107 protein-coding genes, 1 tRNA gene and 1 pseudogene (2 of these 109 cut by a window edge) are annotated in these 113096 nt (G+C 66.1%); 49 read left to right on the top strand and 60 right to left on the bottom strand.

The annotated features are described in order from the left end of the window. The 3 genes from ASD65_RS19445 to ASD65_RS06310 form a co-directional block, all read right to left on the bottom strand. Positions 1 to 428, bottom strand: partial view of a DnaJ domain-containing protein gene (locus tag ASD65_RS19445; protein ID WP_082561599.1) — the 5' portion only. It extends 55 nt beyond the left edge of the window; only the first 428 of its 483 coding nucleotides appear in the window; the start codon lies at positions 426 to 428; the stop codon falls past the left edge of the window. Then, positions 425 to 889, bottom strand: coding sequence for a hypothetical protein (locus ASD65_RS18955; RefSeq protein WP_156378798.1), 465 nt, complete (start codon positions 887 to 889; stop codon positions 425 to 427). Before ASD65_RS18955 ends, ASD65_RS19445 begins: the two co-directional genes overlap by 4 nt. Before the next feature lie 341 nt (positions 890 to 1230). Further along, positions 1231 to 1878: an HIRAN domain-containing protein gene (locus tag ASD65_RS06310; RefSeq protein ID WP_056219988.1), complete on the bottom strand. Its 648-nt coding sequence runs from the start codon at positions 1876 to 1878 to the stop codon at positions 1231 to 1233. Positions 1879 to 2107: 229 nt separating this feature from the next. On the opposite strand from ASD65_RS06310, the gene ASD65_RS06305 reads away from it, so the two are divergent. From ASD65_RS06305 to ASD65_RS06290, 4 genes are all read left to right on the top strand, one after another. Then, the gene (locus ASD65_RS06305; RefSeq protein ID WP_235566617.1) at positions 2108 to 3259 is read left to right on the top strand and encodes a hypothetical protein; all 1152 of its coding nucleotides are present in this window, start codon (positions 2108 to 2110) and stop codon (positions 3257 to 3259) included. A 77-nt stretch (positions 3260 to 3336) separates the two neighbouring features. Further along, a complete protein-coding gene (locus tag ASD65_RS06300; RefSeq protein WP_235566616.1) occupies positions 3337 to 4602 on the top strand; it encodes a DUF4041 domain-containing protein in 1266 nt (421 codons plus the stop codon). Positions 4603 to 4789: 187 nt separating this feature from the next. Further along, positions 4790 to 5074 (top strand): nucleotide pyrophosphohydrolase, encoded by a 285-nt coding sequence (locus tag ASD65_RS06295; RefSeq protein ID WP_056219980.1) that lies wholly within the window; start codon positions 4790 to 4792, stop codon positions 5072 to 5074. Further along, positions 5061 to 6842, top strand: a complete 1782-nt coding sequence (locus ASD65_RS06290; protein WP_056219978.1) for a DUF2075 domain-containing protein — start codon at positions 5061 to 5063, stop codon at positions 6840 to 6842. Before ASD65_RS06295 ends, ASD65_RS06290 begins: the two co-directional genes overlap by 14 nt. Positions 6843 to 7076: 234 nt before the next feature. Here the strand turns inward: ASD65_RS06290 and ASD65_RS18950 are convergent, their stop codons facing one another. Then, positions 7077 to 8483, bottom strand: coding sequence for a hypothetical protein (locus ASD65_RS18950; RefSeq protein WP_156378796.1), 1407 nt, complete (start codon positions 8481 to 8483; stop codon positions 7077 to 7079). Between the two features lie 342 nt (positions 8484 to 8825). Between ASD65_RS18950 and ASD65_RS06280 the strand changes: the two genes are divergently transcribed. Beyond that, the gene (locus ASD65_RS06280; RefSeq protein ID WP_056219972.1) at positions 8826 to 9404 is read left to right on the top strand and encodes a hypothetical protein; all 579 of its coding nucleotides are present in this window, start codon (positions 8826 to 8828) and stop codon (positions 9402 to 9404) included. Positions 9405 to 10305: 901 nt separating this feature from the next. Further along, positions 10306 to 10524 (top strand): hypothetical protein, encoded by a 219-nt coding sequence (locus ASD65_RS06275; RefSeq protein WP_056219969.1) that lies wholly within the window; start codon positions 10306 to 10308, stop codon positions 10522 to 10524. A gap of 575 nt (positions 10525 to 11099) precedes the next feature. On the opposite strand, the gene ASD65_RS06265 is transcribed toward ASD65_RS06275, so the two are convergent. Together ASD65_RS06265 and ASD65_RS06260 are read right to left on the bottom strand one after the other, a co-directional pair. Next, positions 11100 to 11741, bottom strand: coding sequence for a hypothetical protein (locus ASD65_RS06265; RefSeq protein WP_056219962.1), 642 nt, complete (start codon positions 11739 to 11741; stop codon positions 11100 to 11102). A 75-nt stretch (positions 11742 to 11816) separates the two neighbouring features. Continuing rightward, a complete protein-coding gene (locus ASD65_RS06260; protein WP_162248468.1) occupies positions 11817 to 12701 on the bottom strand; it encodes an HNH endonuclease in 885 nt (294 codons plus the stop codon). A gap of 670 nt (positions 12702 to 13371) precedes the next feature. On the opposite strand from ASD65_RS06260, the gene ASD65_RS06255 reads away from it, so the two are divergent. Then, on the top strand, positions 13372 to 15546 hold the full coding sequence (locus tag ASD65_RS06255; protein WP_235566615.1) for a restriction endonuclease: 2175 nt from the start codon (positions 13372 to 13374) through the stop codon (positions 15544 to 15546). Positions 15547 to 15683: 137 nt separating this feature from the next. Here ASD65_RS06255 and ASD65_RS06250 read toward each other — a convergent pair whose 3' ends face one another. Further along, on the bottom strand, positions 15684 to 16253 hold the full coding sequence (locus ASD65_RS06250) for a hypothetical protein (RefSeq protein WP_056219953.1): 570 nt from the start codon (positions 16251 to 16253) through the stop codon (positions 15684 to 15686). Positions 16254 to 16709: 456 nt separating this feature from the next. Between ASD65_RS06250 and ASD65_RS06245 the strand changes: the two genes are divergently transcribed. Continuing rightward, positions 16710 to 19460 carry an AAA family ATPase gene (locus ASD65_RS06245; RefSeq protein WP_056219950.1) on the top strand — a complete coding sequence of 917 codons (2751 nt, stop codon included), beginning with the start codon at positions 16710 to 16712 and terminating at the stop codon, positions 19458 to 19460. Positions 19461 to 19784: 324 nt separating this feature from the next. On the opposite strand, the gene ASD65_RS18945 is transcribed toward ASD65_RS06245, so the two are convergent. Next, positions 19785 to 20708, bottom strand: coding sequence for a hypothetical protein (locus tag ASD65_RS18945; protein WP_156378795.1), 924 nt, complete (start codon positions 20706 to 20708; stop codon positions 19785 to 19787). Continuing rightward, complete coding sequence (locus ASD65_RS18715) at positions 20705 to 22462, bottom strand: AAA family ATPase (protein WP_082561596.1); 1758 nt, start codon at positions 22460 to 22462, stop codon at positions 20705 to 20707. The genes ASD65_RS18945 and ASD65_RS18715 overlap by 4 nt, the downstream gene beginning before the upstream one ends. A 969-nt stretch (positions 22463 to 23431) precedes the next feature. On the opposite strand from ASD65_RS18715, the gene ASD65_RS06235 reads away from it, so the two are divergent. Further along, positions 23432 to 24904 carry a hypothetical protein gene (locus ASD65_RS06235; RefSeq protein ID WP_056219946.1) on the top strand — a complete coding sequence of 491 codons (1473 nt, stop codon included), beginning with the start codon at positions 23432 to 23434 and terminating at the stop codon, positions 24902 to 24904. Here the strand turns inward: ASD65_RS06235 and ASD65_RS06230 are convergent. The 3 genes and pseudogenes from ASD65_RS06230 to ASD65_RS18710 all read right to left on the bottom strand — a co-directional run. Beyond that, positions 24901 to 26607: a hypothetical protein gene (locus tag ASD65_RS06230; protein WP_056219943.1), complete on the bottom strand. Its 1707-nt coding sequence runs from the start codon at positions 26605 to 26607 to the stop codon at positions 24901 to 24903. The two genes, ASD65_RS06235 and ASD65_RS06230, sit on opposite strands and share 4 nt — an antisense overlap. A 267-nt stretch (positions 26608 to 26874) precedes the next feature. Continuing rightward, entirely contained in the window at positions 26875 to 27609 is a 735-nt protein-coding gene (locus ASD65_RS06225; RefSeq protein ID WP_082561595.1) for a TIGR02391 family protein, read from the bottom strand. Positions 27610 to 27855: 246 nt separating this feature from the next. Beyond that, positions 27856 to 27993: pseudogene (locus tag ASD65_RS18710) on the bottom strand (ATPase, T2SS/T4P/T4SS family); the annotation flags it as partial. A gap of 684 nt (positions 27994 to 28677) precedes the next feature. Here ASD65_RS18710 and ASD65_RS06220 point away from each other — a divergent pair. Then, entirely contained in the window at positions 28678 to 30558 is a 1881-nt protein-coding gene (locus ASD65_RS06220) for a hypothetical protein (RefSeq protein WP_056219940.1), read from the top strand. Positions 30559 to 30657: 99 nt separating this feature from the next. After that, positions 30658 to 31461, top strand: coding sequence for a S1 family peptidase (locus ASD65_RS06215; RefSeq protein WP_056219937.1), 804 nt, complete (start codon positions 30658 to 30660; stop codon positions 31459 to 31461). A 262-nt stretch (positions 31462 to 31723) separates the two neighbouring features. Here ASD65_RS06215 and ASD65_RS06210 read toward each other — a convergent pair whose 3' ends face one another. Continuing rightward, positions 31724 to 31903, bottom strand: coding sequence for a helix-turn-helix domain-containing protein (locus tag ASD65_RS06210; RefSeq protein ID WP_056219934.1), 180 nt, complete (start codon positions 31901 to 31903; stop codon positions 31724 to 31726). Here ASD65_RS06210 and ASD65_RS06205 point away from each other — a divergent pair. After that, complete coding sequence (locus ASD65_RS06205) at positions 31887 to 32630, top strand: hypothetical protein (protein ID WP_156378794.1); 744 nt, start codon at positions 31887 to 31889, stop codon at positions 32628 to 32630. The two genes, ASD65_RS06210 and ASD65_RS06205, sit on opposite strands and share 17 nt — an antisense overlap. Before the next feature lie 93 nt (positions 32631 to 32723). Here the strand turns inward: ASD65_RS06205 and ASD65_RS18940 are convergent, their stop codons facing one another. The 7 genes from ASD65_RS18940 to ASD65_RS06175 form a co-directional block, all read right to left on the bottom strand. Continuing rightward, positions 32724 to 33059: a hypothetical protein gene (locus ASD65_RS18940; RefSeq protein WP_156378793.1), complete on the bottom strand. Its 336-nt coding sequence runs from the start codon at positions 33057 to 33059 to the stop codon at positions 32724 to 32726. Between the two features lie 82 nt (positions 33060 to 33141). Continuing rightward, positions 33142 to 34752 carry an exonuclease domain-containing protein gene (locus tag ASD65_RS06200; RefSeq protein WP_082561594.1) on the bottom strand — a complete coding sequence of 537 codons (1611 nt, stop codon included), beginning with the start codon at positions 34750 to 34752 and terminating at the stop codon, positions 33142 to 33144. Positions 34753 to 34899: 147 nt separating this feature from the next. After that, positions 34900 to 35550, bottom strand: a complete 651-nt coding sequence (locus ASD65_RS06195; RefSeq protein ID WP_056219926.1) for an HAD-IA family hydrolase — start codon at positions 35548 to 35550, stop codon at positions 34900 to 34902. 78 nt (positions 35551 to 35628) lie between these two features. After that, a complete protein-coding gene (locus ASD65_RS06190) occupies positions 35629 to 37092 on the bottom strand; it encodes a PTS ascorbate transporter subunit IIC (RefSeq protein ID WP_056219924.1) in 1464 nt (487 codons plus the stop codon). Between the two features lie 40 nt (positions 37093 to 37132). Continuing rightward, the gene (locus ASD65_RS06185) at positions 37133 to 37423 is read right to left on the bottom strand and encodes a PTS sugar transporter subunit IIB (RefSeq protein ID WP_056219921.1); all 291 of its coding nucleotides are present in this window, start codon (positions 37421 to 37423) and stop codon (positions 37133 to 37135) included. Beyond that, entirely contained in the window at positions 37420 to 37875 is a 456-nt protein-coding gene (locus tag ASD65_RS06180) for a PTS sugar transporter subunit IIA (RefSeq protein WP_056219918.1), read from the bottom strand. Before ASD65_RS06180 ends, ASD65_RS06185 begins: the two co-directional genes overlap by 4 nt. Position 37876: 1 nt before the next feature. Continuing rightward, a complete protein-coding gene (locus tag ASD65_RS06175; RefSeq protein WP_056219914.1) occupies positions 37877 to 38632 on the bottom strand; it encodes a GntR family transcriptional regulator in 756 nt (251 codons plus the stop codon). Positions 38633 to 38800: 168 nt separating this feature from the next. Between ASD65_RS06175 and tkt the strand changes: the two genes are divergently transcribed. Beyond that, positions 38801 to 40885, top strand: a complete 2085-nt coding sequence (tkt, locus tag ASD65_RS06170; RefSeq protein WP_056219911.1) for a transketolase — start codon at positions 38801 to 38803, stop codon at positions 40883 to 40885. Between the two features lie 61 nt (positions 40886 to 40946). Here the strand turns inward: tkt and ASD65_RS06165 are convergent, their stop codons facing one another. Continuing rightward, positions 40947 to 42158 (bottom strand): cytochrome P450, encoded by a 1212-nt coding sequence (locus tag ASD65_RS06165; RefSeq protein WP_056219908.1) that lies wholly within the window; start codon positions 42156 to 42158, stop codon positions 40947 to 40949. Positions 42159 to 42296: 138 nt separating this feature from the next. On the opposite strand from ASD65_RS06165, the gene ASD65_RS06160 reads away from it, so the two are divergent. Further along, positions 42297 to 42968: a VOC family protein gene (locus ASD65_RS06160; protein WP_056219907.1), complete on the top strand. Its 672-nt coding sequence runs from the start codon at positions 42297 to 42299 to the stop codon at positions 42966 to 42968. Between the two features lie 166 nt (positions 42969 to 43134). Here the strand turns inward: ASD65_RS06160 and ASD65_RS06155 are convergent, their stop codons facing one another. The 8 genes from ASD65_RS06155 to ASD65_RS06120 are packed head-to-tail and all read right to left on the bottom strand — an operon-like array spanning position 43135 to position 50535. Beyond that, positions 43135 to 43884 carry a sugar isomerase domain-containing protein gene (locus ASD65_RS06155; protein ID WP_056219904.1) on the bottom strand — a complete coding sequence of 250 codons (750 nt, stop codon included), beginning with the start codon at positions 43882 to 43884 and terminating at the stop codon, positions 43135 to 43137. Beyond that, complete coding sequence (locus tag ASD65_RS06150) at positions 43881 to 45146, bottom strand: hypothetical protein (RefSeq protein WP_056219899.1); 1266 nt, start codon at positions 45144 to 45146, stop codon at positions 43881 to 43883. The genes ASD65_RS06155 and ASD65_RS06150 overlap by 4 nt, the downstream gene beginning before the upstream one ends. After that, entirely contained in the window at positions 45143 to 45826 is a 684-nt protein-coding gene (locus tag ASD65_RS06145; protein WP_056219896.1) for a putative N-acetylmannosamine-6-phosphate 2-epimerase, read from the bottom strand. The genes ASD65_RS06150 and ASD65_RS06145 overlap by 4 nt, the downstream gene beginning before the upstream one ends. After that, on the bottom strand, positions 45823 to 46749 hold the full coding sequence (locus ASD65_RS06140; protein WP_056219893.1) for an N-acetylglucosamine kinase: 927 nt from the start codon (positions 46747 to 46749) through the stop codon (positions 45823 to 45825). Before ASD65_RS06140 ends, ASD65_RS06145 begins: the two co-directional genes overlap by 4 nt. Beyond that, on the bottom strand, positions 46746 to 47576 hold the full coding sequence (locus tag ASD65_RS06135; protein ID WP_056219891.1) for a carbohydrate ABC transporter permease: 831 nt from the start codon (positions 47574 to 47576) through the stop codon (positions 46746 to 46748). The genes ASD65_RS06140 and ASD65_RS06135 overlap by 4 nt, the downstream gene beginning before the upstream one ends. Position 47577: 1 nt before the next feature. Next, positions 47578 to 48483, bottom strand: a complete 906-nt coding sequence (locus ASD65_RS06130) for a carbohydrate ABC transporter permease (RefSeq protein ID WP_056219888.1) — start codon at positions 48481 to 48483, stop codon at positions 47578 to 47580. Position 48484: 1 nt separating this feature from the next. Then, positions 48485 to 49777 carry an ABC transporter substrate-binding protein gene (locus ASD65_RS06125; RefSeq protein WP_056219884.1) on the bottom strand — a complete coding sequence of 431 codons (1293 nt, stop codon included), beginning with the start codon at positions 49775 to 49777 and terminating at the stop codon, positions 48485 to 48487. Further along, positions 49774 to 50535, bottom strand: a complete 762-nt coding sequence (locus ASD65_RS06120; RefSeq protein WP_156378792.1) for a GntR family transcriptional regulator — start codon at positions 50533 to 50535, stop codon at positions 49774 to 49776. Before ASD65_RS06120 ends, ASD65_RS06125 begins: the two co-directional genes overlap by 4 nt. A 695-nt stretch (positions 50536 to 51230) precedes the next feature. Here ASD65_RS06120 and ASD65_RS06115 point away from each other — a divergent pair. From ASD65_RS06115 to ASD65_RS06060, 12 genes are all read left to right on the top strand, one after another. Further along, entirely contained in the window at positions 51231 to 52016 is a 786-nt protein-coding gene (locus tag ASD65_RS06115; RefSeq protein WP_235566614.1) for a GntR family transcriptional regulator, read from the top strand. Positions 52017 to 52063: 47 nt separating this feature from the next. Further along, positions 52064 to 53083: an NAD(P)-dependent oxidoreductase gene (locus ASD65_RS06110; RefSeq protein ID WP_156378791.1), complete on the top strand. Its 1020-nt coding sequence runs from the start codon at positions 52064 to 52066 to the stop codon at positions 53081 to 53083. Next, complete coding sequence (locus tag ASD65_RS06105) at positions 53080 to 54666, top strand: FGGY family carbohydrate kinase (RefSeq protein WP_156378790.1); 1587 nt, start codon at positions 53080 to 53082, stop codon at positions 54664 to 54666. The genes ASD65_RS06110 and ASD65_RS06105 overlap by 4 nt, the downstream gene beginning before the upstream one ends. A gap of 24 nt (positions 54667 to 54690) precedes the next feature. Continuing rightward, positions 54691 to 55581 carry a 3-hydroxy-5-phosphonooxypentane-2,4-dione thiolase gene (gene lsrF, locus ASD65_RS06100; RefSeq protein ID WP_056219868.1) on the top strand — a complete coding sequence of 297 codons (891 nt, stop codon included), beginning with the start codon at positions 54691 to 54693 and terminating at the stop codon, positions 55579 to 55581. Then, complete coding sequence (locus tag ASD65_RS06095; RefSeq protein ID WP_056219864.1) at positions 55578 to 55952, top strand: cupin domain-containing protein; 375 nt, start codon at positions 55578 to 55580, stop codon at positions 55950 to 55952. Before lsrF ends, ASD65_RS06095 begins: the two co-directional genes overlap by 4 nt. A gap of 22 nt (positions 55953 to 55974) precedes the next feature. Beyond that, positions 55975 to 57300, top strand: a complete 1326-nt coding sequence (locus ASD65_RS06090; protein WP_056219860.1) for an ABC transporter substrate-binding protein — start codon at positions 55975 to 55977, stop codon at positions 57298 to 57300. 34 nt (positions 57301 to 57334) lie between these two features. Beyond that, the gene (locus tag ASD65_RS06085; RefSeq protein WP_056219857.1) at positions 57335 to 58240 is read left to right on the top strand and encodes a carbohydrate ABC transporter permease; all 906 of its coding nucleotides are present in this window, start codon (positions 57335 to 57337) and stop codon (positions 58238 to 58240) included. A 5-nt stretch (positions 58241 to 58245) separates the two neighbouring features. Continuing rightward, the gene (locus ASD65_RS06080; protein ID WP_156378789.1) at positions 58246 to 59184 is read left to right on the top strand and encodes a carbohydrate ABC transporter permease; all 939 of its coding nucleotides are present in this window, start codon (positions 58246 to 58248) and stop codon (positions 59182 to 59184) included. A 217-nt stretch (positions 59185 to 59401) separates the two neighbouring features. Then, positions 59402 to 59983, top strand: a complete 582-nt coding sequence (locus tag ASD65_RS06075) for an RNA polymerase sigma factor (protein ID WP_056219854.1) — start codon at positions 59402 to 59404, stop codon at positions 59981 to 59983. Further along, positions 59973 to 60917 carry a hypothetical protein gene (locus ASD65_RS06070; protein ID WP_156378788.1) on the top strand — a complete coding sequence of 315 codons (945 nt, stop codon included), beginning with the start codon at positions 59973 to 59975 and terminating at the stop codon, positions 60915 to 60917. The genes ASD65_RS06075 and ASD65_RS06070 overlap by 11 nt, the downstream gene beginning before the upstream one ends. Before the next feature lie 66 nt (positions 60918 to 60983). Further along, positions 60984 to 61421: an alternative ribosome rescue aminoacyl-tRNA hydrolase ArfB gene (gene arfB, locus ASD65_RS06065; protein WP_056219848.1), complete on the top strand. Its 438-nt coding sequence runs from the start codon at positions 60984 to 60986 to the stop codon at positions 61419 to 61421. Between the two features lie 77 nt (positions 61422 to 61498). Beyond that, positions 61499 to 62491, top strand: coding sequence for a hypothetical protein (locus tag ASD65_RS06060; RefSeq protein WP_156378787.1), 993 nt, complete (start codon positions 61499 to 61501; stop codon positions 62489 to 62491). A gap of 131 nt (positions 62492 to 62622) precedes the next feature. Here ASD65_RS06060 and ASD65_RS06055 read toward each other — a convergent pair whose 3' ends face one another. Continuing rightward, a complete protein-coding gene (locus tag ASD65_RS06055) occupies positions 62623 to 64356 on the bottom strand; it encodes an FAD-binding protein (protein ID WP_056219842.1) in 1734 nt (577 codons plus the stop codon). A gap of 70 nt (positions 64357 to 64426) precedes the next feature. Between ASD65_RS06055 and ASD65_RS06050 the strand changes: the two genes are divergently transcribed. After that, the gene (locus tag ASD65_RS06050; protein WP_056219839.1) at positions 64427 to 65368 is read left to right on the top strand and encodes a LysR family transcriptional regulator; all 942 of its coding nucleotides are present in this window, start codon (positions 64427 to 64429) and stop codon (positions 65366 to 65368) included. A 38-nt stretch (positions 65369 to 65406) separates the two neighbouring features. Here ASD65_RS06050 and ASD65_RS06045 read toward each other — a convergent pair whose 3' ends face one another. After that, positions 65407 to 66591, bottom strand: a complete 1185-nt coding sequence (locus tag ASD65_RS06045) for a sensor histidine kinase (RefSeq protein WP_056219836.1) — start codon at positions 66589 to 66591, stop codon at positions 65407 to 65409. Beyond that, positions 66588 to 67262 (bottom strand): response regulator transcription factor, encoded by a 675-nt coding sequence (locus tag ASD65_RS06040; protein ID WP_056219832.1) that lies wholly within the window; start codon positions 67260 to 67262, stop codon positions 66588 to 66590. Before ASD65_RS06040 ends, ASD65_RS06045 begins: the two co-directional genes overlap by 4 nt. A 450-nt stretch (positions 67263 to 67712) precedes the next feature. On the opposite strand from ASD65_RS06040, the gene ASD65_RS06035 reads away from it, so the two are divergent. Next, positions 67713 to 68507: a patatin-like phospholipase family protein gene (locus ASD65_RS06035; RefSeq protein ID WP_056219830.1), complete on the top strand. Its 795-nt coding sequence runs from the start codon at positions 67713 to 67715 to the stop codon at positions 68505 to 68507. 68 nt (positions 68508 to 68575) lie between these two features. Here the strand turns inward: ASD65_RS06035 and ASD65_RS06030 are convergent, their stop codons facing one another. From ASD65_RS06030 to ASD65_RS06025, 3 genes are all read right to left on the bottom strand, one after another. Further along, positions 68576 to 69379, bottom strand: coding sequence for a DUF1206 domain-containing protein (locus ASD65_RS06030; protein ID WP_056219828.1), 804 nt, complete (start codon positions 69377 to 69379; stop codon positions 68576 to 68578). Positions 69380 to 69504: 125 nt separating this feature from the next. Then, positions 69505 to 69663, bottom strand: coding sequence for a hypothetical protein (locus ASD65_RS19180; protein ID WP_200948627.1), 159 nt, complete (start codon positions 69661 to 69663; stop codon positions 69505 to 69507). Positions 69664 to 69665: 2 nt separating this feature from the next. Then, on the bottom strand, positions 69666 to 69929 hold the full coding sequence (locus ASD65_RS06025; RefSeq protein WP_056219825.1) for a DUF6458 family protein: 264 nt from the start codon (positions 69927 to 69929) through the stop codon (positions 69666 to 69668). 166 nt (positions 69930 to 70095) lie between these two features. Here ASD65_RS06025 and ASD65_RS06020 point away from each other — a divergent pair, with 166 nt between their 5' ends. The 3 genes from ASD65_RS06020 to ASD65_RS06010 are packed head-to-tail and all read left to right on the top strand — an operon-like array spanning position 70096 to position 71041. Continuing rightward, positions 70096 to 70440, top strand: a complete 345-nt coding sequence (locus tag ASD65_RS06020; protein WP_056219822.1) for a hypothetical protein — start codon at positions 70096 to 70098, stop codon at positions 70438 to 70440. A gap of 17 nt (positions 70441 to 70457) precedes the next feature. After that, positions 70458 to 70667, top strand: a complete 210-nt coding sequence (locus ASD65_RS06015) for a hypothetical protein (RefSeq protein WP_056219819.1) — start codon at positions 70458 to 70460, stop codon at positions 70665 to 70667. 47 nt (positions 70668 to 70714) lie between these two features. Next, positions 70715 to 71041: a DUF7882 family protein gene (locus ASD65_RS06010; protein ID WP_056219817.1), complete on the top strand. Its 327-nt coding sequence runs from the start codon at positions 70715 to 70717 to the stop codon at positions 71039 to 71041. A 42-nt stretch (positions 71042 to 71083) separates the two neighbouring features. Here ASD65_RS06010 and ASD65_RS06005 read toward each other — a convergent pair whose 3' ends face one another. Next, a complete protein-coding gene (locus ASD65_RS06005) occupies positions 71084 to 71443 on the bottom strand; it encodes a DUF7882 family protein (RefSeq protein ID WP_056219814.1) in 360 nt (119 codons plus the stop codon). A gap of 61 nt (positions 71444 to 71504) precedes the next feature. Continuing rightward, entirely contained in the window at positions 71505 to 72002 is a 498-nt protein-coding gene (locus ASD65_RS06000) for a hypothetical protein (protein WP_056219812.1), read from the bottom strand. A gap of 276 nt (positions 72003 to 72278) precedes the next feature. Here ASD65_RS06000 and ASD65_RS05995 point away from each other — a divergent pair, with 276 nt between their 5' ends. Then, entirely contained in the window at positions 72279 to 72479 is a 201-nt protein-coding gene (locus tag ASD65_RS05995; RefSeq protein ID WP_056219809.1) for a hypothetical protein, read from the top strand. A 30-nt stretch (positions 72480 to 72509) separates the two neighbouring features. Here ASD65_RS05995 and ASD65_RS05990 read toward each other — a convergent pair whose 3' ends face one another. The 4 genes from ASD65_RS05990 to arr form a co-directional block, all read right to left on the bottom strand. Continuing rightward, positions 72510 to 72947, bottom strand: coding sequence for a VOC family protein (locus tag ASD65_RS05990; protein WP_056224540.1), 438 nt, complete (start codon positions 72945 to 72947; stop codon positions 72510 to 72512). A 148-nt stretch (positions 72948 to 73095) separates the two neighbouring features. Beyond that, on the bottom strand, positions 73096 to 73950 hold the full coding sequence (locus tag ASD65_RS05985; RefSeq protein WP_056219806.1) for a PHP domain-containing protein: 855 nt from the start codon (positions 73948 to 73950) through the stop codon (positions 73096 to 73098). A gap of 33 nt (positions 73951 to 73983) precedes the next feature. Next, complete coding sequence (locus tag ASD65_RS05980; RefSeq protein ID WP_082561588.1) at positions 73984 to 74499, bottom strand: DUF2087 domain-containing protein; 516 nt, start codon at positions 74497 to 74499, stop codon at positions 73984 to 73986. A 39-nt stretch (positions 74500 to 74538) separates the two neighbouring features. After that, positions 74539 to 74949: an NAD(+)--rifampin ADP-ribosyltransferase gene (arr, locus tag ASD65_RS05975; RefSeq protein WP_056219803.1), complete on the bottom strand. Its 411-nt coding sequence runs from the start codon at positions 74947 to 74949 to the stop codon at positions 74539 to 74541. Between the two features lie 71 nt (positions 74950 to 75020). On the opposite strand from arr, the gene ASD65_RS05970 reads away from it, so the two are divergent. After that, positions 75021 to 75401 (top strand): hypothetical protein, encoded by a 381-nt coding sequence (locus tag ASD65_RS05970; protein WP_056219800.1) that lies wholly within the window; start codon positions 75021 to 75023, stop codon positions 75399 to 75401. A 20-nt stretch (positions 75402 to 75421) separates the two neighbouring features. Here the strand turns inward: ASD65_RS05970 and ASD65_RS05965 are convergent, their stop codons facing one another. The 7 genes from ASD65_RS05965 to ASD65_RS05935 form a co-directional block, all read right to left on the bottom strand. After that, entirely contained in the window at positions 75422 to 76246 is an 825-nt protein-coding gene (locus ASD65_RS05965) for an MBL fold metallo-hydrolase (protein WP_056219796.1), read from the bottom strand. Between the two features lie 117 nt (positions 76247 to 76363). Then, positions 76364 to 76807, bottom strand: a complete 444-nt coding sequence (locus tag ASD65_RS18705) for a helix-turn-helix domain-containing protein (protein WP_082561587.1) — start codon at positions 76805 to 76807, stop codon at positions 76364 to 76366. A 103-nt stretch (positions 76808 to 76910) separates the two neighbouring features. Beyond that, the gene (locus tag ASD65_RS05955; RefSeq protein WP_056219790.1) at positions 76911 to 77900 is read right to left on the bottom strand and encodes a hypothetical protein; all 990 of its coding nucleotides are present in this window, start codon (positions 77898 to 77900) and stop codon (positions 76911 to 76913) included. 205 nt (positions 77901 to 78105) lie between these two features. Next, entirely contained in the window at positions 78106 to 78447 is a 342-nt protein-coding gene (locus tag ASD65_RS05950; protein ID WP_056224535.1) for a YciI family protein, read from the bottom strand. A 128-nt stretch (positions 78448 to 78575) separates the two neighbouring features. Next, positions 78576 to 80057, bottom strand: a complete 1482-nt coding sequence (gene cls, locus ASD65_RS05945; RefSeq protein WP_056219787.1) for a cardiolipin synthase — start codon at positions 80055 to 80057, stop codon at positions 78576 to 78578. 149 nt (positions 80058 to 80206) lie between these two features. Then, entirely contained in the window at positions 80207 to 81631 is a 1425-nt protein-coding gene (gene thrC, locus ASD65_RS05940) for a threonine synthase (RefSeq protein WP_056219784.1), read from the bottom strand. Positions 81632 to 81731: 100 nt separating this feature from the next. Beyond that, entirely contained in the window at positions 81732 to 82598 is an 867-nt protein-coding gene (locus ASD65_RS05935) for a helix-turn-helix domain-containing protein (RefSeq protein ID WP_056224532.1), read from the bottom strand. A 137-nt stretch (positions 82599 to 82735) separates the two neighbouring features. Between ASD65_RS05935 and ASD65_RS05930 the strand changes: the two genes are divergently transcribed. Together ASD65_RS05930 and ASD65_RS05925 are read left to right on the top strand one after the other, a co-directional pair. After that, positions 82736 to 85672 carry a DUF5107 domain-containing protein gene (locus ASD65_RS05930; RefSeq protein ID WP_056219781.1) on the top strand — a complete coding sequence of 979 codons (2937 nt, stop codon included), beginning with the start codon at positions 82736 to 82738 and terminating at the stop codon, positions 85670 to 85672. Between the two features lie 66 nt (positions 85673 to 85738). Next, positions 85739 to 86080, top strand: coding sequence for a hypothetical protein (locus ASD65_RS05925; protein WP_056219777.1), 342 nt, complete (start codon positions 85739 to 85741; stop codon positions 86078 to 86080). An 11-nt stretch (positions 86081 to 86091) separates the two neighbouring features. On the opposite strand, the gene ASD65_RS05920 is transcribed toward ASD65_RS05925, so the two are convergent. Next, positions 86092 to 86295, bottom strand: coding sequence for a three-helix bundle dimerization domain-containing protein (locus tag ASD65_RS05920; protein WP_056219774.1), 204 nt, complete (start codon positions 86293 to 86295; stop codon positions 86092 to 86094). Between the two features lie 206 nt (positions 86296 to 86501). Between ASD65_RS05920 and ASD65_RS05915 the strand changes: the two genes are divergently transcribed. Next, positions 86502 to 87587: a fatty acid desaturase family protein gene (locus tag ASD65_RS05915; protein ID WP_156378786.1), complete on the top strand. Its 1086-nt coding sequence runs from the start codon at positions 86502 to 86504 to the stop codon at positions 87585 to 87587. Between the two features lie 10 nt (positions 87588 to 87597). On the opposite strand, the gene ASD65_RS05910 is transcribed toward ASD65_RS05915, so the two are convergent. The 3 genes from ASD65_RS05910 to ASD65_RS05900 form a co-directional block, all read right to left on the bottom strand. Continuing rightward, positions 87598 to 87945: a histone-like nucleoid-structuring protein Lsr2 gene (locus tag ASD65_RS05910; protein WP_056219769.1), complete on the bottom strand. Its 348-nt coding sequence runs from the start codon at positions 87943 to 87945 to the stop codon at positions 87598 to 87600. Positions 87946 to 88055: 110 nt separating this feature from the next. Then, positions 88056 to 88913: a helix-turn-helix transcriptional regulator gene (locus ASD65_RS05905; protein ID WP_056219766.1), complete on the bottom strand. Its 858-nt coding sequence runs from the start codon at positions 88911 to 88913 to the stop codon at positions 88056 to 88058. A gap of 147 nt (positions 88914 to 89060) precedes the next feature. Continuing rightward, positions 89061 to 89570: a methylated-DNA--[protein]-cysteine S-methyltransferase gene (locus tag ASD65_RS05900; RefSeq protein WP_056219763.1), complete on the bottom strand. Its 510-nt coding sequence runs from the start codon at positions 89568 to 89570 to the stop codon at positions 89061 to 89063. Between the two features lie 202 nt (positions 89571 to 89772). Between ASD65_RS05900 and ASD65_RS05895 the strand changes: the two genes are divergently transcribed. Further along, entirely contained in the window at positions 89773 to 93468 is a 3696-nt protein-coding gene (locus ASD65_RS05895; protein WP_056219762.1) for an AAA family ATPase, read from the top strand. A 627-nt stretch (positions 93469 to 94095) separates the two neighbouring features. Here the strand turns inward: ASD65_RS05895 and mscL are convergent. From mscL to ASD65_RS05875, 3 genes are read right to left on the bottom strand one after another with little or no spacing between them, the layout of a single operon-like run. Continuing rightward, positions 94096 to 94506 (bottom strand): large conductance mechanosensitive channel protein MscL, encoded by a 411-nt coding sequence (gene mscL, locus ASD65_RS05885; protein ID WP_056219754.1) that lies wholly within the window; start codon positions 94504 to 94506, stop codon positions 94096 to 94098. Between the two features lie 34 nt (positions 94507 to 94540). Beyond that, positions 94541 to 94840, bottom strand: a complete 300-nt coding sequence (locus ASD65_RS05880; RefSeq protein WP_056219752.1) for an FmdB family zinc ribbon protein — start codon at positions 94838 to 94840, stop codon at positions 94541 to 94543. A gap of 17 nt (positions 94841 to 94857) precedes the next feature. Next, positions 94858 to 95454, bottom strand: a complete 597-nt coding sequence (locus ASD65_RS05875; protein ID WP_056219749.1) for a 5-formyltetrahydrofolate cyclo-ligase — start codon at positions 95452 to 95454, stop codon at positions 94858 to 94860. A 72-nt stretch (positions 95455 to 95526) separates the two neighbouring features. On the opposite strand from ASD65_RS05875, the gene galU reads away from it, so the two are divergent. The 3 genes from galU (at position 95527) to ASD65_RS05860 (ending at position 98041) form a co-directional block, all read left to right on the top strand. After that, entirely contained in the window at positions 95527 to 96414 is an 888-nt protein-coding gene (galU, locus tag ASD65_RS05870; protein WP_056219744.1) for a UTP--glucose-1-phosphate uridylyltransferase GalU, read from the top strand. Between the two features lie 39 nt (positions 96415 to 96453). Then, positions 96454 to 97083 carry a GNAT family N-acetyltransferase gene (locus ASD65_RS05865; RefSeq protein WP_056219742.1) on the top strand — a complete coding sequence of 210 codons (630 nt, stop codon included), beginning with the start codon at positions 96454 to 96456 and terminating at the stop codon, positions 97081 to 97083. A 97-nt stretch (positions 97084 to 97180) separates the two neighbouring features. Further along, positions 97181 to 98041 (top strand): hypothetical protein, encoded by an 861-nt coding sequence (locus ASD65_RS05860; protein ID WP_056219739.1) that lies wholly within the window; start codon positions 97181 to 97183, stop codon positions 98039 to 98041. 37 nt (positions 98042 to 98078) lie between these two features. Here the strand turns inward: ASD65_RS05860 and ASD65_RS05855 are convergent, their stop codons facing one another. Continuing rightward, positions 98079 to 99269, bottom strand: coding sequence for an amidohydrolase (locus ASD65_RS05855; protein WP_056219734.1), 1191 nt, complete (start codon positions 99267 to 99269; stop codon positions 98079 to 98081). A gap of 82 nt (positions 99270 to 99351) precedes the next feature. Here ASD65_RS05855 and ASD65_RS05850 point away from each other — a divergent pair. The 4 genes from ASD65_RS05850 (at position 99352) to ASD65_RS05835 (ending at position 103360) form a co-directional block, all read left to right on the top strand. Beyond that, a tRNA-Ala gene (locus tag ASD65_RS05850) sits at positions 99352 to 99427 on the top strand. Between the two features lie 503 nt (positions 99428 to 99930). Further along, on the top strand, positions 99931 to 101403 hold the full coding sequence (locus ASD65_RS05845) for a hypothetical protein (RefSeq protein WP_056219732.1): 1473 nt from the start codon (positions 99931 to 99933) through the stop codon (positions 101401 to 101403). Positions 101404 to 101510: 107 nt separating this feature from the next. Continuing rightward, complete coding sequence (locus ASD65_RS05840; protein WP_056219729.1) at positions 101511 to 102134, top strand: winged helix-turn-helix domain-containing protein; 624 nt, start codon at positions 101511 to 101513, stop codon at positions 102132 to 102134. Continuing rightward, positions 102131 to 103360, top strand: a complete 1230-nt coding sequence (locus ASD65_RS05835; RefSeq protein WP_056219726.1) for an MFS transporter — start codon at positions 102131 to 102133, stop codon at positions 103358 to 103360. The genes ASD65_RS05840 and ASD65_RS05835 overlap by 4 nt, the downstream gene beginning before the upstream one ends. A 6-nt stretch (positions 103361 to 103366) precedes the next feature. Here the strand turns inward: ASD65_RS05835 and ASD65_RS05830 are convergent, their stop codons facing one another. The 3 genes from ASD65_RS05830 to ASD65_RS05820 all read right to left on the bottom strand — a co-directional run bounded on the left by ASD65_RS05830 (position 103367) and on the right by ASD65_RS05820 (position 108114). Further along, positions 103367 to 104959: an AMP-binding protein gene (locus ASD65_RS05830; protein WP_056219724.1), complete on the bottom strand. Its 1593-nt coding sequence runs from the start codon at positions 104957 to 104959 to the stop codon at positions 103367 to 103369. Between the two features lie 104 nt (positions 104960 to 105063). Beyond that, a complete protein-coding gene (locus ASD65_RS05825; RefSeq protein ID WP_056219722.1) occupies positions 105064 to 106140 on the bottom strand; it encodes a Glu/Leu/Phe/Val dehydrogenase family protein in 1077 nt (358 codons plus the stop codon). A gap of 69 nt (positions 106141 to 106209) precedes the next feature. Then, complete coding sequence (locus tag ASD65_RS05820; RefSeq protein WP_056224529.1) at positions 106210 to 108114, bottom strand: heavy metal translocating P-type ATPase; 1905 nt, start codon at positions 108112 to 108114, stop codon at positions 106210 to 106212. A gap of 76 nt (positions 108115 to 108190) precedes the next feature. Between ASD65_RS05820 and ASD65_RS05815 the strand changes: the two genes are divergently transcribed. The 3 genes from ASD65_RS05815 (at position 108191) to ASD65_RS05805 (ending at position 110017) form a co-directional block, all read left to right on the top strand. After that, a complete protein-coding gene (locus ASD65_RS05815) occupies positions 108191 to 108994 on the top strand; it encodes a class I SAM-dependent methyltransferase (protein WP_056219719.1) in 804 nt (267 codons plus the stop codon). Between the two features lie 138 nt (positions 108995 to 109132). Beyond that, a complete protein-coding gene (locus ASD65_RS05810) occupies positions 109133 to 109513 on the top strand; it encodes a VOC family protein (protein ID WP_056219714.1) in 381 nt (126 codons plus the stop codon). Positions 109514 to 109540: 27 nt separating this feature from the next. Next, positions 109541 to 110017: a YbaK/EbsC family protein gene (locus ASD65_RS05805; protein ID WP_056219712.1), complete on the top strand. Its 477-nt coding sequence runs from the start codon at positions 109541 to 109543 to the stop codon at positions 110015 to 110017. 277 nt (positions 110018 to 110294) lie between these two features. Here ASD65_RS05805 and ASD65_RS05800 read toward each other — a convergent pair whose 3' ends face one another. Then, entirely contained in the window at positions 110295 to 111065 is a 771-nt protein-coding gene (locus tag ASD65_RS05800) for an IclR family transcriptional regulator (RefSeq protein WP_056224527.1), read from the bottom strand. Positions 111066 to 111126: 61 nt separating this feature from the next. Between ASD65_RS05800 and hutH the strand changes: the two genes are divergently transcribed. Further along, entirely contained in the window at positions 111127 to 112695 is a 1569-nt protein-coding gene (gene hutH, locus ASD65_RS05795; protein ID WP_056219709.1) for a histidine ammonia-lyase, read from the top strand. Then, on the top strand, positions 112692 to 113096 hold the 5' end (the start) of the coding sequence (hutU, locus tag ASD65_RS05790) for a urocanate hydratase (protein ID WP_056219707.1). The gene runs 1275 nt beyond the window's last position; the window shows 405 of its 1680 coding nt (coding positions 1-405); its start codon is at positions 112692 to 112694; the stop codon falls past the right edge of the window. The genes hutH and hutU overlap by 4 nt, the downstream gene beginning before the upstream one ends.

Below are 113096 nucleotides of genomic sequence, written 5' to 3'. Positions count from 1 at the left end.
CCGAGCGTCGACCACACGATGATGCGCGTCCAGTCGACATGGCGAGGTGAGCGAACGCCCGTGCCGAACCCGGCGGCGTCCGTCCACGCGACAAACTCGTCGAATCGCATTGTGACGCGGGGCGGGGGTGCCGCGCGATTGGCCCGCGTCGGCTCAGCCGGCGCCGGCCGACGCGGTGTTGATGGCTGTGGATGTGGGCGATCGGGCGCGGGGCGGCGGAGCGGATCGCCGGTGTAGCGAACGAGGATGTCGCGGGCTTCGCGCGCGTTGTGAAACTCGCGTCCGAGTCGTGCGCGATCCACGGGGTTGGCCTCGGGATGGAGATCGGGATGGAGCGCTCGTGCTTGTCGCCGGAATGCATCGCGAATCTCGTCGACGGTCGCAGCTGGGGTCACGCCGAGGTGAGCTCGCGCTTCGTCGAGAGTCATGCCATCGCCGTCAAGTAGCGCTGGTACTCGCGTGTGAGCTTTTCCAGTCGACCGTGCGCCGCCACAATCGCGAAGTGGGCGAGTAGCCGCCTCGACAGGCGGGCCCTGAGGGTCTCATGGACGATGAAGAAGATGATCGAGGCGGCTACGGCAGTGAGAGCAATGATCCGGAGGAGTGGCGGATAGCCGAGGAACGCGGCTGAGACGAGCGCAACGAGCCACACAAGCCCACTCCAGTTCGAGAGGCGAGCCCAGATCGCGATCGATCGGAAGTACGCGCCCGTCGTCTGTGACCAGAGCCGGTTTGGGACCCAGAACTGCCACTCCTCGGGCGCTCCAGCGGCGCCCGCGATCGGCGTCCAACTGGAAGGCGGCTGCCAGAACGCGTTGTCGCGTATCCACCTGTCGGTCGGGGTCGGCCAGCCAGGCGGTACGCGAAAGTCAGCTGGAACCCCAGGCACGCGAATCCGCTTCGTTCGTCCGATCAACGTCTTCGTCCTCCCCAGAAACGGGACATCATCGACGCCAGACTAGCTGCGTGCGTACCCTGTCTACGAGCCGCTCGCGCTATCCCCGTTTGCGAGGCAGCCGCAGATCGATCGTCGGGACAGTTCCCCCGTCGACTCCGCGCTTCGCCCAGCACGTCGATTATGTCCTCATGACGAGGCGGGCCGAACGTCAGCGCGCTACGCATCCGCCATTCTCCGATATCGCTGCTGAGTGGGCAGTGCGCGCCGCGCCCGATCGCTAGATGGCTTGGTGCCGGAGCACCGCTTGAAGTGACTCTTCCGAGCGCGAGTGCCTAGAAGCCGAACCGCTTCCAGAGTGACTTCTTTTTGGGCTCAACGTCGGCGACTTGCTCGACGGGATCCGCAGTCGCTGGCTTTCCCAACGAACGCCGGTACTCAGCTGTCAGAGCGTCTTCCTGCGCTCCGAGCATTGCGCGCTCCTCGCGCTCCGCCTCCCGTTCCTGGCGCACCTCAAAATAGTCGCGCGCGTTGGGGGTCGTTGTGACCGCGGAGAGCCATACCCCAATGTTTGGCTTTTCAACAGTGCCGCCGTACATGGTGGCATTCAAGAAGACCAGGAGTCCGTCTTCGTTAGCTTGACGCACTAGAGGCTGAATCCGATAGGCCTGTTCGCGGGGCAAATAGCCGCAGGTCTCGCGCTGGTACTCCCACACGAGGTCGACTCGCACAGCGTGACGATCGAAGGGATTGCCTGGTTCCGCGACAAGTAGCGCCATGAGTGTTCCCTCCTCGACGTCGGTGTCCATCAGATTCTTGATTCGCTTGATCTCGTCGAGATAGCGAGACTCGCCGACCACTTCCCATTCAGTGTCATCAGTGAACCCCATCGCCTGCGTAGGGACGACGGGCGCGTAGGCGTTCTCGCCGAGAGGCGCGAACATGCCGTCCTGGAATGGGAACGATTCGAGACGTGCATCCATGCGCTCAGTATTGCGTCAATAGTCCAATTCCCGACCAGGGCTGGACTTCCCGAGTACTCGTGGCGTCGACGGGCGCCGATGAACAGGTCGCTCCGCCTCCTAGACTGACCAAAAGTCGAGCGTTGGAGGACTAGTGGCACGTCGTCGTGGTTTTTTCGCTGAAATCCAGCATCAATCGAGGCTGGCAGACCAGCGCCAACAGGCTGCGCTGCGCCAGCAGGCGACCGGGGTGCGGCGTGCTGAACAGGCTCAGCGCACCGCGGAGCGAGCACAGCTCGCTGCCGAACGAGCTTCTGAGGCGGACCGCAAGCGGCTTGAGAAAGCCGCTGCGGACGCGCACGTCGCCGCCCAGCTAGCGGAGGTCGAAGACCTGAACGCGGATTTGCGCACCAAGTACGAAACGCTGGACTCTCTGCTTCAGGCGACCCTTGATGTGGACGATTTCGTCGACCTTGAGAGCCTGCGCGCTGTCGTCGTGCATCCCGCGTTCGCCAGGCCGGATCTCCGGCGGCCTTTCCCCAACCCAACGCCCATCGCTGACCCGCCGCTCCCAGTGAAGAGGGCTCCGGAGGAGGTAAAGAGCCTCTTCGGGAAGAAGAAGAAGGAAGCTGAAGCGCTAGCGGCGGTTGAGCAACAGTACGCAACGGACTACTACGAGTGGCAGGCAGCGGTGGAGGCTTTGCCCGCTCGAAGGGCAGAACAACTTCAAAAGCATGCCGAGGTGGAGCAACGTCGTCTGGAGCAGCTCGCGCTCGAGACTGAGAAGTATGAGGCCGAATGCGCGCTCCGGGAGAAAGAAGCAGCAGACCAGAATGAAGCGCTCGACCAGTTGATTGCTGGTTTGGGCTACGGCACGGTCGATGCCGTTCAGGAGTATGTGGGGATCGTTCTCGCCAACTCTGTATATCCCGAGTGGTTCCCGGTGTCACACACAGCGGTGTTCGACCCCACGACGGCTGAGCTCGCGATTCGGGTCCTCATCCCAGGACCCGAGTCTGTGCCGTCCATCAAGCACTACAAGTATGTGAAGGCGACTGACGAGATTGCCCCGGCCGCAGGGACGCAGAAGGACACGAAGGACCGCTATGCCGGAATCGTCCACAACGTCGCTCTCCGCACGCTGCACGAGGTGTTCGAAGCAGATCGGCGCGGCCTCTTCAAAGGAATATCGCTAGAACTCGGAACAGAGACCACGAACCCCGCCACTGGAAGGCCGACCTACGTTCCGTTCGTTGCAGTCGCGACTGCGCGCGAACGATTTGAGGAGATCGACCTCTCTGGCGTCGTTCCAGGTATGACACTGGAGCATCTCGGCGCGGCCGTGTCGAAGAACCCACAGGGACTTGTGCCGGCAGCTACAGGTGGAGTGAGGCGGGCATAGTGGCTGGGGGACCAAGCTTTAATCCGCCTCCAGGATGGCCGCAGCCGCCCACAGGCTGGGTTCCGCCGGCTGGATGGGTGCCCGATCCGGCGTGGCCTGAGCCGCCCATTGGCTGGGTATTGTGGCTCGCGCCCGACGGCGCCGCCGAGACGGCGTCTCCGGCGGAGGAAGTCCTGTCTGCGGTGCCGGTCCAACCCCCCGAGGTCGTTGAGCCGGCGATCGCTTCTTCCGCCGAGCTGGACTTCTTGAGGCGCGAGAACAGCGCCCTACGAGCGCAACTCGCTGAGGTGGCCTCGCCGGACTATGTCGAACTCAGCGATGCTCGCGTCCTCCAAGACGTAGGTATCTACCGATATCACCACCCGCTCGAGTCGGCGGCTGCCTATCAAGATCGTCTCGCCTCGATCGAGACTCGGATAGCCGAAGTAGTGAAGGCGGGGCGGGCAATCGTCAAGTCGGAGATGTTCACGTTCAACAACTCGCTCGCGCAGGGTCGGCGGATGACGGACGACCTCGCAAAGCTGATGCTCCGCGCTTACAACTCAGAAGCGGACAATGCACTTCGGTCGCTGCGCGCGGGCAACGTCGTTACGGCGAAGCGGCGACTCGATGCTTCGCGCAGCGCGATCGCGAAGCTTGGTTCGATGATGGAGATGCGAATCAGTGATGAGTTCCACGATCTTCGATTCGAGGAGCTTGAGCTCACAGCAGATTGGCTGATGAAGAAGCAAGAAGAGCGCGAAGTTGCCCGCGACGAGCGCGCGCGACTGCGTGAGGAGCAGCGCGTCGCCAAGGAGCTCGCGGACGAGCGAGCGCGTCTGGATAAGGAACGGGCCCACCTTGTCAATATGCTCGCCGCACTCGACGAGAGAGGTGAGCTGGACCCGGCACTCGCCGCCAGACTCGCCGAAGTCGACGACGCGATCGCGCAGAACGACTTCCGTGCCGCGAACATTCGAGCTGGGTACGTATATGTGATCTCAAACGAGGGCGCATTCGGGAGAGACGTTGTGAAGATCGGGCTTACGCGACGACTCGAACCTCGAGAGCGCATCTACGAGCTTGGCGGTGCCTCAGTGCCGTTCCGATTCGATACCCACACGTTGTACTTCTCGGAAGATGCGGTGACTTTGGAGGCCGAGCTGCACCGTCACTTCGCCTCGCGGGCGGTGAATCAGGCAAACTCGCGCAAGGAGTTCTTCTTCGCGACTCCTGCTCAGGTTCGTGAGGTGCTGGTCGAGAAAGTTGGCAGCATGCTGGAGTTCACCGAAAGTGCTGACGCCATTGAGTATCGCCAGTCCGTTGGTGCATGGCCAGTAAGGGACGTCGGGCTTAGAGGTTGATGCCGCCGTCTTGGTTCGAAAGACCCAATCGTTCGAAGGACACAGCCCTGTGGAATGGAAACCGGGCCGTGGTGCAGTGGATCATGGCAAGCGCCGACGTCGCACTTCGGTCGTTCGCTGAGTGCTACGCCCGAGCTGATAGCTTCGCAACGTGGTCAGTGATCAAACACGGAAAGCAGTCCTCTCGATGCGTGACGAGCGCGACTGGGGTCAGTTCCACACGGCTGAGAACCTTGCAAAGAGCATCGCTATCGAGGCAGGGGAGCTTCTCGAGTGCTTCCAGTGGGACCCCGATGCCGATGATGCTCGCGTCAAAGAAGAGCTGGCCGATGTGGTCACATACTGCATTCTGTTGGCAGACCGACTTGGTGTCGATCTCGATGCCATCGTGACAGCGAAGCTGGAGTCCACCCGAGCGAAGTACCCCGCCGAGAAAGCGAAAGGTCGGAGCACAAAGTATGACGCCCTTTGAGATCGAGCGACTGAACCTCACGTCGGGCGCGATCTCGGGTTGGGCTGCCGGCAACGAGCGCCTCAGGAACTGGCCGGTCGTCTATGTGCTCGATGGTGCCACCCCGTCTGGGGCTGGCTCCGTCTACGTCGGTGAGACGGTCAACGCCGCTGCGCGAATGCGCCAGCATCTCGCGAACCCCGCCAAGAGCGTTTTCCGGAGCGTGCGCGTTGTCATCGACGACACCTTCAACAAATCGGCGTGTCTCGATCTGGAATCTCATCTCATCCGCTGGCTCGCAGGCGACGGCCAGTTCACCGTGATGAACGGCAACGAGGGCATCATCGATGCTCGGTACTACGAGCGCGACCGATACAGGGAGAGTTTTCGCGACATCTTCGAGAAGCTGCGATCAGAGGGAGTGTTTCAACGCAGCATCCCTGAGATCGAGAACAGTGACCTCTTCAAACTGTCGCCATTCAAAGTGCTCACGCCGGAGCAAGCAATCGCCGTCGAGGACATTGTGGAAGGACTCCTCGCCGACCTCGAGACTGGAGCGTCGTCCGCAAGCGTCATCGAGGGGCAGCCTGGGACGGGCAAGACCATCATCGCGATCTTCCTGATGAAGCTACTCGCGGATATCCGCGACCATAGTGATGCAGATGAAGTCGAGCCAGACTCAATGTTCGCCGATTTCTTCGTCCCCGAGAATCGCGCGCTGCTTGCGGGCCTTCGGATCGGGTTCGTTGTACCTCAGCAGTCTCTCCGCGAGTCGATCAAGCGCGTGTTCAAGAAGACGCCCAAGGTCACGGAGCGGCAGATCCTGACGCCCTTCGACGTTGGGTCATCTGATCAGCCATGGGACCTCCTGATCGTGGACGAGACTCATCGCCTGAACCAGCGGGCGAACCAGTCTTCGGGTGTAAACAACAAGCGGTTCATCACCATCAACGAAAAGTTCTTCGGCGCCGACGACCCGTCGAAGACGCAGCTGGACTGGATCCGCGCCCAGAGTCGGCACCAAATCTATCTGCTCGACGCCGAACAGACCGTGCGCCCGGCTGACTTGCCCCAGAATGTCCTCCGATCGCTCGTTGAGGAGGCCAGATTGACGCATCGCCGGTATCCGCTGTCCACCCAGATGCGCGTGCGCGCGGGCGCCGACTACGTACAGTTCGTTCGAGACGTCCTACGGGGGGAGTCCGGCGCGACCGTGCGACCTGACTTCGGCGACTATGACCTGAGATTCTTCGACAACCTTGCTTCAATGCAGCGTGCGATTGTCGATCGCAACACCGAGCATGGCCTCGCGCGCCTCATCGCAGGCTATGCATGGGAGTGGAAAAGCAATCGCGACAAGGGAGCGTTTGATATCGAACTGGATGGCGTGAGCCTGCGCTGGAATAGCCAAGCGAAGGACTGGATCAATAGTCCGGGATCCATCCATGAGGTGGGCTCAATTCACACCGTCCAGGGTTACGACCTCAACTACGCCGGCGTCATCATCGGCAACGACCTCCGGTACGATCCGCACTCGCGACGGCTCTTCATCGACCGCGGCTCCTATCGCGATGCGAAGGGCAAAGAGAACAACAAGCAACGCGGCATCGCCTACTCCGACGACGACCTGCTCGAGTTCATCCGCAACATCTATGGGGTGCTACTGACCCGCGGGATGCGCGGGACTTACGTGTACGTGTGTGACCCTGCTCTTCGGGAGTACATCGCAGGTGTGATCGGTGGTGATGGCAATGACGGATCGGCGCGAGGCGACTTCCTACGCAAATAGACGGTCCCAGCGGCAGACCCAGCAAACGCCGCGCAATTTCCCCACCCCGACTGCGAAACCGTTGTTGCTCCGCGCGCCTAAGTCTTGATTGGCGCGGAGTCGTTGAGCTTGGGCACCGCCGCTTCACGTTGACTGACGCGAAGCACACGCGATAGCAAAACGGAGGGGGCGACTGGGGGTGGCGTTAGCCCGGTCTGTCATCCCGCTCGGAGGGGACCATAAGAGGCTGGCTGATCAGCTCTGCTGATGAGGAAGGTTTGCATACAGATCGAACCATCGCCGGACGCCCAAGGTGGATTCCCGACCTCCCCACACATCCGCCCGTCCCGTACGATCCTTGACCTCCACTTCGACACAACCGTCCATCGCGGCCGCCACCGCCGATGCACTCACGAAGTAGGACGGGCCTATGTTCTCGTCGGGGTTGAGATCCGAATCCTCGCGCCACATCGCGGTATGGAAGCTGTTCGAAGCATGCAGTATCAGCGAGTCGTTCGAGCGGGTGAAAGAACTCACTTGACGGACTTCCTGCCGGTCGCCGTTGACCGATACTGGCGTGTCACCTGCATCGAGGAGCCGCGAGCGGAGCCTTGTTACGACATCACTGCGGACGGTTCTCCATCTCTCTTCGACGAAGTTGCTCACTGCATCGGGACCGTCGAATGTGGTCACCTCGAGTTCAATATCGGGCGACAGTAGGCCTGTCAATCGCTCGACGACGGGACCTGGGTTCGGGTCGCACACCGTGACCTTGAGGGTCTGCTTGCTTCGAAGGGACTCTCGCAGCAACCCCAGCGTTGTCAGGTCGGTTACTGGCATGGAGTAGCCCATTATGACAAGTTCTTCACTGTCCGCTAGGGCGGTGCTAGCCAGTTGCCACAAGTGCGAAGTCAAAGGTCCACCGTAGAAGACGGACTTGGTCGCGACGGGAGGCACGATGTAGGGTTCTCGACCCGGTAGCCATCGTGACGTATCAAAGCTCCGCTCCTCCTCGACCGCCCCTTCAAAGAGAGGAGTCCTTTCGAGGGTCGCGCCGCTTGAGTCTTCCGGCACCCAGAACCAATTGACTGAACCGTGCAGCTTCAGCAACCTAAAGGATGACCAGGCAATGTTGCGACTGTCCTCTCCAATCGACTTGTCATTTCCGCCCGGCGCGAAGTTGATCACTGTGGGCCAGGGCAAGACCAGCCTCTCGCTGGGGTCGTACAGGGTCCCTCTTCTTGCGGCGATCTCGGTGAGAGTGTCGTAGTTGAAGGTTGCAACCGGCGCTTTGGTTGCGTGCCAGATCTGAACCAGACGCCGGAGCCAATTCGGTAGATCGCCCCTCGTAGCTATGCTGACCTCATCCTGAAGCACTCGTCCGACTTGCCGCACTGCCCGCGAGTAGAGGCCGAGTGACTCGTAGTTTTCGGCGCGGTTTCGATAGGGCTCCGCAGTTGCGACTAGCGACATCCAGGTTTCGAAATCCTCGATCTCGTGGCGCGCGACACGCTCTTTGAGGACGGGATCCGCCTCGTGCACCCGACGACCAAGTTCGTTGAGTAGTGGCATCGAGCCTGAGATCGCGCGGGAAAAGCCAGCACCCAGCAGGTAGGTCGTCGTGGGCCATCCGGAGGGCCAGGGGATGCCATCAGCGGTCATGCTCGCGCGAGTTTCCATGGGGCGAGACTACGGCTTCGTCGCCGCTCAACAGGGCGTCGTGTCGCTGGACCGCTTTTCATCCGTGCGGGAGTCACGACAGATTCCGCAAGCCAAGGACCAATCCTTAGGTCGCCTCACCCTCGCGAATGACGACGTCATGCAGGTCCGTCTATGGAGACACCTGTCGCCAATCCTGTGTCGAGTCCCCGCTGAGGTTGAGCAACGCATCGTGCCCGGTCCATCAGACAGCGGACGGGGCAAGTCGCAAGTGGCCTTGGAAGTCGGGCACCAAGGCTACGCTCGGCACACGAGACACATTCAACGAGTCGGGTCAAGAAGGCAATGGCAGATATCTTGCGTGAGAACGAGTACGCCGCTCTGGGTCGAGTCGCTGTAGCCGCCGCTCGACTAGACGCCGTGATCGAACTGTTTCTGTCGGACGCGATCACTCACGACAGCCAGGTTGGGATCACAGTGGCGAAGGGCCTTCCGTTTGAGCGGAAGACCAGGATGCTCACTGAAATCCTCGCGCTCCGCCTCCCAGAGAGCGAGGATCGGGCTGCTCTGAAGCCCCTCATAGAAGAGGCCGCGAATCTCATGCGTGAGCGAAACACCTACGTTCATGGGCTTTGGCAGTTCGACGCGGATTCAAACCTAGAGGTGAAGAACCGTTTGCGGAAGAACGGCGAGTTTCGAATTCGGTCCGTCAGCGTCGACGACCTCAATCGAACGGCGATCCGTCTCGACGAACTCTCAGCATTGATAGAGGATCTGTACCTCGAGATGCTGGTTGATCTGGGCGCTTTCACTGCCGTCACGGCTGGCGTGTGGCGACGAGTTGCGCCGCACCGCCCGCACGGCTTCGTCCTGGATGGCACAGGGTCAAGCGGCTTGGTAGTGGACTTCTCCAACGTTGAATGAGGATCCGCCTCCGAGCTGTTCGGGGGGACAAGTGCCGCGGTGAGGTGGCTGTTCACTTGCCAGGCAGGTCGCGACCAAACGAGCCAAGGATGCCCCACACTGCTCTTCCAACCCGGCGTGCGTGCGCTGCTTCGACATACGCGTGTCCGACCTCACGGAGCGCCTCGACGGCGCCCGGCACGGCGCCGACTACCGCTCCGGCGAGGAGACTCGGATCTTGAGGGTTTAGCGCGACAGCGACACTCGCTGAGGCGGCCGCTCCGATTGTTGTGATCCCGAATCCAATCCCTGCGCTCCGGACTGCTGTCAGTGCCGGCGACGTCTTGACGGCACGGGTGAGGGTCTGCGTGCTGTGGCTCAGTTCATCGAGGACGATCGAAGCAGCGTCACTGGCTGCCGACTCTGAGTCTGGGAGCTCGCTTACGGACGCGAGCGCTGCCCGAAGATGTGAGCGCCACTCTTGGAACTCGCTCGCGGATGCACGGAGCGCCACAAGAGATTGCAAGGTTGCGTGCGTGAAGCCCGGAAGGGGAATCCGCGCCAGCGTATTCAGTTCAGATACACGACCGTCCGCAGTTTGGTGCCCTGTGAGCAGTTCCCGGTATCCCTCCTCGTGCGCTCGGCTCTGCGCAATCGGGGTTGCTGTCCCTTCGAGAGCGGCAACAACGTTGCCGCTCATCTGCCACGCAGCGGAGGGCCGTTCTGGCCCTTTGCCAGCGATTTGGTCCCACACGCTAAATTCGGCCAACCCACGATATTTCGCCGTGAACAGAATGGAGCCGTCTTCGATTAGTGGGCGCGTCCCGACCAACCACTCGAGATCGCGCCGAATGCTACGTCGAACGAATTCCTCGCTCTCTCTCGCACCTTCCATGCCAATGACTTGGAAGGGTTCCAACCGATGAGAATCTTCAACGACCGTGTCGACGAAGAGGAGAAGCTTGGCGGCAGTCCGGTAGTTGGTCTCCGCTGGCTCGAGGGTCTCACCCCAGATGGGTCGAACGGCACCGGCAAGCAGTGGAGGGAGATTCCGAGGCTCGTACAGGCGCTGGAGGTCAGCTTCCTCGTAGTGAAAGCGCTCAAGATGTTCGAACGGCGCCGACGCTACTCGATCGACTAGCTCGGAACCCAGAGGCTCACCCCACCAGGACTCAATCGTTTCGATTAGGCCAAGAGCCTCCTGTTGCGCGCGCATGTGGCAAACGTACCAATCTGCTTGGTTCTGCTCACGAGATGCTGACTGCATGTGACCGCGGGCCAAATCGCGCGAGGCCTGGTTAGGGCTCCATCTCGAGCGCCCGCAAGAGAGCCACATCAGGGCAAGGCATGGAAGGGGCCGTAGGGAAGCGAGCCCCACGGCCCTTCGCTCCCCGAGTAGCTGAGGTCGTGTCGCAACCAGTCGTCCTTCTCGACACCAACGCATGGCATTTCATCGGCGACGGACGCGGACGCGGACGGCGGCGAGTCGATCAGGAAGGCAGCGAAGGAGTTGAACGCCGCCCTCGCAGCCTGTCCTGCGGTCGGGTACGAATTCTTGCGCGCCCAGAACACAGTGGCAAGGCGACGTCGAATTGACGCGTCGACACGGGGCCAGTGGACTCGGCTCATGCCCGAGGCATACTCTGAAGCACTCGAGGGGACCTCAAGCGCGCATCGGACAGATGTCCATCCTGGCCTACCGGGCGCGTCCACCCTCTACTTGCGGTTGCTGCTATCTGGGAACATCTCGCAGGCCACTCGCGTGAAATGCCCCCACTCCTCCCAGGTGTGCCACGTCCCTGGCTGCTGAACGATCAAGGACGATAGGGAGATCAGGTCCAGGTCGCCGGACGCCGAACGGATCTCGTCATGCATGAGGAGGCGAACTGCCTCCCGGAGAACGCTGACCCTGGCGAGGCGATCGTTGCGCTCTTCCTCGGGCAGGTCCAGTCTGATATCGCGCCCTCGCACGTTCCACAGATGCCATCCGCGCCGCCGCTCTCCGTCGAACCCGCCCATCGCCAGATTCGAGTGCGCCAGGGAGTTGCGGTACTGGTTACCGTCCTCGAGGTGCCGAATTAGCGCGGCGCCCGAAACCCAGGTTTCCGGTAGCAGCCCCCGGATAAAGTTGATCTTGCTGCTGGTGGGCTGCGTCAGCATCGCACGTTGGAGGTTGCCGATGCTTCTAGGGGTGACCCACGCGTCGATGCTAATGCTCATGAAGAACTCGACGTATCCCCAATCCACCATGTAACGACCGATGAAGCGCTCGATCTCGGCCCGTTGCCGCTCTGATTCGACGAGGTCCGTCCGTCGAGTCTCCGACAGGATGATCTGGAACCTGTTCGGCTCCTCCATCAGGGGCTTCCTCTCTACTGTGCTACTGGTCTACATAGGCGCTCGAACCAGCTGGCGGTGCGGCGTTGCCCCCCGCTAGGCGGGCCGTTCAAGAACGTGAAATCCCGTGATCGGCTCAAGCGGCCAGTCGACAGCGAAGACGCGGTTGAAGCTGAGAACAAATCGTGGACTGGTCTGATCGGTGCCCTGCTCGAACATCAGCACGATTTCGCTTGGAGCGGGCTCGGCCGCCGATCGAGCGACGCGGATCGACTTCATCAATGGGCTGAGGGTCAGCCGCTGCGATCGCGGCGCATCTCGTGCGGCCAGCAGTTCCGCCCTCAGCGCCTCTGCGCGTGGCGAGTTCGGCACGACCCGCATCGTGACACATGCAGCGAGGTACGCAGTCTTCACGGCTGCGATGTGGGTCCTCGTGGTATCTGCCTGAGGGTAGGTCATCTCAAACGATCCTCCATTCTGGAGGATCTGATCCACTGCCGCGTCTGCGCTTCCCTGCTGGAAGAGGATGAAGCCTCCCGCCGCGTTCTCACGAACCAGGTACTCGCCGGCGAAACGGCGTCCATGCACTTCGGCGCCTGACAGCTTCACCTTGCCGATGGAGTTCTCGTACCATCCCTGAAGATGTGGCTCGAACTTCGATCCGAACTCGTTGTTGCAGCGCTCACAGGTCAGTGTCAGAACGTTTCCGCCGATTGAGTGCGGCGGTACATGCTCGCGGCTCGACGGGCTCGCCGTGAGGCAGATCGGGCAGGTCCCGAGGTCCATGAACTCGAACGTGACAGGTGTGGCGCGGCAGGTGGTCTCATCACCGCCCGGGCGCGGCATCCGCGCTTCCATCACAGACCCGTCTTGCATTCGAAACGTGGCGCGGCTGAGCTCGGGGACGCCGCGGCCGTCCGCCTTCCCGAAAACACTCTCGATCACGCCACTTGCGTGATTCCCCGCCTGGTCGTCTTCCATCGAAGACGAGCGTATCGACGGCTGTCGACATTGCATTGCAGACGAGGGGTCAGAAGGGCTCGAACGTCCGGCAATCATCAACCCGGATCGCTTAATGAAAAACCGCCGGACAACGCGGGCCTCTTGGTCTGATGCCTTGGCAAGTATCCACTCATTCCCCGGCGATCTGGCGTTCGATCAACTTGAAGTCATGGCCCCCAACCCTCCCCGCGATTCCCAAGCACACCCTGAACGCCTGTCACCGCTGCCAGATCCCAGAACCGCTGCAAACTGTGGGCGATGCGTTCGTTGAGTCGTCGTTAGAACTCCTCTGAGAGTGAGTAGTCCCGGATCATGCGATTGAAGCGGGTCTAACGCACGTAGTCCGGACGCGTTGCGAGACCAATGTTCTGCTAGATCGCCTCACGCAACAGCCGGGCGGCGTGGGCATCGAAACGGCCTATGCGCGGTCGGTTCGTGACGCGGACTTGGCCGTTGAGCCGCGGACCCGGAGTGAGAGCGTATTCGCGGAAGCGGTTGAGCCGTAGCCGGGCTTGCGCGGGGCCTCTGCAATCGGGCAGTTCGTGGGGCGGGAACGGGGCGTGCAGGCCCGAAGCCGTGCGATTGGGTGTCTTTGCGTCGTCTGGCGCTAACATCGGTCGGCGATGGTGTCGCACACTCATGCTCAGTCGTGTCCGAGGTTATCAGTAGACTCTGGTATGAGGTGTGGGAGATGGGAATGATCGTCGTGAGCGAAGTGCCTGGGTCTGACTCGATTGGAGCAATGGCTCCCCAACTGACCCTGGGCCAGCAGCGGACCCTATGGCTCACGCAGGCGGCCTCGCCACCCAACCTGCAGTGTGGGAAGGATGAGATGTTCCCCCGCACGGTCGCCCTGCTTGAGGCGATGTCTTCTGATGGTGCGGTTGAACTGAGCGCTCAGCCAACCATTCAGGGCGCTGAGATGACGCTGACGTGGCGGCAGTACTCCTACGCGCTGCGGGGGATGGGTCTCGTTGAGAATCGGCGCGGAGTTCTCGCCCTCACAGCGGAAGGCGAGAAATTCCGCGCAGACAAGTCACCATCTCGCCTCGCGACTATGATGGCCGGTCGAGTTCGGCTGCTCGCGGAGGCACTCGCTCTGGTGGACGATCGACCACTCACTGTCGACGAGGTCAACGCTGAGCTCGTAGGTGAGTACAACCTCAGTTGGGCGACATCAAGCAACACCCGGCAGCGGCTGACCTGGCTCGAAGTTCTCGGGCTCATTGAGTGGCTTGGGGACAGGAAGCTGACCGCGACGCAGGCAGGACACGAGATCCTTCAGACGTGGGTCTTGGTCACGCCGGCAGCCGTCGTGCTGGAAGACGCAGGCGAAGAGGTGAATCTGCCCGACGCGCCCGCAGAGATCGCAGTGCTGCTTGAGGAATTAGCCGGGAGCGCCGCAGCCCAGGACTCCAGGAACACATACAACATCTGGGTCCCGAGTCCGGCTTCTGATCCAAACAAGATCGAGAACATGCGGATATCGATCTCGGCCGCAGCAGAGCCGATCGAGAAGGAAGAGCTCCTGACGTTCATCGCCGACAGATTCGGGTTGAAGCGGAGCAGCGTTGAGTCAATGATGCCCTTCATGCGAGCCGGAGGCTTCTTGCAGGAAGTACGCCGCGGCGTGTTCGTGGCGACACCTGCGGCGAAGGCGTGGCTGCGGTCAGGCGCTGACATTGACTTCATCCGAATTCTCCACGTCCACATGCGTTTCATCGGTGAGCTGATCCGCGCGGCTCGCGAGAATGTCGCACGAGGCGAGGTGTATCGGGAAGGCGCGCGATACGGCATGAACAAGGAGAAGATTCGGTGGCTGATCGCGTTCATGGTCGATGCTGGTCTGCTCATCGACACGTCCTGGTCGGCAGTGCAAGCTACCCCCGCCGGGCGACGACTTGTCGCACAGCTTCCGCTCGCGGACGTTCCCGACACCAGCGAGACGGAACCCGACCAGTCTTCAACCCCTGACGGACGCTTGCGACCATCGCCGTCTGGGGAAAGTGAACGTCGGTCAGGGCAAATCGCTGAGCAACTTGTACGGACGGCCAGCGATCCAGGCGCCGATGGCAAGGGCTCGGGCGTCGCGTTTGAAACGAGCATCGAAAGCGCGTTCAAACTCCTGGGGTTCAGAGCTCAGCGCATTAGCGGATCCGGCGACACTGACGTATTGGTTCAGTGGTATGACCACGACCGTCAGCTTCGAACGGCGATCGTGGACGCGAAGTCCACTTCATCGGGGCAAATCGCGCACACCAACGTCAGCGATGTCGCGATCACCGCTCACAAGGACAAACACGCGGCTGACTTCGTCGCCATCGTTGCGCCGTCGTTTTCGGGTGACACCATCAAGGAGATGGCTGCGAAGAAGAGCTGGGCACTTGTGACGGCAACCGAGTTGGGTGAGATCGTGACTGCGGCCGAATCTCTTGGGCTCCGCCCTGCAGACGTTGGCGCGCTCTTCGAAACTCCCGATGGGCTGTCACGAGTGGCACACTTGATCGACTCCCGCCAGCGGCAGATTGACATGGTGTCCCTGGTCGTGTCTCGGCTCAGAGATGAAGGGGAGAACGAGGAAGCCGTCTCGCCTCGAGACGTTTCACTCATTGAACGACGCTCTGAACTGGCTCCGAGCATCGAGGAGTTGATTTCAACGTTCGGGCTGCTAGTCACCCTGGACATGGACATAGTGAGGATCGTCGACGCGAATGAGGACTCGAAGCACGAGACCTATCAGATTGGTGACATCCGGCCAGCTGCGAATAGGCTCCGCGCGCTCGCGGTTGCCCTCGAGCGAGGAATGACGCCCAGCACAACCTAGCGGCGCGCGCTGCTTTGCTCGGCTTCGCGCGACAGAGGGGGATAATCCGGTAGCACGGGCGCGGCGACCGGATAGCGGTGGCTCAGCGGGCGCGGACGCGCTGTGTGACTGGATCTACAGTGAGCAGTTACCGTGCCTCATTCGTCCAGAATGTCAAGGAAGGGCTGCGTGACACCCGATGGCTCGGCTAGGTCGTTAGCCGACATGAAGGTTCGCCACGCTTCCCAAGCCGCCCGTGCCAATTTCAAGGCGTCGATTAGGATTTGCGCGGACTGCGGATCATCTCGGAGGCGGTAGCCAATAGTTACATAGCGGCCGCCGGTGGGTGAGTCGCCGTCCTCCCAGATGTACGCGATGCGAACATTCTTGTCTCGACGAAAGTGTTTCCACGTATTCGCGTAGTCGCGACACAACTGGAGGTCCCGGCTCCCGGCCATTGTGGCGTCTACGTTTGCGGCAAGACCAGGTTGATGCGAGAAGGCCTCCGCGAGATGGTATGCGTCGATCATGAAGCTGTTTACGATTGCCCATTGGTCCGTATTGGACTCGATCGTTGCGCCGCCGTAGATCTCGTGAAGACGGGCCAGATACTTAGTGAGCAGGAGCCAGTGGCTCTCCCATTGCCATCCGCCGGTATGGGTTACTGAGACGGTTGCGCTTAGTTCGCTGGTGATCTCGACCCTGCCAGAGACTGAGTGTTCCGTCATGGCACGAGTTTGACAGGGCGTCGATAGCAACACCAGGACTCAGGGGATTGTTGAGCCACAGCTTGCGTGGAGAGCGGGCGCGCTGCCGTCGCTCAACAGTCCACGTTGCCGCGACGACCGTGATCTCGAGCGCCCCGTTCACGCCGACGCCTCACCGCTTCCCTCCGACACGCATCGAGTTTCATGATGCTGTCTGCCGGTACCTCGCCGAAGCGCCCAAGCCTAGGCTCGAACAAGCGATGCGGCAGTCCGTCGAATGAGATCGCTACGGTCGACTTTCTGACATAGTCAACAACCCGAACGCAGACGATCAGCGAAACAAGAACAAGAGCAATGCACGCAGGCACCCGACCGGGCGGGTGTCTGATCGGCACCCTAAATATCCATCCTCCTACACGTGCCTGCATCCACTAAAAAGTCCTGGATAACTGGCAAAAACGGTCGTATCTTGGCGACATGAGAGGTGGCCTTGAACGGTGGAAGAGGGGCGTCGATTCCCGGGGAGTCGACAACGCAATCGACTACGCGCTCAAGGGAACGTGCGACGCCCACCTTCACCGGTCGACGGGCGCCGAGGCGCTCGAGACGTACAGCTCCATCGCTGATGCCGGGGTCTCGCGCTTCGTGGTGACGGACGGCACGATCACTGTCGATGAACTGTCCGCGGGTGCGGTTCGGGTATGGCTGACGGGGCATGACCCGGTGACGGGGGAGGAGCGCGGCCCGCAACGGCTGAGCCCCGACGCCGACCTCGTGCTCGACGGGACGATCAACCATCCGAAGTCGTACAGCATCGCGGCGCTCCTGCACCCCGAGCTCGCCGCCGAGTTCGAGGCGCTGCAGGACCGCCTGCGCGATCGAGTGCTGCTCACATGGCAGACCGAGCTCAACGCGCGTCGCGGGCATGGCGGCAGCATCCGCGAAGACATCACCCGCATCGAGGTCGTCGAGCTGCAGCATCGTCGCTCCCGGGCGCTCGACCCTCACGCCCACCGCCACCTATGGCTCAACGTCAAAGTGCTCGGCGCCGATGGCAAGTGGTCGAACCTCGACTCGCGGGTCGCAATGAAGCTGCACACGGTCATCAACGCCGAAGGCGAGCTCGCTGCCCGCACCGACCCACAGTGGATCACCGTCCTCGCGCGCCACGGATTCACGCTCGACGACGACGGGCAGGTGGCCCAGCTCGCGGGAGCGGTGCGGCCCTTCTCGCGTCGGTCGACGCAGATCGAGGAGAACCGAACGAAGCTGGTTGCGGAGTGGGCGGCGGAGCACCATGGTGCGAGCCCCAGCATCCGGGCCCTGACGCAGATCGACCGCCGAGCATGGGCGATGGCGCGCCCGAACAAGCCGGCCCACCTCGACGAGCAATCCTGGGAGGCGACTGTCCGCGAAGAGCTGGAAGGTATCGATCCGGCACTGATCCGCGAGCGGACTCCGGTCTCGCTCGTTGCGGCATCGACGGAGGCGCTCGACCTGGATCTGTTGTCGGATGCCGCGGTCGTCGATGCCGACGCGCGGTCCACCCGCTGCGGTGGCCGGTTCAGCTCGTTCGATCTCCGCGCCGGCGCCATCCGCGCCCTCTCGCGCAGCGGAGTGGTTGCGCCACGCGGCGCGCTGACCGTAACGATCGACGAGATCACCGACCGAGCGCATCGCAAGTGCATGCGCCTCGTGGGGGACGATGGCATCCCCGGCCACGTGAAGGCGTTCATGGCGACGGAGACGATGCGCCTGAAGATCCGCCTCGCCGCGCGCCTCGACGCTCTCGCCTCGCCTGGGCGCTCACTGCTGCCGGCCGAGTTGCGTCGTGCCGCAGCATTCGTGGAAAACATCGACATCTTGGACGCTTCGCAGCTCGCGGCAGCGGGTGCGATCGCCGGCACGGGTGGGCTCGTGGCCGTCACCGGGCCGGCCGGCGCGGGAAAGACCACGATGCTGCGCCTCGCGCACGCGGGACTGGCACGACAACGGCGGCGGATGCTGGTGGTCGCGCCGACCCGGAAGGCTGCATCGGTCGCCTCCCGTGAGGTCGGTGCAGCGGCGTCGAGCCTGCACGCTCTGCTCGCCGACCACGGCTATCGCTGGGACACGGACCCCGCCGGAGCCCAGATGCGGACGCGGCTGACCCGCGGCGATGCGGACCCGACGACCAGGATCGTCTACGACGGGCCTGTCAAGTTCGTGCTCCGGCGCGGCGATCGGATCGTCGTGGACGAGGCCGGCATGGTCGACCTCCAGACCGCGGCCGCTCTTGTGGATCTCGCCCTCGAGCACGGCGTCGGGGTGGCGATGGTGGGGGATCCGCATCAGGCTCTGCCGGTGGGGCACGCGGGAGCGATGGCAACCGCAGTCCGCTACGCGACAGCATCCGTTGAACTCGACACCGTGCACCGGTTCAGCGATCCCGAATACGCGGCGCTCACCCTGCGCCTGCGCGACCCCCGCGACCGTGACGATGCGCTGAGCGTCGCGGGGGAGTTGCTCGAACGTGGGCACGTCCACCGGGTGGCGAGCACGGAGGAAGCGCGCGACGCGATGGTTGCGGCCTACTTCGAGTGGCACGCGCGCGGGAAGCGAGTGGCGCTGGTCACCGGTGCCAATGAAGAGGCGGACGCGATCAACGATGCCATCCAGCAACGACGCGTGGATGACGGCGAGCTGGACCCCACGACGCTCGTGCTGGGGATGGGGGAGCAGCGCATCCTGGTCGGCGACAGCGTGCAGACGCGCCGCAACGATCCGCGCACCGGTGTCGAGAACCGCGCGCAATGGGTGGTGCACGACGTGTGGGATGACAGCATCGTCCTCACTTCGGTCAGCGACAGTGGTGAGCTCCGTCGCGTGAGTCGCGACTACGCGCTCGACCATCTGCAGCTTGCGTACGCGTCGACGGTGCACGGCATCCAAGGTGAGACGACGGATGCCGCTGTGGTCGGGCCTGATGTCGACGCGGCCGGTCTGTACGTCGGCCTGACCCGTGGGCGGCACCAGAACATCGCCGTGACGATCGCTCGGACCGACCCGGATGCGATCAGCAACATTGGCGCGACGATGATGCGCGGGACGACCGAGCTGACGATCCAGGACGCGATGCGCGCGGCGGAGGCAGAGTTGCGGCGGGCAGCGCGAGAGCGAGAGCTCCGGGCTTCCTCACCTTGGACCACACCGAGCTCGTCGCCTTCGCGCGGCGGACTCTCGCTCTAATCGCCCGCTCGGGGATGTCTGCTTGCTCGCTCGCCGGTATACGCCGGGTATGAAGCGGGAGCGGGCTCAACGACGTCGTTTTCATGTGCGACGTCGTCTATCGAGACGTCGAACCTCGCCCATGAGGCTGGGCGCGACGGGCGTCCGCCGGTCTTCGTGGGCCCCGTCTTTCACAACAACCTCGACGACCGTCGCAAGGGCCTCAGCCATAAACGAACAATTGCAGAACTGGCAAGGGTATTTGCGGGCAACCCGGTTCGGTCCGAAATCGAAGAATGGTTAGAAAGGAATCTATAGGGCCTGATGCCTTTAACGATTCTTGCGTTAAGTCATCAGATGATCGGTGATCGTTCCAACTAGGACTTGATCATTTTGAACAGTGAAGTGCACGCGGCCTTCGGTTGGCGTGATTTTCGTGTGCCACTCGCAGGTGACGGTCGTTCCGTCGACCACGAACTTGCGTTCATCCATAGCGGCCTTGTTCTTATGGGTCGAAGGGCTGTCTAGCGAAGCCGCTACTCCGAGTGATCCGAGTTGTTGTTCGCGCATCCGTGTGTCCACGTGATCTCTCCAGATTCGCGGAGCGTGGTCGTTTAGGACAGCGAGGTGATGGAGAAGAACCGCGGGACTCGTGGAATGAGGCAGGGCATCCTTAGCACGGGTCCATGCGCCTGCCGCAAAGCGGACACGGGGAAAGAGATCTTCTGCATGAACTTCCATCTCGGGCAAGCCCCAAGGCTGACGGCTCAGCCAGGCACGCCATGAGAGCGAAGGATCATCACCAGGCGTTCCAAGAAGTTGACTGGGCGCCGTCGCGCACGCGCTGCACGTCGGATCCGAGGACTCGCCCGGCCACGCACGCAAGTCGGTGGCGAGAGCCAGTTCTGCCTTGGCGTCGGTCGAACCAATATCCGTGGCCAGGCGCGCGACATTCCCCGGGTCACCCCAGAAGGGGCTGTACCCCGCCCCAAAGTGACGCTCGCAGATAGCCCGCGCAGGGTCGGAGGCCGGTGCCGGGCGCGAAACAATACGACCCGTGATTCGGTAAAGGTCGTATTTCGGCAGCCCGTTCACAGGCGGCATGCTTCCCAGAAGCTCCCCGAGCGCGACGAGGGTTTGCAATCCGATGTACTGGTCTCGACGAGCCGTCCAAGCATCGAGGCGTCTCCAGAACTCCAGACTTGAAATACTGTGTTCAGAGGGAATCACGAGTTCGGGGTCGAGAATTGACAGCACCTCATTCGTCATTGCGGCTTGCCGCTCAAGCGCTTGACGTTGGCCTCAAGAATCGCAGAGGTGTCATCGTCTGGCGAGGCTAAGAATCCTGTTGGCCACTCGGACAGATCACCAAACTCGTTGAAGGAGAGTTCCCGCGTTTCGGTGCCCCCCTCTGAGGGCTCAACAAAAACGACTTGTACTTGACCCTTGTCGATTGCCCCCTCGGCGACACGGCGCCTCACGCGCGTAATGAGCGCCTCGCTATGGGTCTCAACGACAACAGTAATGTCACGTCTGGCATTCGCGAGGAAGTCGGCGAGGCGAGCTTGAACGGCCGGATGCAGGTGAAGCTCAGGTTGTTCGACGATGAACAACGATGAGTGTGGTGCCGATAGCATTCCCACGACGAGCGGCAGGGCTTGACTCACACCGACACCGACAGCTGTGAGATCACGCTTTTGACCCGACAGGGTGACTTCCAACCCAACACCCAGCTTGCCATGGTTGCTCGTTGTGATGCTCTCCCCGATGTCCAGGAACCGGAGCCAGTCATCCACCGCTACATCAAGACGCGCTTGGCGTACTTCACCCGTCGGGTCGGTATAGCGCACGACGTTCTCGCGAGATCGAGCCAACACTGCGGCGCTATACTCGCCCCTGGTTCCGACCGGGAGACCACGTGTTAGCTCGTTCCACTGATTCCAAACCACTCGTGGCTCGTCTCTAAGAGGGCCGAGGTACTGCACTCGGTCCGCCAAATCGATGAACTCACGGGAGAGTCCTCGTAGTACAGACAAAGTGGGGCCGAGAGTGTCTTCAAGAAGGGCTTCGAGCAGTCCACGCGGACGTACCGAGGCGCGCCGTACTCGATCGACAAGAGGTACGACCACCTGTGGATTGGCTGCTCGCTGCTCGCTGGCGAAGGAGATCGCGAGCACGCGGGACTGCTCGTCGAGCGAAATCCAAGCGTCGCGAAATCTGTTGGGCGTCCACGACCGATCGAATTGAATTCCACGGAGGCGAGGGTCGATCATGTTCGCCGCCCTCATCGACTCTGTTAGGAGCCGCGAGAACTCACGAAACAGCGTGTAGAAATCGAGTTCGGTTACAGCATCGAGGAGTATACGACTCGGTGCAACTCCACGGACCATCTGGTCGAGTAGCGGCTGGATTGCGCGCCGATATGCCAGCGCAATCTCGTTTGGCCGACGAAGCTGGACGAGGTACTGGGGGAGGATGCCGCTGAACAGGACGTAGCTACGAAGGACTCTTGCGTCCGAGGCGAAGAGCGACTTTGCGTGAACTGCATCGGTGAGTCCCCCCGGTACAGAGTCGAGTGCATCCGAGCTGTCCTGTGATCGCGCCCATTCATGATCCAGCACGAGAGGCACAGTCACTCCCGCGCCTGCAAGATCTGAAGCGACGAGGCGTTGAACGACTAGCGATGCACCGTCCGCGCTAGGAACAAGATGGATCTCCGCTCGAAGCGATCGGCTTTCGTCGTCCGGGTGCTGGTAGTCGCTTAGGCGATAGTCAATTGACAACCCGATCGTCTCACTCGAGGAGTCCGTTCGAACCAGGTCTCCGGCCTCGCCCAGGCGGACCAAAGGCCCGTTTAGTACGACCGCGCCCTCGTGATACAAGCTTTGCGCGCTCATCAGGAGCGATTGGACAATCGAAGATTTGCCGCTGCTATTCACTCCCGCCAGGATCGTGAGCGTACCCGGCTCAAGATTCAGTTCGGCGCGTCGTAACCCCTTGAAGTCTCTGATACTCCAGCGCATCTTGCCCCATCCATCGCCAATGACCTAAGCAAACACTAGCGATTGGACGCTGCATGTCCGGAGACAGTCTGATAGCGCGCGCCGCCATTCGGCTGACCGGCGGCGTCGAGAATCGCGCGCAGTGGATCGTGCGCGGCGTCCGTGCGGAGTTCGTCGACCTTGTGTCGGTTGGCGACAGCGGCGAGTTTGCGGCGAGTGTCTGCCGAGTGCGCGCGGGAGCACTTGCAGCTCGCCTACACGTCGACGGTGCATGGCGTGCAAGGCGACACCGCCGATGCGCCGGTGGTTGGGCCGGATGTAGACGCCGCAGGACTCTACGTCGGCCTCACTCGCGGGCGGGCGCACAACGTCGCGATCGTGGTCGCACGGACGGATTCCGCCGCTCGCCGAGTCGATGCAGTGCGGTACGTCGGAGTTGACGACGCAGGATGCTGTGCGCGCGACTCAGGCAGAGGTGCGGCGCGCGGCGCGGGCGCGGGACCTGGCGGCAATGGCAACCGGGCCGGTAGTCGGGGCGCCGACTGCGGGGCGTGGGATGGGGATGTAGCGGCGTTCGATCGGCGGGCGATCAGCGGGCAGGTCCTCGGCCGGGCTATTCGGACGTAGCGGGAGACGACCTCAGGCTCCCTCGCGAAGTCCTTGCGTGATCTGATGAACGACCGGCTTCTGGGCGTTGACCAACCGCGATAGGCGGGCCACTGATTGCCCTCGCGCCTGCGACATAGGAGGTGTCGCTCAGCTCAATGGCGGGGCAGCTCCCGCAGTGGTGCCACCGGTCCGGCGACTCCGCTCGCATCTGTCGGACCGCCGGCGACTCCTTGGCTTCACGATTCGAGAGAAGATCACCCAGCCCGAACAGGTCGGCGCTTCCGAAGATCTTCTCCGTCCGAGGTGGCGACTGGCTGAACCGTCATTCCGGGCGCACGCGATGTGTGGCGATACGGTCGTCTCAAAGGCATGGAGGGCCACATGTACTTCAGCGAGCATTACGGAATAGCGGTTGACGACGAGACGGAATGGTTCGATCCATTGCTGGACATCGACACCCCGCTCTTTGTCGATCCGTTCCTCGTTTACGCGGAAGAGGAGGGGTTCTGGGAAGGGAGCGCCGACATCATCGCGGGGCATTTTGAGAGAGGGTTCACGATCCTTGCAGGGCACCACGAGTCGCCCGCATCGCTTCAGTACAAGAAGACGGTGGACCTCATGAAGTTTCCCGAGCCAGGAGAGTTCGGCCTCGGCGTGACTGCCAAATCTACTGACGGATCCGGCGGAGGCTCAGGTCTTGCCCGGCAGATAGTGCGGGCGATGAGCATCGCCATTGAACGAGGTTTACAAGATCTACGCCGTTTCGAGGAACTGGGGGTGCTCGTCGAGAGGATAGGGCGGGACCGAATATCCGACATCACGTGCAACATCCTGAAGTACCGCTTCATTGAGTACACCCAACAAGTAGCTCGGGATAACGCAATTCCGATGAGTGAGTTCCGGGTGAAGAATGCTGGATTCGATGAGCTCAGAAAACGGTGGGAGCCTAAGCGCGTACAACTCCCTGCGAACCCGCTCAACGGGAAGCCAGTCCTCCTCACTCCGAAACGGTTCCTGCGCGAACTTCCGACGCTCAACGCCGACGACTGGTGGGAGTATGTGGAGCCCGGGCTGCGCGATGATCTCAATCTAGATATCGGAGCGCGGCTTCGTAAGGCGGACATAGTAGCGCTCGCCCGTCAGCACACCGACCTTGTTCGCGCTTGGACAGAAGCCCGCGCAGAGCAAGCCCCGGAGCCATATGACGTGAATCGAGACCCAGAAGGGTTGCACGATGCTGAGCGCCGAGCGCGCGGGATCGTAGATCAGCTGGATATCCCGTCGGCGCCCGACGGCGCGGAGAGCCTGACAGTGTTCATAAAGAACGTCACGGCAGAGTTCAAGCACTACGTCGAAGAAGAGGGTGGCTGGCCCCTTCTCTACAACGAAAAGAGCCTGCGGCCGAAGCGCGAAGCGGCAGTTCAGCAGCTCTATAAAGCAGTCGTGAAGATCGCAGGAGTTGCGCGGGGAGTACACATTGATCGGGAGGTTGAATTCGGGCGTGGCCCCGTCGATTTCGTATTCACCGAAGGACCAACGCGCTTTCTCCTCGAGATCAAGAAGTTGCGAAACGGGAAGTTCTGGAATGGTTTGAGAGACCAACTGACCTCTTACATGGAGAGCGCCGAGTGCGACAACGGCTGGTTCTTAGCTGTGCGATACGCAGACACACCGACTGAGAGAGCTCGCACCCAGGCGCTACCGCAAGCGGTTCAAGACTTGCGCGCTGATACCGGTCTGAACGTTCACTTCACCCTCGTAGATGCTCGCCCCAAGCAGTCAGCCAGCAATCTGGATGGCGTCACGGACGGCACATACGTCGGTGCAGAAGACGATGAGGACGGCCTGGACTAGAGACCTTCCCGGGATGCGTACTCTTCAGCGCTCACAAAGTCGGGGTCGCCAAGACTAGTGTCGCGTGACTGTTGGGCCATGTTCAGGTATGCCTCGAGCCGGGCGACGTGCCCTGCCTCGTCAAGTAGAGTCACGGTTTCGGTGAACAGGTCGGCAACCGCCGGCTCGTGCGCGAGCCGCGCATGCAGCTCGAATGCGAACATGTAAGCCACGCTGATCAGCGCTGACCCGCGCCCCGTCTCCAACTGCTTGTCATCAAGCTGAAGGAGCCGAAGAATGTCTCTTGCACCTGAGCGCCGGGTTCTCAGGCCCAAGTGCGAGAACTCGTTCACGGCCCTCACCAGTACCGCCAGCCGACCCCATCCTGCGTAGGAGACCCAACGGGACGACGGGGTGCGAGCATTCTCCTCCAGTCGCAAGGCTCGCTCCTTCTTTAGACGATGAACGCGGAGCCTAGCCGTCTGCTCGAGAAGAACCCGAACACATCCCATCGAATAGTCAGAGTCCTCCAGCCACAAATGAGCCGCACCGTCGACCGCATGCGCAGCAGTCGAGAGGGCATCTCGCTCGGGGCCTTCGGCGTTGTCGGCGAGTATTCGGCCCGTCTCGGCAATCGCGATAAAGCGAAACATCTTGGACGCCAGCAGCCCAGGATCGAAGTCATCGCCAAGTTGGCGCTTCTCCTCCTCGAAAGCAAGCCGAGCGCGCTCCACCGCTCGTCCCCGACGTTCCAGCAGCGCCTCAAACGCCATGGCTGGGCTGAATCGAGTCAACAGATCGCCCGAGTCATCCGCGACCTTCTCACGGTAGATCGCGGCGACTTGCACCCATTGTTCCGACCTAACCCGGTTCGCCTCGTAGTACTCCAGCGGAAGGAAGGCGTCGGTGAGGCGAAAGGGTTCTGGGACAGACGAGATTCTCGGGGGACGACATTGAAATACCGCGATCGTCTCGTTCAACCCCTCGGATTCAGCCATGGTCGAGAGGGCACCCCTTACCTGACGGAGGCTGAGCTCGACTATCTGGCAGACAGCGGCATGCGGGTGGACGCTTCTGGCTAGGTCGGAGGTGATCGGCACTGCCGCCCGTTCACCAAAGGCCTCCGTGCCTGCTCGCCCATGGAGCAACTCAGAGAGGTAAGCCCACCAACGACCCGCGTCACGAGGAATCGACTCGTGTGGATACGAGGACCAAACACGCGAAATGAAGTCCTCGTCTTGCTCACCGTCGGTGCGCTCAAGGTCAAACTCGTTCGCGACGTTCAACGTCCAGCGCTCAAGAAGGGTTCGGGCGATCAGGGCCGCCGGAACCGTCATACCGGCACGTAGGTACCAGAGCGCCATCACCCCATCGTCGATGGCTTGGTAAATGGCTCGGGGCCACGTATCGCCCCCCGAAAGCGGATCCCAGTCGGCTCCAAAACGGATTCGCAGCCGGTCGGCCGCAGGTACCAGATGCGCAACACCCCACCCTTCAGAGGGAAGCAGTGCAGGAGTGTCCGCGACCTGGGACCTTCTGCGAAGGCCGAAGCTAAACAACGCAGGGGCGAATGCCTCAGGCCGCTTCAGCGCCAGCCACCGCAGGCTCACAAGTCGGGGCGAGATCACCGAAATGATCTCCTGCAACCCGTCGATCGCGGCGCTTTTGGGCGGCATCTCCACGCCGCCAATGGTTGCGTCGAGGTCGATGATCCTCATATCCATAGGCCGAGGGTGGCACACGTTCGATCATCGCTGGGCTCCACAGGACGACTGCCTACGATCAAACGGAGGGCTATTGTCGATTGAGTCGATACATGGCCTTCTCAGAACCGAATCCTAAACCGTGGGCACCTCCTGTACTCAGCGAAGAGGTGGGAACGTTGCACTCCCCAGATCGTGAGCCCACTGAATCAGGATTCCTTATCCGAGAAGACGTCACGTAGGAGTTTCCGTAAAAAGGTTACGGGCGGCACCCTGTGCGCGGCTCGACTAGATGGTCACCAAATCGCAGCGATCGATCCACCGGGCGAGGATGCTCAGCGTTGCGAGTTGTTCTAGGGCTTCCTGCCTTGGCAGGTCATCGGTTGAGTGGGAGGCAGGATTGCGCACCGCCGCGAATACCCCACGCGCCATGTAGAGGATGCCCTCACGCATCGACTTCACGGTGAGGTCGTCATCATTTCCCGGCCAACGCAGGCGCGGCCTGTCCTGCTGGGGAGGATCGAGCGAGAAGGCCTGCAGAATGAGCTGGCTGTCTCCGAGCTCATAGCGGCCAGTCTGATCCTTCACAAGCCCACTCAGCGCAGTAGCGGCCCTCTGAACAGCGTCGGAGTAGTGGCCCGACTCCCAACGCCCCGAGGCGGCTCCCCAGATCATTGGGTGCAGGGCATCGGCTTTCATCGAGGGAGCAGCAGAGCCGAGTTTCGCCTTGGTTTCCGCCTGCGTACGAATCCGACCTCTCGCACGGGCGGCCATATCAATGCCCTCCTGAACTTCCACCTCGTCATCATTCGCCACGATGAGGAGCGAAGGGAGTCGCGATAGACCCAAGGCCCGTTGGACTACATGCGCAGTCTGATCCTCACGCTCGCGCAGGGCGTCCACTGCTGGGGTGTAGCGGCCCGCCCACGGCGTCAGATCATTGCCATATGCGCCCCGTTCGCGGGTGAGCGAAGCGTCAGCGATCCAGCTATCCAGAACTCCAAGTGCCCATTCTTCGTCCACCCCCGAAGAATAGCGAAACTCCGCCTAGGGCAACCGAAGTCACCCGGAGTCCGTATCGACCCCGGGCACCATTCATGCTTGTGGTGCGCGTAGACGATATGCGATTGCCACTCCCACGGCGGCGAGGATAAAGCAGCCAACGGATACCGCGCAACAGCAGTCATGCCGCTTGGCACCGCAAACTGTCCGTCGATCGGATCGAGGCCTCCGCCGTTAATCACTTCCATGTACTCCAATTGCTTAATGGGGAGCGCCCGTTTTGAGCGCGAGCAGCAGATCGAGCGCTTCGGCGTCGCGCACCTCCCCGACGATCAGCCGGTCGGGCCGCATCCGAAGCGTCTCTTTGACGAGTCTTCGCCGCGGCGTCTCGCCCGTCTGGTGCAGCGCCAAATTGGAGGGCGCCGTGTTCATTTTGCGCAGTAGTATCAGCGGCGCCGTCGCTTCAGGAGCCTGGCCGCTGATTTCTCACCCGCCCGCAACACGGCCAACCAGGTCATCAGCGGAGCTCGAACTATGCGCTTCAATACGATGGTGGCTTCCGACGTCGGGTTTGTATCCGCAACACTCAGTCTTCGTCCCCCCCGCTTGGCGCTACTTATTCCAGACGATCTGCGGTGGCGTGATTGGGCCATGCGAGCGCTGGCAATCGCGGGGGAGTACTGGGGTGGGTCGGGCTGGATACTCGTCCCGTATGACCGCGATTCCGGTGCCCCATCGCACGCACTCGCTGAGTTGGTCCGCGCGTATGATCCCGACCACGTGGTCGCACTGCGACTGCCGTTGGCCGATTGGGAGGAGTTGTACCCCGGTCAGATCGAAATTCGCGGAGTTGCGGGGGAGGCCAACCGCCTCGAGATGATTCGCACCACGAATCTGTCGCATGTCGACCACGCTGCAAGCAGCGCGCGCACGGTAGTGGCTAGTTGGTGCTCGCCGCTCCGTATGGCTCGGATACGCGGTGAACTCGGACCGTCGGCGGAGGTAGTGCGATTCATAGAGCGCTTAGATCCAGCGCGTCCGGAAAGGGGCCCGATCGCACCCGCACCCGCTGGAAGGCCGAGCTCTACGATGGTCGCCTCTCAAGACTGGCGATCCGATGTGGGTCTTCTAGCTGCGCTCCGGCTCGGCGTGACGAACGACTTCGGACCGAGGCAAGAACCGTCAACGGAGGCGTTGGGATGGCTTATCGGCTTGAAAGACACCGATGCGCCGGCCGACCTCTCCGCAGGCGACGATGGAGACGCCAGCGTCTACTGGGCCGAGCAACGCCTTGCCCGAGTTAGCAGAGGGTTCGCAGATGACGGCGGCGTCATCGTGGTCGGTGACACAGTCGAGGACTTCGCGCTTGCGCTCGCTTACGATCGGTTGCTGGGTGGCGCGAGCTGGCTGACGACGGACCTCCTCGACGACCGGAGTACCTGGACAAAGCAGATTCACCCCGCAACCGAATTGTTGAGTTCGATGCTGGAGAATCAGGCGCGACGACTTGCCATCACCTCCGCTTCGAAGGACGAGGCCTACATCCGACAGCTCTGCGACCGACTGCGAACGCATGAATATGACCTCATCATCGACCCGTCCGGCCGTGAGCAGATGGAGACACTCGATCGAGAAACGGTGTGGCCGGGACGACCATCGCTGAGCAGTGGCCTGACGACGCTCTATGTTGACGAGCACGTCGGCCTAACGGTCTCGCTCCCGGTGTCTATCGAACCGGACGGTTCGCAGGTAGCTCTCCTCGGCATGGAGGGTCCTGTTCCTTCGAACCTGCTATTCCCAACCTCCAGCGGACAGGTGCCGTATTGGTATGTCGACGTCGCGATCAGGGGAAGCCTGACCCCCAAGGCACGGGATGCCCCGACCAGCGCGATCTCAGTACAGGACGGTCCGTTCCCCGAGGTGAACATCCGGGCAAGTGGGGACGGGCTGAGCTACAGCCCGAGGTCAATGGGATTCGTGGCTTCGGGCTCCTTGCTTACCTCACGCGTGGGCCGGCCACGAATCAAGTCGCCTTCTCTGTTGGCTTGGGTCCGCGCTATGGCGACACGCGAGGGAATGGACGTCAGGTTCTCGGACGCCGGTCGTCGGGCCGAGCTGGTTCGTTCGCGCTTGGGAACTAGGCAAGACCTTCTCGACTTCGCAACCCCGGCGCGCATGTCGATGCTTCGGGCTTTCGTGCCTCTCGAGCGACGCCCGAGACCGTCGGAACGAGATCCCGAAGTAGTCGTGCTCGGCGTAGATCCCTACCTGTCATTTCGCGCGATGGAAGACCGCCTGATCGACGCTTCAACCAGTCAAGTCCTCGATCTGGTCGATCGATTGACACAGGCTCGCCTGCTCCGGAGAGGACTGGTGCTGGGGTGCGAGGAGTGTGGACGACCCTCCTTTGTCTATGCCGAACGGCTGGGTCCAACCTACGAGTGCACGCAATGCGCGGCAGCTAATCCGCTTGTGTCTTCTAGCTGGAAGCGCTCGTCCGCGGAGCCAAAGTGGTTCTACGACCTTCACCCCAACTTTCGCGAGCTCTTGGAGACAAACGGCGACGTCGTACAGGCGGCATCGTCAAGGCTCCGTGGGGAAAGCCGAACATACGTGGATCTGTCCGAGGTTGAATTCATAGATGTTGAGACCCAGATGCCCGTCGCTGAAATCGATGTTCTAGCGTGCGCGGACGACCGGGTTCTGGTGGTCGAGGCGAAGATCAATGGGAAGTTCGGTCCAAAGCTCCGAGGTCCCCAGACCACAAAGCTGTTGCGAGTCGCGTCCATCCTGCGTGCTGACTCGATCGTGTTGGCAACTACCGCCCCGGCCTGGAGCCCGCAGGACGTGGCACACGTCAAGCGCGAGGCAACAAGGGCGATGCCCTTCCCTCTAGAAGTCCAGGTGATTGAGTCCCTTGGAACCCACGACAGTGCACCGGAAGCCCCCGAGAATGCCGCGGGCGGTTAGCTTAGACTCGGTCGTCGCTCGAACCTGCTATCGCTGAGACGGGAAGCAGACGGGCTGGCGTGATCGAGCCGGCGCGGGCGAGCATGTCATCCTGAGTAAATGAACGCCGATTCGCCGGAAGTGATGCCACAGTCACTGGGATCTCGATGGATTGAAACCTTCGACCCTGACGGCATTTCTATCCAGACTGCGAGCGGATTCGTCGTCTTTCAGGATGACCGGCACTACCTGGTGTCAAACAAGCACGTTCTCGGCGGTCTTACACATGACAACGCGTATACGCCCAAGTTCGGCCGCCGCCTTCCGGCCTCCGCGGCTGTCTGGTTTCCATCGGCGCAGGACCCGACGGTTGGTGTGCGCAAGCGGATCGAGTTGCTCCAACCTGGAGCGGCACGGTGGCTCAAGCACCCTTGGACGCCGTGCGACATCGCAGCAGTCGAGCTGCCTCAGTGGGACGACGTCGCGATGATCGACACACACATCGGCGAGACTTGGGTTTTCGGCAGTCGCCCTCGAGTGGAGCCCGGCCAAGACGTCTTTGTAATCGGGTTTCCGCTCAATCGGAATGGTGGTACCGAAACCCTGGGGATTTGGACCCGGGCTTCACTTGCTAACGAACCTGCGTTCAACATCGATGAATTGCCGCGCATCTTGATTGATAGCGCCACGATAGACGGACTCTCTGGTTCGCCGGTCTTCGCGCATTGGAAGCGCGGCGAGAACATACCGATCATTGGCGGCGGCGCCATCGGGGTCCTCGAGCACACTTCGGCGTTCCTTGGCATCTATTCGGGTCGCATCGATGAAAGGTCCAATCTTGGGTACGTGTGGCGACCGAACCTGATCTCCGAAATCTTGCAGCACCGGGCCGTCTTCGATCCAGTGGGCGACCTGCTCGGCTAGCTCGCCGCATAGCGGGTGTCTGAACAAAGGTTGGGGTTGTCGGCTGAGAGGTTTGGTTTCGGGGGAAGCTGTCGACCTGACGCACATGACCGGGCGATCACCCCCCCCTGACGATCATCGTCAGTAATTGCGAAGTAACCTGGTTGGGGACCGTCATTGGACGCTCGCTCATCGCTACGAGTGTTATCCATCTCGAGGCGAGTGCCCGTACAGGGATCCTGAGCGAACGGGCGGCTTCCGTTGCCCAAGACGAGCCGGTTGTTCAGACGTCGACGCCGAATGCGCGGAGCAACGGCACGCGGGGGATCATCCGGCGCGGGCCGAGTTGGACCGTGGGGATGGTCCCGCTCTCGATGCCGAGCTTGATCGTGCGGTAGTCGACGCCGACGAGTTTTGCGGCGTCCTTCATGGTCAGCGCGAGTGAGGTGGATGACGTGCTCATGACATTCTCCTTCGGTGGGCAACTAATGACATCACTTGCTCACGCACTGTACACCCGTGAATGCCCGATGTCATCGCTTGCTCAAATTCGGAGGAACTGGCACACTCGCAGCATGCCCGAACTCGCCATCGAACAGGTCGACGCGGAGATCATCGACGCGGGAGACGGCGTTCACATTCCACGCTCGTGGGGCGCGGTCGTGACGGGCCTTCCTGATATACCGGGCGCGATCCATGCGCGCATCGTGTACGACCCGACATTGCGTCGCGCGGTGGCTGAGTCTGTGCGGGTGGACCGTAGCGGGCTGGGGGATGAGGTGACGACGACGCTGCTGCGCGACGTTCGTGTGCAGGCGATCGTGCAATGGGCTGCGGCTCTCGTCGTCCGCATCGACCGTGATGGGGGAGATCCCGAGTCGTACGTCGAGTACATCACTCGCCTGCGCACGGAGGAAGGGCGCTCTGAGGAGCAGAACCTGCGTGAGGCGGTCAGGCTGTACCGACTCGGATCGGTGATCAACGACGGACCGCTCAAGCTCGTCTCAGAGGAACTCGGTGTCAGTATCAGCACCGCGACGCGAATGATGAATCGTGCCCGCGTCGCTGGTCTTGTCGACGAGGAGACCGGTCGCGAGGTCTACGTCCAGGCTCGCGAACAGCAGCTTCGCGAGCAGGTCACGGGCCCCGTCGTTGGCCCTGGGTCATCAGGTCCGTCGGTCGGTCGCTGATCCCCGAGTCTCGACAGTCCGTCCGCGCCTTATTGTCAGCGGAGTTGACTGACCGCGGTTTCTAGCATTTGTGCACTTCTGACGGTTTCAGCTTCATGTGTTGATCAATGTGCTCAGATATTGTGGCGTCCACGGATGCGGGCAAAAACGAGTCCCGCGAAAGCCCGATTTAGCCCCGGAATCCTGCGGGTTTTTTGCCCGCAATTTGCCCGCATCCTGTCTGCAGCTAAGTGTTTCTGCATGTTCGGCAATGCGGTCGAACTCTCGAAAATCCGCGTAATTCCGCGGAAGTTGCTGCTGGATGCAGCTAGGCGTAGCAAGCGAAAACGCGCATTTTCGGATTCGAGTCCCTCCAGGGGCATTGAACTGGTCGTCCAGCCTTCGGAACACTTCTTTGCGTAGCGCGAGTTCTTCGCTGCGGCTGAACATCATCAGCTCCGTGTGGCGGACGCGGCGCGCGTACGGTGTGATCCGATCTATGGGCGAGAGCTGATGAGGCTTCGCTCTAGGATCACGGCACTCGAATGGTACTCGTTTGGGCCGACTCGTAGGCTTCCAAGATGTCGGAGGAGATCCGGCCTCGAACGCCCACTGGATGACCGTTGACAATTGCCCAGGCGCGAATCTCGTTTGGCGGAGCGCTTGGGATCGCGCCGGTACGCGGTTCTGCCTTCGGAGAGGGTTTCGCGGGGCGTGCAATGGGCGGTGGCGTCGTGACAGGGCGCGCGGGCTGTAGGTGCTGGAGTAAGACCTCCAACGAGGCTGGATCGACCACGCGTGTGCCCACTTCGCGAGCACGCGCGAGCTTAGTGCCATCCATGCTGCCGTCAGTCACCAGGAGCGTCGTGAGCCGCGATACGTTTCCCATGACGCGCACCCCGAGGCTCTCCGCACGCCGCTCGATCGTCGACCGCCACGGCTCCTCGCATCCGGTGAATGCGATCTTGTCGCCGACGCGGAGGGGTTCGCCGAGGTGCCAGTCCTCGGGCAAGTCACGCAATCCTGCGCCCTTCCGCGCGAGACGCGCCGTATCCGCGTGGGCGATCAGCGTTTGAACGATTGCGTCGGGCACATCGAGCGCGGTGGCGAGCGCGATCAGTTCACGTCGCTCGTCGTGTGAGACGTGCCCGTCGTCGACCGCCTTGTGGGCTAACGCGAGAAGGAGAGCCTGGTGCGCCGCGCGAAGGTGCTCATTGGTCAGCTCGTATAGTGATGCGAGGTCCAGCAACGTGACGGCTTCATCGTCATTGATCTCGCCATCCTCGAGCGCTTCGAGGAGCGTCTCGAAGTAGGGCAGAGACCCTTCGGGGGCGCCCTCATCGAGGACTTCTGCAAGGCTCACGTCGGTGAGCTGACGCAGTAACGGCGGCTGAGCCGGGCGCGCCGGCGTGAACCGGCGTGAGTAGGTGGTCGTCGCTTTGCTCACGGTGATGGTGGAAGGCGACCGCGACGGGCCTGACGGCCACACGGTTGATCGCGCCCGGTCGGGGAGCAGAGTGAGGACATCCCGCGTCGAACTCTTCGCCGCTCCCGCGAGGTAGAAGCCGAGCAAGCCCGCAGTCGCTCTAGCATCGCCGAGCGCGGAATGCGCCGTAGTGAGCTGGACTCGCGCGGCCCAGCAGCAGTCGACAAGTCGTCGGCGATCCAGCAGAGGCAAGTGGTCGCGGCTGCCGTCCAGCGTGCAATAGATGGCCAGCGGCGGTACATCCCACCCTGCCCGCGTGAACTCGGCCTGCAGGAAGGCTACGTCGAAGCGCGCGTTGTGCGCGGCGATGGGGAAGCTGCCGATCCGTCGCGCGATCTCCGCGGCGACGTCTCGAAAGTACGGAGCATCGGCGATGTCGGCATCCGTTATCCCGTGAATGTGGGTTGCTCCGACCGGCCCTTCCGGATTGAAGCGCGTCACCCACTCGGCGACGAGACCTCCGCGATCATCCACGTGAACGACAGCGAGTTCGAGGATGCGGTCACCGTTCGGTGAAAGCCCAGTCGTCTCGACGTCGATCACAACGAAGCGTGCCGCGATTTCTGGAGGCACAACAGCAACGGTCGAACGAACCGGTGCCGATGCGGGAACCACGGACTTTTCCTTCTTACCGAGCAGCCAATCACGCAGTCCCATTGCTCTCCCCAGCTACTCGCCGACACCGTTTGAAGACGTTTGATCGGACGCGCGCCCCAGTGACGCGCTCATCATCATGTCCTATCAGCCTGGCATTGGAGACGCCGCGGTGCCGGAAGTTCTGCAGAGAACACTCGCCGTCGTCTCTCAGTCCTGGGCCGGCATCCCGATCACCAGCACGCCACCCTCGTACCGCACCCACGTGAGGTCCGGAACCACCGCATCCACCACGGCGCCCTCGAGATGGTCGCCGACGCCCACGACGAATCCGATACCCGCCGCGCGAGCCGCCCGCACTCCGGCGGAGGCGTCCTCGAACACCGCGCAGTGCGCGGGGGCGACTCCGAGCGCCACGGCGCCGCGGGCATAAGGCTCCGGGTCGGGCTTGCCGCGCGTGACGTCGTCGGCGGTCACGAGCACATCGGGAAGTGCATGACCGGCGGCGATCAGGCGTGCGATCGCGAGCGGGCGGACACCTGAGGTGACGACGCCCCAGCGGTCGCGGGGCAGGCTGCTCGTCAGGGGGAGTGCGCCGTCGATCGGGACTGTGCCGCCGGCACCGCGCACCTCCTCGGCCTCCAGCGCCGCGATCGCCTCCGCGAGGATCTCGGGGGCGACGAGACCGGCGACGGTGTCCGAGGCGCGGACGCCGTGCTCGATCTGGGTGCGGAAGTCGAAGCCGGGGGCGTAGGTCGCCGCCCAGGCGTCCCACGCGATCGCGGCCGACTCCAGAGAGTCGACCAGTACCCCGTCGCAGTCGAACAGGATTCCTTCTACGGGTACGCGGAGCTGGGTCATGTCATGCCTTTCTGGTCGAGGGAGACACGGAACGGGGGCAGGATGCCGTGGCATCCTGCCCCCGTTCTGGGCCGTGGATCAGTGCTTGCCGGTGTTGGGGGCGGCAGCAGGGTGTCCGGCTTCGACGATCTCGTCGGCCTTCTCCTCTGCGGCGAGCGCCTCGGGCGTGGACTCGGCCTTGGCCTTCGCCTTGTCCCGAGCACGCATCACGAAGGTGATCGTGTAGAGGACCGCGAGCGAGATCACGAGACCGGCCATGATCGCGATCTGGCCGCCGGCGACCGACAGGCCACCGAGGATCAGTCCGAACACTCCGTAGTCGGCATCGGAGAACGTGGCGTTCGAGAAGCCGACGTCTCCGAGGACGGGAAGCAGGAGCAGCGGCAGGAACGTGATCGCAATGCCGTTGGCGAAGGCCGCGAGGACCGCGCCGCGGCGTCCGCCGGTCGCGTTGCCGATGACTCCGGCCGCAGCGCCCGTCATGAAGTGCGCGATGACGCCGGGCACGATGACCGTCGTTCCCATGGCGACCATCGCGAGCATGCCGACGATGCCGCCGACGAAGCTGGAGAGGAAGCCGATGAGCACCGCGTTCGGCGCGAACGTGAACACGATCGGCACATCCAAAGCGGGCTTGGCATTCTTCACGAGCTTCTCGGAGACTCCCTTGAACGCCGGGACGATCTCGGCCAGGACGACGCGGACGCCGGCCAGGATGATGAAGACACCGGCGGAGAAGGTCGCCGCGAGCAGCAGGAGGTAGACGATGAAGTTCTCGCCGTTCGACAGCTCGGTCTCGATGTACGTCGCTCCGGCGAACAGGCCCACGATGATGTAGATCACGGCCATCGAGAGCGCGACGATCACAGTGGTGTCGCGGAGGAAGCCGAGCCCCTTGGGGAAGTTCATCTCCTCGGTCGACTTCGACGTGCCCTTGCCGCGTGTGAGCAGGGCGACCAGTCCGCCGAGGGCGATGCCCGTGCCGCCGGTGTGGCCGAGCGCCACGTCATCCGTTCCGGTGACCCGGCGCATGAAGGGCTGCACCAGCGCCGGCGAGACCACCATGTAGATGCCCTGCGCGATCGAGCCCCACAGCACCACGGCCCAGGGCTCGAAGCCCGCGACGGCCAGGATGACGGCGAACATCGCCGCGATGTAGAAGGCGACGTGTCCCGACAGGTAGATGTACTTGAAGCGGGTCGTCGCGGCCAGCACGATGTTGATGATCATGCCGAAGAAGAAGATCAGCGCGGCTGCGGAACCGTAGTCCAGGAGCACCTGAGCGACGATCGCCTCGTTGTTGGGGACGACGCCCTGCACGTTGAACGCGCTCTGGAACATCGCGCCGAACGGATCGAGGGAGCCGACCACGACACCGGCACCTGCGGCGAGCACGAGGAATCCGACGAGGGTGCGGACGGTGCCCTTGAGCACGTCGCTGAAACCCTTGCCCTGTACGGCGAGGCCGATGAGGGCGATGAGTGCGACGATGACCGCCGGCTTTGTGAAGATGTCCAAGAGGACATCGAGTACCGCATCCATGACTGGTGGGGGTCCTTTCGTCTGTAGGCTCGGGCCGGTGTCAACCGGCCGAGTGGCCGTATCGCTGTGCTGCGTCGCCGACCTTGGCGCGCAGTTCGTTCAGGTCGATGATGCTGTTGAGCACCACCACGTCTCCGAGGCCCTCGGCGGCCTCGGCGATGTCGCGGCCGACGAACACCGCATCGGCATCGCCGCGCGACACCGACCCGAGATCGGCGTGGTCCACGTCGATGCCGGTGATGCCCATCTCCTTGAGCACCTTGTCGATGTTCATGTGCACCATGAAGCTGCTGCCCAGACCGGTGCTGCATACCGCGAGGAACTTCGTCATTCGTCTTCTCCTGCCGTGAGGACCGCCAGTGCGTCGGCGGCGGTGTGGGCCGCGAGCAGGGAGTCCCGCGCGGCATCGTCTGAAAGAAGCTGTCCGAGCTGCGCCATGGTGGCGATGTGGCTGGAAGAGTCTGCTGCCGCAAGGCAGACGAAGAGGGCGATCGGATGCTCGGGCTCATCGTTGAGCAGAACGTCGGGGCGCACCCGCAGTGCCGAGACGCCGGTCTTGAGGACCCCCCGTTCCGGGCGGGCGTGCGCCAGGGCGATGCCGTAGCCGAGATCGATGTAGGTGCCGCCGGGAGCCGCGATCGCCTCGAGCATCGCATCGACGTAGCTGCGATTGATCGCGCCTGAGCGCAGGAGGGGTTCGCTGACGCGCTCGATCGCCTCGCGCCAGCCGATCGGCTCATCGGCGAAGAGGATGGTGTCCTCGGTCAGGTGGTCGGCCAGCATGTCATGCCCTCTCGTTCGTGGTGCTCGCGGTCTGCAGCGTCAGGGAGATCTCGCTGTTCTCGGGAGTGTGCCGGGCGATGCCGTAGGCGACGGGGGAGTCGGCACTGTCGTACACGGTCGAGGCCATGGTCAGCAGGCGAAGGCCGCTCGGCACGGCGAGGTTGAGCGCGATCTCCGGCGTGGCCTCATCGATGCGCACGACCAGGTCATTGCGAGTGAGCGTGACGTCATAGCGCTCGTGGAGGAAGTCGTAGAGCGACCCGTGCGCGAAGTCGGCCGTGAGTGTGTCGGGGAACCGTTCGTACGGCAGGTAGGTGACGACGTACTGGTGGAGTTGCCCGTTCACGTAGCGCAGACGGATCAGCTCGACGACGCCTTCCCCGACCGGTAGGTCGAGGAGCGTGGCGATCTCGCCGTCTGCGGGCACCAGCGCCTGGCGGAGCACGCGCGTCGTGACCGTGTGTCCGGCGGAGGTCTGCTGGCGGTGGAATCCGGTGACGACGTCGGCGAAGCGCTCGGGATAGCGCGCGCCGGCAGGGGGTTCGGTGACGAAGGTGCCTCGGCCGTGTTCGCGGGCGAGTAGGCCGTCCTGCACGAGGCCGTCGACGGCATGTCGCAGCGTGATCCGACTCACTCCGAACTCATCGCAGAGTACGGGCTCCGAGGGGAGCTGCTCGCCGATCTCCATCGCCGAGATGCGCTCGAGCAGACTGCTCCGCACCGCAACGTACTTGCTCGTGCCGGAGGTGATCTCCATTGCCGCTCCTTTGCCGCCCGCCGCTTCGACGCGGGTCATTCTGTCGTTATGTCGTCATGATGACATACCCTCTCAGCGTAATGCAAGCCGTGCTTCCGGGGCGCAAGTCGACTATTTGACCCTTCAGTCATCATGACGTCATAATGACTTGATCGAGAAAGGGACCCAATGAGCATTGGATCGACCGTCGAAGAATCCGTGAGTGCAGCAGAGGAGCAGCGGCGTTCCGTCGTGGACGCCGACGCGGTGATCGCGGCACGTCTGCTCGCGCTCGATGCTGTGGAACAGGCGAAGTCGGGGCATCCCGGAGCCGCGATCGCACTGGCCCCCGTGGCGACGTTGCTCTTCCAGAAGCACGTGCGGCACGACCCGCGCGATCCCTCGTGGGCAGGGCGCGACCGCTTCGTGCTGTCCTGCGGACACGCGAGCATCCTCCTGTACACCCAGTTGTTCCTGTCGGGGTACGACGTCTCGCTCGAGGACCTTCGCTCCTTCCGCACGCTGGACTCGATGACCCCCGGACATCCTGAGTTCGGTCACACGCCCGGCGTCGAAACCACGACCGGGCCGCTCGGGCAGGGGCTCGCGACGGCGGTCGGCATGGCGATGGGATTCGCGCACGAACGCGCCGCGTTCGATGCGGAAGCAGCGGCCGGCGCATCCGTGTTCGATCGTCGTGTGTGGGTGCTGGCCTCGGACGGCGACCTGCAGGAGGGCCTCTCCTACGAGGCGGGTGCGCTCGCGGGGCGACTCGGACTCGAGAACCTCACTGTCATCTACGACGACAACGACATTCAGATCGAAGGCGACACGCGTCTGACCAGCGCCGAGGATGCCGCAGCCCGATTCATCGCGCAAGGGTGGCATGTCGATCGGGTCGAGCTCGCGGCGGACGGTGACGTCGATGTCGAAGGGCTCGACCGTGCCCTGAGCGCCGATGCCCCCGCCGGCAAGCCCCGCCTGGTGATCATCAAGTCGCAGATCGCCTTCCCTTCTCCCACCGCGGTCGGCACCGCGGCCTCGCACGGTGCACCGCTGGGCGCCCCCGAAGCGGCAGCGCTGCGCACAGTTCTCGGCATCACGTCCGGCCCGTTCGAGATCGAGGACGGTGTTCTGGAGACGACCCGCTCGGCCGTGGACCGCGGACGCGACGCGCACGCGGCCTGGGACGACCGGTTCGCTGCCTGGACCCAGGTCGATCCCGAACGCGCCGCCGCACATGCGGCGTTCATCGCCCGCGATCTGCCGGTCGGGCTCGCCGATGCCCTGCCGCGGTACGAAGCCGGCCAGTCCGTGTCGACACGGGACGCCTCGGGTGCGGCGATCCAGGAACTGGCGGCAGCGATACCCGGCCTGTGGGGCGGCTCCGCCGACCTCGCCGAGCCCAACCGCACCGCGATCCACGGTGGTGGATCCTTCCTCCCCGAGTCGAGCGGATTCGGAACGCCCGCGGGACGCAACATCCACTGGGGTGTGCGCGAGCACGCGATGGCCTCGGCGATGAACGGCATCGCCCTCGCCGGCGGGTGGCGGATCTTCGGCGGCACGTTCCTGGTGTTCAGCGACTACCAGCGCCCCTCCATCCGCTTGGCTTCCTTGATGAACCTGCCCGTCACGTACGTGTGGTCGCACGATTCGGTCGCGCTCGGCCAGGACGGACCGACACACCAGCCCATCGAGCACCTCGCAAGCCTCCGGGCGATCCCCGGATTCACCGTCATCCGTCCCGCGGACGCGAACGAGACCGTCGCCGCATGGTTGACGGCGCTCGAGCGTCAGGAGCCGGCCGGCCTCGTGCTCGGTCGCCAGGGGGTACCGGTGCTGGATGTGCCGCTCGAGACCGTGCGTGCGGGAGTCCGTCGTGGCGCCTACGTCGTCAGCGGCGAGGCGGACTCCGACGTCACCATCATCGCAACGGGCAGCGAAGTCGCTCTCGCATTCGACGCCGCCGCGCTCGCCCGTGCGGAGGGCATCTCGGTGCGCATCGTGTCGATGCCCAGCCGTGAGTGGTTCGCGGCGCAGGATGCCGAATACCAGGCGTCGATCCTTCCCGCCGCGCCGACCGCCCGGGTCATCGTCGAGGCGGCATCCTCGTTCGGCTGGCATGACATCGCCGGCCCCGCCGGTGTGATCGTCGGCATCGACGAGTTCGGACTGTCGGCCCCGGCCGATCAGGCGATGGCCGCGCGCGGCATGACCCGCGAGCGGGTACTGGCTGCCGTGAAGACCGCCATCGCGAAGGCGCGCGGATAGCAACGCCGACGGCGTCCCGCAGGCCCCGGAGAGATCGATCTCCGGGGCCTGCGGCTTCTGCCTACGCGCTCGGCCTGAACCTGATCGGGAAGCGCACCGGCCCGGTGTTGCCCGAGACGGGGAGCCACTCACCCGGACCATCGGCTTCGGCATGCCGCATCCGTCGTGCCAGCAGGGGGAGGGCGACCGACATGTCGGTGCGCGCGACGAAGTGGCCGAGGCAGTGATGGATGCCCCCGCCGAAGCCGCTGTGGAGTGGTCGATCGTCGATCGTGATGTCGAACGGCACCGCATCGCCCATGGCGCGCGGGTCGGTGCCGATCGCGTGTGAGAGCACTTGGACGATGCCGCCCTGCGGGATGTGGAGACCGTTCAGATCGGCGTCCTCGATCGCCTCGCGGGTGACCCACGTGACCGTCGGGTTGACGCGCATGACCTCCTCGACGGCGCGCGCACCGAGGTCGGGCCGTTCGCCGAGGATCGCCCACTGGTCGGGCCGCGCGAGCAGCGTCTGCAGCGCGAGGCCGAGTTGATTGCGGGTCGTCTCCATGCCGGCGAAGGCGAGGAAGACGAGGGCATTGCTGAGCTCGCGGCGGCTGAGCGCATCACCGTCCTCGTGAGCCTGGATGAGGGTCGTGACGAGATCGTCGCGGGGGTTGACCTGGCGGTCGGCGATGACGTCCTCGATGTATCCGGAGAGGCCTTCGAGCGCCGCCTCGATGCGCGGCAGGTCGTGACGGACGTTGATCCCGAAGGACTTGCCGAGGTCATCGGCCCAGTGCGCGACCTGCGGCCACTCCTCATCGGGCAGGCCCAGTAGGAGGCACAGGATGCGGGAGGCGTAGGGCTCCGCGAACTGCGAGACGAACTCGACGCGCCCCCACCCGTCGGTCTGCGGATCGGCGAACTGGTCGATGAGATCGTTCGCGAGTTCCTGGAACCGCGGACGCATGGCCTCGATCGTCTTGTTGCGGAACGCGGGCCCGAGAAGCCGCCGCAACCGCATGTGGTCGTCGCCTTCGATGCTGAGGAGTGTCTTCTGCCACCAGTCCCGCCAGGGTCCGTCATGGACGCCGTTCTGGTCCGGCCAGCGCGCGTTGCCCTGGCGGAAGCGACGATCCTTGAGCAGGGCCGTCCCCTCCTCGTACCGAAGGATCGCCCAGCCGTACGGCGTCTCGGCGAACCAACCGTCGTCTTGAGCCTGGTGCACCTCGTCAGACGTCACGTCGAACGCGGGGTCGTCAAGGTTGAGGTAAGCGGCGCTGCTTATCATTGCCGGAGTCTATCTGTGGGTGCCACGGAAGCCGGATGGTCGCCGGCATTCCGCGCGCGGAGACCTCGGAGTACCGTGGGCTCCGCGCGGGTCTCGCCTATCCGGGGCGTGGAACTCCGACAGGTCGGAAGGGGCCTCATGGGCGAGTCAACGAGCGGATCGGAGTGGATCTCCGCGGCTGAGTTCCACCGTGCAGGGGGCGTCTCCGACTGGCGTGTCGCGGGAACCGGCCCGCAGGCCGTCTTCACCGCGACGTCCCTCTCGCACGCGGCGAACCTCGTCGCCCCGATCGTCGCCGCCGCCGAGCGGTTCGGCGTCGTGCCCGATATCGACGTACGTCCCGAGGCTGTCGTCGTCCGCATCCCCGACCGCACCTTCGAAGGGATCCCCGCGGCTGCTGTGGAGTTCGCAGCCGCCGTATCCGCGGCAGCGGCCGACCTCGCGTTGATCGCCGATCCGTCACGTGCGCAGTCGATCGGGGTCTACGTCGCCCAGCACTCCGAAGCCGACGTGCGGCCGTTCTTCATGGCCGCACTGGGCTACGACGCCCTCGGCGACACGGATGCGGTCGATCCGCTGCGCTGCGGGCCGCAGCTCGCGTTCAATCCGATCACCGGAGACGCTGCCGCGCGAGGCCGGACGCACTTCGACGTGTTCGTGCCGGCCGATCAGGCCCAGGCGCGCGTGGATGCCGCGCTCGCCGCCGGAGGGCGACTCGCCGACGACAAGTACGCGCCGGCATGGTGGTCGCTCGCCTCGCCCGAGAACCACGGCGTCGACATCGCGTCCTGGACCGATACCTCCGACTGACACTTGCTCGTCGCACGTCAGCGGCTTGGAGCCGTTGACGTGGTGTCCGGTCGGCCGCGACGACTACACAATGCGATCTGTAGCCTCCGCGCATGCCGCGAGAAGCTCTGATGCGGAGATCGACTTTGTCGATGCCCGTCAAAAGGCGTGTGGCACGGATCGGCGATCATGGCTCGATCGGTCGGATGCGTCCCGCGTGCATGGCCTCGATGTTCGCGTTCACGGCATCGCCATCAGGAAGGTTCATCGAGCGATAGATCGGGGGATGGATGCCGGCCTCGAGGTAGCGGCGTGCGATGCCCTCGGTGAGCATCTGCACGATCACCACTCCGAGCAGGTTCGATACGGCACCCACCGACACGTTGTCGCTGAGAGCAAGAGCGGCGTCGCCGGCAGGTCCGAGATTGTCGATCACGATGTCGGCGATTTCGAATAGTCGTTCACCGGAGGGATGACGGGACACGACGCTGGTCGTGTGAGTGAGGGAGGTCAACGCGATCACCGGGACGTCCAGGCTCCGCGCGATGCGGGCGAACTCCACGGTGATGCCGTTTATGCCCGAGTTCGAAGCGACGAGCACCACATCCTTCTCCGCTTCGATCTGTGAGATGTCCCACAGCTGTTGAGCGAACGACGCGTCGCGCTCGAGCAGCGGATCGCTGATCGCGGAGAACGGCAGGCCGCCATGGACGGCCAGATCCTGCATCCGAAGCAGGTTCACGGGTCGCAAGCCGCCGGCGCGCCCGGCCATCTCGTGGATCGGAAGGCGGGCGTGACCCGTGGCGAACAGCTGCAGGACGCCGCCGTGGATCATGCGCGGCGCGATCACATCGACGGCGCGCTCGATTGCCGCGGTTTGGGTGTCGACGAGCTCGCCGATCTTGCGGATGGCGAGGGCCGGGTAGTCGTAGGTCATGGTGTCTCCAATGTGAGCGACGGATGGATGAGGGTGAGGAGGCGCTCGAGCGCAATACGGAATGCAGGCTCGGCCTCCGGTGCGAAGAGCGCGGTGCGCGCCTCGTAGGTGTCGGCCTTGACGGCCGCGGCGTCCGGAAGATAGCCGAGATAGCCGTCGACGCAGCCGAGTAGGCGCACGGTGCGCCCGGCTCCGAGCGATGCTGCCGTGCTGGAGAACACCTCGAGGGGTGTCGCGACCCAGCAGATGCCGTCGATGTGGGCGATCGAGACAGGCACCTCGATGGTTTCGTCGACCACCGAGCGAGCGACGGCGAGTTCGATCAGGGCGCCGTCCACGAGCGAGCGATCGATCGGATCGGTGCCGGCACCGAGGGCCTTCCGAGCGGCATTGAGCCGAGCTGAGGCCTCCTCGGCATCCACTCGACGGGTGGCGAGAGGCACGCGCCCGTCGTGCAACGTCAGCGCGCCTACCAGGGGCCGTGCGTTCGGGACGGACTCGATGATCGCCTCGGCGACGAGGCCGCCGAGGCGATCCGCTTCGGCAGCGCTCGAATCCCTCCGCGTGAACCGGGTGGACAGATCGCCGCACGCACCGTTGAGGAAGGCGACTTCCACCCCGGGATGAGCCGCACGCAAAGCGCGCCGAAGGCCGCCGGGCCAATCGGCCGACCACCCGGTCGACTCTGCTCCAAGGACCGTAGGGTGGCAGGGAGCGTCCACGAGGACCGCTCGCAGAACGCCTCCCGCGTGGATGGCGAGCACCCCCACCCGGATGGGGATGGCCTCCGACGCCACGGCGCGGGGGGCGGCGAGACCCCGCACGATCGGTTCCGCCCAGCTCAGGTCGGACGGCTGCCTCCGATGGAACGCCTCCGCCGCGATGACGCGGACGTGTTCGAGGAGTTCATCGACCGCCAGTCGATCGAGCGGAGCCTCGTGGCCGGGGGCGAACCTGCCCAGCCAGTGCGCGGGACCGCTGTGCGTGTGCGACGCCGCCACGAGTACGCGGGTGCCGGCCCCGAGCTCGTCCCGAACGACGGAGGCGAGCCGTTTCGCCAATGCGGTCGGCACGGCGACGCAATCGATCGTCACCCAGGCTAGGCGCAGGCCCACGCGATCCAAGACGAGGACGGTCGCTTCAAGGTCGTCGATCGTGCTCGTGGCCAGGACTGGGCCACGCGCCGCGTAGCCCGCCAGCGGACCCGGGCGACTCGGAGTGATGACCCCGTGCGCCGCGCCGACCAGGGGACCGGGCGTCACGTCCGCACCGTTTCGAGGGTCGACCGCAAGTAGGCGACGTGTTCGAAGGGATTAGTCACTGCAGTGCCCATGACGACCGTCCACGCGCCGGCCTGCCGAGCCGCGATCAGGTCGGCGGCCGTCCGGATGCGGCCTTCCGCGACGATCGGGCAGTCGACTTCGGCGACGAGCGCGGCGATGAGATCGAGATCGGGCTCCATCGGATGCGCGTCGCCCGTATAGCCGGACAGCGTCGTTGCCACGGCGTCGGCTCCTGCCTCTGCGGCGGCGGCTCCGGCACGGACGTCATCGACATCCGCCATGATTGCGCCGCCACCGGCATCCCTGATCCGCGCGATCTCCTCGGCGAACGAGCGGCCGTTGCGTCGCTCGCGCTGCGTTCCATCCATGGCCACGACCGTCGCCCCCGCGCGGAAGAGGGCCATCGCGGTCTCGGCGTCGGGAGTGATGAACACCCCTTCCGATCCGATCTTGTCGATGCCGATGACGGGGATGGCCACCGTCGCGGCGATCGCCGCGATGTCGGCGAGGCCGTTGGCGCGGATGCCCTCGGCGCCGCCGAGCTCGGCCGCTGCTGCCATCAGCGCCATCGTCGCGCTGCCGCTGAGCGGGTTCGGGGGGTACGCCTGGCACGAGACCACGAGGGAGCCTGCGCGGAAGATTTCGGTGAAGCGGTTCATTCGGAGCTTTCTCTTCGATGCACGAGCTGTCTGTAGAGCGAAGGGCCGGAGTGTGCGATCCACGCTGCACCGTCCAGGGGGCCGCCGAGGGGTGCGACCAGCCGTGCTTCCGGGGCACGCTCGGCGAGTTCACGGCGGATAGCGACATCGAGCGCCGACCCGGGCGTCACGAGCCGTCCGACGATGGCGACCTCGTCCACACCGTCGAGATCGTGGAGCGCGGCCGCGCACGAGCGGGCGATCTCGCGCCCGGCATCTTCGACGATTCGCGCCGCGACAGCGTCGCGCCCTGCCGTGGCGATGACGGTGGGCGCGAATCGCGCGACGCGATCGACGCGTCGATCGTCGGCATACAGATCCCAGGTCGCATCGCGCAGGTGGGCGCCGAACTCGACTGCGGCCAGCTCCTCGAGCTCCGACGCTGGACCGCGTCCGTCGGCGCTGCGTAGACCTGCGTCCAGGGCTGCGCGGCCGATCGAGAATGCGCTGCCCGCGTCGCCGAACAGGTAACCCCAGCCGTCGACCCTGCGTCCGTTGCCCGCGCCGTCGACTCCGAGCGTGACCGTGCCCGTGCCGACAGCGTTGACCACACCCGGCCGGCCGGCGAACGCGCCTGCGTGCGCCACGACCTCGTCAGGCGCGACGAGGACCTCGCGGGCCAGATCGGCAGCCACCAGGTCTGCCGCAAGCGAATCCCGCGCACGGCCATCGACGGGAAGACCGGTGTGGCCGACGACGAGGCGCTGGACCGGAGCCGGAGCGGGTGGCAGCGCGGCGAGTAGCGCCGCCACCTGTTGCGTGATGATGCGTGCCCCGTCGCTAGTGTGCACGAACCCGACGGTCTCGATGTCGGCATCCGTCCACGATGCTCTGGCTCGAGTGGTGGACTGGCCGCCGTCGACAGCCATCCACACGGCCGTCATTTAATGCCTGCGTTCATCGAGATGCCCTCCACGAACTTCTTCTGCAGGATGAGGAACAGCACGATCGTCGGCAGCACGGCTATGAGCGCCGCCATGAGGATGATCGGGATACCCGCGTCGCCGAGCTGATTGCTCTGCATCGCCGCTAAGCCGACGGGAAGCGTGCGATACGTGTCATCGGATGCCACGAGGAGAGGCCAGAGGTGGCTGTCCCAATTCGTCATGAAGATGAACAGCGCCAGTGCGCTCATCGTGCCGATCACACTCGGCACGATCACCGAGACGAGGGTGCGCATCGGTCCTGCGCCGTCCAGATGCGCGGCTTCGAGGAGCTCGTCGGGCACGGAATCGATCGCCTGCTTCATCAGGAAGATGCCGAACGCGCTGGTGGCGGCCGGGACGATGAGCCCCGCGAAACTATCGGTCCAGCCGAGATCGAACACGATCTTGTAGAGGGGGACGTAGAGCACTTCGAGCGGGATCATCAGCGTCGCGATGACGAGGATGAACGCCGCGTGGCGACCCGGATAGCTGAACTTGCTGAAGCTGTAGCCCGCGGCGGTGCAGGTCAGCACGTTGAGGACTGTGACGGATACGCCGACGATCGTGCTGTTGGCGAAATAGGTCGCGAACGGCGCCGATTCGAAGACCGCGGGGATGTTTCCCCAGCTGAATTCCTCGGGCCACCAGCTGGCTCCGGCGCCGATGGGTTCTCCCGGGGCCTTGAACGCCGTGAGGACGGCGTAGACGAGCACGCTCACGATGATCAGGGCGCCGATCGCTGCGACCCCGAGCCAGAGACGTTTCCAGATGCGCTCGATGCGCATGTCAGTCCTTCCTCCGCAGAGCGCGCATCTGAATGAGGGCGAACGCGATCAGGACGAGGAACATCAGCACAGCGACAGCGGACGCGCGTCCCATCCGTGCGCTTTCGAATGCTGTCTTGTAGACGAAGAGGTTAATCACCTCGGTGCCGAACGCGCCGTTGGTAAGCACCTTCTGCGCGCTGAAGGCCTGAACACCTCTCAGCACCGCCATGATGAGGCAGACGAGCGTGATCGGACGAAGGAGCGGCAGAGTAATGCTCCAGAACCGGCGCACCGCGCCCGCGCCGTCGATGCGTGCCGCTTCGAAGACGTCGCCGGGCAGCGAGGACATGCCAGCGAGGAAGAGGATCAGGAAGAAGCCGGTCTCCTTCCAGATGCTCATCAGCACGAGAGCCCAGCGAGCGAACGCCGAACTGGTGAGCCAGGCCACATCGATCCCGAGAGCCTCGTTGAGCATCCCGTGGGGGTGGAGGACGACCCGCCAGATGATCGCCGCGGCGACCCAGCTCGTGGCGAGCGGCAAGAACCACATCAGACGGATGACGCCGCCGCCGCGTGCTTTCTCCGATAGCACCTGCGCGAGCAGGAGCGCCAGCACGAGGGCGACACCATAGGTGCCGACCGCGTAGAACACTGTCTGCCCCACAGCCTCGACAAAACGCGGATCCTGCGACAGATACGCGAAGTTCTTCAACCCGACGAATTCCGGCGGCGAGGTAAGGCTGTAGTCGAACAGCGACAGGCCGAACACTTGGAGCGACGGATAAACCGAGAACACCAGGAACAGGGCAAGCGCCGGCACGGCGAACAGGAATCCGGCCCACTGCATGTGGCGGATGTGAGACCGCCGGGTCCCCTTGGTGCGACGCTCGGGGGACCCGACGGCGGTGGTGAGAACAGACGTCACGTCAGCCCTGCAGGATCCGGGTGACGGCGTCGGAGGCATCCTTTGCGGAATCGCCCACCGACACGCCATCGAAGACGACGTCGTTCACCATCTTCTGAATCGCGTCCTGCACCTCGGCGTAGTACGGCGTGACCTGATCGAAACGCCCGATCGAGTACGCATCGGCCCACACATCGATGAAGGGGATCTCCTGTGCGGCCGCGGACGACTCCCATCCGACGACCGGCTGAACGAAGTCGGTGCCCTCGAGGAACTCGGCTGGGTGCTCGGAGAGGAACTGGATGAAGCGCCAGGCCTCCGCCTTCTGCTTGCTCGCTTCATTCACCGCGTAGTAGTACGCGTAAACACGGGATGTCGGCTCGTCCGGGTCGGCCTGCGGGAGCGGGACGACCTGGAGCTGCTCGTAGACATCGGGATTGGTCTCGGAGATCTGCTGCATCGCCCAGGGGTAGACGATCGCCATCGACTGGGTTCCGGTGGCGAGATCTTGGAACGGCGTTGTCGCCTCGCGGCTGGACACGTTCGGGTCGCTCACCGCGTTCGGTCCGACCGACAGATCGGCCCAGATCTGCAGCGCTTCGATCGCCTCGTCGGAATCGAGCCGGCCCTCGTCTCCTTCGGCGATCTCGCCGCCCACCTGGTGGAGCAGGGTCTGGTACTGCTGGGCGTACCAGAGGGCGTGCAGGTACAGGAAGCCGAAGGCTTGGGTGTGCCCCGCGGCTGCCAGCTTCTTGCCAACTTCGGAAACGTCTTCCCACGTCGCGAGCGAGGTCGTGGCCGGATCGAGTCCGGCGTCGGCGAAGTGCTGTTTGTTGATGGCGAACGCCGAGCCGTTGTACTCGCTGGGAAGGCCGTACAGCTCGCCGTCCTCGCCGGTGGCCCCCGCCAGCGTGCCATCGACGTAGCGTGCCATGACTTCGTCCGCATCGGCGGCGCCCAGTGCCTCCGCATCGATCGGCGCGAGCAACCCCTTCGGGATGTAGTCGCCGCGGAGAGCGGCGTCGTCCATGTTGATGATGTCGGGACCGGATCCGTTGCTCAACGACGTCAGCATCTTCGTATTGAAGTCAGCGTTCGGAATCGTCTGGTAGTCGATCGTGACGTTCGGGTGTTCATCCTCGTACTCGGCGATGAGCTCTTCGAACACCTCGATCATGGGCGGATGCGTGTGCGTCCAGAAAGTGAGCGTGACGGCCTCTCCTTCGCCGGGTTCCTGGGACGCCGTGCACGAGGCCAGCGTCGTTGCGACTAGTGCCGCCCCGACTGCTCCAACGATGATGCGTTGCAGTTTCATCTCTCTCCTTTTGATGTGCGTGGTGCGTTGGTTTGTTGGACGCTGTGGTCCGGGGGGCCGATGAGCTCGGCGCCGAGGCTGTAGCGATCGCCGCGATACACCGAGCGACCCACCTCGACAACACGACCGTTCCGATCGAGACTTGTGACCTTCAACTGGATGCAGGGCTGCGCCGCGTCGATGCCGAGCTGGGACAGGATCTCCGGCCGCGGAAGCACAGCCTCCATCTCGAGTCCGGCGCGATCGATGATGATGCCCCATCGATCGGCGAGCAGTTCGTACCAGCTCGTAGACAGGTCGTCTTCACGCAGCCCGGGCACGAGTGCGGCCGCGATCATGGTCGTCTCGACCGCGAGCGGTTCGCCGCTGGCGGAGCGCAGCCGATCGAAGGCGACAATCGAATCGCCGACCGGAATGCGCAAGCGGTGCGCCGAGACCCGGTTCGCCCGACGCGTGGCGAAGGAGAGGACGCGAGTCTCGGGCTGGAGGCCGCGGCGGCGCATGTCGTCGCTGAACGAGGTCATCGCGATGCGTCGGGTCATCCGGCTACGGCTCACGAACGTACCCGCGCCCGGTCGACGCTCGAGCGTTCCGTCCAGTGCGAGCTCGTCCACCGCCCGACGTAGCGTCATGCGCGAGACGCCGAACTGCTCTGCAAGTTCGCGCTCGCCGGGGAGCGCATCGCCCTCGCTGAGCTGGCCGAGCAACGCGACAAGCTGGCTGCGGGCCAAGTCTGCCCGAGGGGGGAGTGAAGCCACGGTGCCTCCGTCGTGTGAGTGGCTCCACACAACACGCGCTGAACGCTTCTGCCAAGCCAAGTTCACCGATCGGTCTAGACCGGTCGCGCGGTCAAGAATCCTAAAAGTAACTTTGATCAGCGGTTTTCAAGTGTGAAATTCTCGGAAGCGGTCCGGTGCTAGACCTCTCTAAAGGACCACACGATCGAACGTCCTCGCCAATCGGGTCACCGGACCCAGCGCGACCGTTGCCACGATCGTGACCCGAAGATGTGCTTGACGCACGATCTGCCGGCCCGAGCCTGCATCCCAATCGGCGTATCGCTGTCGTCCGTCGGTAGGTCGTACGTGATGCTGGTTGGCCTCCAGGAACCTATAGACGCCGCGTGCGAACTCCGGACGGCGCGTACTTGTATCGGTTGTCCCTATCTAGTGCCTCGGCCGGACAGCTAGTCGCAGCAGTCGCACGTTACCGGATTCAATAAAGACCAGGTCAAACATAAAAACAAGCTCAGAAGACTTGATCAACAGGAATTGTTCACTTGTCTCTATATGAGATACATGTTGGCCACTCAAGATAGATACATGCCGAGCGAAGCCGCTTCGGTGAACACGACCCACAAGGTCTCTGCACCCGCTCATCGAAGAGGTGGATGTCCATGCTTTTGCTCCCTCAACTCGACCGCGAGTCGACTGCGCCGATTTGGTTCCAGATCATGCGAGCCGTCGAATCGCGGATCGCAGACGGCACCTGGTCGCCCGGAGACCGCCTGCCGAGCGAGAGCGAGCTGTGCGCGCACTTCTCGGCTTCCCGCACGTCGGTGCGGGATGCCCTCTCGCGACTCGAGAGCGCCGGCATCATCTCGCGGCAGCAGGGCAAGGGCGCCTTCGTCGAGCGGGCCCAGGGCCCGTCGGCGTGGACGCTCCCCTCCGCACCGAGCCTCCTGGGCGAGTACAGCGAGGACGGCCGCAGCGCGTTGAGCTCGGTGATCCTCCGTGCCGGTATCGAGCCACTGCCCTCATGGGCCGCCGCGGTCGTCGGTCGTGACTCGCCCGACGGACAGGGATTCGTCATCGAGCGGGTTCGCGCGGTCGGCTCCCGCACCGCGGTCCACGTCATCAACTATCTGCCGACGCGGTTCGCCGGCGTCCTTCCCGATCTGCGCGACCCACGGGCGAGTCTCTATGCGGCCATCACGAAGGTCGCCGGAGTCCGCATCGCGCGCATGCATCGCACGATCGAGGCGGCCGCCGCCGACCGGGCTCTGGCCGGACTGCTTGAGGTCGAGCCCGGGCATCCGATCGTCGTCGTCGAGGCCGTCGCCTACGACCAGGTGGGTGACCCCATCGACTTCTCCCGTGCCTCCGTGCGCACCGATCGTCTCCGGGTGAGCGTCGACACGGGATTCGACGCGGCCGGCATGACGAGTGAGACCGCCTCGGGACGATACCCGGCCACGCTCCGCCCGTCCCGCGGTGTTGATGCCCGCCCGCCCCGTTGACCCGACCGACCGATCCGACCCCCGTCGACTTCCTGGAGACCACACACATGACCGAGCCCCGCATCCTCGTCATCGGCGACAGCTACATGAGCGCAGAGGTTTTCCAGCGCGCCTTCCAGCAGCGCGGACTGGCGGTAGACGCGATCACCATGACGATCGCCGACCCGACCTGGGACACGGCATCGATCCACGAGTTCGAGGGCGATCCCGCCGAGGTCGTGCGGCTCGCTCAGGGCTACGAGATCGTCGCGTTCCACGCCGCGCCGTTCACCGCAGCGGTGATCGAAGGACTGCCCGAACTGCGCCTGGCCGGCTGTGCGCGTGGCGGCCCCGTCAATGTCGACCTCGCCGCGGCCCGTGAGCACGGAGTGCGCGTGACGACGACACCGGGCAAGAACGCCGAAGCGGTCGCCGACCTGACGATCGGCTTCTTGATCTCGCTCGTGCGAAACGTGCCGGCCTCGCTCCGCGACGTGGACGATCGCGTGTCCGACGGCCGACCGTTGGCCGAATCGACGTTCGAGGGTGCGCGCTGGTTCGGTCGCGAGATCAGCGGCCTGCGCCTCGGTCTCGTCGGCTACGGCAATGTGGCACGGCTCGTCGCGGCGCGAGCGCGGGCCCTCGGCGCCACGATCCTCGCGTACGACCCGTACGTGGATGCATCCGTCGTCACCGACGCGACCATCGTCGCCGGCCTCGACGAGCTCGTCTCGCAGAGCGACGTGCTCAGCATCCACGCCCGAGCGACCGCCGATAACCGTCACATGATCGGAGCCGAGCAGATCGCTCGCCTGCCCCGCGGATCGTTCCTGATCAACACGGCGCGTGAGTCGCTGGTCGACGAGCGGGCGATGCTCGAGGCACTCGACAGCGGACAGCTGGCGGGCGTCGCTCTGGACGTGAACGAGCCCGATGGGCCGTGGCGCGAGCTCGTCGCGCAGCCGAATCTGATCCTCACCCCGCATCTCGCCGGCGCGACGTTCGAGACGCTCGCGCGGGGTGCCGACATGCTGGCATCCGAGATCCAGGCGTTCCTCGCCGACGAGCCCCTGCGGTGGGAGCGATGAGCGACGTCTTCCTCGCCATCGACGCCGGCACCGGCTCGGCTCGCGCGCTCGCCTTCGACATCGAGGGCCGCCTCGTCACGCAAGCGGGTCGGGAATGGTCGCATCCGGCTGTCCCCGGTCATCCCGGTGGCACGACGTTCGACACCGAATCGGGGTGGGTGGCGATCGCCTCGGCCGTCTCGGAAGTGGTCGAGCGGCTCGCCGGTCGACGTGTCGCGGCGGTCGCGGCATCCAGCATGCGCGAAGGCTTCGTGCTCTACGACGAGAGCGGCGCCGAGATCTGGGCCTGCCCGAACACCGATGGTCGTGCGCGGGCGGAGGCGGACGAACTCGTCGCCGAGGGTGCGGCTGATGAGATCTACCGCACAGCGGGCGACTGGGTCTCGATCACAGCCCCCGCACGGCTGCGCTGGATCGCGCGCCACGAGCCGGGGATCCTGTCCCGTGCCCGCCATCTCGGCATGCTCAGCGACTGGGTCACCACTCGCCTCACCGGTCGGTTCTTCACGGAGCCGACCTGCGGCTCGAGCTCAGCGCTGTTCGACATCCGAGCGCGGAACTGGTCGCCGGAGCTCGCCGCGATCGTCGGAGTCGACCCCGGCATCCTGCCCCCCGTCGTAGAGTCGGGCCAGCAGATCGGCACGGTGACGCGCGCGGCTGCGGCGGCGACGGGTCTCCCTGTCGGAACCCCTGTGATCTCTGGCGGTGCCGACACTCAACTGGCTCTGCACGGCATTGCGGCGCGCGAAGGCGTACCGACGATCGTCGCCGGAACGTTCTGGCAGACCACGGCTGTCGTCGCCGAGCCAATCATCGATCCGGAGCGTCGGCTCCGCACCCTCTGCCACGTCGAGCGGGATGCCTGGATGGTGGAGGGGATCGGCTTCCTCTCCGGCCTCGCAATGCGCTGGTTCCGTGACGCGATGTGCCCGGATGCGGCCTCCACCGCTCAGCTCACCGGATCGTCGGCCTTCTCCGTTATGGAGGAATGGGCCGCCGAGGTGCCTCCGGGGTCGAACGGGATCGTCGCGACCATGGCGAGTGTGATGCAGGCGGATGCCTGGCACCAGGCCGCGCCCTCATTCATCGGCTTCGACATCAACGATGCCAAGGGATCATCCCGAGGCGCCTTCATCCGGGCGATCGAGGAGTCGGCCGCCATCGTCGCTGCCGGGCACCTCGACATCCTCGGAGCGCTCACGGGCGGACGTGCTGCGGCGGAAGGCGCGGTGACCTTCACCGGCGGATCGAGCGCGGGAGCCCTGTGGCCTCGCGTCATCGCCGGAGTGACCGGCCTCGACACGCGGGTGACCCCCGCTCCCGAGGCCACGTCGTACGGTGCCGCCCGCCTGGCGGCACAGGGCATCGGAGCCTCGTTGCCGCCGATGGGTGAGCCCGACCGGGTTGTGCGGGCCGACACCGCAGAGCACGAGGCGTACCGGTCCATCACCGCGAGGTGGCACCGGGTGTATCGCGACGTGGTCTCGATCTCGGGGCCCGATCTCCCTCCGCTTTTCACTCCACCCGGGGCCGCTCGACGGCCCCTCGCACCCCGACCCACGACCGCCGATCACCTCGGCTGAAGAACCCGACGAAGGAGACATCCCATGGCAGACCTCGAAGGCAACTCCGCAGCGAAGAACTTCCACCCCGACGTGCCTGCGGCGCAGTTCACGCAGAGCATCCGCGGTGCGGCGAACCTCGATTGGGGCATGCAGAATCGCCTCTCCCGCATCCTCGACCCGCGCACGGGACGCACCGTGATGCTCGCGTTCGACCACGGCTACTTCCAGGGGCCGACATCGGGTCTCGAGCGCATCGATCTCAACATCGCGCCCCTCGGCGACTACGCCGACGCCCTGATGTGCACCCGCGGCTCGCTGCGCACCTCCATCCCGCCGGCCACCCGCGCGGGGCTTGTCGTGCGGGCGTCTGGCGGACCGTCGGTGCTGAAGGAGCTCTCCGACGAGTACACCGCGATGGCGATCGAGGACGCCGTGAGGATCAACGCCGACGCGGTCGCCGTGCAGGTCTTCGTCGGCGGCGAGCACGAGAGTCGCAGCATCCGCAATCTGACCACGCTCGTGGATGCCGGATATGGCGTCGGTATCCCGGTTCTCGGAGTGACGGCTGTCGGCAAGGAACTGACTCGCGATTCGCGCTACCTCGGGCTCGCGACGCGGATCATCGCCGAACTCGGCGCACAGCTGGTGAAGACCTACTACTGCGACGAAGGATTCGAGGACGTGGTGGCAGGATGCCCCGTCCCGGTCATCATGGCGGGCGGAAAGAAGCTCCCCGAACTCGAAGCCCTGACGATGGCGAGCAACGCTGTCCGGGCCGGTGCCGCCGGCGTCGACATGGGCCGCAACATCTTCCAGAGCGCGAACCCCACCGCCATGATGCATGCCGTGCGGGCCGTCGTCCACGACGATCTCGATCCGGCCGATGCGCACGAGCTCTACCGCGAGGCGGCCGAGGCGAAGGTGCCCGCGTGAGCGCCGAGGTGCTGCGCACCGCAGACGCGGCACTCCGGTTCGGCGACTGGGGCCCGGCGTATCTGTCACAGGGGGACGGCGCGGCATTCGGCGTCGTCGTCCTGCGGCCGGGCGACGAGTTCGGCAACCACCTGCACGAGCATCACACCGAGTCTTTCGTCGTCATCGAAGGCAGTGCCGAGATCTGGATCGATCGCGAGAAGCGCGCGGTCGTCACGGTCGGCGAGGTGCTGCACGCGGACCCGCACGAAGAGCACTACGTCCGCAACCCGTTCGACCGCACGTTCCGGGCCGTCTTCGTCAAGACCCCTTGGGTCGACGGCGACAAAGTCGACATGCCCTGGACTCCAGACGCAACACCCCATTCCTGACCCGAATCGAAAGGACACTCCCATGAGTGTGCAACGTCGCTCCTCATTCCCTGCCCGACTCACCCGTCGCGTCACCACTACTGTTGCGATCGCCTCGGCGCTCGGTCTCGTCCTCGCCGGCTGCGCCGGCGGATCGGGCGAGGCAGACGGCGGCGATGGCGCCAAGACCCTCAAGGTGCTCATCGCGGCGCCGCAGGAAGGCGCCGGCAAGATCCTCGAAGCCGATTTCGAAGCCGAGACCGGCGTCGAGGTCGAGGTCGAGGTCGTGCCCTACGACCAGATCCAGACGAAGGCGATCCTCGACGCGCAGTCGGGTACGAACAACTACGACGTGATCCAGTACTGGTACACCTCTGTCGGCGCACTCGCCGAGTCCGGTGCGCTCGCCGACATCTCCGAGTGGGTCGACGGCGACAAGGACATCGATTCCGCCGACTTCATCGAGGCGGTTTACGGGCCATACACCCAGTACGAGGGCGCCACGTACGGTCTGCCGATCGACGGCGACACCCACGTGCTGTTCTACAACAAGGCGATCTTCGAGCGGAACGGCGTCGAGGTGCCCACGACATGGGACGAGTACGTCGCGGTCTCCCAGAAGATCACCGAGGCCGAGAAGTCCGACGGTGTATACGGCAACGCGCTGCTCGGGTCCAAGAGCGCGTTCAACATCGGTTCGACGTTCTTCAACCGTCTCGCGACGATGTCGCCCGATCCGATCGATCCGCGGATGCCGCAGCTGAACACCGACGCGGCTGTCGCGGCGGCTCAGTCGATGCTCGACGCAGCCCCGTACGCCCTGCCCAGCCCCCTCGAGATCGGCTTCGAGCAGGCGCTGCCGCAGTTCCTCGCGGGAAAGGTGGGGATGATCGAGTTCTGGACCGACCTCGGCGTCTTTGCACAGGACCCGGCGCAGTCGAAGATCGTCGACGGGTGGGGAGTCGCTCCGCTTCCGATCGGGCCCGAGGGTTCGGTGTCGGGCGCGTTGAACGCCGGATGGGCGATGGGCATCAGCCCGAACGCGAGTGACGAAGATCTCGCGAAGCAGTTCGTCGCCTTCGCATCGTCGAAGGAGATGAACGAGAAGCTCATCACGACGACGGGATCGGGTGTCGACCCGATCCGTACGTCCACCCTCGAAAGCCCTGCGTACATCGAGTTCGCGCCCGAGGTGTCGGCGGTCGCTGCGCAGGTTCTGCCGAACGCTCAGTCGTGGCCGACCTCGCCGCAGGCGCCGGAGATGATCCAGTCCCTGAGCGACAACCTGGCGCTCATGCTGCAGGGCAGCCTCACGGCCGAAGAAGCAATGCAGCAGACGTGGGATGCCTGGCAGTCGATGGTCGACTGACCGCTCTCGCCCCGCCCATTCGGAAAGGAACCCCATGTCGCAGATCGCAGCCAGGAACCGCGTCGAACGTCGCGCACCCTGGACAGGTCGTCTGTTGCTCGCACCGGCTGTCATCGCCATCGCGGTCATTGCGATCTACCCGCTCGCGTACATCATCGCCGCCTCCTTCTCGGAGTCGTCGCTCGGGCGTCCCTTCTCCGAATGGGTGGGATTCGACAACTTCGTCGCACTGCTGGGGGACGGGGTCACCATCCCGTCCCTCGGCAGGTCGCTGATCTTCGCCATTCCGTCCGCGCTCATCGCGCTGGTGGCAGGGCTTGTCATCGCTCTCTCCATGGACGCGGCCGTCAAAGGAGGACGCGTCATCCGGGTGCTGCTCCTTCTGCCTCTCATGACGCCGCCGGTCATGGCAGGAGTCATCTGGAAGCTCATGCTCGCGCCATCCGGAGGTCTGCTCAACAACATCGGGCAGGCGGTCTCACCCGGTTCGGAGCCGTTCCTCTTCCTCGGCTCCAGCCCCGCGGCGATGATCTCACTCATCGTCGTCGACGCCTGGCAGTGGACGCCGTTCTGCGTGCTGCTCGTGTTCGCCGCGCTTCAGACGCTGCCGACCGAGGTGTACGAGGCCTCGCAGGTCGATGGGGCGGGGGTGTGGCAGACGTTCTGGCGCATAACGTTCCCCCTCGTGCTGCCGAGCCTGCTGACGGTGCTGCTGCTCAAGCTCGTGGTGTCGTTCAAGGTCTTCGACCTCGTGTTCATCATGACCAGCGGTGGCCCCGGGTTCGACACCACGGTGAGCAGCTATCAGATCTACCGCACAGGACTGCAGACGTTCGATGTCGGCGCCGCGGCAGCACAGACGATCGCGTTCCTCGTCCTGGTCACCATCGTCATCCTGCCGCTCAACGCCGTCAGGCAGCGCCTGCACAAGGAAGGTTGAGACCCATGTCGCTCACCGTTCGCGGATCGGGTCCGGTCGAAGAGGTCGGCACGCGCACCCTCGTGGTTCCCAGCGCTCGCCGTCGTCGCGCCGTCCAGGTCCGCACATCTCACCTCTCCCGGCCGGGGCGCCCATCCCCACTCGTCACGACCGTCAAGTGGATCGTGATCATCGTCGCGATCCTGCTCTCGCTGCTGCCGATTCTGTACATGGTCGGAATGTCATTCAAGAGCCCTGACGACATCCTTTCCACCCGGATCCTGCCTTCCAGACTCGCCTTCGAGAACTGGACCGCGGCATTTCAGAATTGGCCGATCCTCACCTACCTTCGCAATTCTTTCGGCGCCGCCCTCGTCGCCGTGGCGGTCGCACTCCTGATCGCGATCCCCGCGAACTATGCGATGGCGCGCCTGCGTGCGGGCGGAAAACAGACGCTCGGCCTCATCGTGTCGGCGTACGTCGCGCCGCCTATCGTGGCGATCATTCCGCTGTTCGTGCTGGTGCGCACCGCAGGGCTCATGGACTCCGTCGTCGGGCTCGGCATCGTCGAGGGGCTGCTGCTCACACCGGTCGCGGTCTGGCTGCTCGACGGGTTCTTCCGGGCGATCCCGTTCGAAGTCGACGAGGCCGCTCAGATCGACGGCTGCGGTCCGCTCCGCACGCTGTGGTCCGTCATCCTGCCGCTCACCGCGCCGGGCATCGTCGCCGTGTCGATCATCGTCTTCATCCTTGTCTACAACGACTTCCTCATTCCACTGCTGCTGACCCAGAGCGTGAACTCGCAGACGCTTCCGGTCGGGATCGCTCTCATGCAGGGCGGACGCGAGGTGATGTTCGGACAGATGGCCGCCGCAAGCCTGTCGGGGCTCATCCCGATCTATCTCCTTGCGCTCTTCCTCCAGAAGTGGCTCGTCGGCGGCCTCACTCAGGGCAGCGTGAAGTAGGGAGGGGATTAGCCCCGGGCAATTCCGGCGCCACTGACGCCGGGAGCTGTCAGGGAAGTCCGAGCAACCCGCTCAAATGGTCGCCGCGCCACCGAACCTGATCGGGAAGCGTACCGGTCCGGTGTTGCCCGAGACGGGGAGCCACTGCCCCTTCGCAATCCGCTCAGGTTCCACGTTCGAGTTGGAACCGATTGCGCTCGAGCGGACACTAATGGTTATGAACGCTCCGACCGCGCCCGTTGACGAGGTTGAGTGGGAGAAGGCGATCGCGGGCGACGGTGACGCGTTCGGTCGTCTCTTCGATCGTCACCGACGCCGTGTACAGCTGCACAGTCTGCGGCTCGCGCCGACATTCGCAGATGCGGAGGACGTCGTCGCGATCACTTTTCTCGAAGCGTGGCGCCATCGGGACCGCGTTCGCTTCGTGGATGGCTCGATGCTGCCGTGGCTCCTGCTGACGGCGACCAACACCAGCCGCAACCTCACCCGTGGGGTGCGTCGATACCGAGAGGCGCTCGCCCGCCTGCCTCCGCCCGAACCCGTGCCCGATCACGCCACTGACCAGGGATACACCGACGTGGAGCGCGCGCTGTCGCAGCTCTCCGCCAACGACCAACGCATCGTCACGCTCTGCGTGATCGAAGGGTACTCCGAGCGCGAGGCCGCTCAAGCTCTCGGAGTGCCCTCTGGGACCGTGAAGTCCCGCCTCTCACGCGCGAAAGCCCGCCTGCGCACTCTGCTTTCCATCAGCCTTGCTGGCCCGGAAACTCGCACGAAAGAAGTCAGCTATGAATCCTGATCCCACGCCGGGCGTTCGTGATGAAGCTCTCCGCGCAATGCTGGTCAGTACGTCCGATGCCGCAACAGCTCGCCATCCCCGCACCCGGATGACCCGACGCGCGGTCATCGCCACTGTCGCCGCATTCACCCTGGCGGGTGCGCTGACGGGGGGCGCGGTATCGGCTGTTGCACTGGCCAACGACCAATCGGGGACCACCGTGGTCGCCGTGGACACGTCTGCCCGGCAAGCCGCCATGGGCGATGCGAAGCCTCTCGGAACGCCGTTCACCTACGCCGGATCTGGCCGCACCGTGTTGGAACTCGGCACTCCACCCCAGGGGGCGACGGACTTCATCTACCGGCTCCGCTGCCTCGATGCCGGAACCATCGTGACGACGCTCGATGGAGACGAACGCACGCGTGGGACGACGACCTGCGACTCGGACGCAGCATCGAGTGCATTCGGCGGTGGCGGCGGTCAATTCCGCGTTTCCGGCGATGAAGCCCACTCATTGACCATCGAGAGCTCCGCGCAGTACTCGATCTGGGGCACGTGGGCGGCCGAGCCGGCGCCTCCTATCCCGTCAGCGGCACAGACCGCAGCGCTGGCGGACGGAGTCGTGACCCGCGAGGAGTACGTCACTGCCTACCAACGGTTCTCCGCCTGCATGTCCGAAGCTGGATTTCCCCTCGCCTTCGTTGACCTCGACCAGACGGTGATCGAGTACTCAACGACGCAGGAATCGGAAACGGATGGGGCGTCGCCGCGCTGCTACGGCCGCGAGTTCGAACAGGTCGACGGGGCATGGCAGGTCGCCAACGAGGACACGTCGTATACGGCCCACGTCATGGGGGAGTGTCTTCTCGCGCGGGGGATTGCTCCTGCCAGCACGCTGGCCGAAAAGCTCGCCCAACTCGAAGCCGCTGGGGTGAGCCCAATGGACTGCCAATAGGCCCAGCTGTCTCGGACCGACCCGCATCCGTTACCACCGCACGTGCCCGCGGAGGATGATGGACCCATGCCTGCCGTCCACAATCCCGGACTTCGGGTCTCGGCCGGCGTCACGATCCCCGAGTCCGAGCTGTCGTGGCGGTTCTCGCGGTCATCGGGCCCGGGTGGGCAGGGCGTGAACACCACCGATTCACGAGTGGAACTCGTCTGGGATGCTGCGAGCTCGGCCGCGCTCTCCACAACGCAGCGGGAGCGGCTTCTCGAGCGGTTGAGCGGCCGCCTGGTGGACGGCGTGCTGACGATCGCAGCATCCGAGCATCGCGCCCAGCTGCGCAACCGCGAGGCCGCACGTGCCCGGCTCGCGGCCCTCGTGGGCGAGGCGCTGCAGCCGCCCCCACCGACACGGCGACCGACCAAGCAGAGTCGGGGCGGCAAGGAACGGCGGCTGAAGGCGAAGAAGCAGCGCACCGACATCAAGCAGCTGCGTCGGCCACCCCGGGACTGATGGGGGAGCAGCTGGGTCGCCTGGTCAGCCCAGCGCCGTGACGTCGCGCGCGCTGTCATGCGCGCTAATGTGCATGCGTGGCATCACCCAGTTCCTTTCGTTTCCCCATTGAGCAGACCTTCATCGTCGGCATGACGGATGCCGTCTGCCTGGCACCCAGTGAACTCGCGAGCGCGCTGACCGAATCGCCGGAACTCGAGGACTTTCCGCTCTACCTCGTTGCCCGCAGGCCGCGTCTGTCCATCGTCGAGGTCGCGGATGACGCCGGTGACCTGCAGGTCGTCATCGAGAACCCGGACGGGGATGCCGTCACCCTCATATATGAGGGCTTCCAGGGTCAGTTCCTTCTCGAAGATGGCGGGCTCTTCTTCGAGATTCACGACACGAACGATGAGCGACTGGCCGAGGGTCGTGCGGGCCAACTGCTCACGCTCGATGGCTCACTCGTCCAGCTTCAACGGCCTCAAGCACGGGCGGAGGCACCGATCGTCGATGAGACGCTGCTCGACCTCGAAGTGCTCTACGTGGGCAAGAGCAACGACGACAAAGGTGTCACCGAGCGCCGCCTGCTGTCGCACAGCAAGCTCCAGCAGATACTGGCCGACCACGTCGACCACGCTCCCGGCTACGAGCTGTGGGTCATTCCGATGCAGTTCGGTGCGACCAACACCGTGTCGGTGATCCATGGTCAGGACAGCGAGCGAGAACTCGATGCAGAGGCTGTGTGGGCGGGAGCGAATCCTCGCTTCGATCGCGAAACGTTGATCGCACTGGCCGAGGCCGCCACCATCCGGATGTTCGATCCGATCTACAACAAGCACTATCGGGCGTCGTTCCCCAGCCTCCACCACAAGACCTACAGCGCCGTCTTCCCGTCCGAGTACAACGGATTGGGGGTCACGATGAACACCTTCGACACGATCCGATGCCGGCTGTGGAGCGAGGCTCGCCCGGCCGACTTCCTTCACGAAACCGCGTGGGTGATCGACCCGGCCAAACGGAAGCCCCTCGCGACCGTCGATGACATCCTGGGGCTCTTCAGCGCCCGGGATCCGTCCGACGTCGGATAGGTCTTCGCAATCTCACCCAGGGATGACGACTGGTTCGCCGACCGCACCGGCAATCGGGATCGCTCGCCGTCATCGACCGAAGCGAGTGGCGGCGTCTGCACGCTGGCGGGGGATCCTCTGAGGGGGCAGTTCTATTCGACGAGTTTGCCGACCACGGAGACCTCCCGCATGAGATCGGCGATCTCGGCCGGGATGGGCGGAATCTGTTCGCGTACGATGCCGGTCGAGGGCGACCAGACGAGGTTCACCTGCAGCTCCGGATCGATCTCGGGGTAGTCGCTGCGGTTGTGGCAGCCGCGGGTCTCCCGCCGCTCCAGCGCGGCTTCGAGGGTGGCCCGCGCCGCCAGGACGGCTGACTTCAGGTCGAAGGCGTGTGCGAGGTCCTGATAGCCGGCGATGTCGGGGTGCACGCCGATGTCGGCGATGCGAGCCTCGATCGCGTCCAGTTCGGCGAGGCCGGTGAGCAATCCGATTTCGTCGCGCACGACTCCGGCGTGCTCGGTCATCGTGTTGCGGACGGCACGCTGCAGCGCGCGCACGTTTTCGGTGCCGGATGCCGCAAGCAGGTCGGAGATCTCCGCCCGGGCGACTTCGACCGCTGCCGCCGAGCGGGTCTGCGCCGACAATGCGGCCGAGTAGTCGGCTGCAGCCTGGCCGACGATGCGACCGAACACCAGCAGCTCGATGAGAGAGTTGCCGCCCAGCCGATTCGCCCCGTGCAGGCCCGAGGATGCCTCGCCGATGGCGTAGAGCCCGGGCACGTCCGTGGAGTGGTCGGAGGGACGCACCCACACTCCGCCCATCGAGTAGTGCGCGGTGGGTGCGATCTCGATCGGATCGGTCGTGATGTCGAGCATCTGGAGTTCGAGCATCGTCTGGTAGACGCGGGGTAGCCGCGTCATGATCGTCTCTCGCGGGAGATGCGAGACATCCAGCCAGACACCTCCGTTCGGGGTTCCGCGTCCTTCCTTGATCTCGGTGTAGCAGGCGAGCGCCACGCGATCACGAGTGGAGAGCTCGAGCCGTTCAGGGTCGTACTTGTGCATGAAGCGCTCGCCGAGGCCGTTGCGCAGGATGCCGCCTTCGCCGCGGGCGGCCTCGGATACGAGGGTGCCCGCCGCGTTCTCGGGCTCGATGATGCCACTCGGATGGAACTGCACGAGCTCGGGGTCGCGCAAACGACCGCCCGCCTCGACGGCCAGGCGGAACGAGTCGCCGGTGTTCTCGTCGCGTCGAGAGGATGTGCGCCGCCAGATGCGGTTGTGGCCGCCGGCAGCGAGGATGACGGCGTCGGCATGGATCAGGTAGCGCGTTCCATCCTCGAGGTCGAAGCCGTACGCCCCGAAGACCGCACCCTCCTCATTCACGAGGATGCGTGTGACGTAGACGGTGTCGAGGATCGGCACCTGCAGCTGCGCCGCACGGTTGATCAGCGTCCGCTGGATCTCCAGCCCGGTGTAGTCGCCTGCGAACGCGGTCCGGCGGTAGGTGTGGGCGCCGAAGAACCGCTGCGAGATCCGGCCGTCCTCCTCGCGCGCGAACGGCATGCCGTAGCGCTCCAGGTCGTCGATGCCGCGCGCGGCTCCTGAGGTGACGATCTCGACGGTGCGCGGATTGGCGAGCAGGTAGCTCTCCTTGAGCGTGTCGGCGGCGTGCTGCTGCCAGCTGTCCTCGGCATCCATCGTCGCGAGCGCGGCGTTGATGCCGCCGGCCGCGAGGGAGGTGTGGGCGTCGGACTTGGGGCGCTTCCCGAGCGCGAGTACGTCCACCCCGGCTTCGTCGAGCTCGATCGCCGCGCGGAGGCCGGAACCGCCGGTGCCGATGACCAGGACTGTGGTCGAGATCTGTCGTTCTGAGGTGTGCATCCCTCCACGGTAGGCAGGCTTGTGCGATTACTCCAATGCATATATCTGGTCGTTTCGATAGCGATAACGTATAGGTGTGAACCTGGAACAGCTACGCAGTTTCGTCGAAGTCGCCGAGTTTGGGAACTTCACCCGCGCGGCCGAGCGGCTGCATCTCGCCCAACCTTCCCTGAGCCGTCAGATCGCTGCGCTCGAGCAGGACCTCGGCGCGGAGCTTTTCCGCCGTTCCCGCGGAGGCAGCACGCTCACGATCGCCGGTGAATCGCTCCTGCCTCTGGCCCGGCGGATGCTGTCCGACGCGCAGTCGATTCGGCGCGAGCTGGCCGAGCTCTCGGGGTTGCAGCGGGGGAGAGTGCGACTCGGGGCCACACCCACCCTGTCGATCAGCCTCGTCGCCGAAGCGCTCAACACCTTCCACACGTCCTATCCCGCGATCGATCTGCATCTCTCCGAGCACGGATCACGACGCCTGCTCGATGAACTGGCGAGCGGTGAGCTGGATCTGGCACTGATCACGACGTCGACGGCGACGTCGTCGGAGCGGTTCACCGTGACGCCCTTGCTGGTCGAAGAACTCGTGGTGATCTCATCCAGCAACGCGCCGCCGGTCACCACCCGCGACGCGGTGGGCCTGGCGGAAGTCGCGAATCTGCCGCAGATCGTCTTCAGCTCGACGTACGACCTGCGCAGCGCAACGGATGCCGCGTTTCTCGCGGCCGGTCTCACCCCTGACGTGGTCGTCGAGGGCGCGGAGATGGACGCCGTGCTTCGGTTCGTTGAGCGCGGGCTCGGAGTGGCGATCGTCCCGGCGATGGTGCTCATCGATAGGCCGGGGTTGCGGTCGGTGCGGCTCGCGGAGCCGAGACTCACTCGCACGATCAGCATCGCCCACCCGGCGGACTTCACGCCTACGATCGCCGTGGAGGTCATGCGGCGGACCATCGCCGCCACCGCAACGGGGCTGGCCGCCAGATCGGGAGCAACCATGCGCAACGTGGGTGCCGGCGCGTGATGTCGTGATGTCGCGCGCTTGTCGACCGCCGTCCGCGTCTACGTTTCGCCCGCGACCGCGCCACGTCCTCCATCCAGCTCCACCTCGAGCCTCGCCCCGCCGAGCGGCGAGGCGGTGAGCTCCACCCGCCCGCCGTGGACCTCAAGGCGTTCTGCGATGCGTTTCAGACCGTTCCACCGCGGCGACTCGGGGATTCCGACACCATCGTCATCCACTCTCACCCGGGTACGTGCCATCTCCGGCCCGTGCACCAGGCGGACGTCGATGCGGATCTCCGTCGCGGCGCCGTGGCGCAGCGCGTTCGTCGTGCCTTCTTCGACCGCGCGCACGATGGCGATGCGCTCGCTGACCACGTCGGGTGCCGCACCACCCAACGCACGATCGACCTCCGGCGAGATCGTGGCCACGACGGCGATGTCGGCCGGGATCCGGCGTACGAGCGTGTGGACGGAGTGGGCGACGCTGACGTCCACTCCGACCGGGTAGATGAGCTGACTCAGTTCGCGGATGTCTCGTTCGCGGATGTCTTCCAGCTCCTGCTGCAGTTCCTCGAGTTCGCCCAGCGCGTCGCGAGACCAGCCGCCCGAGCGTCCTCGTCGAAGCATGCCGGCCACCCGCGCCTGACTCATGACCAGGCGCCCCTGCAGCGTTCCGTGCAGTCCTTCCGCCACTTCCCGCCGGACGCGGACCTCTTCGGTCGTCAGCTCCGCGAGTGCGGCCGATGCCCGTTGCCTTTGCGCCGCCGCTGTGCGCTCCTGCACACGCAACCGTCCCCGCGCCTGAACCTGGACGACGGCGATCGCCAGCGAGAGGAACACGATCACGGCGACCGATGCGATCTCGACCGTGCTGATCTCGACCGGTGGATCGGAGTAGATGCCCAATGCCAGTTGCAGCATGTGCCGCAGCACCGCGACCGACACGGCGAGAACCACCATCGATACGATGCGGGCGGTCGTGCGGAGCTCATTGAGCCGTACCGCCGCGGATACCCCGAGTACGACGGCGACGGCGAGCAGATTCGCGAAGAACCGGTGGGGGAGAAGTGGCGCATCGGCGGCGAGGTCGAGCAGCGACAGCCGCTCCGGCCGGAAGACGAAGACCGCCTGCAACGTCGCCCCGAGGCTGAACGTGACCAGTAGCGCCCCGGCGGTCAGAAGGAAGACGCGCCTGTCGTCCCGACGATCAGCCGCCGGTTGCGGCATCCACTCGGTCTTCTTCACCGCGGCGGGCCCGCCTGCGCGCCGTCGCGCACGAGGTGCAGAGCTGCCGCGACCCGGCTGTTGAGGCGGCCGTCGTCTCGAACGCCGAGGGCTGCGTACACCGCGTTGAGGAGGTTGTCGACAGAGTGCGCCGAGATGGACATCTCGTGCGCGATGGCCGCGTTCGAGAGGCCTTCGGCGAGCAGCCGGAGTGCATGCAGCTGTCGCGGTGTGAGGTCCGCGAGGGCGGTTCCCCTCCGCGGCACGCGTCGGGAGAGAAGCTCGGGGTCGAGCATGCTGTTGCCGCGCGCGCTCGCGCGCAGCGCTCGGAGCAGCGTCGCGCGGGAGGTCGACGACACCTTCGACAGGTAGCTCCAGCCGACTCGTTCGTCGTCGGGAAGGCCGAGGAGGAGCTCCATCACGTCGTGGCCCGACAGCAGGACGATGCCCAAGTCAGGCTGCCGCACGCGCAGAGACCGAGCCAGCGCGAATCCGTTGCCATCGGGCAGGTCGACATCGAGCAGCATCACGTCGACGGCCGTCGCGTGAGCGAGAGCACGTGCGTCGGCGACGGTTTCAGCCGAACCCCTCAGCTCGAATCCGTCCTCGTGGCGGACGAGGTCGCACAGCAGCGAACGAAAGAGCGACTGATCCTCGACGACGAGGACTCGAATGGCGCGCTCATCGGTCATAGCGATCCGCAGTCTATCGACCACGACTGACGGTCGGCGCGAAGCACTCGCCTCGTCGCCGACCGTCAGGAAGAAGGTCAGGCACCCCCAATGCCCGACTCAGGGACGCGAACGAGAACGCACGCGCATCCAGCCCCCAGAGCCAGAAGTCAGCTTCGTCGCCGATACAGCCTTCCTGAAAAGGAAGACACCCCTTCACCGCCGGAGCAGACACGGGTCGTCCGGTCGGGTGACATCACTCTAGAAAACACGGCACGGGCACGAAAGGGAGAAAACTCCTCAGACGGAGAGCGCCCCTCGCACCAGCGCCCGACGATCGGTGACGGCAGCGGCGTGACCAGATCGAACTCTCGCTCTCGACCCGCATTCAGCCTCCGCATGGCTTTCGGTCAGTTACTGCGGGGTCGGCTTTGGTACTTTCCCTGTGGCCGCAACACCTGGGGGAGTGACGTGACGAACGTGAACAACGACATCGACGTACGCGGCGACGACGCCGCTCTGGGTCTCGTGCTCGGCGGTGGAGGCGCGTTCGGCGCGGCCCACGTAGGCGTGCTGCAGGTCCTGGCCGAACGAGGCATCCGTCCGGGCATCGCCACCGGCACGAGCTCGGGCGCCCTGGTCGCGGCCGCGTACGCGGCGGGATCCGACCTCACTGCGATCGAACGCGCCGTCGCCACGTTCCGGTGGAGCCACATCGCCCGGTGGTCGTTCAGCCCGCGCTGGGGACTGCTCGATACGCGAGTGGTGACCGACGCCGTCATCGATGCGCTGGGCTCGGACCCGCTCATCGAAGACCTACCCCGTCGGTTCGGCGCGTACGCCACCGACCTGCGCACACGCCGAGGCATCACGATCGATCATGGGCCGCTGAGCGTCGCCCTCCGATCGTCGATCGCCGTTCCGGGCCTGCTCCCGCCGGTGCGTCGCGGCCGTCAGTTGCTGGCGGACGGGGGCATGGTCGACAACGTGCCCGTCGCGGCGGCGCGTGAGCTCGGCGCCGAACGCGTGATCGTGGTGCGTCTGCACGCGAAATGGGAGAACGTGCGGATGATGCGCACCGTCACCCGCACGGCGGATCTGGTGAACGATCCGTCGGTGGTGCTGATCCAGCCCGAGATGGAGGGGATGGCGCAGTGGATGATGTCCGACGTGCCGCGCCTCATCGCGGAGGGACGGCGGGCCGCCGAGGTCGCGCTGTCGGTGTCCGGCGTCGCTGATCGGATCGCACCCGCCCTCGCGCAGTAGCGGGCAGTACTGGCTGACCGGTGCCGTGGCGGGCAAGCCAGAGTCGGCCGGGCCTCACGACGGCGACGTCATAACCGGGCGAAACGCGCGCGGATGACGCAGAACAGGCCGTAGACGCAGAGTCCTGCGCCGACCAGACCCGCCAGCCAGGGCCCAGAGGGCAGGCCCATGAGCGCCGAGATCGCGGCATCCAGTCCGCCTGCTGCGTTCGGATCGACCTGCACCGCGGCCACGAGGAGGAGGACCCCGACGATCAGCAGCGCGATACCCTTCGCGATGAATCCGACGACGCCGACCACGACGACGGTTCGGCCGACCGGCCCCGACGGGATCGTCACGCGCTTCTCGAAGCTGCGACGTGCACCCATCACGATGAAGACCACCCCCGCGATGGCGGTGCCGAGTCCGACCGCTGCCAGCACGAAGACGCCGCCGGGGATCACGAGCACGCCGCGACTGGCGTTCTGCGCCGCTTCGTCTGGGTCCGGACGCGCGCCGAGCGCGACCGACACTGCGAGTGCACCGAGCGCCAGGAACACGGCGGCCTGCCCCCACTCGGACAGCCGAGCGCCCCACTTCGCCGCGGTGCTGTCCCTTCGTGCGAGCACCCCTTCAAGGATGTGCCACACCGCCAGCGCGCAGAGCGCGATCGCGAGGATCCACAGCACGGCGAAACCGAACGGTGCATCGGCGATCGTCTTGAAGGCACCCGCCTGATCGGACTCGCCTGCGCCGCCGAACGCCACGACGAGAACGATCACGCCGATGAGGATGTGCACCACGCCGTTCGCCACGTAGCCGGCTCTGGCGAACAGCTGCAGCGTCCGCGAGGACTCCGCCTTGCGGGCGGCGTGGCGGACGTCCTCCTTCATGCGTCCACCGGGAGACGCGGCATCCGCTCTCATTCGCCGTCTACCGCGACCTCGTTGCCGTTCGTCTTTGCTGATCCTTCATTCTCTTCGTCATCGGAGCCTCCATCGTGTCCGGCCCGCGCTCCTCATGCGGGCGGGGCATCGGGATCCAGCGTCTTCAGGGTCTGTTCTTCGACCTCGTTGTCGGCCCGCAACTGCTCCTCGGTGGTCTGATCGCCACCGGTGGGCGCTTCGTCGTCGGGCTCGACGGGGGCGGCGCCCGAGCGCTCTCGATCTGAAGCCATCGCTAGAGCTCCGTCTGGTCCGGAGTCGTGCGCGTGGACTGCTGAGTCACGCGTTCGCCTGCCACCGGGTCGACGGCGGTACGCGTCACGGTATCTGACCGGCGCCGGCGCATGACGAAGATGATGCCCAGGAGGAAGACGACGACCCCCGCTCCCATCAGGATGTAGCCGATCAGATCGAGGTCCGCCCACTCGACCTGCACGTTGACGGCGAAGGTGAGGATCGCTCCGATGACGAAGAGCGCAATGCCTGCTCCGATACTCATGACTCGTCCTTTCAGAAGGGTGGATTTTGCCCCGAAACACCATCGTGGCGACCGACACGCAGGGGCGATAGGGGGTTGACAACAGTCGCATCCGACCCGCAGGTGCAGCAGATCGCGTTGTGTCAAGGCCCTACCCGGATCGGCGGGCGGCGCGTAGTTTCGCCGCATGAAGCACGTCACCTTCGCCGAGAGGTCCCTCTTCATGGACGACGAGGCAGCCGATTGCCTGCTCGAGTACGCGTGTCTGCTGGCGGACAGTTCTGCGGCCGATGCCGTCACGGTGCGCGCTATCAGCCCTGACGGAAACACCATCGATGCGGCATTCCTTCTGAACGCTTCCAGCGTGCTGATGGTCGAATCGACGAACTCGTCCGTGCCGGTTCCGGAGAGCCGAGAAGCCGTCGCGTACATGCGCCGAAGAATCCGCCAGTTCTTGCATCCGACGCCACTGCGGGTGAGATCCGCGGTCGCGGATGTTGAGATGGATTTCGACGTGATGGATGCCGGCTAGCGAAAGGGCGGCCCGACATGACGAGTGATACCAGCGATGCCCACGAGTGGTGGCCGTACCTCTCGATCGGCGCCAAACACGCGGTTCTCGTGGCGATCACGGACCCGTTGCCTGAGCATGTACGGGACGAGATCCATATGGTGACCGGACGCCGTCTCCTCGACGGGGCTCAGCTCAGCGAACAAGATCGACTGTTCATCCAAACGCAGATCGAGCCCGTCGACTGAGCGCATGCGGCGGCGTGATCGCTCACCGCCGCGCGATACCATCGCCCATGGGCAGATTCATCTACGACACCATGGGCAACGCGGTCGACATCGATGACCGAACGCTTGCGCACCTCCGGGTCGTGGTCATGAACAAGCTGCGCCGTTCGGAATCGTTCATGTTCGACGTGGAGATCGGCGATGGAAGCGGACGCCGGAGCTTCTGGATGCATCCATCCGTCCCGCTCCAATTCCACTTCTTCGGGAGCCGGGCTCCCGCGCTCAATCGCGAATGGATCGAGGAACTGATGATCTCCGCGAGCAGCCCGAGCGGGTTGGTCATCACCCCGGAGCCCGCCGAGGGCGTCACGACGAGGGAGAACCCGACGGCCTGACTCCTCCCGGTTCGCGGGCGCAGCCGACGAAGGCTGCCGCGGCTATTCGGTCGGCTGAGCGTCGTCCGCAGCGGGCTCGAGGCCGAGGGACAAAGGGCCGGTCTGCGATTGCTCTGCGACGAGGAGGATCCCGCCAGAAGAGTTCGCCGACACCGCCAGCGCTTCGATCCACTCGCGGCTGAGTTCGGCCGGCTCGGGGTCGTCGAAGACGAACCGCAGGGGGATGGATGGATGCAGCCACACCGTGCTGCGCCCGCGCGGCTCATCGTCCGGGTGCCGCCACGAGAGCGTGAAGCTCTCACCGCGCCGGAGCTTCGTCGCGATCACCACTTTGAGATGAGCCAGGGCCCGATCCTCGATATGGATGGCCGTCTCCGAGCCGCCGTAGTAGATCGTGCCCATGCCTCAACCGTACTGCTTCGATCCGTCGAGTGGCGGGATCGGAGGCGGTCCGGCTGAGGCTCTAATCGACCGGCTTCTCGAAGCGCCTGGGCCAATCGACGTGATCCGGATGGAGGTAGTCGGGGCGTGCGGGCTGCGACGGCTGATCGGAGAACTCCCCGCCCTGGCGGCCACCGTACGGCCTGCCATGGTCGGCGAACTCATCGCGGACGAACACGAGCGCCCACGGCCCAGCCGTGAACCGCGCTCCCGTCCGGAGGATCTCCGAGTGATCGTCCGTCGTCTCGGTCATGTTCGGGTTTGCGTTCATCTCTCCTGGGCCGAGCATGGTCAGCACGTAGTCGTCGCGAGCGTCGTGCGTGATCCTCGCGTGGTGCGGGTCGATCTCGGTCAGCTGGAGCTCGTTTTCAGCAGACGACCCGATACGGACCAGCTCGTCGGTGATTTCGTACCGGAACCAGCCTTCCTCCCGCGAGACGAGTAGATGCGGCCGGCCTGCTCCCCACTCCGCGTGCGTCGTCGTCGGCACATAGCGTCCATGTGGTCTGGAGTCCGTCATTTCCTCCTCCTCACGGTGCGAGGGGCGCGTATGACGTACGCGTCTTCTTGGTTCAGCAAACAGGGAGTCATGCGTCGTAGCAGAGGGGGTTGACAGCGGAAGGGGCCGTGGCTACATCTGCGAAAGGGCGACGTGAGAGCGCGTCAGTCGTGTTGCCGGAGGACTATGCGTTGCGCGGGTGCGGACGGAGGGGCTTGACAGGCTTGAACTTGCACCGCCCCAGTCGGGTCGCGCGTGGGGATCCGTTACGGCCGCCACGGGACTACAGTGACGCCCATGAAACGAATCTGGCCGTTCGTGGTTCCCGGCGTGCTCCTGATCGCCGTCGGGTTGGTGTGGACCCTGCAGGGTCTCAACGTGCTGGGTGGGTCGGCGATGAGCGGGTCCACCATGTGGGCCGTCATCGGTCCGATCGTTCTCCTGGCCGGAGTGGCGCTGATCTGGATCGGGATCGCCCGCCGACGCCGGTCGGAGTAAGTTGCGCGCAATCGGGCATCGCAGTCAAGGTCAGCTCTTCTGCAGTGCTTGCGCGAGCATCACGAGGATGCCACTGGGACCGCGGAGGTATGTGAGCTTGTAGACGTCCTGGTAGTTGGCGACGCCCCGGAGCGGGTAGCAGCCGTGCTTCGCGGCGATCTCCAGCGCGGCGTCGATGTCGTCGACGGAGAAGGCAACACGGTGCATGCCGATCTCGTTCGGAAGTGTGGGGTGCGTCTCGATCGCATCGGGGTGGATGTACTCGAACAGCTCCAGCTGCCCGTGCCCGTCGGGCGTTTGGAGCATCGCGATGTTGGCATGGTTGCCGTCCAGCCCGACCGCGGTGTCGGTCCACTCGCCACTGACCGTGTCGCGGCCGACGACGGTGAGACCGAGGTCGGTGAAGAAGGCGATGGTTGCTTCGAGGTCGCGTACGGCGATGCCGACGTTCTCCAGTTTGATGGCCATGCCGTGCACGCTACCGAGAAGTGCCGACGTCCTCCAGCAAAGCGCCGGTGTGCTCACGTCGTCTGTCGAGAGCAGCATCGCGGGCGAACACCACGGTGTACACAGCGCCAATCGTCGCGAATGAGGCGAACGCGAGCATGAAGCCGGTTCAGCGGGTCCAGAAGTCCTCGGGGCGTGCGCCCGGACGAAAGCCGAAAGACTCGACCATCGCCATCGCCTCCGGAAAGTTCGCGGCGAGCGACTCGGATCCGTGCGCGTCGCTCCCGAACGTCACCGCGCGTCCACCCTCTTGGGCCCACCACTGCGGCATCCACGGCCAGAGGCGCCGGGTATTCATCTCCAACGCACGCCCCGAGCCCGCGATCGAGCGCATCGCCGCCCGGAACCCCCCTTCGAACCGTCGCGGATCGAACGGTCCGGCGGCGTCGACCGGCCATGAACGCACCGCGTAGTCGATGTGCGTGAACACTTCGAATGAATCCGATCCGTCGACCATCCGGGGGATCTCCTCCAGATACGCCCACATGACGTCATCCGCCGGCCGATGGCGGTACAGCGTCTTCGGCTCGGTCCGGTCGCCGTCCTCGAAGGGAAGCATGTGCAGCGACCCGTTGACGCGGTCGATCACGCCGCTGGACAGCAGCGCGGCCGCGTCACGGTCCCACAGGTGCGGCTGCCCGAACTCGACACCGGTGAGAATTCGGAGCTGCGGATGCTCGTGACGACAGCGGTCGATTGCCTCCAGATACCCGGCCACATCGAAGGGCGGGAGCCGCACGTATCCGGCGTCGTCGACGTACTTCTGGCCGTGGTCACCGATGTCGCCGTCATCGACGCGCCAGGAGTCCTCGAGGTCGAGATGCTCTGTGAAGACGACGGCCGACAGCCCGATCCGCACCGCCCGGGCGCAGATGCGGCTCATCGACCCCGCGGATGCGGGATCCGATCCGCTGTCCCACGACCACTCGCTGTGGACATGGGAATCGGCGGGCAAGGTCGTCATCTCGCCGAGACTAGTCCTCAGGCACGCCCGGGCTCAGCCTCGGGCGTTGTCGGGCCACGCGTATTCGGAACCGGATGCGGTGCGTTCGAGGATGCCGAAATCGACGAGGTATCGACGCAACCGGGCCGTGTCCGGATCGAACGGCGCGAGCCGTTCGTTCAGCTCACCCTCGGCCAGTCGTTCCGCGGGAGCCACGGCTCGGCCCGCGATGAAGCGAAGGAGCGCCACCCGTTCGCCATGGTTGGTCGGATACCGGTCGATCGTGCCGTCGCGCCGCAAGAACTTCTCCGGCCCGGTGCGCGGTCGGTGTCCAGCATCCTGCTTCAGCAATGCGAGCAGGCGCTCATCGACGGCGACGACGTCGTCGCCGTCACGGCGGACCAGACCCGCGCTTTCGAGTTGACCGAGGATCCGCACCCGCTTGGACGGGCTGACGGCGCCGGCATCCGGAACAACGCCGAGCACGATCTGCGCGTACACAGTCCGGGCATCGGCGCTCGCGAGGAGCGCGACGATCGGACGCCAGGCGTTGGAGTCGGGGTTCGTCATGGTGCCAGCGTATGGCGAGGGTCGACAGCGGTCGCGTTGTCAGTTGATGATCTCGCCGCGCTCGTCGGCGCGGAGCAGGGCCAGTCGTTCGCGCCACGTCTGGAGAGCCTCGGGCGTCAACCGGGTCCAGTCGGTGACTTCACCGACGACCTTGATCGGCGCAGTGCTTCGGTAGGAGCGCGTCGGATTGCCGGGGAACTTCTTGTCGGTCACGTTCGGGTCATTCTCGAACGGCCCGGTGGGCTCGACGATGTAGACACGGGGAGCAGCGTCACCCGGCGCAAGCTCGGCCGCGAGGCCGGCGCCGTCGGGAAGAGCCGTGAAGTAGATGTGGTTCATCACGACTTCAGGGCGGTAGTTCGACCGGAAGCCCGCGGTCAGGAGGTCTCCGTCGTGCAGGTCCGCCTTCGTGCCGTGAAAGAACGGCCCCTCATCCAGTGCGTGAGTCACTGCGACAGCCTAAGCGGATCTCCCACCTCGCGACGCTGGCGCACCCGCAGCGGCCTCGTTATGGTCGAGACATGACCGCACCCGTTGTGACGGAGCAACCCGCGCAGGTGAAGGCCCGCTACCGCATCAGTCGCCTGGGCGTCTTCATCGCCGGGGTCATCGTCATCCCGATCGTGCTGAGTGTCGCGACGAACAGTTGGGGTCCACTCACCGTCGACAGCGCGATGCGGATGGCTTTCGGCGCCGTAGCCGGTCAGACGATCGTCATTTTGAGTGCGATCACCATCGTCGTCCTGACCGTGACACGGCGCTACGCGATCGCGACCATCGTGGTCGTGAGCATCATCGCGATCGTGATCATTTTGAACGCGACATCGGCGATGGCCAGCACCGGCGACATGCTGCTCTCACGGCTCGACAGAATCGCCGAGGTCGACCTGCTCAACCGATAGGTCGGCCCCGCTGCACGGCCTTACTCGGGCGTCCCGCCTTCCGCTCGCATCTCGGCGATCCGTTGCGCCTGCCACTCGTGGATATCGCCCAGCCACTCCAGCGGCGCCGAGGGGCCGACGCGCGGGTCTTCGGGATCGCGCCCGTCTCGCAGCGCCTGCACGTAGGCGCGATCCAGGTCGATGCGTGCTCTCAACTGCCCGTCGCCACCGACGGATCCGTGCCCGGGGATGATGGCATCCGCTTCGTTGACCACGCTGTCGAACAGGTCGAGCGCGGCCAAGTAGTCCTCGAGCGGATGCTCCGCCTGCAGGTCGAGGAACGGCATCAGGATGTCGGACAGCATGTCGCCGGCGACGAGGACCCGACTGTCTTCGATCAGCAGCGCGGCGTGCCCGGGCGCGTGGGCCCGGTGCTCGAGGATCCGGACGGTCGGGCCGTCCCACGGAACCTCCGTGGCGCCGTCGGGCAGACCGGTGATGAGGCCGAGCTGTTCCATCGGAATGTCGTCCGCGTATTCCGGCGGCAGCCCCTCGGCGACCTGGTCCTTCCAGTCCGCGTGCGTCAGCACTTCCCGGATGGATGCCGCGCAGCGGGCGGTGCCGTAGCGTGGGGCGTCGCCGAAGTAGCTGTGCCAGAGCAGATGGTCCCAATCGGGATGCGTCGAGAATCCGGCGACGACCGGCTCACCCAGCTCGCGAAGGTCGTGCGCCAGGTCGGCCATCTCGTCCACCGTGATGCCCGGATCAATCAGCAGAACTCCGGCCCAGCCCCGCACGACGACGGCATTGCTCTGGATGAATTCGCTCTCGTGGACGAGCACGCCCTCGGCGACCTGATTCAGCACTGTGATGCCTCCCAACGGCGATGCTCCCGCGTGTCGAGACGGTAGTGCGTGGCGGTTGGCACGTCAACGGGTCGAGGCAACGCGGGGATCAATGACCCTGCGTTTCCCGACTCTCGACTACGCGGCGGAGGACGCAGGCGCCGAGCCCGCGTCGCGGCCGGTCGCGGTCAGCGCCTGACGCAACTCGCGCGGGGTGTTCCCGGTGTGGCGCTGAAGGTGTGCCCGCATCGTTGCAGGGCTTGAGAAGCCGGCGCGCAACGCGATCTCCCCGTTGGATGCAGCCGGATCATGAATGAGGAGCATCTCCGCCGCAAGAGCACGGCTGCGTGCGATGAGACGCCCCACGGACTCATGACCGGCGAAGCATCGATGCAGGTGGCGGACCGATACATGCAGCTCGTGCGCGAGTACCTCCACCGAGAACGACGGGTCGCGGTGTCTGGTACGAATCACGGCGATCGCCATCGCCCGAACAAGTGCGTCCGGCGGCTGGATCGACGCTTCCGCGTGCGACGCCGCTGAGCGTCCATCCGACATAGAAACGGATGCTGTCGCTTCCATCGTGCGCGTCTCCTTTGACCGTCCGAGAAAAATGATCCTCAACTGGTCAGTGGCCGCAGGAAGCGGATCCTTACAGAACGGCTCGAAGAATTTCTCGGGAAAGTCAGACCGCGTCGCGGAGCCGCGTGGTCTCGGTGAGTCGTTCCTCGAGCGTGGGCGCGTATCCGGGACGCAGCTCGCGCAGTGCGGAGTCGTAGACCGCTTGCGCCGACGCCTCGTCGCAGTCGAGCAGCGTCGCGAGGCTGATGACGGCTTCGGCGTCGGACTCCGCGGCGGCGACCATCTCGGCCACCGCGACCAATGAAGCACCCGCGGCGATCTGTGCGCGAAGCCGCTGCACCTGGAGGTCGAGCATGCGCCGCCGATCGTCCGGGCTGGACGACCGGCCCCGCCAACGCTCTCGATACCGGGCGATCTGCGCGCTCGATAGGTCGACGGCCAGGGGGTGCTCGGGGCGCAGATTCAGCCCGACCATGATGGCGTGAAGATCATGCCGCCCAGGCACGAGGTCAGCCCGCGTTCCCTGATTGAGCGCGACGGACACACGGGCATACTCGCCGGGGTCGAGGGGAACGGCAGGACCGTGGCCCATACTGGCCCAGCTGAAACCGAAGTCAGTCGTGCCGGGCTCGGTGAACACGCCCACGACGTGGAACCCATCGCCATCCGGAATCCAGCGAGTATCGCCCGTGTTCACGATGTCGATGACGTATTCGTCGGCGGCCGCATCCGTCGTCGTCATCATGGGCGGCCAGCGCAATTCCAGACTGCTACGTCGCTCCGCGCGACTCTTGCGGAGCGACACTGTGCCGGGAATGACCTGCGCGATGGCGTCGGCTGCCCCGGTGTTCACCTGCGCCAGTCGCCACGTCTGAAGCGCGGCATCAGTGGGGGAGCCGAGCAGGAGGAATCCTCCTGCAGACGGGCGCTTCAGCACCCGCCAGCCCTCAGAAGGCGCGTCGACCGCTGACTGCTCGTCTACCAGGAACCCGAGTTCGCTCGCCAGCGCCGCCAGCGGGAATCCGTCCTGGGTGAGAGCCGAACGATCAATGTCGATGTCACCGAGCTGGGGCGATTCATCCGCTGACTCCATCGCCCCATACTTGCATCTCGTGGAAATCGCCCGGGCCGGTTGAGTTCGAATCAGCGTGTAACGCTCGATCGTCTGTCGGACAATTCAGAGTATGAGCGCAGCCGACGAGTCAGAGGACGCCGGCGTGGTGCATCTCATCCCGGTCTATCAAGCGGATGGCCTGACCGAGATCGGAGAGTTCCAGGTCGGCGGCGGAACCTCGCTGTCAGCTCTCCGGGTCGTACTGGAACGCCCGCACTTCCTGGGCGCACCGGCACGCGACGGCGATCTTCGCGGCCCATTCCAGGGCGGCTTCGCGGGACGGCAGTTCGAGCACCGTGTACCCGCCCTCGAGCTGCCTCGTCTGAGGGTAGGTGCCTTCGGTGACGGTGCCGTCGCCGTCGACCATGACCGGTGGGATGCTCTCATCGATGCCGCCGCCGAACACCCAGACTCCGGCATCCTTCGCTTCCTGCACGACCGCGTGCGAGGCATCCGAGACGGCCTGGAATTCTCCGTCGGGGATGACCATCGCGGCACTTGGGAACGAGATCAGGTACTTCGTCATCATCCACTCCTCTTCGCGCTTCTAGACCGGACCATCCTCGCCCATGCGTTCGTCCTTCCGCCAGATCGACCGGGGTGGGCGCCCGATGACGCACCGCCAATGCCCCAGCTACGGTGACCGGCTGAGCGTCAGTTGACGGCGGACGTCAGGCGCGCGATCCCGTCGAGGAACGTGGCCTTGGCCGGCTCCTTCCGCCATTCCTCCAGGGTGAGCTGGCGTCCGGCATCCCGGTATCCCTGCTCGACCTGTCGCATGCCGGCGACGAACGATTCGCCGAGCACCATCAGCGAGACCTCCATGTTGAGGCTGAACGAGCGGATGTCCATGTTGCTCGACCCGATCACGGCGATGTTGTCGTCGATCGAGAAGTGCTTGGAGTGCAGGATGTACGGCGCCGGGTAGAGGAAGATCTTCACGCCCGCCTCGAGCAGCACGTCGTAATAGGAGCGCTGCGCGTGGTAGACCAGGCCCTGGTCGCCGATCTCCGACACGAACAGCTGCACCTCGAGTCCGCGTTGGCAGGCGGTCGTGATCGCGTAGACCATGGCTTCGTCGGGGACGAAGTACGGACTGGTCAGGATGACCTTCTCGGTCGCGCCGTAGATGAGCGACAGGAACAGCCGCAGGTTGTTCTCGGTCTGATAGCCCGGCCCGGACGGCACGACCTGGCAGACGACGGCGTCGGATGCGGTCTCGACGGGGATCTCCGACACGCGGACGTGCTCGGTGTCCATGAGGTTCTCGTCGGTCTCGATGAGCCAGTCGGAAAGGAACACGGCATTGACGGATGCCACGACGGGGCCGGTCAGCCGGGTCACCAGCTCCTGCCACTTCAGTCCGCGCTTGATGTTCTTCTCGGAGTTGTAGGTGCGATCGATGAGGTTCTGTGACCCCATGAAAGCCACCGTTCCGTCGACGACCACGATCTTGCGGTGGTTGCGGAGATCGGGGCGCTGGTACTTGCCCTTGAACGGCATCACCGGCAGCATCCATGCCCACTTCACGCCGATCCGGTCCAGCTCCGCGAACGTCTCCTTCGAGCGCGGCATCTTGGCCGAGGAGATGTGATCGGCGAGCAGCCGCACGGTCACTCCGCGCGCGACGGCGCTCTCCATCGCGGAGAAGAACCCCCGCGTGGTGTCGTCCCACGACACGATGAAGAACTCCACGTGCACGAAGTTCTTCGCGGAATCGATGGCTGTCGCCATCGCATCGATCGACGCCTGGTAGTCGCCGTACAGGGTGGCGCGATTGCCCGACACCGCCGGGAGTGCGGTGAGGTCTTCGTTCTGCTGGGCGACGCGCTGGAACCAGCGCGGCCAGGTCGACTCATCCGCCATCACGCCGCCCGGCGCCTTCGCGGCCCGGTCCCGGATGAGTGCGTCGATACGCGCCTGCTCGTCGCGGCGCTTCTTCGGCAGAGTGAAGTTGCCGATCACGAGGAACAGCAGAATCCCGATGAAGGGGATCAGGAAGATCGCGAGCAGCCATGCCATGGCGGCGGTCGGCTTGCGGTTTCGCGGAATGAAGATCAGCGCGAGGATCTTGATCGCCAGGTCCGCCAGGACGGCGGCGGCCCAGATCACGTTGGCGAGGACTACGCCGTCCATCGTGCTCCTATCGGGTGTGAGGGCAGGGGGTACGTGCACGGTGTTGAGGATGACGCTATCGATGCGCGTGACGTATCGGCGTCATCCGCGGGGGGTGACGTCGAAGAGTGGGCCACGCGATCGTGCGTCGGGTACCCAGATCTCCCGGTTCAGTGCAGTGCGCGCTCCGAGATGTAGGCGCGGAGGACCTGCTCGTCATCGGGCAGGTCGGTCACGCGCTGCGGAGCGTCCAGGAGCGCGCGGGTGGCGGCATCCATCTCCTCCGGCGTGCCCAGCGCTTCGGCGATCAGGTCCGCGAACTTCTGCGGCTTCGCCGTCTCGAGCACGAGCATCGGCACTCCGGGCTCGACGTGGTCGCGTGCGACCTTCGCGCCGTCCGCGGTGTGCGGATCCAGCGTCACGCCACTGTTCTCGAAGAACGTGCGGATCGTGGCGAGGCGGTCCTCGTGCGTGCTCGTGCCGCTCACGAAACCGAACTCGGGCAGCAGCCGGTGCTGCTCGGACGAGAGGTCGATCTCACCCCGAGTGTCGAGCTCCTGCCAGGCCGCTGCCGTGCGCTGCGGGTCGCGTCCGAGCAGGTCGAAGACGAAGCGCTCCAGGTTGGACGCCCGGGACACATCCATCGACGGGCTCGAGGTGGCGAGCGTCCGCTCGGCCGAGCGCGGGCGGTAGTGGCCGGTGCGGAAGAACTCGTCCAGCACGTTGTTCTCGTTCGAGGCGAGCACGAGCTTGCGGACGGGAAGCCCCATGCGCTTCGCGTAGTACCCCGACAGGATGTTGCCGAAGTTGCCCGAGGGGACGGCGAACGACACCTCGAAACCGGTGCGGTCCTGCGCGGGGAGCGCATCGGTGGCCCGCAGCCACGCCCAGAAGTAATACGCGATCTGGGCCGAGATGCGACCGAAGTTGATCGAGTTGACCGCGCCGATGCTGTGATCCCGCTTGAAATCGAGATCGGAGGCGAGCTGCTTGACGAGGTTCTGGCAATCGTCGAACACGCCGTCGATGGCGATGTTGTGCACGTTGTCGTCGTGCAGCGAGTACATCTGCGCGCGCTGGAAGGCGCTCATCCGCCCCTGCGGCGACAGCATGAAGATCGAGATCCGGTCGCGGCCGTGCAGGGCATGCTCTGCGGCGGAACCGGTGTCGCCCGAGGTCGCACCGAGCACATTCAGGACGCGGTCGGACTTCGCCAGCACGTACTCGAGCGCCTCGCCGAGGAATTGCATCGCCATGTCCTTGAACGCGAGAGTCGGCCCCTCGGACAGACCCACGAGCGTCATGCCCTCTCCGATGTCGCGGAGCGGCACGACCTCGTCGGCCGCGAACGTGCCGCCGCCGTACGCGGCCGCGCACAGCCGGGCGAGATCCTCGCGCGGGATGTCGGTTGCGAAGAGCCCGATCACTTCGGTGGCCAGCTCGGCGTAGCTCAGGGAGCGCCAACGCTCGAGTGTGGCGGCGTCGATGTGGGGGAGCTGCTCCGGAACGGCGAGGCCGCCGTTGGGCGCGAGCCCCTCCAGCAGGACGTCACAGTACTGCCCGAGCGAATCGCCTCGTGTGGAGATGTACTGCAAGATCCCGAGCCTCGGTTTTCTCTGGGGTGCCGGTTCGTTGCTCTCCATCGTATGGGCGCGAGGGACGAACGGCGATTGAACGCCGGAGACAGCGGGTGCCTCATCCCTTGGGCTGCGCCCGGTACGTCGATGGGCTCACCCCGTGGAGCCGGCGGAAGTGTCGCGAGAAGTACAGCGGGTCGGCGTACCCGACGGCGGAGGCGACCTCGCCGACGGGCAGCGCGCTGGTATCCAGGAGTTCCCGCGCGCGCGCCATCTTCAGCGACGTGTGGAATGCACCCGGTCCGCCTCCGGTCGCCTGGCGGAACAGCGCGCTCAGGTGCGAGGGCGACACCTCCACGATGCCCGCTAGTTCCGCAACGGGGATCTCGCCGTCGATCCGGGTCTCGAGGTACCGCATGGCCCGCTCCACAGCGGAACCCTCCGCCGGCAGCACGACGTCGGCCGCTATGCGCGCGAGCAGGTTCCAGGCGACTCCCGAGGCGGCCAGCAGCTGCGCGGGAGAGAGTCGACGCTCCATCAGACTCACCAGCTCATCGAAGAGGGCGACCACCCGATCGAGTGTGCGCAGCCGGGCCGGCGCCGTGGCGTGTGCGGTGAGCTCGGCGACGTCGGAGCCGCGGGCGTGCAGCCACCAGATCGTCCATGGATCCTCCGGATCGGCGAGGTACTCGTGCGGCGTCGCAGCGGGGATCGCGATGCAGACGCCCGTGGTCAACAGGAACCCCTCTCCGCCGAACGCGACCGTGCCCCGACCGCCCACGCAGACGATCACGATCGTCTCGGCCGAACCCAGGGCCCGCAACCGCCGGTGGCCACGCGCGACCGGGAAGAACCCGGCATCCGTCACCAGCAGCCGCCGGGTTCCGGGTCGGACCAGTGCCGCGTCGGCCTGGGGCCGCGGCAGCACGCCCAGGCGCTGATCCGCGAAGCCCTCGGTGCGATACTCCGGCAGTGGTGGTGTCATCGTTTCGTCCATATCATTCGTCGATCTGACCATACCCAACCGGCCGACGACCTCCTAGCGTCGACAGTGGCTCGCTCGGCGGGTCCTTCCTCTGTTCCGGCCGACCACGTCGGCCGGACGTACCCAAGGAGTCGGCGATGACCGCTGAGCTGAACGACCCGCGCGATGCCGCGTACGACGAACTGACGCTCCCCGATCCGCCCGCTGAGCTGCGGACAGTGCTCGAGAACGGCGCCGCCGTGGCGTGGAGCGAGGCCCTCACCATCCGCACGTACGAGGCGGGTACGCCGAGTGCGTATCCGATGTTCTTCGATCATCGCGTCTACCAGGGCTCCAGCGGCAAGGTCTACCCGATTCCGTTCACGGAGAGCGTCGCCGACGAGCCCGTGCTCCGCGACTGGCAGGCGGTGCACCTGGAGAACGCCTACGTGCGACTCGTCGTGCTGCCCGAACTGGGCGGCCGCATCCACATCGGGTACGACAAGATCACCGGGCACGACTTCTTCTATCGGAACAACGTCATCAAGCCTGCGCTCGTAGGGCTCGCCGGTCCGTGGATCAGCGGCGGCGTCGAGTTCAACTGGCCGCAGCACCATCGGCCGGCGACGTACCTGCCCGTCCAGACGACGATCGAGAACGGCGCGGACGGCTCCGTGACCGTGTGGTGCCACGATCACGATCCGTTCGCCCGCATGTCGGGGCAGCACGGGGTGCGGCTGCGCCCCGACAGCTCCGTCGTGGAGGTGGTGGTGCGACTGCACAACCGCACCGATGAGCGCCAGACGTTCCTGTGGTGGGCAAACGCGGCTGCCCGGGTGCACGACGACTACCAGTCGTTCTTTCCGGAGGACGTCCGCTACGTCGCCGATCACGCGCGCCGCGCCCTCACCGCGTTCCCGGGTGCGGATCGGTCGTACTACGGCGTGGACTACCCGGCGCGCGCCGAGGACGAGCCGGACGCACACCGCATCGACTGGTATCGCAACATCCCGGTGCCGACCTCGTACATGATCGTCGACTCGCAGCAGGACTTCTTCGGCGGCTACGACCATGCCGCCGGTGCCGGGTTCGTGCACTGGGCGGAACGCCGGGTGTCGCCGGGCAAGAAGCTGTGGACGTGGGGCGACGCTCCGTTCGGCCACGCCTGGGACGATCAGCTCACCGACGGCGACGGCCCGTACATCGAGCTCATGGCGGGCGTCTACACCGACAACCAGCCCGACTTCACGTGGATCCTCCCGGGCGAGACAAAGGTCTTCTCGCAGTACTGGTACCCGGTGCCGGCGATGGGCACCGCGCACCAGGCGACTCCGGATGCCGCGGTGCACGTCGAGCGCAGCCCCCGCCTCGTCGCGACCTTCGCCGTGACCGGACCTCAGCCCCGGGCAACGCTGCGCGTCCGACAAGGAGGCGAGGTCGTCGCGAGCCGGACCCAGGACCTGACGCCGGGGGAGCCCGCGGCCATCGAGGCCGACGTCACCGCCGACGAGGACCTCAGCGTCGAGCTGCTCGATCGCGACGGACGGTTGCTCGTGCGGTGGACGCCCACCGTCGTCGCGGATGAGGAGTCGTGGGTGGCGGACGAGCCGCCGCTGCCCGAGGCGATCGAGTCCGTCGAGGAGCTGTACCTCACGGGCCTCCACCTCAGCCAGTACCGGCACCCGACGCGGTCACCGCTGCTGTACTGGAACGTCGCGCTCGAGCGCGATCCCGCCGACGTGCGCGTCAACCTCGCGCTCGCCGACCGCGAGTACCGACTCGGCCTCTACGAGAGTGCGCTGGCACGCATCGACATCGCGCTGGCCCGTCTCACGCGACGCAACGCTAATCCCCAGGACGCGGAGGGCTTCTACCTGCGCGGTCTCGTCCTTCGCCGCCTCGGGCGTACCACGGAGGCGGAGCAGGCGTTCGGCAAGGCGGGGTGGGACGGCGCGTGGGCCGCTGCCGCCGGCTTCGCGCTGGCCGAGTCCCTCGCGTTCCGGGGGCAGAACCGGTCAGCGCTGCGGGTGCTGGACACGCTCGACGGCGTGGTCGCCCACGACACCCGCCGCATCGCCCTGCGCGCCATCATCCTGCGGCGCCTCGGGGATGAGGCATCCGCCCGTCGACTTCTTCTCGACGCGCTGCGGATCGATCCGCTCGATGCGACGATGCGGGTGCTCGCCGGCGTCGACGTCGGCCCGGGCGCCGGGCTTCTGTTCGACGTCGCGCTCGATCTCCGCAATGCCGGCGCGACCGACGCCGCGCTGGAGGTGCTCGCTCAGGCCGTCGCAGTGCCGGTCACCGCGTCGGGCAACCTGAGGCCGGTCGCTCACTACGTCGCCGCCGGGATCCTCCAGCATCAGGGAGCGCTGACAGATGCCGCGGCTCACCGTGCGGCGGCACGCACCACCGATCCGACCTGGGCCTTCCCCCACGGTCTCGATGCGCTGGACGCCCTGGAGTCGACGCTCGCCGCGGAACCCGCGGACCCGGTCGCGCACGCGCTCCTCGGCATGCTGCTGTACGCGCACGGTCGCCGCCGTGAAGCAGTCGAGCACTGGGATGCTGCGATCGAGCTCGGCGGGTCCGACCCTGTGCTGCTGCGCAACGCGGCGCTCGCGGAGTACAACATCCGTCACGACGACGAGGCCGCGTGGCGGCGGTATGCGCAGGCGATCGCGCTGGCGCCGGAGGATGCGCGCCTGCGGTACGAGCAGGACCAGCTCGCCGGTCGGCTCGGCCAGTCGGTCGCCGAGCGGCTGGCACGGCTCCGCGCGGTGGAGTCGCTCGTGCTGACGCGAGACGACCTCACGATCGAGTACCTCCAGCTCCTGGTCGCGGAGGGCGCCATCGATCGCGCGGAGGAGATCCTCACCGACCGGCGCTTCCACCCGTGGGAGGGCGGGGAGGGGAAGGTCCTCGCCGCCTGGGACGCGGTGCAGTCGGCGCGGGGGCGCGATCTCTGCGATCCGCCCGCGAATCTCGGTGAGACCCGGTCGCCGTTCGTTCCGCCCGCGACGCGACGAGACGATGGTGTCACGGACTACTTCGCCACCAGCCTGCCCGAGCTGCTGCTGTTCGCCCGCGAGTAGACGTCCGATCTCCGTGTTCTCGAAACGCGGTGGACCGGCGGATGTCCCGACCCTATTCTGGCCTTCATGGATGCGTCATCCGGATCACGGATCGACCTGCTCGAGGTCGTAGCGGCCGCTCTTGCGGAAGAGGCGCCGGTGACCGTCGGCACCATGTTCCGCAGTCCCGGCATCCGATCGGGAACGAAGATCGTCGCCTTCCTCGGTCATGGCGGCAGGCTCATCGTCAAGGTGCCGCATGCCCGCGTGGTGGCCCTGATCGAGACCGGTGAGGGGGAGGCCGTGACCATGGGCGCGCGAACGATGCGCGAATGGGTGGCGCTGCCGCCGGGTGCGGAGGACGACCAGACGCTCGAGCGCTGGGTTCCCCTGGCCAAGGAAGCGCTCGAGTTCGTCGGCTCGGCCTGATCCCGGCGCGGCTACCCCGGCAGCTGCTTCAACCGCTTCTTGGCCTGCTTCTCGACGAGCACGGCGACGAAGTCACGGACGTGGGCGTCGCGCAGCTCCTCGTAGGCCTCGGCCACGGTGGCGCGCACGGTGTCCGCGGGAATCGAGGGGAAGCGGACGGACAGGCGCTGCACGATCTCCTCGATCGTGGCGGCCTCCTCGATCTCGTCTGTCATCGTGAACCCCTCGGGAGTGGACTGTGACTCACACGGTAGCGGCGCGGGCGCTGCGCAGCCACCGGAATGAGGAATTCGCCGCAGGCCCCGATGCCGAAAAACTGTGAACGCTCCCAGTCGGCGCGCGTAGCGTCCGATCATGAACGCACAATTGCCGGGCGATCGCGCAAGCGGCACCGGCGGCGAGATGCGATGAGGCATCCGAAATGCCCGGCATCCGCAGCACCATTCCCACCGCGCGCACCGACGATCGACCGGCCGCGAGCGAATTCACCGAATTGTCGAAAATGATCCGCGATCGCGGACTCCTCGCTCGCCGATACGGCTACTACTGGACGAAACTCGTCGCCGCCCCCGTCCTGCTCGGAGGGCTCGTCGTCCTTTTCATCTTCGTCGGCAACACGTGGTGGCAATTGTTCACCGCCGTCGGTTTCGCGATCCTGTTCACCCAGATCGCCTTTCTCGGTCACGATGCGGCGCACCGGCAGATCTTCGTCTCCGGACGATGGAACGATTGGATCAGTCTTGTCCTCGGCGACCTTCTCGTCGGGATGAGCTACGGATGGTGGCAGCACAAGCACACGCGGCACCACGCCAACCCCAACAAAGAGGGCGCCGACCCCGACATCGACCTCCCCGTACTCTCCCTGACGCACGATCAGGTGCAGCAACGCCGGGGGCCGCTGACCCAGTGGCTGCTGGCGCACCAGGGCGTCTTCTTCTTCCCGATCCTCCTGCTGGAGGGGCTGTCCCTCCACGCCTCCAGCGTCCGCCGTGTGAGCATGCGTGCGCACGTCGATCGTCGGCCCGCGGAGATCGCGTTCCTCGTGCTGCGGCTCGGCGGCTACCTCACCCTGGTGTTCCTGGTGCTCTCCCCGGGGATCGCGGCGGTGTTCCTCGCGGTGCAGCTCGGCCTCTTCGGCTTCTACATGGGCGTCTCATTCGCCCCGAACCACAAGGGCATGCCACTGGTACCGCGCAACATGCGGCTGGACTTCCTGCGTCGCCAGGTGATGATGAGCCGCAACATCCGCGGCGGACGCTTCGTCGACGTGCTGATGGGCGGGCTGAACTACCAGATCGAGCACCATCTGTTCCCCTCGATGCCGCGACCCGAATTGCGTCGTGCCGCGCCGCTCATCGAGGAGTTCTGCCGCGCGCACGGCGTTCCGTACACGCAGACGACGTTGTTCGCGTCGTACGCGATCGTCGTGCGTTACATCAACCGCGTCGGCCTGGGGGAGCGCGACGTCTTCGCATGCCCCCTCGTGGAGGCGCGGCAGTCGATCTGACTCCGAGGCGTCAGTGCGCCGCTTCGTAGGCCTCGATGACGGATGCCGGTACCCGGCCGCGCTCGGAGACCTGGAAGCCATTGGACTTGGCCCACGAGCGGATCGCGGAATAGTCCTGCTGGCCGGAGCGGCGCCGCGGGCGGGCAGATGCCGAACTCGTCCGACGGGCCGAGGAGATGCTGCGCGCCGCCGAGACGTACGGCTCGAATGCCTCGCGCAGCGCGGCTGCGTTCTCCGCGGTCAGGTCGATTTCATAGGCGACGCCGTCGAGAGAGAAATGCACGGACTCTCCGGAGCCGATTTCGATTACGGTGCCATCGAGATCGTCGATGAGCTGGTGAACGATTTTGCGAGCCATGGCATGAACTTTATGCGCAATATGCGGTGTCGCGGAATACCGTGCGATGAATACCGCCGACGAATGTCGTGGGCTATCCCCGACGCATTGTCGCAAAGGTGAAAGGACGTCTAAGGAAGAATTCCGGCGCGACGCGCCTTGGCGACCGCCGCGTGGCGGGTCGAGGCATCCAATTTCGACATCGCGGAGGCGAGATACGACTTGATCGTGACCTCGCGTAATCCCAGCGCGGTCGCGATCTCGGCGTTCGTGGCGCCCAGCGCGACGGAAGCGAGCACGTCGACTTCGCGTGGCGCCAGACGCACGCCACTCGCGGCTCCCGCCGCTTGATCTCCTCGCGACAGCGCCGCCAACCGGCGTTCGAGATCCTGGATGCGGGCACGCAGGCCTTCATCGTGCACGCTCGCCGCGATGCTGCGCAGCTCGACGTAGCTCTCGCGGAGCTCTTCGCGGGCGGCCGGCGCGAACGCCGGCACCTCGGTGGTGGGAGGCATCAGCGCGAGCCGGCGCTCGACCTCGTCACGCACGCGGAGTTCGGTGGCCAGTTCGTCCGCCACACCGAAGGCCGGGCGCACGGCGGCGTCGCCCATGGATTCTTCCGCCCACGAGCCGCAATAGATCACGCCGCGGGTGGCGCCGGCGACGACCACCGGGATGGCGAACAGAGTCGCGATGCCCTCGCCGAGCACGGCGGCGTCGTAGTCGTGGGTGATGCCGCGGGCCGACCGGTAGTCGGGCGCGAGGCGTGGTCGCTTCTCGACCGAGGCGCGACCGCCGAGGCCGCGCATCGACTTGACGACCAGCCCGTCGAGGCTGCGGGAACGTGCACCGACGATCGAGGTCACATGGATATCGCCCTCGCGCGCGAGACCGCCGAAGCCGATCGGGAAGCGTGTGCGGCGCGTGAGCTCTGCGACGGACCGTGCCAGCAACTGGACGTCCGATTCGCTGCCCGTTCGTGCGACCACGCACTACCTGCCTCTGGGTGGGACGACTGCCGTGCCGTCCGATGTGGGGACGACTTTACCATCGGCCTCGGCGGGCGTCGCGGGATGGCCCACAGTGAGAAGGGGCCTCCCGCACTCGCGGGAGGCCCCTTCTGCGCCGCGGACGGCCTACACGTCCGCGTCGCGTTCCAGCTCCAGCAGGAACCGCTTGATGTCGGGGCGGCCGCCGTACTCGCCGATCGAGCCGTCGGAACGCACCACGCGGTGCACCGGGACGACGATGGAGAAGGGAGTGTTCGCGCACGCGGTGCCCACGGCCCGCGCGGCGCGCGGACTGCCGGCCGAGATGGCGACCTCACCGTAGCTCGCCGTCTCGCCGAACGGGATGTCGATGACGGCCTGGAGCGCGTCGCGCGTGAACCCGCGCACGAGGCGCCAGTCCAGGTGCAGGTCGAACGCCGTGCGCTCACCGTCGAAGTACTCGTCGAGCTGGTCCACGGCCTCCTCCGCCACACTCTCGTCGGGGACGATGTGGCCGGACAGCTCGAGGCCGACACGCTGGAGCTCGAACCCCACCGGGCCCTCGAACGGATGCAGTGTCACGATGCCGTCGTCGCCGGTGACGATCAGGATGTCGCCGATGGGGGAGGGGGTGACGCGGAAGCGGAATTCGGTCATGTCACCATCCTGGACGCGCTCGGCCGTCCCGCCACCGTGGAAGCGCGAGATTGCGCGGTGATGGCCGCTCCTGGGGCCTGGGGAGGAACGGCTGGTCACGCGGCGTGTCGGGGAATCGCGCGAAACTCGGGCGGGATACGGGGTACGACGACGACCCGCACGTAGGGTGGCAGATGTGTGGCGAGCTGATGGAAACACCGTGATGGGCCGGGAGGATGCGGCGACCGCGGTGACCGTGAACCCCGGAGATCTCGGCTTGGCCGAACCCGGGGTGACCGTCATGCACGTGGCCGAACCGGAACGCGATCGGCTGCGCACACAGTCCGCGGAACTGGGCGGCCGTTCCACGCTGCTGCACCTCTCCGACGCCGATTCCGGGATCGAGATCACGAAGGCGCACCCGGGCAGCCTGCCGCAGTTCATCACCGGCCGCTCCACTCTTCTGTCGAACCTGTTCCGTGACGAAGTGGCGCTGCGCAACGCGCGTCTCGCGGCCGAACGGATCACCGCGAAGAACGTCGAGCTGCGCACGGCGCGCGGCATCGATCCGGTGCACCTCGCGGTCGGACTCGCGTCCTGGAGCATCGAAGACGTGTCGCATGCCGCCCCGGTGCTGCTGCGTCCGCTGGCTATCCGTCGCCACCACACCGACTTCGAACTCAAGCTGCACGGCACCTTCCTGGTCAACCCCGAGCTGTTGCGCGCCTTGCGTACGCACTTCGGCATCGCGCTGGACGGCACCGCGCTGGCCGCGCACGCCTACGACGAGGGCGTCTTCAAGCCGCAGCCGGTCATCGACCATCTGCGCGCACTGACAGCCTCCATCGACACCTTCACCGTGCATCCGCGGCTCGTGGTGTCGACGTTCGCCGACGTCGGGTCCGCGATGGAACGGGATGCCGCAGACCTGGATCACCCGATCCTCAACGCGCTCGCCGGCCACCCTGCCGACCGCGAGTCGCTGTCGTTCCGACGCGATGTGCCTGCGGCCGCCAACCCCGACGAGCGAGCCCCCGCCGCGGATACCCTGCTCCTGGACGCGGATGCCGAGCAGGAAGCGGTCCTGGCGCGCATCGCCGCCGGGCATTCGCTCGCCGTGCACACGCTGCCCGGGACCGGTGGCACCCAGACCGTCATCAACACGGTCGGATCCCTCGTGCGCGAGGGCAAGCGCGTGCTCGTGGTCAGCGCCCGTCGCTCCACCATCGAGGGCGTGCGGCACCGGCTGGCCGGCATCGGCCTGGACGGCCTGGCCGTGTCGCCGCGGCACGTGCGGCGCGACCTCATCCGCGCGATCGGTCGCAACGAGAAGGCCGAGCAGCCGCGGGTCTCCGACATCGATGATGCCCTCGTTCGCCTGCGCGGCGTCCTGCGGGACTATCGCGGCGCGGTGACGCAGCAGCATCCGTCCCTCGGCGCGTCCACGCTCGACGTCCTCGGCGCCCTGACGGCGCTGGCGGCGAAGAGCCCGGCGCCCTCCACCGCCGCCCGATTCGACGTGCGCACACTCGAGCGCCTCGCCGCCGCCCGCCCGACGGCCGCGGCCAAGCTCGCGGCGGCCGCCCGCCTCGGAGAATTCCGCTTCGGTCCCGACGATTCGCCTTGGTACGGGGTGTCCTTCGCCACCACCGAAGCCGCGCGGTCGGCGCACGTGCTGGCTGCCCGCCTGCACCGCCACGACGTCCCGTCGTTGCTGGAGCGCGGATACGAACTGATCGCCCAGACGCGGATGCGCCCGTTCCGCACGATCTCCGAGCTCGGTGTCTACCTGCGCGTGCTGCAGGGCATCCGCGACTCGCTCGATCGCTTCAGCCCGACGGTCTTCGAACGCCCGCTCGGTGAACTGATCCAGGCCCACGGCCCGCGGCGCGATGCTCCGCAGATGACCAGCACGAACCGGCGCCGGCTGAAGCGGCTGTCGCGCGAGTACGTCCGCCCGGGCGTCCACATCGCCGATATGCACGAGGCCCTGGTGCGCGTGCAGCACCAGCGCACCGAGTGGCAGCGCTACGTCGCGGCCGGCGTCATCCCGGAGGTTCCCCTGGGCCTGGGCGACGTGCACGTCGCGTGGCAGCGCGTGGATGCAGACCTCACCGACCTCGATTCGATCCTGAGTCGTACCGGCGCCGAGCGCCTCGCGACCCTCCCGGTCAAGACGCTCGTACGGACCCTGGCCGGCCTGGCGGCCGAGTCGGACTTCTTCGACAACCTCGTCGAGCGCGCCACACTCCGCTCCGAGCTCGCCGCTCTCGGCCTCGAGCCGCTGCTGTTGGAGATGTCGGTCCGCCACGTCCCCGAGGACCGCGTCGGCGACGAGCTCGAGTTCGCCTGGTGGCAGTCGGCGCTGGAGCACCTGCTGCGCACGGACCGGGCGCTGCTCGGCGCGAACACGGCTGTCGTCGACCGCTTGGAGCGCGACTTCCGACTCGTCGATGAAGCCCACGCGGCGGCATCCGGCCCGCTGCTCGCCGCCCAGCTGGCGACCCAGTGGCGCATCGGCATCGTGGATGAGCCCGGCGAAGCCGAGGCGCTCAAGCGTGCGCTGAAGGACGGCATCTCGGCGCCCGAAGAGCTCATCGCCGTCGCACCGACACTGATGCGCACGCTCGCGCCGGTTTGGCTCGCGTCGCCCTACGACGTGCCGATGATCCCCGACCGCTTCGCCTTCGACGTCGTCGTGATCGCGGATGCCGCGGCCCTCTGCCTCGCCGAGGCCGCACCGGCGCTGCGTCGGGCTCGTCAGGTCGTCCTGTTCGGCGACCCCGTCACGCAGAAGCCGACCCCGTTCCGCGTGGCCGCGGGCGCCCCTCTCGAGGGCGAGCCCGAGGAGCCGCCGTTCGACTCGGTGTCGGTGTTCGAGCGCCTCTCCGAGCTCGTGCCGGTCGAGACGCTGACCCGCAGCTACCGCGCCGGCGGTGAAGACCTCGCCGAGCTCGTCAACGGGGCGTTCTACGGCGGCGAGATCGTGTCGCTGCCGTGGGCAGGTTCGTATCTCGGCCGCGGCAGTCTCAGCGTCGACTACGTAGAAGGCGGAACCGGCGCGCCCGATCCGATCAGCGGCGCCGTGGAGAGCCCGAACGCCGAGGTGGCGCGCGTCGTCACCCTTGTCGTCGAGCACGCCGTCAACCGCGGCAGTGAGTCGCTCATGGTCGTGACCGCGAGCTCGAAGCACGCCGAGCGCGTCCGCGCCGCGGTGGATGCCGCGTTCGCCGGCCGTGCCGACGTCGCCGACTTCGTCTCGCGCGACACCGCCGAGCCCTTCGCCGTGCTCAGCCTCGAGGAGTCGGTCGCCGAGAGCCGCGACCGCGTCATCTTCTCGCTCGGCTTCGGCCTCACCAAGCACGGCCGCGTGCTCAGCGACTTCGGCGACCTGTCCACGCCCGACGGTGAACGACTGCTGACGGTCGGGATGACGCGTGCCCGCCGTTCGATGGTTATCGTGTCCTCGATCCGCCCCTCGTCATTCGACGACGGGCGCCTCGAGCACGGTGCCGCGACGCTCATGGGCATCCTCGGAGGCATCGCCGCCCGCGGCCGCGATGCCCGGCTCGAGGACCTCGCCGACCCGCTCACCCTCGCGCTCGCCCGGGAGCTGCGCCGTCTCGGCGTCTCGGTCGACGTGCACTACCGCGGACTGCTGCCCCTGGTCGCCCAGTACGACGGCAAGGCCGTCGTCGCGGAGAGCGACCCGGAGACCGTGGGGGAGTCGCTGCGCGAATCGCTGCGCCTGCGTCCGCAGATCCTGCGCAGACTCGGCTGGCACTATGTGCGCGTGCACTCCTTCGACCTCTACAGCGACCCCGCCGCGGTCGCCACCCGGATCGCCGCCCTGCTGGGCGTCGAGCCTCAGGCCCCCACGGTCGACACCGACACGCAGCCGATCGATGTCCCCGAGTGAGCGTCAGCGCGTAGAGAAGGTCCCGGGCTCACGTCGGGCCAAGCTCACACCCGCGCCGGGATCCACCGCTGAGCCCACTGCCGCGGACGAGGAAGCCTCCGGGGAGCCCGGAGCCGCAGCATCCGGACCCAACGACGACCGCATGCGACAGGACGTCCCGCCGCACTACTGAGGCCGCACGGCGCCGCTTCGTCGGAGATAGCCACTTCGTCGGCTCGACACGGCGCTGATTCGTCCGACAATGTGGTGATCTCCGAGATCGGGGAAACACGACAGGGTCGAGGTATCCGCGGGTCGTCGATCGCATGCGCCAGGACGGCCGCCGCACTACTGACCCGACGCAGCCTCCGCGTCGGGAATCGCCACTTCGCCGGTTCGACGCGGCGCTGATCGGTCCGACAATGTGGCGATATCCGACATGATGGGGCCGCGCGACAGGGGCGCGGGGCTGCCGGACCAGACGACGACCGCACACGTCGGAGCTTCTAGCCGCACGAGTGCCGCGAAGAGACGAACCGTTTCGTCGGAGATCGCCACTTCGTCGGCTCGGCACGCCGCTGATTCGTCCGACAACGTGGCGATCTCCGACGTTGTGCGGCGGCGCGACAGGGTCGCAGGGGCGTTGGGTCAAACCTTGGGGGACTGCTTCTCCAGCAGGTCGCGGATCTGCACGAGCAGCTCGGTCTCGGTGGGCATCGCTTCGGGCTCATCGGGCACGCCCGCCTTCGCCGCGGCGCGCTCCTTCATGATGTTCATCGGGTGCACGAAGACGAAGTAGACGACGAGCGCGACCGCGAGGAAGGCGATGAGCGCGTTGATGAGGTCGCTGATCGGGAATGTGACCGGACCCCACAGTCCGTTCACGGTGAAGCCGATCGTGCCGTTCTCGTCCGGCTTCCACACGAGTGCGATGAGCGGGTTGATGATGCTCGACACGATCGCGTTCACCACAGCCGTGAACGCGGCGCCGATGACGACGGCGACAGCGAGGTCGATGACGTTTCCGCGGAGGATGAACTCCTTGAAGCCTTTGATCATGTGATTCTCCTCACCTGTCGCCGGCTGTCGCCGATCATGTTGCGGATGTTGCGGTCGAGGCCTTCGCCTCGGACTTCGATGATGCCGAAGATGAGCTCGAGTCGCTACCCGAAGAGCTCGCCGCCGGCACGCTGCTGGAGGTCGATCCGCCGGCCGCCGCGCGAGAGTCGGTGCGGTAGAAGCCCGAGCCGTTGAAGGTGACGCCGATCGAGCCGTACTCCTTGCGCAGTTCGCCCTTGCATTCGGGGCACTCGGTGAGGGTCGGATCGGCGAAGGACTGGACCGCGTCGAAGCGGTGGCCGCAGTTCTTGCAGGCGTAGGCGTAGGTAGGCATGAGCTCTCTTGGGCAGGTCAGCGCCGCGTCGGCGCGAGGGTGATCGTCTGGGTGGGGGTGATGACCCCGGTGACGGGCTGGTCGTGAAGGTCGCGCGGAACCTCGTCGAGGAGCTCCGAGTCGTAGATGACGGCGTAGACGGGCGGGCAGCCCTCCATCGAGCCGAGGGTCTTGTCGAAGAATCCGCGGCCCCAGCCCAGCCGCGTGCCGGTGCCGTCCACGGCGGCGGCGGGGATGATGAGCAGGTCGACATCGTTGACCGCGATCGGACCGAGCAGTTCGCCGACCGGCTCGGGCAGACCGAACAGTCCCTCGCCGATGTCGCCGTCCGGCGTTGCCACGGCCCAGTCCAGCAGCCCGTCCTTGCGCGTGACGGGCAGCAGGACACGGATGCCCCGGCCCACGGCATCCGTCACGAATTCGCGGGTGCCCGGCTCCGTGGTGGTCGACAGGAAGCACGAGATCGACTGTGCTCCGACGCTCGCCACGAGCTCGTCGAGCTGGACCTTGATCCCGGCAGCCGCGGCATCCAGCGCCGTCTGCGAGAGCAGCTGGCGTCGCTCGCGAAGCTCAGCTCGCATTGCGCGCTTGGCATGACCGATGTCGTCCGACATGCTCTCGATTCTAGGCCGCTGGGGCATCACGGGCGTGCGGAGCGTCGTCGGGCGCCTCGCTAGAGTGGTGCCATGTCGCACAAGTCTTTCAAAGCCGTCATTCCTGCCGCGGGCCTCGGGACGCGATTCCTGCCTGCCACCAAGGCGATGCCCAAGGAAATGCTGCCCGTGGTCGACAAGCCGGCGATCCAGTACGTCGTTGAAGAGGCCACGGATGCCGGGATCGATGACATCCTCATCATCATCGGCCGGAACAAGAACAACCTCTCCAACCACTTCGACTCGGTTCCTGAGCTGGAAGACAAGCTGCGGGCCAAGGGCGACATCGACAAGCTCAACAAGGTGCAGCGCTCGAGCGAACTCGCCGACATCCATTTCGTGCGTCAGGGTGAGCCCAAGGGTCTGGGTCACGCGGTATCCCGTGCCCGTGCCCACGTGGGCGACCACCCCTTCGCCGTGCTTCTCGGCGACGACCTGATCGATGAGCGCGACCCGCTGCTGACGACGATGCTCGCCCAACACGAGCGCACCGGCGCGACGATCATCGCCCTCATGGAGGTCGACCCAGAGCAGATCCACATGTACGGTGCGGCGGCCATCGAGGCGACCGACACGGACGACTTCGTGAAGGTCACCGGGCTCGTCGAGAAGCCGAGCAAGGAAGATGCTCCCTCCAACCTGGCGATCATCGGGCGCTACGTGCTCACCCCGGCAGTGTTCGACGTGCTCGATCACACCGAGCCCGGAAAGGGCGGCGAGATCCAGCTCACCGATGCGCTCCAGGAGCTCGCGACCCAGGAGGACGGACCCGGCGTGTACGGCGTCGTGTTCCGCGGGCGTCGCTACGACACCGGCGATAGAGTGGATTACATCAAGGCCATCGTGCAGCTGGCGTCCGACCGAGAAGACCTCGGCCCGGAGCTGCGACCCTGGTTGAAGGATTTCGCGGCCACCCTCTGACGTCGCTGTACAGGGAAGCCGCCCGGTCGAGGGAGTGACGTGGAGCTCACGACGCCTCATCACCACGGTCCGATCGCGCTGCGTCTCGTGCGTCCCCGCGACGCGCGGACCCTGCAGAACGAGCTGGTGACCAACCGCGCCTGGCTGCAGCCGTGGGAAGCGACGAACCCCGACGGTGCCGTGTCGTTCGATATGCGGCTCGGCATCAAACGCCTCCTGCAGCAGTACCGTGACGGCGCCGGCGCGCCGTTCGTCATGGAGTACAACGGCGAGATCGCCGGACAGCTCAACGTGTGGGGGATCGCGCGAGGCTCGCTCTCCTCGGCCACGATCGGCTATTGGGTGAGCCAGCGCTTCGCCGGCAAGGGGATCACGCCGACCGCCGTCGCGATGGCGACCGATATCGCCTTCACGGAGCTTCACCTGCACCGGATGGAGATCTGCATCCGTCCCGAGAACCACGCGAGTCTACGTGTGGTCGAGAAGCTCGGCTTCCGGTACGAGGGACTGCGCCGCGGGTTCATCCACATCCACGGCGATTGGCGCGATCACTACGCCTTCGCCCTCGTGCGTGAAGACGTTCCCGAGGGCGTGCTGCAGCGCTGGGTGCAGGGACGTGCGCCGCAGGATGCGGCGGCCATTCCGCCTGCGGATCGCCTGCACGCCTGAGCCGAGACATCCGCTCCACCGAATTGCTCGCTCGATGCGTGTCCGACACGCGCGGGGCTGACGGTGCAGGTGCGCATCGTCCCGTAGCGTGGGGTGCATGGGTGGGCAGGTGTTGGGCGGAGGCGTGATCGTTCTCGTCGCCGTGCTCCTGTGGCTGGTCTATCTGCTGCCGTCCTGGCACAGCCGCCACCAGTACAACGCCGCCGAACGCAACGCCGTCCGGCTGAGCCAGGCGCTGCGGGTGCTCGCCGAGACGAGCGAGACGCCGCAGGAGGTCCGCCTCGAACTCAATGCCCGCACAGCGCTCGCCCAGCAGCGCCTCGCAAAGCGCGCGCAGGCCGAGCGCGGCCACGCGGATCTCGAAGACGCGCGGCGTCAGCTCGCTGAAGCACGATCGCTACCCGCGGCGCGACAAGCCCGTGCGCGCCGCCGAGCCCGGCTGATCACACTGTTCGTCGGCCTCACCGCCATCGGACTGGCGATCTGGGGCGGTTGGCAGGTCGTGACGACGGGGTCTCAGCTGCTCCTGTGGTCCGCCGTCGCACTCGCGGTCGTCTGCGGCCTTCTGCTGCGGCAGATGGCGCGTGTCGGCTCACGGACGCACGTCCGCGTCGCGCAGACCGAGACCGTCGCTCGCCCCGCGCTGACCGTCCAGGACCTCGCGGTCGGGGGCGACCGCGCCGTGTGGACGCCGCGCGAACTGCCGCGTCCGCTCGTGTCCTCGGCCGGATCACGTGCCTCCGTCGTGCTCGACGGCGCCGAGGCGCGCGAAGCACTGCGTCAGGCCGCTCTCGAAGAATCGATGCGCGAACGCGCGTCGCGCCAGCGTCCGCCCTCGCTGGTCGAAGCGCGCCGCGCACGGGATGCCGCGGCCTTCGCCCAGATGGGCTACGTCGACGACGCCGAGATCGAGGCGCACGTGCGCCAGCTCCTGCAGCGTCGCGCCGCAGGAGCCTGACCGACGGTCGGCTTCGTCGGTCTGTCGCGCCCGCCGCTCAGGTCGTGTGGAGTACGCGTCCGCCGCCGATGACCAGCTCGCGCGGGGGAGTGCGCACAAGCACGTCCATGGGGTTCTCCGCATCCACGAGGACGATGTCCGCCCGCGCGCCGACGACCAGGTCGTGCACGTCGCGCCCGACGAGTCCCGCTGCCGAGGAGGTGGCGAGCTCGACGACGCGGCGCAGCTGCTCGTCGCGGACGATGCTGGAAGACCGGGCGTACTGCCACGCGATCCCGAGCATGTCGCCGGTCCCGTAGGGGCTCCACAGGTCGCGGATGCCGTCCGTACCGAAGCCGAAGCCGACTCCTGCAGCATCCAGCTCCTCCAAGGGGAGCTGGGGGAGGCGCAGCGGCGCCACGGTCGTCAGGGTGACCTGGAGCGCCGCCATCCGCTGCAGGAGGTCGCGGCGACGTGCGGCATCGACCTGCGCGAGGGCGAAGCCGTGCGCGATGTTGACGCGCCCGGTGAGTCCGAGGCGCTCGGTGCGGTCGAGGATGAGGTCGAACTGGAACGCACCGAGGTCGGCCGCATCATGCAGGTGGATGTCGATGCCGGTGCCGTACTCGGCGGCGATCGCGAAGATCGCGTCGAGCTGACCGACCGGGTCGCGGTCGATGCTGGCGGGGTCGATGCCGCCGATGTGCTCGACGCCGGCGCGCGCGGCATCCGTCAGCATTTCGATGACTCCGGGGCGCCGCAGCACGCCGTCCTGCGGGAACGCGACGATCTCGGCCGTGATCGCCCCGTCGTACTCGGCGATGGCCTCGCGCACCGCCTCGATGGCGGAGAGCCCGACGCCCGGATCGACGTCGACGTGCGTGCGTATCGCGGTCGTACCGTGGCGGACGAACTCCGCCAAGACCGCACGCGTGCGCTCGGCGCTCGGGAGGCCGAGATCGCCGCGCCGTTCGCGTTCGTATGCGATGCGGCCTTCGGTGCCGCCTGCGCCGCCGTACGGCTGCCAGGGCAGGCCCCACCATGATCCGTCGATGTGGGCATGGGTGTTCACGAGCCCCGGGATCGCCAGCAGCCCGCGCCCGTCGACCTCGCCCGGCGCGGATGCTGCAGTCGCGTCGGTGGGAGTGATCGCGGTGATCAGTCCGTCGGAGACGTGGATGTCGGACGCATCACCGCCCCAGGGCCGGACGTTGCGGAGCAGGGTGACGGGGGAGAGCGGATGACGCATTCCTCCATCCTCTCCCGCCGCGGCGTGTGCGGGAAGCGTTCGCGACCCCTCCGCGCGGCGTGATAATCTAACGGAGGTTCTTGGGCCTGTGGCGCAGCTGGTAGCGCACCTCGTTCGCATCGAGGGGGTCAGGGGTTCAAATCCCCTCAGGTCCACCAAAACCACGAAAGACCCCCGCGTTGTGCGGGGGTCTTTCTGCGTGTGTGGCGCGTGGTCGAGGTCGCGGTCGAGGCCGAGAAACAGCATTCCGGCTCGGAAACGGTGCGTCGCACTGTTTCCCGGACGGGATCTCGTTTCTCACCGGCGGGTGGCCGATATCGTCTGCGCACCGTGGGGCGACTCCCGCAGCGAGCCGCGGTCGGGCCGTGAGACTGCACCGGTGCGTCGAAACCGTGGGCAATACCCGCAGTCTCGACGTCCTGGTGCAGTCTCGCGTAGCTCCGGTGGAAGACGGTTCGGGATGCTTCGGAACTCTGTCGGCGGGGATGACGCTGGTTGGAGATCGCGATGACGGGACTGCGTGGACCTGGTCGGATCAGACAACAGTCCGGCGTGAATGTTCATGCTAGTTTGAAATGAGACGTGAGTTCGATTCAGTCGGGCTGACGCTGGTCCCTGTCCCTAGCTCGGCTTCCGAAAGTGGTCTGCGTTGTCCTCGTACGTGAAGTCCCTCCGCGCAACGTCGCGCAATGTCCTGGTCGGCGTGCTGATCGCCGCCACCGCCGTCTTCACCTTCGGGGCGGTGCCGATGGCGGCGCACGCCGCATCCGTAGGCACGATCGGTGACCTGCAGGCGGCTCTCTCTCCCGGTACGGATGCGACGGTCACGCTCAGTGCCGATATCTGGGCGTCCACCGAACCACTGGTGATCGACAGGGATGTCACTCTCGATCTTGATGACCATGTGCTCTTCGCCAGCGACATCACGGTGAACGAGGGCAAGACACTCACCATCATCGCCAGCCAGTTCAATCGCAGCGGGACCATGAACATCCACGGGACGCTGGTCCTGGCGGAGGACATGACCATGCAGAACTACGCCGAGGTGACGGTCGGAGCGACAGGCAGGATCGTGTCGGATGCGACTCCGCGCACTCTCGCCGGGATGTACTCGATCGCAAACGGAGGCACCATCACGACGGCGATCAGCCCGACTGTCGAGGTGAGCGGAAACAACTCCACCGTCCGGTTCGTCGACAACCTGGCGGACTCCAGCTGGGTGGATGTCACGATCTACGCACCCACGATGGCCGCCGCCGGCATCGCGTTGCCCGACTTCGTGCGCACCCATGCGACGATCGCGTCCTGGAACACGATGAGCGATGCGAGCGGGTCGGCCTTCACGGAGGCCACCGTCCTGACTCCGGGGTACCAATGGGCGTTCGCGCAGTGGGCACCCGTCGGAATCACCAGCATCGCGGTCACCTACGAGGGCAGCCCGGATGCCGCACCGGCCGGCGACTACATCGACCTCGTCGTCACAGACACGAGCCCCGGCGGCGGCGCCGACATCACCGATCTCGTCACCTTCACCAGCAGCCATCCGAAGGATCGCATCAGCTACTTCGGGTTCGAGGTCTACCTGGCGGCGCACCTCGTCGGGGATCGTGTCGTGACGGCGACGCTCAAGGGCTTCCCGGCAGTCGTGAGCAGCGTCGAGGTTCCCGTCACGCACTCGGGTTACATCTCTGACGCCGAGCTGAAGATGACGCCGGACACCGTCGTCACCGGGGGGACATCGTCGGCCTACCTCAGTGCCGTCGATGAGTTCGGCAACAGCTTCGCCCGTAACATGATCGACGGACTGGACTGCAACTGGTGCTGGATCACCCTGAGCAGCAGCGACCCGACCGATGTCATCGATCCGGACACCGGCGTCATCGCCTTCACCACGCTCGGGCCGCATACCATCACGGCGTTGATCGAGCAGGGTGAGGGGGGCAGCTTCGAGGTCACCGCGATCGTGAACGTCGTCGCCGCGCCCGTGACGCCGACGCCCACTCCGATCCCGGTGCTGCCGAAGACGCTCGCCGCGTCCGGCTCCGACGTCAGCCCGACTCCGTGGGTCGCCATGATGCTGACGCTGCTCGGCCTCGGCGCGGTGCTGGTCGCCCGCCGCCGCAGCCGCGCGTAGCCTGCCACCCGACCCAACGCCCCTCGACTCTCTCGGTCGAGGGGCGTTGTTCCGTCCTATCCTAAAGAAGTCTTGCGAAAGGAGTCTTTAGAATCTAGCCTTGCTGCGTGACCGAACCACAGACCGACCACGCCGGCCGGGCGCGCATCAGCGATCCTGCGCGTCTTCGGGCGTTGGCGCACCCACTGCGGCTGCAGCTTTTCGACATCTTCACGGAGCGCGAGGAGGTCACGGCGACCGAGTGCGCGGAGATCCTGGGGGAGTCGGCTGCGAGTTGCTCGTTCCACCTGCGCACGCTGGAGAAGTACGGCTTCATCGAGCGCGCGCCCGGCCGCGGCCGGGAGAAGCCGTGGCGCGCCGTCGCACATTCCTGGGACATGCGCCCCGACCCCGAGCAGCCGGGTTCCCTGCGGGCGACGCAGGAACTCGCCGTCCTCGGCCTCGACAGCGAGTGGCAGCGCACCCGCGCGTTCTTCGGTCAGGCCGACGCGGAAGAGGACCGCTGGGTGCAGGCATCCACCTTCACGCGCAGCTCGTTCTGGGCGACGGAGGAGGAACTCGCGCAACTCAGTCGCGACCTCCAGGACATCACCGAGCGCTTCGCCGGACGCGCCGCCGATCCGTCGAAGCGACCGCCAGGGTCTCGGTTCTCCCGCATGGTCGCCGTCGCCAACCCGGAGCCGTTCTCCAGCCCCTACGCGGGCATGACCCCTGACACGGACGAACGATGAGCAGGGAGAAGAACCAGGTCACCGCCTGGGGGATCCCCGGCTTCCGGCAGCTGACGGCGGCGTGGGTCTTCACCAACCTCGGCGACAGCGCCCTGTTCCTGATGGCGGCCGTGTGGGTGAAGGACCTCACCGGATCGGATGCCGCGGCCGCGGCCGTCTTCATCGCGCTGGGACTCCCCGCCATTCTCGCCCCCTTCCTCGGGATGCTCGCCGACCGCTTCTCGCGCAAGCGGCTGCTGATCATCGCGAACATCCTCATCGTGCCGATCGTGCTCGCTCTGCTGCTGGTGCAGCCGCTCGACGCCGTCTGGCTCGTGTACGTCGTGATTTTCCTCTACGGCTGTATCGGCTATCTGACCGCGGCCGCGCAGTCGGGCCTGATCCGCGACATGATCGAGGACGACCGCCTCGCCTCCGCCAACGGCGTGCTCACGACGATCGACCAAGGGTTCCGGCTGATCTCGCCCCTGATCGGCACTGCGCTGTATGTGTTCGCCGGGCCATCCGCGGTGATCGCGCTGACCGCCGTGAGCTTCGCCGTGACCGCCATGCTGATGTCACGCGTTCGCGTCGTCGAATCACCCCACGAGAAGCCCACCGAGGGCTCGCACTACTGGCGCGATCTCGGCGCGGGGTTCACCCACCTCTTCCGCACTCCGGTGCTCAACCGCCTGACGCTCGCGATGGCCATCGCCTTCGGTGCGATCGGCCTCATCAATGTGACGGTGTTCCCGACGCTCGAGCAGGGGTTGAACGTGCCGGCCGCGACCCTCGGCGTCATCGTTCCGCTGCAGGGCGTTGGCGCCCTCATCGGGGGCGTGTTGTCGGCGAGGATCGTCCGCGGCATCGGCGAGGGCCGTGCCGTGGGCCTCGGGATGGTGCTGATGGCGATCGGATGCCTCCCCACGGCGTGGAACTCGATCGTGCTGGTCGCGGTGGGCATGGCGCTCGTGGGGTTCAGCATCCCGATCATCGTCGTCGGCTTCGCGACGCTGCGCCAGAAGGCGACCCCGGCGAGCCTGCAGGGGCGAACGTCGGCGGCGAGCAACGTCGCGGTGAACGTGCCGCAGACGATCGCCACGATCGTGGGTGCCGCCATCATCGCCGCGGTGGACTACCGCGTGCTCATCTACCTGACCTTCGCGGTCGTCCTGTGCGCGGGAGTGTTCGCTGCGACCGGCCGGAGACCGGTCGCAGCGACTGTCGACGAGGTCGTCGCCGACTGACCCGCGTCAGCCGGCGGCCACCTCGCGGGCGCGCAGGTCCTTGCGCAGGATCTTCCCGGCCGTCGACTTTGGGATCGCGTCGATGAACTCGACGCGCCGGATCTTCTTGTGCGGCGCGACGTTCTCGGCGACGAACGCCATCACCTCCGCGTCGGTGAGGCCCGAATCCGGCGCGGCGACGACGAACGCCTTCGGGATCTCCTGGTTGTCCTCGTCGAGCACGCCGATGACCGCCGCATCCATCACTTTCGGATGCGAGAGGAGCAGCGCCTCGAGCTCGGCGGGCGCGATCTGGTAGCCCTTGTACTTGATGAGCTCCTTGACGCGGTCGACGATCGAGAAGTAGCCGCCCTCGTGGTAGACCGCGATGTCGCCGGTGTGCAGGAAGCCGTCGGCGTCGAGGGTCTCGGCCGTCGCGTCGGGCTTGTTGAGGTAGCCGAGCATGACGTTGGGGCCCTTGATCCACAGTTCGCCCGGAGCGGTCTCGCCGTTCTCGCCGAGCTCGGTGATCTCCGCGCCGGTCTCGGTGTCGATGAGCTTGCACTCCTGATTGGGGAGCAGCGTGCCGACCGAGCTGACCGGGATGTCGTGACGTGCCGACTGCATCGCGTGCGAAACGGGGCTCAGTTCGCTCATCCCGTAGCCCTGCATCATGCGGGCGTGGATGCGGCGACCCGCCGTCTCGGCGGTCTCGCCGTCGAGCGGCGCGGCGCCGGAGAACACCGTGTGCACGCTGGATATGTCGTACTGGTCGACGACGGGATGCTTGGCGAGTGCGACGGCGATCGGCGGAGCGATGTACAGGTACGTGCACTGATAGGTCTGGATGTTCGTCAAGAAGTCGACGAGATCGAACCGCGGCATCGTGACGAGACTCGCGCGCTGCCGCAGGGCCAGGTTCAGGAGCACGGTCATGCCGTAGATGTGGAAGAACGGCAGCACCGCGAGCACGCGGTCGGAGGCGAGGAGCTCGATGTTCGCGCGGGACTGCTGCACGTTGGCCACCAGGTTGCGATGGCTGAGCATGACCCCCTTCGGGACGCCGGTCGTGCCGCTGGAGTAGGGGAGCACGGCGACGTGCGTCGCCGGCTCGAAGGAGACTTCTGGGGCGGGGGCCTGCTCCGTGAGGAGCTCCCGCAGGTTCGCGTGGCCTTCGGCGCCGTCCAGGACGATGAGGTGGTCGTCGGGGATGCCGCACGCCGCGGCGGCGGCCTTCGCGCCGGGCAGCAGCGGCGATACGGTGACGAGCCAGGTGGCCCCGGCATCCTTCAGCTGCTTCTCGATCTCACCGGGCGTGTACAGGGAGTTCACCGTGGTCACGGTTGCTCCGGCTCGCAGCGCGCCGTGGAACACGGTCGCGAACGCAGGGACGTTCGGGCACAGCAGCCCGAGAACCGTGTCGGTGTCGACGCCGCGCGCCGCCAGGGCGCCCGCGAACGCGAGCACCTGCCCGCGCAGCGCGCCGTATGTCGTCTCGGCACCGGTGGCGGGATCGATCAGGGCGATGCGACCGAGTTCATCGTCGGTGAGCGACGCGAAGAGGTAGTCGTAGATGCTGACATCCGGGATCTCGACATCCGGGGTGGGGCTTCGGAACATGCGGTCTCCTTTGACGCGCTGACACTGACAGGGACATCCTGTCAGTCGTGCGATCAGGTGTCACGCCCCGCGAGACCGAGTCCCGCGGGGCGTGAGACACGGACTCAGCCCGCGAGGGCGTGGTGGCGGTCGCCCGCGGCGAGCCGCGCCGCGGCCAGAGCCTCCGCGGCGGCCAGCGGCGTGATGCCGCGCGCCTCGGATTCGTCGAAGATGCGGCGTACGGTGTCGCCGATCGCGGCGACGCGGTGCATGATCTCCGGCCGCGTGCCGAGCTGCTTGGCCTCGAGGTCGAGGTAGATCACACCCCCCGCGTTCACGACGAAGTCCGGTGCGTACAGGATGCCGCGTGCCGCGAGTCGCGCGGCGCCCTCGTGGGCTGCCAGCGGGTTGTTCGCAGGGCCGCACACGGCGGCGGCGTCGAGCTCGTCGATGACCGCGTCGGTCAACAGCCCGCCGATGCCGGCCGGGACGAAGACGTCCGCGGGGACGAGGTGCTCGGTGCCCGGGACGCACCACTGCGCGCCGAGCTCGACCGCGAGGTCGCGCTTGTCGGGATTGACGTCGGTCACGGCGAGGATCGCGCCCTCGGCGGCGAGCCGGACGGCGAGTCGGCTGCCGACCTGGCCGAGGCCCGAGATCGTGATGCGGCGGCCGGCGACGTCGGCCGCCCCGGTGACGCGCTCGAGCGTGGCGCGCAGTGCTTCGTAGACGCCGACGCTCGTGGGTCCGGCGGGCTCACCCGAGCCGCCACCGGCCTCGGGAAGGCCCACGACGTGCGACGTGCGCTCGCTGACCACGAGCATGTCTTCGGTCGTCGATCCGACGTCCTCGGCGGTGCGGTACAGACCGCCCAGCGACTCGACGGCGTCGCCGAGGTCGAGGAAGGCGGCGCGGCGCCGGTCCGCGTCCAGCGTCATGCCGGGCTCGAGTCGGATGACCGACTTGCCGCCTCCGGCGTCCAGCCCTGCGGCGGCGTTCTTCAACGTCATCGCGGCAGAGAGGCGGAGCGCGTCGGTGAGCGCGTCGCTCCACTGGGGGTACGTCCACAGGCGGGCTCCGCCGAGGGCGGGGCCGAGTACGGAGGAGTGCAGCGCGACGGCGATGAACAATCCACTGCGCCGTCCGGTGATCACCTCCACGCGCTCGTGGGTGAAATCTGGCAGGGGCAGGGCGTGGGTCATCGCGATCCTCTTTCGGCTGGCCTTTTGGGCTATGCGCTTCCGGAGCCGCGGCGTTGCGGCATCCTCCTTCTATTGTGCATCAGCTCTCTCCGGGGTGGGGAGCGGAGTCGCCGACGCGCTCGCGGGCAGCACGGGCGGACGCCCGCCCAGCGCGCGGAGCGCGTACAGGATGGTCGCGAGATCGACGAGCTCCTGGATGAGCGCTCCGGCGACGGCGGGGATGACGCCGGTCGCGGCGATCAGCATGAGGCCGATGCTCAGGGCGATGCCGATCCAGATGGCCGTCAGCGCCACGCGCAGCGTGTGTCGGCCGATGGCGACCGCGTCGACCACCTTCGAGAGCGAGTCCTTCAGGATGACGGCATCCGCGGCGTCCCCTGCTGCCGTCGACCCCTTCGCGCCCATCGCGATGCCGATGTCGGCCGCCGCGAGTACGGGTGCGTCGTTGACGCCGTCGCCGACCATCAGCACCGGGCGCGGGCGCAGGTGCGCGGCGAGCTGGACCTTGTCGGGCGGGAGGAGCTCGGCGTGCACCTCATCGATCCCGACCGCGTCCGCGATCGCGCGCGCCGTGGTGTCGGCGTCGCCGGTGAGCATGACGATTCGCGCGACGCCGTTGCTCCGCAGCCAGGACACCACCGAGGCCGCCTCCGGACGCGGGTCGTCGGCGAGTACGAGGCCACCGGCGAAGCGACCGTCGACGGCGACGTACGCGGCCGCTTGGCCGGGGTCGAGCGGCGTGCGCTCCGTGTCTGCGGCGACCGAGGCGACGTAGGCGGGCTTGCCGACCACGACGACCCTGCCGTCGATGGTCGCTGTGACGCCGTTGGTCGCCACCTCGCTCGCATCGCGCGCGCGTCGGATCGGGATGCCGCGTGCGGCGGCGGCGCGCCTGACGCCGTCGGCCAGGACATGACTGGAGTACTGCTCGGCGGAGGCGGCGAGTCCGAGGAGCTCGTCGGCGGTGAAGCCGGCGGCGGGTCGCACCTCGACGAGGTCGGGGCGACCCTCGGTGAGGGTTCCGGTCTTGTCGAAGGCGGCGGAGCGCACGCGGGCGAGCTGCTCGAGGACGGCGCCGCCCTTGATGATGACGCCCGTTTTCGCTGCCCGGGACAGACCGCCGAGGAAGGCCACCGGCGCCGCGATCAGGAGCGGACACGGCGTGGCGAGGACGAGCACCTCGGCGAACCGCGTCGGATCGCCGGACAGCCCCCAGGCGGCGCCGGCGATCACCAGCGACACGGCGGTGAACGGGATGGCGAAGCGGTCGGCCAGGCGCACGGTCGGTGCGCGGGACTCCTGGGCATCCCGGACCAGCGCGACGATCTGCTGATACTGACTGTCTCCGCTGCGACGCAGGGCTCGGATCCGGACCGCGCGGGAGCCGTTCACGCTGCCGGAGAGCACCTCGTCGCCGGCCACACGTGCGACGGGCATGCTCTCGCCCGTGAGGGATGACTCGTCGAACGATCCGGAATCGGAGAGGAGGATGCCATCGACCGGGACCACCTCCGAGGGGCGGACCAGCAGGACGTCGCCGATCCGCACATCGTCGGCCGCGGCATCCTGCACGTCGTTCGAGTTCTCGTCCGCAGGATGCAGGACGACGTGCGCGACCTGAGGAGAGCGGTCCAGCAGAGCCGTGAGCTCGCGCTTCGCACGCCGGCCCGCATAGTCCTCGAGCGCCTCGCCCCCGGAGAGCATCAGCACGATGATGAGCGAGGCGACGTACTCGCCGACCGCCAGGGTCGCGATCATCGCGACGACCGCGAGGATGTCGAGGCCCACGTGGCCTTTCAGGACGTCTCGGATCATGCCGACGAGCGTCCACACGATCACCGCCGATACGTAGACCACGGCGATCCACTGCCCGGCACGCTCGGCACCCGTGACGCTGAGGACGATCACCGTCGCGCCGACGAGGAGGGTCAACCACACGATCGGGTAGCGCAGCAGCCAGCGGAGGACACCCATGTCCACCACAATGCCGGTCGGCGTCACCGCGCGCCACCGGTCCGGCGCCTCCTCATGGCGGCGATAGCCTCAACCTATGTCGACTGAGAAGTACACCCACGGTCACCACCCGAGCGTGCTGAGTTCGCACGAGTGGCGCACGGCCGAGAACTCCGCCGCGTACCTGCTGCCCTCGCTCAGGCCTGGGCAGACCGTGCTCGACGTCGGCGCCGGCCCGGGCACGATCACGGCCGATCTCGCGGAGATCGTCGCCCCCGGCGCGGTGACGGGCGTGGACTACTCCGCGGAGATCGTGGCCAAGGCGAACGCGCTCGCTGCCGAGCGGGGGCTCGACAACCTGACGTTCGCCGTCGGCGACGCGTATGCCCTCGACCTCCCCGACGACAGCGTCGACGTCGTGCACGCGCACCAGGTGCTGCAGCACCTGGCGCGGCCGGTCGAGGCGCTGCGGGAGTTCCGTCGGGTCGTGCGCCCAGACGGCGTCGTCGCGGCCCGCGACGTCGATTACGAAGGCGTCATCTGGTACCCCCAGGTTCCCGCGCTCGACGAATGGCTCGAGGTGTACCTCCGCGTGCACCGCGGGGTCAGCGGCGAACCGGCCGCCGGCCGTCGCCTCAAGACCTGGGCGCGTGAGGCGGGGTTCACCGACATCACCTCGAGCGCGGCGCTCTGGCTGTTCGAGACGCCGGAGGATCGCGCGTGGTGGGGCGGCGCCTGGGCCGAGCGGGCGGTGTCGTCGGCGTTCGCCGAGCACGCGGTCTCCCTCGGCATCGCCGACCACGCGACGCTGGCCCGCATCGCCGAAGGATGGCGCACCTGGGCCGCCGACCCCGACGGCTGGCTGCTCATGCCCCACGCCGAGGTGCTCGCCCGCGGCTGAGATGGACCTCGCCTGCGGCCGAGGCGGACCTCGCTCGCGGCCGACCCGCTCGCCTGCGGCTGACCCGCTGTCGGACTGCTCCGCGGCGGCGTACCGTGTGCGCCAGGGGGAGAGGTCCTTCCCTGAGATGAGGGCGAAATGTTCGAGAATGCACGAGGCGCCGCCGTGATCGCGGCGTCAGATCTTGCCCGTGCTCGATCGTTCTACGAAGGCGTCCTGGGGCTGACGCCGGATGAGGTGCAGGACGACGCGGAGGCGGTCTATTACAAACTCGGCGGGGTTCCGCTGATGGTCTATCGCTCCGGCTACGCCGGGACGGCCCAGAACACCGTCTTCGCGCTGGAGACCGACGACCTGGCGGGAGCCATGGCGTCGCTGCGCGAGAAGGGCGTCTCCTTCATGGAGTACGACTTCCCCGGGCTGACGACCGTCGACGGTGTCGCGGAACTGGCCGGTGAGCGCGCGTCGTGGTTCACCGACAGCGAGGGCAACATCCTCGCGCTGAGCCAGCGGACCTGACGCCGGAATCGCCTCTATCCTGGGCTCGTGACCGAACACCTGCCCACTCGCAGCCGCATCGTCCATGACGCCCTCCGCTCCGCGGGGATCGAGGGCGCGATCGTCGTGCTTCCGGATGCCGCGTCCACCGCGCCCCTGGCCGCTGCGGCGCTCGGAGTCGAGGTCGGCGCGATCGCGAACAGCCTCGTGTTCTGGTCGGACGACGAGCCGCTGCTGGTCATGACGAGCGGCGCCCATCGCGTCGACACCGCGGCGCTGGCCGAGCGCCTCGGCCGCGGGAAGATCGCGCGCGCCACCCCGGAGCAGGTGCGGGATGCCACGGGCCAGGCCATCGGCGGAGTCGCTCCCACGGGGCATCCGTCGCCGCTGCCGACCGTGATCGACGAGGCGCTCGCCGCCTTCCCGGAGCTGTGGGCCGCGGGAGGCACACCGCACACGGTGTTCCCGCTCACCTACGACGAGCTCGTGCGCCTCACCGGCGGGACCGTCGCCCAGGTCGACTGACGACGGGGCGCGGCCGATGCGACCGCGCTTGTCACGACTACGGTGCGTTTCGTCGGAGATAGCCACTTCGTCGGACGCGAGTGCGGAGTGGCGATCCGACATGGTGCGGATCTCCGACCTTGTGGCTGCCGGCGAGGCGAGGCGAGGCGAAGGCCGGCGTTGCGTTGCGAGGAGTCGCGAGGCGAGGCGAGGCCCGGCGTTGCGTTGCGTTGCGAGGATAGGCGCTGCGAGGCGAGGCGGGTCGGTCGAACCGTCGTGCGCTGAGGCGGCTCCGGGTCTACGCGCGAACCCCGCCGATCCGGCGGCCGAGCTCGCGAGCGGTGCGTGACACGTCGGTGACGAGCGCGTCCAGGTCGAGCGCGCGGTCGTCCGGGAAGGTCACGGCGAACGCGGCAGCGGGCCATCCGGCGTGATCCAGCACTGCGACGGCGACCGAGCGCAGCCCGAGACTCACCTCGCCGTCCTCGACCGCGTACCCGTCGGTGCGCACGCGACGCAGCTCGTCCCGCAGCTCACGCGGGTTCTGCGGGCCCCGGCCCGTCCGGTCGGCGAAGGACGAGGCATCCGGATACAGTGCGCGCACCTGCTCGCGTGAGAGGGCCGCCAGCATGGCGCGGCCGGTGGCGGTGAGGTGTGCGGGAAGTCGCACGCCGACGTCCGTGACGAGTGCGGGTCGGCGGGCAGCGCGCTCCTCGACGATGTAGAGCACGTCGCGCCCGGTCATGACCGCGAGGTGAGTGCTCTCGCCGATGCGGTCCGTGAGGGCGCCGGCGAGGGGCCGACCGAGCCGCGCGAGGGGCTGCTGGCGGGCGAAGCCGCCGGCCAGCTCGAATGCCGCCGTGCCGAGGCCCCACCGCCGTTCGGCAGCCAGATGGACCACGAACCCGTGCTGCTGCAGAGCGTCCAGCAGGTGGTAGACGCTGGAGCGGGGGATCTCCAGCGTCGTCGCGAGCGTCTGCGCGGAGACCGGACCGGGCTGACGGGCGAGGTGGGAGAGGATGCGCAGCGTCTGATCGGCGGCGGGCACCTGAGGGCGACTGTCTGACATCACAGACACAGGATGTCACGGCGCGCTGTCGCACGCGAACGGTTCGGTGTGGAATCGAGCCATGAATGCGCCCGCCGTCACCCATCAGCTCACGGATGTCGTCGTGGGAGGCACGCCCCTGCGGCCCGACGACGTGGTCGCCGTCGCCCGCTACGGCGCGCGCGTCCGGATCGATCCCGCCGGTCTCACCCGCATCGCCGAGGCCCGTGCCCTCGTCGACGCCCTCGCAGATGACCCCGAGCCGCACTACGGAATCTCGACGGGCTTCGGCGCGCTCGCCACGACCTTCATCGCCCCCGAGCGCCGGATGCAGCTGCAGGAGAGCCTCATCCGCTCGCACGCGGCCGGCACCGGACCCGAGGTCGAACGCGAGGTGGTGCGCGCGCTGCAGCTGCTGCGCCTGCAGACGCTCGCCACCGGACACACCGGCGTCCGCCCGGTCGTCGTCGAGACGTACGCCGCGATGCTGAACGCCGGCATCACCCCGATCGTGCGCGAGTTCGGCTCGCTCGGGTGCTCGGGCGACCTCGCGCCACTCTCGCACGTGGCCCTGGCCGCGATGGGCGAAGGCGACGTGCGTGTCGCGGACGGGGACGTCGTCGCGGCATCCGAAGCCCTTGCCGCCGCTGGAATCGCGCCGCTCGTGCTGCGCGAGAAGGAAGGTCTCGCGCTGATCAACGGCACCGACGGGATGCTCGGGATGCTGCTGCTCGCCGCGTACGACCTGTCGGTGTTGCTGCAGACCGCGGATGTCGCAGCGGCGATGTCGATCGAGAGCCAGCTGGGCACCGACGCGGTCTTCGCAGCGGACCTCATGGCGCTGCGCCCGCAGACCGGCCAGGCCGCGTCCGCCGCGAACCTGCGCGCCTTCCTCGGCGACTCGCCGATGGTCGCGAGCCACAAGGGCCCCGAGTGCACACGCGTGCAGGACGCGTACTCGCTGCGCTGCGCCCCGCAGGTGCACGGCGCCGCGCGCGACACGCTCGATCACGCGCTGCTGATCGCCTCGCGCGAGCTCGCGGCGGCCGTGGACAACCCGGTCATCACCGACGACGGCCGGGTCGAATCCAACGGAAACTTCCACGGGGCGCCGATCGCGTACGTGCTCGACTTCCTCGCCATCGCCGTGGCCGACGTCGCCTCGATCTCGGAACGCCGCACCGACCGCGCGCTCGACCCGGCCCGCAGCCACGGGCTGCCGCCGTTCCTCGCCCACGAGGTCGGTGTCGATTCGGGGCTGATGATCGCGCAGTACGCCGCGGCCGGGATCGTCTCGGAGCTCAAGCGACTCGCGGTCCCGGCATCCGTGGACTCCATCCCCTCCAGCGCGATGCAGGAGGACCACGTCTCGATGGGGTGGGCGGCCGCTCGCAAGCTGCGCCGCTCCATCGACGGCCTCGGTCGCGTGCTCGCGATCGAGGTGCTCACCGGGGCGCGCGCGATCGACCTGCGTGCACCCCTGCAGGCGGGCCCCGCCACCGGCGCCGTGCACGACCTCGTGCGCACCGTCGCCGGCGGCCCCGGCCCCGACCGCTTCCTCTCACCCGAGATCGAGGCCGTGACCGCGCTCGTCGCGTCCGGCGCCATCGCCTCCGCCGCCTCGGCGGCCGTCACGAAGGACAACGCATGACCACGACATCCTCCCGCGTCATCCACGCCGCCCGCGGAGCCGAGCGCACCGCGAAGAGCTGGGGCGCCGAAGCAGCCAAGCGCATGCTGATGAACAACCTCGACCCCGAGGTCGCCGAGCACCCCGAAGACCTCGTCGTCTACGGCGGCACCGGCAAGGCCGCCCGCAGCTGGGAGGCGTTCGACGCGATCGTCCGCACCCTCGACGAGCTCGAACCCGACGAGACGCTGCTCGTGCAGTCGGGCAAGCCGGTCGGCGTCTTCCGCACGCACGAGTGGGCACCGCGCGTGCTCATCGCCAACTCCAACCTCGTGGGCGACTGGGCGACGTGGCCCGAGTTCCGCCGACTCGAAGAACTCGGCCTCACGATGTACGGCCAGATGACGGCCGGATCCTGGATC

It is taken from the genome of Microbacterium sp. Root61, assembly GCF_001427525.1.
In the GTDB taxonomy this organism is placed as follows: Bacteria; Actinomycetota; Actinomycetes; order Actinomycetales; family Microbacteriaceae; genus Microbacterium.
Note: the sequence above shows the minus strand (reverse complement) of the source record. Positions and strands in the feature narration are given on the sequence as shown.

Bases quoted from the DNA above. Each gene is read 5' to 3' on its own strand.
- ASD65_RS06085 (WP_056219857.1), top strand. From the start codon at position 57,335: ATGTCGCAGATCGCAGCCAGGAACCGCGTCGAACGTCGCGCACCCTGG.
- ASD65_RS06200 (WP_082561594.1), bottom strand. From the start codon at position 34,752: ATGGGACTGCGTGATTGGCTGCTCGGTAAGAAGGAAAAGTCCGTGGTT.
- ASD65_RS18940 (WP_156378793.1), bottom strand. From the start codon at position 33,059: ATGTTCAGCCGCAGCGAAGAACTCGCGCTACGCAAAGAAGTGTTCCGA.
- ASD65_RS06125 (WP_056219884.1), bottom strand. From the start codon at position 49,777: ATGAAACTGCAACGCATCATCGTTGGAGCAGTCGGGGCGGCACTAGTC.
- ASD65_RS05830 (WP_056219724.1), bottom strand. From the start codon at position 104,959: ATGTTCCGAAGCCCCACCCCGGATGTCGAGATCCCGGATGTCAGCATC.
- ASD65_RS06140 (WP_056219893.1), bottom strand. From the start codon at position 46,749: ATGACGGCCGTGTGGATGGCTGTCGACGGCGGCCAGTCCACCACTCGA.
- ASD65_RS18950 (WP_156378796.1), bottom strand. From the start codon at position 8,483: ATGACCGCTGATGGCATCCCCTGGCCCTCCGGATGGCCCACGACGACC.
- ASD65_RS05895 (WP_056219762.1), top strand. From the start codon at position 89,773: ATGGGCCGGGAGGATGCGGCGACCGCGGTGACCGTGAACCCCGGAGAT.
- ASD65_RS06105 (WP_156378790.1), top strand. From the start codon at position 53,080: ATGAGCGACGTCTTCCTCGCCATCGACGCCGGCACCGGCTCGGCTCGC.
- ASD65_RS06175 (WP_056219914.1), bottom strand. From the start codon at position 38,632: ATGGAGATCACCTCCGGCACGAGCAAGTACGTTGCGGTGCGGAGCAGT.
- arfB (WP_056219848.1), top strand. From the start codon at position 60,984: ATGCCTGCCGTCCACAATCCCGGACTTCGGGTCTCGGCCGGCGTCACG.
- ASD65_RS05875 (WP_056219749.1), bottom strand. From the start codon at position 95,454: ATGTCGGACGACATCGGTCATGCCAAGCGCGCAATGCGAGCTGAGCTT.
- ASD65_RS06160 (WP_056219907.1), top strand. From the start codon at position 42,297: ATGGGCGAGTCAACGAGCGGATCGGAGTGGATCTCCGCGGCTGAGTTC.
- ASD65_RS06145 (WP_056219896.1), bottom strand. From the start codon at position 45,826: ATGAACCGCTTCACCGAAATCTTCCGCGCAGGCTCCCTCGTGGTCTCG.
- ASD65_RS05860 (WP_056219739.1), top strand. From the start codon at position 97,181: ATGGGTGGGCAGGTGTTGGGCGGAGGCGTGATCGTTCTCGTCGCCGTG.
- ASD65_RS05995 (WP_056219809.1), top strand. From the start codon at position 72,279: ATGAAACGAATCTGGCCGTTCGTGGTTCCCGGCGTGCTCCTGATCGCC.
- ASD65_RS06220 (WP_056219940.1), top strand. From the start codon at position 28,678: ATGGTCGCCTCTCAAGACTGGCGATCCGATGTGGGTCTTCTAGCTGCG.
- ASD65_RS05980 (WP_082561588.1), bottom strand. From the start codon at position 74,499: ATGACGAACCCCGACTCCAACGCCTGGCGTCCGATCGTCGCGCTCCTC.
- ASD65_RS05880 (WP_056219752.1), bottom strand. From the start codon at position 94,840: ATGCCTACCTACGCCTACGCCTGCAAGAACTGCGGCCACCGCTTCGAC.
- ASD65_RS05985 (WP_056219806.1), bottom strand. From the start codon at position 73,950: ATGACGACCTTGCCCGCCGATTCCCATGTCCACAGCGAGTGGTCGTGG.
- ASD65_RS06020 (WP_056219822.1), top strand. From the start codon at position 70,096: ATGAAGCACGTCACCTTCGCCGAGAGGTCCCTCTTCATGGACGACGAG.
- ASD65_RS06010 (WP_056219817.1), top strand. From the start codon at position 70,715: ATGGGCAGATTCATCTACGACACCATGGGCAACGCGGTCGACATCGAT.
- ASD65_RS06230 (WP_056219943.1), bottom strand. From the start codon at position 26,607: ATGGATATGAGGATCATCGACCTCGACGCAACCATTGGCGGCGTGGAG.
- ASD65_RS05925 (WP_056219777.1), top strand. From the start codon at position 85,739: ATGGATGCGTCATCCGGATCACGGATCGACCTGCTCGAGGTCGTAGCG.
- ASD65_RS06280 (WP_056219972.1), top strand. From the start codon at position 8,826: ATGGCAGATATCTTGCGTGAGAACGAGTACGCCGCTCTGGGTCGAGTC.
- ASD65_RS05920 (WP_056219774.1), bottom strand. From the start codon at position 86,295: ATGACAGACGAGATCGAGGAGGCCGCCACGATCGAGGAGATCGTGCAG.
- ASD65_RS06135 (WP_056219891.1), bottom strand. From the start codon at position 47,576: ATGCGCATCGAGCGCATCTGGAAACGTCTCTGGCTCGGGGTCGCAGCG.
- ASD65_RS06000 (WP_056219812.1), bottom strand. From the start codon at position 72,002: ATGACGGACTCCAGACCACATGGACGCTATGTGCCGACGACGACGCAC.
- ASD65_RS05955 (WP_056219790.1), bottom strand. From the start codon at position 77,900: ATGGAGTCAGCGGATGAATCGCCCCAGCTCGGTGACATCGACATTGAT.
- ASD65_RS06115 (WP_235566614.1), top strand. From the start codon at position 51,231: ATGCGAGCCGTCGAATCGCGGATCGCAGACGGCACCTGGTCGCCCGGA.
- ASD65_RS06250 (WP_056219953.1), bottom strand. From the start codon at position 16,253: ATGACGGAACACTCAGTCTCTGGCAGGGTCGAGATCACCAGCGAACTA.
- mscL (WP_056219754.1), bottom strand. From the start codon at position 94,506: ATGATCAAAGGCTTCAAGGAGTTCATCCTCCGCGGAAACGTCATCGAC.
- ASD65_RS05855 (WP_056219734.1), bottom strand. From the start codon at position 99,269: ATGCGTCATCCGCTCTCCCCCGTCACCCTGCTCCGCAACGTCCGGCCC.
- ASD65_RS06190 (WP_056219924.1), bottom strand. From the start codon at position 37,092: ATGGATGCGGTACTCGATGTCCTCTTGGACATCTTCACAAAGCCGGCG.
- ASD65_RS05835 (WP_056219726.1), top strand. From the start codon at position 102,131: ATGAGCAGGGAGAAGAACCAGGTCACCGCCTGGGGGATCCCCGGCTTC.
- ASD65_RS05935 (WP_056224532.1), bottom strand. From the start codon at position 82,598: ATGACACCACCACTGCCGGAGTATCGCACCGAGGGCTTCGCGGATCAG.
- ASD65_RS06210 (WP_056219934.1), bottom strand. From the start codon at position 31,903: ATGAGCACGTCATCCACCTCACTCGCGCTGACCATGAAGGACGCCGCA.
- ASD65_RS18705 (WP_082561587.1), bottom strand. From the start codon at position 76,807: ATGGAAGCGACAGCATCCGTTTCTATGTCGGATGGACGCTCAGCGGCG.
- cls (WP_056219787.1), bottom strand. From the start codon at position 80,057: ATGGACGGCGTAGTCCTCGCCAACGTGATCTGGGCCGCCGCCGTCCTG.
- ASD65_RS05815 (WP_056219719.1), top strand. From the start codon at position 108,191: ATGTCGACTGAGAAGTACACCCACGGTCACCACCCGAGCGTGCTGAGT.
- ASD65_RS06275 (WP_056219969.1), top strand. From the start codon at position 10,306: ATGAGAATCTTCAACGACCGTGTCGACGAAGAGGAGAAGCTTGGCGGC.
- ASD65_RS05970 (WP_056219800.1), top strand. From the start codon at position 75,021: ATGACCGCACCCGTTGTGACGGAGCAACCCGCGCAGGTGAAGGCCCGC.
- ASD65_RS05990 (WP_056224540.1), bottom strand. From the start codon at position 72,947: ATGGCCATCAAACTGGAGAACGTCGGCATCGCCGTACGCGACCTCGAA.
- ASD65_RS18945 (WP_156378795.1), bottom strand. From the start codon at position 20,708: ATGACGAATGAGGTGCTGTCAATTCTCGACCCCGAACTCGTGATTCCC.
- ASD65_RS19180 (WP_200948627.1), bottom strand. From the start codon at position 69,663: ATGGCTTCAGATCGAGAGCGCTCGGGCGCCGCCCCCGTCGAGCCCGAC.
- ASD65_RS06310 (WP_056219988.1), bottom strand. From the start codon at position 1,878: ATGGATGCACGTCTCGAATCGTTCCCATTCCAGGACGGCATGTTCGCG.
- ASD65_RS06090 (WP_056219860.1), top strand. From the start codon at position 55,975: ATGAGTGTGCAACGTCGCTCCTCATTCCCTGCCCGACTCACCCGTCGC.
- ASD65_RS05800 (WP_056224527.1), bottom strand. From the start codon at position 111,065: ATGTCAGACAGTCGCCCTCAGGTGCCCGCCGCCGATCAGACGCTGCGC.
- ASD65_RS06165 (WP_056219908.1), bottom strand. From the start codon at position 42,158: ATGATAAGCAGCGCCGCTTACCTCAACCTTGACGACCCCGCGTTCGAC.
- ASD65_RS06075 (WP_056219854.1), top strand. From the start codon at position 59,402: ATGAACGCTCCGACCGCGCCCGTTGACGAGGTTGAGTGGGAGAAGGCG.
- lsrF (WP_056219868.1), top strand. From the start codon at position 54,691: ATGGCAGACCTCGAAGGCAACTCCGCAGCGAAGAACTTCCACCCCGAC.
- ASD65_RS05910 (WP_056219769.1), bottom strand. From the start codon at position 87,945: ATGGCTCGCAAAATCGTTCACCAGCTCATCGACGATCTCGATGGCACC.
- ASD65_RS06180 (WP_056219918.1), bottom strand. From the start codon at position 37,875: ATGCTGGCCGACCACCTGACCGAGGACACCATCCTCTTCGCCGATGAG.
- ASD65_RS06265 (WP_056219962.1), bottom strand. From the start codon at position 11,741: ATGGAGGAGCCGAACAGGTTCCAGATCATCCTGTCGGAGACTCGACGG.
- tkt (WP_056219911.1), top strand. From the start codon at position 38,801: ATGAGCATTGGATCGACCGTCGAAGAATCCGTGAGTGCAGCAGAGGAG.
- hutH (WP_056219709.1), top strand. From the start codon at position 111,127: ATGAATGCGCCCGCCGTCACCCATCAGCTCACGGATGTCGTCGTGGGA.
- ASD65_RS18715 (WP_082561596.1), bottom strand. From the start codon at position 22,462: ATGCGCTGGAGTATCAGAGACTTCAAGGGGTTACGACGCGCCGAACTG.
- ASD65_RS05825 (WP_056219722.1), bottom strand. From the start codon at position 106,140: ATGACCCACGCCCTGCCCCTGCCAGATTTCACCCACGAGCGCGTGGAG.
- ASD65_RS06215 (WP_056219937.1), top strand. From the start codon at position 30,658: ATGAACGCCGATTCGCCGGAAGTGATGCCACAGTCACTGGGATCTCGA.
- ASD65_RS06295 (WP_056219980.1), top strand. From the start codon at position 4,790: ATGCGTGACGAGCGCGACTGGGGTCAGTTCCACACGGCTGAGAACCTT.
- ASD65_RS06015 (WP_056219819.1), top strand. From the start codon at position 70,458: ATGACGAGTGATACCAGCGATGCCCACGAGTGGTGGCCGTACCTCTCG.
- ASD65_RS06155 (WP_056219904.1), bottom strand. From the start codon at position 43,884: ATGACCTACGACTACCCGGCCCTCGCCATCCGCAAGATCGGCGAGCTC.
- ASD65_RS06025 (WP_056219825.1), bottom strand. From the start codon at position 69,929: ATGAGTATCGGAGCAGGCATTGCGCTCTTCGTCATCGGAGCGATCCTC.
- ASD65_RS06055 (WP_056219842.1), bottom strand. From the start codon at position 64,356: ATGCACACCTCAGAACGACAGATCTCGACCACAGTCCTGGTCATCGGC.
- ASD65_RS05810 (WP_056219714.1), top strand. From the start codon at position 109,133: ATGTTCGAGAATGCACGAGGCGCCGCCGTGATCGCGGCGTCAGATCTT.
- ASD65_RS06195 (WP_056219926.1), bottom strand. From the start codon at position 35,550: ATGACCCAGCTCCGCGTACCCGTAGAAGGAATCCTGTTCGACTGCGAC.
- ASD65_RS06185 (WP_056219921.1), bottom strand. From the start codon at position 37,423: ATGACGAAGTTCCTCGCGGTATGCAGCACCGGTCTGGGCAGCAGCTTC.
- galU (WP_056219744.1), top strand. From the start codon at position 95,527: ATGTCGCACAAGTCTTTCAAAGCCGTCATTCCTGCCGCGGGCCTCGGG.
- ASD65_RS06040 (WP_056219832.1), bottom strand. From the start codon at position 67,262: ATGACCGATGAGCGCGCCATTCGAGTCCTCGTCGTCGAGGATCAGTCG.
- ASD65_RS06235 (WP_056219946.1), top strand. From the start codon at position 23,432: ATGTACTTCAGCGAGCATTACGGAATAGCGGTTGACGACGAGACGGAA.
- ASD65_RS06070 (WP_156378788.1), top strand. From the start codon at position 59,973: ATGAATCCTGATCCCACGCCGGGCGTTCGTGATGAAGCTCTCCGCGCA.
- ASD65_RS06260 (WP_162248468.1), bottom strand. From the start codon at position 12,701: ATGGAAGACGACCAGGCGGGGAATCACGCAAGTGGCGTGATCGAGAGT.
- ASD65_RS05950 (WP_056224535.1), bottom strand. From the start codon at position 78,447: ATGACGAAGTACCTGATCTCGTTCCCAAGTGCCGCGATGGTCATCCCC.
- ASD65_RS06110 (WP_156378791.1), top strand. From the start codon at position 52,064: ATGACCGAGCCCCGCATCCTCGTCATCGGCGACAGCTACATGAGCGCA.
- ASD65_RS05915 (WP_156378786.1), top strand. From the start codon at position 86,502: ATGCCCGGCATCCGCAGCACCATTCCCACCGCGCGCACCGACGATCGA.
- ASD65_RS05820 (WP_056224529.1), bottom strand. From the start codon at position 108,114: ATGGGTGTCCTCCGCTGGCTGCTGCGCTACCCGATCGTGTGGTTGACC.
- ASD65_RS05930 (WP_056219781.1), top strand. From the start codon at position 82,736: ATGACCGCTGAGCTGAACGACCCGCGCGATGCCGCGTACGACGAACTG.
- ASD65_RS05900 (WP_056219763.1), bottom strand. From the start codon at position 89,570: ATGACCGAATTCCGCTTCCGCGTCACCCCCTCCCCCATCGGCGACATC.
- ASD65_RS06005 (WP_056219814.1), bottom strand. From the start codon at position 71,443: ATGGGCACGATCTACTACGGCGGCTCGGAGACGGCCATCCATATCGAG.
- ASD65_RS06245 (WP_056219950.1), top strand. From the start codon at position 16,710: ATGAGAGGTGGCCTTGAACGGTGGAAGAGGGGCGTCGATTCCCGGGGA.
- ASD65_RS06080 (WP_156378789.1), top strand. From the start codon at position 58,246: ATGTCGCTCACCGTTCGCGGATCGGGTCCGGTCGAAGAGGTCGGCACG.
- ASD65_RS06030 (WP_056219828.1), bottom strand. From the start codon at position 69,379: ATGAAGGAGGACGTCCGCCACGCCGCCCGCAAGGCGGAGTCCTCGCGG.
- ASD65_RS06290 (WP_056219978.1), top strand. From the start codon at position 5,061: ATGACGCCCTTTGAGATCGAGCGACTGAACCTCACGTCGGGCGCGATC.